Raw genomic sequence first — 115,343 nt, 5'->3', positions numbered from 1 at the left:
AAGTAATTAAGAAATTTGTTTAAGTTCTGATGAGAGTTTTAAAAACTCTTCTTTATTTTTCATCAATAGCGTGCGGTCGATTTCTTCTTTTAGCTGTGCTTTACGAAATTCTGCAATCGCCTTGTCTAAAATCATCTCAGCGAATAATGCATCAAGCACCTTTCCGTTGGATTTTTGCGGTGAATTAAGTAAATTCTTTTTCATAAGAAATCAACTCCTTGGCTTTTTTATAATATAACACAAATATTCTGACTTTTCAATCATTTAAACCAAGTATTTTACATCTATTTTTTTCCACATAAAAAGGCCGCCCTTTTGTTATAAAGCGCGGCCTTTTATTACGAATCTGCGGCTTTTTCTTTTACTTCCGCATAGTAGTTTTCATATTCAATAAATTCAGGAGCTTGATGAGCTGCCATGATACCGTGGTAGCTGATATCTAAGCCCACTTCTTCTTCTTCTTCCGTAGATCGAAGCGGAACCACCAAGGAAATAACCTTTAACCCTATCCACGTCGTAACAAATCCCCAAGCGCATAGAGCGATTAACCCAAGAAGTTGAACGCCAAGTAACGTCCAGCCTCCTCCTGTAAACACACCGCCGTCTGTAGAAAACAAGCCCACAGCCAACGTGCCCCATATTCCCGAAGCAGCGTGTACAGGAAAAGCTCCTACAGGATCGTCGATTTGACGTGCTTCGAGCCAGTTTGTAGCTGCCATCATTAATAAGCCAGATACAGCTCCAATAAAAATAGCAGATGGTGTGTTAACAAAAGCGCACCCGGCCGTAATGCCAACCAGTCCAGCAAGCGATCCATTTATTACAGAAGGTGCATCTGAGCGGTTGTAGCGAAATAAAGTATAAAATAAAGTAGCTGCTCCGCCTGCTGCTGCTGATAACATTGTGACAATAGCAATGTGACCAATTCTAACGTCAGTGGCACTTAGCGTACTTCCTGCATTAAACCCGAACCATCCAAACCATAATAAAAAAGCACCCACTGATGCAAGCGGCAAATTGCTTGGAAGAGAAACAGAACTAATTCCATTTTTCGTGAACTTCCCTTTTCTCGGACCAATCATTATTGCAGCTGCTAAAGCTGAAAAACCGCCAAGAGCATGGATAACTGCCGAACCGGCAAAATCAAGCATCCCTAACTTACTAATCCATCCGCCTCCCCAAATCCAGTGGCCAGCTATAGGATAAATAAATGTAGTCATCAAAATCGCATATAAAAGATATGCGCGGAAATTAATTCGTTCTGCCACCGCTCCAGAAACGATAGAAATGACCGCAATAACAAACGCACATTGAAACAGCCAAAACGTTTCAAGCCCAATTGGAATGTCAAGGTGCGATAAATTACCTGAGAGCGCAAAACCGCTTTTACCGACAACTCCACCTAAATCATCACCGTACATTAATCCAAAACCAATTAAATAGAAACAAAGCGTTCCTATTGTAATATCAGCGAATACTTTCATAATAATATTCACGCTATTTTTATAGCGGACAAAACCTGCCTCTAGCAAGGCAAAGCCGCCTTCCATTAACAAAATCATCGCCGCTGTTAACACGACCCACGTTGTATTTATCCCTAAACTTAGTTCATTAACACTCATATCCCAACGCCTCCACTGCTTTTTAATCGTTTTATTTCTTGTACAATAGCAGGCGAAAGCGTAATTTCACTTGTTTCTTCATTTTCCGCTTTTATTAATTCAAGAACTTCATGAAGTTCTCGCATTTGTGCTTTAAGGTGATCAATTTTTTTAAAGCGTTCCTTTACGTATACCATATACTCGACCGCTTGATGCTGACTTAAAGGACGCCCGGTAAAAAATTTACGAAACGGTGATAGTGATTGATACCAAGCTTCTTCAGCACGTTTCTTCTCTTCGTATTTACTAATTTTCGTTTTTATATCTTCTATTTCTTGTGCTTTAGCTTCTTTTAACTTCATTATAAATTCAATTAATTTTAATTGAGGCAATGTAATGACCACATTATGATAAAGTTCATCCACTATAACCATGTTATATCTCCTTACATAAGATGTTATATTATGATTATATGTAGAACACTATAGTAAGTCAATGTAATTTTTTGAAAACTCTTTAAATAGTAAATGCGCCCTATCTTTTTAATACTTATAGAATATTAAGTTCCTATGTGTTGAAATATGACGTTATTTGTTTTATCGTAGGAAGAGGAATCATGTTAGTTCCCTATTTTAATTTTATTTACCTAGGCAATTATTCGCTTTATTTTTTATAAACTTTTATTAAACAAAGGGTTACGAGGTTCTTCACTTATTTTTTCAACAAAATGAGTTGATTTTATCTCGTATTAAAATTAAAATAGAATTATGTGCAAGATTTCACAACTTCACAATGTAGTTTGAAAGTCTAGCAGATAACTAGGAACTACATATGCAACAGTATCCAGCAAAGGAGGACTTTTCATGTCTCAATCAACTATTCAAAAATCAGCTGCAGAGGAAAATGCTGCTGTACAAACAGAAGCGGCAGTTAACAAAGGTCAAGCGGATGTGTTAGATCAATTGTTAAAGCCTGAAGTACAAGAAGCTCTTACTGTTCTTGTAGATAATTTACCAAAATTATCTGAAATGGTAACGGTGCTTACAAAAACTTACGACGTTGCGCAATCATTATTAACTGACGACGTATTAAAAGAAGATCTACTTGGTGGAGTAAAAGAATTTATCGAGCCAGTAGAAGGAACAGTAAAAGGTCTTGCAGCTACTGCAATCGAAGCAAACGATCGTGCAGAAGCAAATGCTTCTAATTCAATCGGTTTATTCGGTTTATTACGCATGCTTAAAGATCCACAAGCTCAAAAACTATTCCGCTTTGCACAAGCGTATTTAGACATTACAAACGAAAAACAAAAATAATTTTCATTAAAAAGTGTGGACGGAGGATCGACTATGTCAAAACATATTTTAATTTTAGGCGGCGGTTACGGTGGTTTATTAACTGCAATGACAGCTCGCCAACACCTAAGTGCGGATGAAGCAAAAATTACAGTAGTGAACCGTTTTGCTACTCACCAAATCATTACAGAATTACACCGTCTAGCTGTAGGCGGCGTTTCTGAACAAGCGGTAGCTTTACCACTTGATAAATTACTTAAAAACTACAACGTTGATTTAAAAATTGCAACGGTAAAAGAAATCTCACCAGATCAACGTGAAGTATCTCTTGAAGATGGTACAAAATTAAGCTACGACTACCTTGTTACAGCGTTAGGTAGTGAAACTGCTTACTTCGGTATCCCTGGTTTAGAAGAGCACAGCTTCGTTCTTAAATCAGTAAATGATGCAAACCGTTTACGTGCACACGTAGAAGCTTGTATCGCTGAATACAGCAAAACAAAAAATAAAGCTGACGGTACAATCGTAGTTGGCGGTGGCGGATTAACAGGTATCGAACTTGTTGGTGAATACGCTGACTTAATGCCAAGCCTATGTCTAAAACACGGTGTTGATCCAAAAGAAATTTCTCTATACTGTGTAGAAGCAGCTCCTACAGTTCTTCCAGGCTTCCCTGCTGAATTAGTAGAGCGCGCTCAATCAAGCTTAACAAAACGTGGCGTTACATTTGTTACTGGTACACCTGTAACAAAAATGGATGCTACAACTGTTGAACTTAAAGACGGCAGCAAAATTGAAACAAAAACAATGGTATGGACTGGCGGAGTTCAAGGTAACTCTGTAGTTGCTAACTCAGGTATCGAAGTAAACCGCGGTCGTGCACTTGTAAATGAATTCTTACAATCTACATCTCATAAAGATGTATTCCTTGCTGGTGACTCAGCGGTTGTAATGGGTCCAGAAGGTCGCCCTTACCCACCTACTGCTCAATTAGCTTGGCAAATGGGTGAAGTTGTAGGCGTGAACTTAGCAGTAGCTATTCGCGGCGGAGCAATGGAATCATTCGTTCCTGTCTTCTCTGGTACACTAGGAAGTCTTGGACGCAAAGATGCAATTGGTACAATCGGCGGAAACAAAACGCAATTAAAAGGTTTACCAGCATCACTTATGAAAGAAGCAAGTAACGTTCGTTACTTATCTCATATCAAAGGATTATTTGCATTAGCTTATTAATCCGTCTTAAAACGAAAGAGGAATTCTCCTCTTTCGTTTTTTTATTTACATAAGCCAAGAAATAAGAAGCGGCAGCGTAATCAACGATAAAATAGCACTAATGACAAAAGCAGATGCGGTTTCGTTTTCCAAACTTTCAAACCGCAAAGCAATCATCGCAGCTACAGCAGACCCAGGAAAAGCTACCAGTAAAATAGCTTTTGTCACTTCATCTGAAGACAGCCCTATCCATACTGCAATTCCGAGCATAACGATGGGTTGAACCGCCACTTTTAAGACAGCGATCCCAAGCGCGCCTTTACTGAAGTTAATTTTTCCAATTCCAATCGTTACTCCTACCGCAAACAAAGCCGCTCCCGATGTGATACTTCCGATTTGATCAAGCATATCCTGTAAAAGTTTAGGTGACTGAAAGCCGCAAAGCGTTAAAATCACCCCAATTAACGGTACACATGCCAAAGGCTCAGATAAACCATGCAAAATGGAATGAACCGTTACTTTAAATAAACTTGTTTTCTCTTCCCCTTCTTTTCGCCCCCGTTGTCCAACGGTTCCTAAAATCGTTGCCAGCGGATCTAAAATCGCATTCACCACGATTCCTGTTATGGCAATTGGAATCGCTACTGCGCCTGCACCGAACAATCCTCCGAGTACTGGGATGCCCATAAAAGCAAACGTTGGCTGAGCTGAGTTTAGGGCAAACATAGAAGAGGCAGTTAACGTATGCTTCCCTGCATACTTCACGACGAGCAATATAATGAGATAAAACCCGACGATTCCTAAAATCAGCGCTACTAAAAACGGCCATTCGTCTATGAGTGTTTTTCTTGGCGTTGTCGTTACACCTACAAATAGGTGTGCAGGAAGCGCAAACTTCGTTACTAATGTGTTGAGCCCCTTAGACGTTTGCTTATCAAATTTTTTAAAGTGCCCTGCTAAATAACCAAGCAAAATGACAAAAAAGATAGGCGCGAGAATGAGAAAAATTTGACCTATGCTCATTTATCATTCACCTCATTCATTTTTTGCCTTAACCGGTTTATAAACAGGCTGCCATACCGCTGCTTCTACAAGTTCATTTACATTTTGCTCGGCAACAGTTGCTACGTTATCTTTTACAGCAGCATCGGCAACTGCTACAGCAACCGCCTTTGATACTTTTTGAAGATCTTTAATGTTGGGAAGAAGCGTATCTCCTTTTGTGTCTGTTTCTGCTATACGCGCTACTGCATTGGCTGCTTCTGCAAACATAGATTCAGTAAACTTTTGAGCGCGAACCACAATTGCACCTAAACCAAGACCCGGAAACACAAATGCATTATTAGCCTGTCCGATTTCATAAGTGTGCCCGTTATATTCAACGGGTTCAAATGGACTTCCCGTTGCAATAAGGGCTTTTCCTTCCGTCCATTTTATAATATTTTCCGGAACAGCTTCAGCAAGTTTAGTTGGGTTTGAAAGCGGCATAATCACCGGGCGCTCTACATGCTTTGCCATTTCTTTAATAACTTCTTCGGTAAAAGCATCCGTGACGCCTGACGTTCCAATTAAAATCGTTGGCTTCACTTGCTTGACAAGCTCCAACAGTGAAATTTTATTTTCATCGTCTTTTTCCCATTCTTTAATCTCTTCATTTTGGCGAACATACGGCTGTTGAAAAGGAGCTAAATCTTCCATATCTTCGGTTAACAGACCTCTATAATCATATGCCCAAAAACGATCATATGCTTCTTCTTCAGACAGCCCTTCAAGCATCATCGCACTATGAATACGATCAGCATTCCCAATCCCAGCAGATCCCGGTCCAAATACAACAACCCTCTGATCTTTTAAAGGCGTTCCTGTAATACGCACCGCTGTTAAAACGGCTGCAAGAGTAATTACTCCCGTTCCTTGAATATCATCATTAAATGTTAAAATTTTATCGCCGTATTCTTTCATAATGTGACGCGCGTTAATATTCCCAAGATCCTCCCAATGAAGAAGCGCTTTAGGAAACTTGGTCGTTATTTCTTTTACAAATTGAGCAATAAAACGATTATAGTCTTCTCCTTTTACTCGTTCATGACGATTTCCTAAATACAAAGGATCTTCAAGAAGCTTTTTGTTATTGGTCCCCATGTCGAGAACAACAGGCAGTACGCGGCTTGGGTCAATTCCTGCTGCAGCTGTGTAGACTGCTAACTTTCCAACTGCAATATTTATCCCTCCTACACCCCAATCCCCGATGCCGAGAATACTTTCTGAATCCGTTACAACAAGCAAATCAATATCTTCGCTGTCGAGTCCTAAGTTTTCAATCGCATCACTTAATCGATCCGCTTCATTTACAGATAAATATAGTCCGTCAGGACGGTGGTATTCATGGCTGTATTCTTGAATGGATTGACCTACAGTAGGCGTGTAAATAATAGGAAGCATTTCACTTAAATGATCGGTTAATAAACGATAAAATAAGACGACGTTTCGGTTATGTAGATCATTCAACGAATTATTTTTTTGAAGATCATTCGGTGCTTTCTTGAACTGCTCATATGCTCTCTTCACCTGTTCTTCTAACGTTAAAACCGTTGGAGGAAGAAGTCCCTGCAGATGAAGGTTTTCTCTTTCTTCTTCAGTAAAAGCAGAACCTTTATTTAAATAAGAAGTGGATAAAACTGATTTTCCTTTTAGTGAAGTTGAAATTGACCCATCTTTTTCTACTTTATATGCTCTCATGTTTTTTTACCTCTTTTCCTAAACAATTAGATAGGGTTAGGTTCAGCAAAGAGATATATTTTTAACCATTTATTTTTAATGAAAACAAAAAAAGAGATTGAGCCATAACTACATCGATCCAATCTAAAGACGAACAAACGGGATAAATGAAACCTGCGTTCAACCTAACAATAAAAAAATCCGAACGATTCATCGTTCGGATCTTCCTTACACGAAAATACGTTTTTCCCCGCCTCGTTTTTTATACCACGCTGTAGTCTTCCTCCTCACTTTCTGAGTAATTAGGTGGCTGTATATGCGAAGGCACAAGACATTCATAGCTTTCCCCTTCTAGCCTATCCTCCAGCTCTTGTTTCGCTTGACTAATCAGCTCTTGATTTTCTATCATTTCAATTGCCGTAGCCGCGATGGCTTTTCCAGCCAATAACATTGCATCATGGGCATACTCCGTTTTCCCTTGAGCAACAGCTTGCCATGTATGAAACGGGGTAGCATAAGCCCACGTTGCGGTCACGCACTGTGCAGTTGGAACATTCCAGCTAACGTCTGCGACATCAGTTGATCCTGTCATGAAGGAAACATTTTTAGACATAGGAGCAATTTGGTTAAAGACTGGATGATCCGCTAAAGCTCTGTCTAGCAGTGAACCCACTTGTTTTTTTGCTGCTTCTTTATCTTCAGCGGATGTAGACTCGTAAATAGCTTTGGCAAAAGCTATTTCTTCTTGTTTCACTTCAGCCAAATTTATCTGCATCATTTGCTTATGCATCAGCTGCTCCATTGTTTGATTTGGAATTAGGTTAGCGCAGGCTCCTTGAATTTGCTGTTCCATTTGTGTTTCAGTCATTAAAGCCGCTCCCTTTGCAATTTTCACAACCCGTTCATAAAGTTCTTTTACTTGAGATGGCTTCGGAGCACGAATTAAGTACATCACTTCCGCTTCTGCTTGAACAACATTAGGAGAGATGCCTCCGCTATTTGTAATGGCATAGTGTACGCGCGCTTCATCTATCATATGTTCACGCATATAATTTACACCAATATTCATCAACTCTACAGCGTCTAAAGCGCTTCTGCCAAGATGAGGACTAGCAGCTGCATGACTGCTTCTTCCTTTAAATTTAAAAGTTGCTTGCATAACCGCATTCGATGACGTGTGCATAACACCATTAACGGTAGCCGGATGCCATGAAAACGCGACGTCTACATCTTGAAAAAATCCTTCTCGTACCATATACGTCTTTCCGTAACCACTTTCTTCGGCTGGACATCCATAGTATCGAACGGTCCCCGGAACATTTTTTTCTTTTAAATATTCTTTGACAGCAAGTGCAGCTGCTAGTGAGCCTACACCAAGTAGGTTATGTCCACACCCATGGCCATTTCCGTTTTTTTTGAGTGGATCTGCTACTGCGCACTTATCTTTTTGACTCAGCCCGGTAAGCGCATCGTACTCACCGAGAATAGCGATGATCGGATAACCGTGCCCATAGCTTCCAATAAAACCTGTTTCAAGGTTAGCGATATGTGTACGAAGCGTAAACTCTTCTTTTTCTAACATGTCGCAAATCAGCTGTGCCGACTTATACTCTTCAAACCTCGTTTCTGCATATTCCCATATTTGATCACTGATTTGAGTTAGCTCGTTTCGCTTTTTTTCAATAAGTTGTTCGACTTCTTTAATAATATCCATGAGACACTCTCCTTTTTCTTCATTATTTAACAGCATTTTGTGCGTCCACTACCACTTTTGCAGGTCGAATCGAAAATAACGAAATAGCACAGACAAGAGCGCAGATAATTAATAAAGCAAACGCTGCATTATACGACCCGCCAAACGACTGTACCAAAAAACCAATAAGCATCGGTGTTAATACGCCGGCTGCTTGAGCCCCTGTATTAATAAAACCATTTGCTGAACCGACCACTGATTCAGGCAACATTTTTAAAGGAGCTGAAGCGATTAAAATCACATTAAACGAAAACAGCAAGGTGACTGCGCTTTGAAAAACGATAAACATGCCTACGCTAGGTGAAATGGCCATGAAGCAAAGAAAAATACCCATCAGTAAACCAAACACCGCCGCTATCGTCTTGTCTTTTCCATCTGGAAGCTTGTCTAAAACAAAGCCGCTAACAAACATTCCTATAATGCCTACAAATGCAGGGATAGCGGAAAGAAAACCGATGTCCGTTAAATTCAGATGTCTTACTTCAGCTAGATATGTAGGCATCCACGACATGAGTCCCCAGTTAATGGCGTAGATACTGAAGTATGCAATAAATAAATTCCAAATCATCGGAGTTTTGATAATTTCTTTTAATGTCATCTGCTTAGCAGGAATAGCAGAAGTCTCTGTTTTTTCTCCCTGTTGCTTTTCTTTTAATAAAAATACAAACAGAACTGTAATAACGAGTCCGATGGCTCCTATGATATAAAAGATACTTCTCCAGCTTATCGTTTGCATCAGCTGCGTCGCTAGAATTGGTGTAACCACGCCCATAATCGTACCTGACGATAACAAAAAGGACATGGCTCTACTGCGTTCTTGCTGAGGAAACCACCCTGCGATTCCTTTTGATGCAGATGGAAAGTAACTTCCTTCCCCTAAACCAAATAAAAAGCGAATGATAATAATAGAAGCAAAAGACCAGGCCATTCCGGTAAAAACCGTAAACAAAGACCATAAAAGCACGGCAATTGTAATGACTTTTTTAAATCCAAAGCGGTCTGCTAGCCACCCCCCAGGTATTTGCATCAGTGCATAGCCTGCAAAGAAACTGCTTAAAATGATGCCTGTAGAAGAGGCATTAAGATGTAAATCTTTTGAAATATCTAAAATAGCGTAATTAATAATAAAACGATCTAAGTTTCCAAGCGACCAGCCTAAAAATAATAAAAATAAAATGACATATTTCCAGTTTGACCTTGCTAGCATAAATGCGCTCATCCCCTTTTATTCCATTTAATGTAATGTTTTGTAACAAATTAATTCGTTATATAAATATTAAAAAATTCTGACTATTTTTTCAATGTGTATTTCTATATAATAAGAACTATAACTATGTATTTTTTTACATTAAGTAGTCTATAAGGGGTTGTTGACGTGAGTGATTTATTAGCTAATATGAAAGGTTATCTTACATCTATTATTAAAAACAGTTCTTATCAGATTTGGGCAAGTATTGATTCTGCAAATTTCAACGTGATTTTTTCCAGTTCTTCATGCTCATCCCTGACTTACACTACTCCCACTAGCCTACATAACGGCAGTGATTCCTTTCAAAAGCATACGGCATATGAAGAGTTCGAGGAAATTTACTTATCCTTTCCAAACCGCTATGCGTTTGTTGTTCGCATATTTGCTAAGCATGACTGGACACCCCCACAAATAAAACAGCTATCAGCTACCTTTTCTCCTTATATGCTGCAAAAAAAGCTAGAGCGGCATGAGCACATTTTAAACGTGCTTATGAAAAGCATTAAGGAAATCTCACTTTTACAAGACTCAGATTATCTATTAACAAGAATTCTTGAAAATGCTCTTTCAGTTATTTCTGTTGCGGATATGGGCGTGCTGTGGATGTTTGATTCTTCCACGCAATTTCTTTTGCCTCGCGCCTGGTCCGGGGGGCCAAACAATGAAATTCAAAACATGAAAATGAAAGTTGGCGAAGGAATTATCGGAAAGACATTTCAGCATAATAAAAGCTATATGTATACGAACTTAAAAGATATATTACGCGATTCTTCTACTATGACTGACGATAATATTCATTATCTTAATCAGTCCTATACGTTTACAAACATTCAATCTATTATTTCTGTCCCCATTTGTATGGAAGAACAGACCGTATGCGTACTCATTATTTATCAAAATGGTACAACCCCTCTTTTAACTGAAGAGGATAAAGAATTGTTAGAAAGCTTTTCCGATCAAGTATCGATTGCTCTCTTAAACTCAGCGCTTTTTGAAGATGTAAAAAAACAAAATGAACTTTTAATACGTCGCGATCAAATTCATCGCACCTTCATGAATGTTTCACTTCAAAGTAAAGGAATTGAACCAATACTTACCGAATTGCGCCGAATGATTACATCTCCTGTCACCATTGTAGATTTTGTTGATAATAAGACCTATGGCTTCTTGAAATTCTTTGATATAGACACAAAAACAGCTGAATTTCACACGCATTTTCTTTCACATACAAAGCCTTGTTTTTATACTATTGAGGCAAACAATGAGGCACACAGTGTGTATATTCACCCCATACACGGCATTGACACGCTCTTAGGGTTACTTATTATGCAGGCAAATCAAGGAGATCTTTCCTCTCTAGATCAAGTGGCACTCGAACAAAGCAGCTCTGTTATTGCATTAGAAATGCTGAAAAAACAAACGTTAGTTGATTTATTTTACAAGCGAACACATGAATTATTTAGTGAATACTTATCGTGTTATGACACCACTTTGCTGTATCAAAAAGCTGCTGAGCTAAACATTGATACAAAAAAGCATATTCTAGTCGCTCTCATTACCATTCGTTCACAAGCGGACCTGCAGCTCTTAAACTTACACCTTCATCGCCTTGTATCTGACATCAAATCGGTTTTCAGCTCAAAAGCACCGGTCGTATACGGATTCGACACCAAAGTAACCATTGTATTTACGCTTGATCCTCATGAAGAACACCGTGCTATTATCAAACAATTAGAAGATTTACTCTCAAAATGGCGTTACTACAATGAATGTCATATAAAAATAGGTATTGGAAGTCGGTATTCTCATTTTACTCAAATAGGAAAAAGTTATAGTGAAGCTGAAAAAGCTATCTCTTACCTTCTGTCTCAGCAGCAAGATGGATGCATATTGTATGAGGAAATAGGAATTAACCGGCTATTTATTAATCAATCAAAAGAAGAAGTAAAAACCTTTATTGATGAAGTATTTCTCCCTCTTAAGAACAATCATTTAAACGACGAACCTTTAGAGCAAACGCTAGAAGCGTATTTCGATAATAACCGCTCTGCTTCACTTACAGCTAAGCAGCTTCATATTCATGTTAATACACTCTATCAGCGGTTGAAAAAAATTGAAGAAAAAATGAACATATCATTTACAAACAGTGAACACCTATTAAAAGTTCAGTTAGCATGCTATTTGAAAAAATTTCACTACAGCTAAAAAACCGATTCTTATTTTTAAGAATCGGTTTTTTCAGTAGAAAGAACAGCCTCAATTGATTGCTTCCAGCGGCTCAGTACCTCTTTGGAATCATGAAGCTGAAATTGAATTCCTGATGTTAAAACTGCATATTTTGCGTAATCTTCTTTAACAGCGGCTACTTCTCCCGTAAATAACTCATAGCCTGATAACACAGGAGCTTCTTTTTTTAGCAAAAATTTAATGTAATAAGCTTTTCCTTCAACAACTAATGTAACGGTTGCCTTATGATTCTGTATCATGTTTTTTGAAGATGTTGTATTTTTCCATACTAACAGCTTGACGCGTGAAGAGCTAATAGCTATCAGCTCTCCTGCGCTAATCATTGCTACATGAGGAAAACCCTCGGATGTCACTGTAGATAGCAACATCGCATCACGCTGTTTTCTTTCTAAGTCTTTTCCATTTAAAAATACGCGCACGGCTTTTGGCAGCTCTGCTTTATTCATTTTACTTACCGCCTTTGCTTATTAAGATCGGGGTGGCACAGGAGGCACGTGCGTTGCCAGCGGTACGTCTTTTGGATTGACTTTAAATGGTCCAGGGTATTTTTCAGGATTGGTGATGGTCTCAGGTTCAGAAGAACGCCAGGTAAACAAACACACGTCGCATAAATAAATTTCCCAGGCTCCTTCAACTGGTGATTTAGATACTACGTTTGCTTGTTTGGTTTCACATCTTGGACAAGTATGCATGTCGATTCCTCCTTGTTTATTTTTGCATCATATTCGTTAAGATTTTTTCCCATTTTTCAGTTTCAAGTGGTGTATCTAAAGGCTGAGAATAGTGGCCTCTTGTTTCCGGTGCAACTGGTGTTGTAGCATCCAAAATCATTTTATCTGTAATACCAGCCGGCTCAGATCCTGGATCAAGTGGCAGAACTGAAAGATTAGGCACTGTTATAACATCATGTTTTGGGTGCATTTTTGTTGATAGCGCCCACATGACTTGCGGTAAATTAAACGGATCCACGTCTTCATCTACTAAAATAACTAGCTTGCAATATCCTAATCCATGGGGCGTAGTCAATGCCCTCATACCAACAGCCTTAGCAAATCCTCCGTATCGGCTTTTTGTTGAAACGATAGCAACGAGACCATGAGTATACATCGCGTTCACAGCTTCAATCTCTTCAGGATATGCTTCTTTTAGCTGCTGATATAAAGGAACGCTTGTATTGATTCCAATTAAATAATCTGTTTCTGTCCAAGGCATACCGATATATAAACTTTCAAAAATAGGATCTTTACGATGGTATACGCGATTGATTTTGATAACAGGCATGCTTCTGCCACCGGAGTAATGACCTGTAAATTCACCAAAAGGACCTTCATACTCGCGTTCACCAGCTAAGATCTCTCCCTCTAAAATCACTTCTGCTCCCCACGGTACATCTAAATCAGAAAGCTGAGACTTCACAATTCTGTAAGGCTCACCTTGAATAGCTCCTGCCATTTCATATTCTGATTGATCGTAATGAAGCGGCGTAGCGGCTGCTGTGACAATCGCAGGTTCACATCCTAAAGCAATTGATACAGGGAGGTTTTCACCTTTTTCTTCGGCTTGTTTCAAGTGAATGGCAATATCATGCTGTGGCACGGGCTGAATGCCTAGACGGTCTTTCCCTTTGACCTGCATACGATATATGCCCACGTTTTGTTTGCCGAAATTCTCCTTATCATGCTGATCACGAGAAATGACGCACGCTTTATCTAGATAATAGCCGCCGTCTCCTTGATTTAAGCGAAACAATGGCAAAAGGTCGAATAAGTTGATATCATCTTTAATTTCACACTCATGAAATGGCGCTGTTTCTTCCCTTTTCACTTTGACAGGAAATTTTTCATATCTCCGAGCAAACTCAAAGAACTGTTCTTTTACAGGAGTTGATTTAGGCAGTCCCATCATTAACGCGTGATTTGACCAGGAACCCATTACGTTTAGAGCTACCTTTGCATTGTTGTACCCATAAATATTGGTAAATAATAATCCCGGCGTTTGGTCTCCTAAATTACTGATGGCTTGACCTGCTGAACCTAAATCTGGATCAGGCTGCACTTCATCTGTAACCGTCAGTAGCTGCCCTTCTTTATGTAGCGTATTAAGGAAATCTCTAAAGTCTTTATAAGCCATGTTTATTTTCCTCCTTGTGATAAATGTTTAATTCCATTCCATCTTTTTGCCTCAGGAAGCTCAATTCCTAATTGATCTAAAGTTCGAACAGCAATATGGGTGACAATATCCTCAATCGTCTCAGGCTTGTTATAAAATGCCGGCATAGGAGGCACGAGGATAGCTCCCATTTTTGAAAGATCCAGCATGTTTTCTAAATGAATCGTATTCAAAGGCGTTTCTCGAGGAAGTAGCACCAGTGGCTTTCTTTCTTTTAGCATCACATCTGCTGTTCTCGCTATTAAGTTATCTGCTAGTCCCATTCGAATAGATGCTAATGTTTTCATGCTGCAAGGACTAACAATCATTCCATCTATGCGAAAAGAACCGCTCGAAATTTTTGCTGCTTGGTCTTGATATGAATAACAATAATCTGCTAGCGCTTCTACTTGCTGAACGCTATAGGGTGTTTCCAGCTTAATTGTGGCATGAGCCCAAGGTGACATGACTAAATGCGTTTCAACAGAAGCCTTCTTCAAAAGCTCTAAAATTCGAATACCTAAAATAGCTCCCGTAGCTCCTGTGATTCCTACAGCTATTTTCATTTCTCTTCCTCCTCTCTGCTTTGGTTACACATTTAACTTTACACTCATTTTCCATACAATTAAAATATTGATAAAATATATAATAATACCTTTAAAGTATGGAGTTGAATACAGTGGAATTAAGACAGCTGCATTATTTTATTGTCATAGCTGAAGAATTAAATGTGACCAAAGCAGCAAAGCGCCTGCATATGGCTCAGCCTCCTTTAAGCAGGCAGCTAAAACAGCTCGAAAATGAGCTGGGCCTTTTGCTTTTTGAACGAAATAATAACAAGCGCTTATTGTTAACGGTAGAAGGAGCGCTTTTTTTAAAACGAGCGAAAGAAATTGTGCAAAGGGTCGAAAAATCAGTATTGGAAGTACAGGAATGCAAAAACGTAACAAATGAAAAACTTGAAATCGGATGTACAATCTATTGTGCATCAACGGTTCTCGATAAGCTAACTCTTATTCAAAAACAGTATCCAAACAGCACATTTAATATCTATGAAAACGAGCCAGCTCACTTAAACGAATTATTAACGGAAGGAAAAATTGATGTAGCAGTCACTACTACTGACTTACCTTATAAACATGTCAAAACAAAAACACTTGCACCAGATGTTTTTGTTGTAGCCGTTCCCAAAGAAAGTGGTTATGCAAAAGAAAAGATTTCAGTCGCTGAAATTGCTTCTCTCCCTCTTATTCTTCTTCGCTCAAACCGGGAAATAAGCATATATAATCGCATTGTGAAGGAATTTGAAAAGATGGGTATAACACCTAACATTTTATGCGAATGCCATGATTCAGCGATGCTTCTTAATTTAGTATGTCGTGGCCTTGGTGCTGCCATTGTTCCTTATTCGATGCTATCTTCTTTTTCACTAGAACATATTAAAATTTTAAACATAGAAGATAATCCATTTGTAATTGAGCCTTTAGTTACGTGGCGTACCGACAGTTATCTTCCCAAAATCGCCCAAGAATTTTTAAAGCTTTTTTAAATATAAATGCACAAAAAAAGACTTTGCTAAAATAGCAAAGCCTTTTTTTATTTTATATTGATATATGTGACTACATTAACCAAGAAATTAACAGCGGTAATGTAACAAGTGACATAATGGCACTAAGTACGAATGCTGAAGCTGTTTCACCAGCTAGGCTGTCAAAGCGAACTGAAATCATCGCTGCTACAGCTGAACCTGGGAACGCTACTAATAATACTAATTTTACGATGTCAGCTGATGATAGACCCATTGCTGTTGCAATTCCTAACATTACAAGCGGCTGAATAGCCACTTTTAAAATCGCAATACCAAATGCCGCTGGGCTAAATTGAATTTTACGGATACCAATTGTTACCCCAACTGCGAATAGAGCCGCACCAGATGTAATTGAACCGATTTGATCTAAGCTGCTTGATAGTAAATCTGGAGCTTGGAAGCCGCATAATACTAATATTACTGCGATTAACGGAACACAGGCTAACGGCTCAGAGAGACCGTGTAAGATTGATTTAATCGTTACTTTAAATAAGCTTTCTTCTGAATCGCCTTCACTTCTTTCACGCTGTCCAACCGTACCAATAATAGTTGCTAAAGGATCAAGCATCGCATTTACTACGATACCAGTAATTGCGATTGGAATTGCTACTACATCCGCGCCAAACAAGCTACCTAATACTGGAATACCCATAAACGCAAACGTTGGCTGCGTAGAGTTTAAAGAAAACATAGACGCGCCTGTTAAAGAGTATTTAAATACATATTTTGCAACAAGTAAGAAAAGAACATAAAATCCAATAATACCAAGAACTAATGCTAGTAAAAACGGCCATTTTTCAATAAGCGTTTGTTTTGATGTTGTAGTAATACCAACGAATAGATGTGCAGGTAACGCAAATTTTGTTACAAGCGTATTTAACCCTTTAGATGTTGTTGCATCAAACTTTTTAAAATACCCTGCTAAATAACCTAGCAAAATAACAAAAAAGATTGGGGTTAAAATAATAAAGATTTGACTAATTTCCATTTTTGAACACTCCATTGTTTAGATTAGAATCAATCATATAAATTTGCTTTCTTAGAAAGATAATTATCTTCTAAGGCTTGTCTATGGATATTGTTTACGTCAGGCCATTCATCTCCCCTTTTGCTAAACATCTCTACAAATATGAAGTAACGTATAATGGTTCATGAAAACGCATGGACTTTGTTTTTCTGCAATCATTTATTTACTTCGAAGCTGTTCATTTATTTAACATCAAATCACACAAAACTTGTCATACAATACAGTAACTATACAACCTTAGTAAAAACTTGTCATACAATCATGTTGTTAGCTTACTTAGGCTGAAAAAAAACACCTTCAAATGAAAGATGCTTAATCTTGTGACGAAAGAAAGCTACTTCTGATTGATGAGGAAGAATCTCTAAGAGTTTGAAACTCTCAGTTAAAAAGTTCCATAATTTCACAAAGTTTTTACAAACCATCTTACTTATTTGTATATTGCTTTCTGTGACGAATTTATGAACATGTTTTAACTTAACATTTGTAGGGCAATTATTCAATTACATTGATTAAAATTTTAATGAAAAAAATATTTTAATCCTGTTTTTTTACATAAAACGGATTAAAATAGTCACAAAGACCTATATATTAACGGTTAAAAAGAAGATGATTCATCTATCACCTTCTTTTGCTCACTTTATTTAATAATTACATTTCGATCATAACGTTACTTTATTTTAGCATCAATAATGGAAAAGTTGTGGTCTTCTGAAAACCACGTTTTAATTTTTTCTTTTGCTTTCAGTTTAACACCTTCATCAATGTACATGGCAACTTGAATCAATGCAAGCCCTAGAGCTCCTAAATCATCTGTAAATCCAACTCCTGCTGCGAAGTCTGGAATTAAATCTAGAGGAAGAATAAAGTAACCTAATGCTCCTATAATAACTGCTTTTGCTTTTGGCGGAATATCAGGCTTTTGCAGCGTGTAGTATAAAAGCAATACGGCATAAACAACGTTTGCTCCCGCTTTTTTACCAAACTTTTTAAGCTTGTCCCAAAATTTTTCTTCCGAGTAATATTTGGCTGTTTCCTCTGTACGAACGGGTACAATTTCTTGTTTCTCTTCCATATCGATCACCCTTTCATCACCATATGTACTTATTATAAACGATTATCTCTACCGAATTCCATTGAGAGCTTAAACTCCATAAACCTGCACAAAGCAGGCTTATGAACTTTTTAATGAGTACTGCTTCATAACGATGGTAACTAAGTCATTCAGCGCTGTTTCACTTTTAGAATGATTTTCAAACTGCTGAATGAGATCCATATGTTCAAGCAGCACTTCGTAATTACCCGTCATCTTTCTCAGAACTTCATATGCGGAACTATTCAAATCCACTTGTATTTTCAAATCCTCCAGCTGTACTAGATACTCATTCCAGCGCTGGTCTTGTTCTAGCAGCAGCCATACAATTTCTTTTATCGCCTTCCGTACATTGGACTCCATCTTTTCATCTCCTTTGATACACAGATATAACAAAGTCTATGAAAAAAACGAGCTTTTTCATTCCCGTATTAAACAAAAAGAGTTCCTTTTATTTTATAACAAGCCCGCTTAAGAGCTCTTCCCATACTTTATCATCGCGCAGCACATCCATTGAAAAAATAGGTGCATGTAAGACACATGTATAAGGCAAGTCCCAGTTAGCTGCGGATAAAAGTTCTTTTTCACTGTTTGTCAGCAGCAGTATATAGAAATCGTTCTTGACCATTCCCTTTAAAATATGCTCTAATTCTTTCGCTTCTTCATACGTTCCACCCATACGAATAAACAATATACAAGAACTGGTCTCCATCGACGTTAAAAATCGCTCCGTTCTCCGTTCATATTTTTCTTTGACTTCATTATATGAAAGCCAGTTATTCTCTGTATTAATAGACGACGGAAAATCATGAGCAGAATCAATTTGATACACCTTATCACGCAGTCTAAGCGTGGAACCATCTCCGAAAGAACTAATATAGGTTAAGTGTTCATATACAAATAAGTCTTTACAACGATTTTTCAACAGCTGATTGACATGAGAAAGAGAAATGCTAATACACCAATCAATCACGCCCGCTTGTTTTCGCAAAAAATATTTTTTCATGTATATCCCTGGAAAACAGTTATAGCCTAAACTGTATATCATATCGTACTGCTTGCTTTTTAGTTCATTTAAAGTAACCATGTTCATCCTCCCTTCTACTATAAAATATGACAGCTTTTTATAGAAAGAGGCGGCTTCTGCCTTATGCCGTACAGGCTTTTTGCTTCTTAAAAACTTGTGTAAATAAAGAACAATAACTTAAAGAAAAATAACCGAAGCAAAATATTTTGGAACTCGAAAGATTATTGTTAAAATACTTGTATTCCATTGAAATAACAAGGCCTATGAAGTCTTTAAAGAAAGAAGATGAAATTGATGAGTAAAGCATTAAAAGATATTCCGATTTCCGTATTAGATCTTTCTCCTGTAGTTGAAGGAGGAACTGTATCTGACTCACTTAGAAATACATTAGATTTAGCTCAGCACGCTGAAAAATGGGGGTATAACCGCTATTGGCTAGCTGAGCATCATAATATGACAGGTATCGCAAGTTCCGCTACATCTGTTGTGATTGGTCATGTAGCTGCAGGCACGTCACATATTCGCGTAGGCTCTGGAGGTATTATGCTTCCTAACCATTCTCCGCTTGTTATTGCTGAGCATTTTGGCACGCTTGAATCACTATTTCCAGGACGTATTGATTTAGGCTTAGGAAGAGCGCCAGGGACAGATCAGCTGACAGCACAAGCACTTCGACGCGACCGCAGAAGCGACGGCAGTGACTTCCCAGAACAGCTAGCTGAACTGCAAGAGTACTTTAAACCTGCTTCAGAAAGTCAGATGCGCGTCAAAGCTGTTCCGGGTCAAGGTTTAAATATTCCGATTTGGCTGCTTGGCTCAAGCGGTTTTAGCGCACAGCTTTCTGCACAGCTAGGCTTGCCATTTTCATTTGCAAGTCACTTCTCACCTAATAATACAATGACAGCTCTTAACATGTATCGCCGTTATTTTAAGCCGTCCGACGTTTTAGAGAAACCATATGCAATGTTAGGTGTAAACGTAATCGCTGCTGATACAGATAGAGAAGCTGAACGTTTGGCTACTTCTATGCAGCAGCAGTTTCTAAGTTTAATTCGAAACACACCGGGTAAACTAAAAGCTCCTGTGGATAATATGGATGAACTATGGACTGACTTTGAAAAAGCTTCTCTTCAACAGCAGCTGGGCTCTTCTATTGTCGGAAGCCCTGAGACGATTAAAGTCAAGCTTGAACAGTTTATTGAAGAAACAGAAGCAGATGAACTGATGATTAACGCTCAAATTTACGATCACAAAGCTCGCCTTCGTTCGTACGAAATTGTTTCTCAGCTGTTCAAATAATAAAAAGGCCGGACGTGTCCGGCCTTTTTATTTGCTTTCTACTGCTTCAAGAAGTAAATCTGCAAGATGAACGGCCCTTACACTTTCTTCTACTCCTTCTCTGACTACCCCTAGCTTCATTTGAATGAGACAGCCCGGGTTCGCTGTTACAATCGTATGTGCATGCGTTTCTTTCACTTTTTCCATTTTGTAATCTAAAATTTGCATAGACATCTCTTGTTCCGTTAAGTTATAAATACCGGCTGAGCCGCAGCAATGATCCGCATTTTCCATTTCATTAAACACCGTTCCGTTAATCGCTTGGATCAGTTTTCTCGGTGCACTGGACGTTTTCATCACGTTTCTTAAATGACACGAGTCTTGATACGTAATAATTTGACTTGGCAGCGATAACTTTTGTTTTTCCACAAACTGCTGCTGCAATAAAATCTCTGAAAAATCTTTAACTTTGGCAGAAAAAGCCGCTGCTCTTTCTTTCCATTCCGGTTCCTCTTTTAATAAATGATCGTATTCTACCAACAGCGCACCGCAGCCTCCTGCATTAAGAACAATATCATCCGCTTGAATGGATTCAAACGCCATAATATTTTGCTTCGCTAACTTCTTTGCCTGATCTTTTTCTCCTCCGTGCGCATGCAGCGCGCCGCAGCATGTCTGCACCTCTGGTATGACGACCTTACACCCCGCTTTTTGTAAAAGTACAATCGTGGCGTTGTTTGTTTCCATAAACATCGTATCCATTAAACACCCTGTAAAAAAAGCAACCGTACGCTCTCTTGTTCCTTCTGCTTCAAATAAAAAAGGCCGTTTCTTCATTTCTTTTTTTGTTGGCACAGGCGGAAGCGTTTTTTCCATTTGCGCTAGATTACCAGGAAGGGCGTTTAGTATGTTTGTTTTTTGAACAGCTTTTTGCAAGCCGCTTCTTTGATAGAAAGCAAGCAGAGAATGTACATTTTTTAATCGTTCTTTATGCGGAAAAAGCTGTTCAAACACCATATGCCTGAGCGCTTTTACCGGCCATTTATGTCGTTTCTTCTGCTGAATAATATCACGCGCTTCTTCTAGTAAATGCCCGTACTTTACACCCGAAGGACAAACAGGCTCACACGCTCGGCAGCCAAGGCAAAGGTTCAATTGCTTTTCAACGGATTCATCAGGTTCAATGAGCCCATCTACCACTCCTTTCATCAAAGCAATTCTCCCGCGCGGTGACGCTGCTTCATATTGATTCGTTTGGCCATACGTCGGACAGCTTGGCAAACAAAAACCGCATCTCATACAATTCATTAACTCGTCATAATCTAACCGTTCTTTGAATGCTTGCTGAATGTCTTTTGTTGCCGTCATGAACGAACCACCACTCTTTTTCTCGTGTCTTTAGCAAAAATTTTCCCTGGATTCATAATTCCTTGCGGGTCCAAAGCATACTTAATTGCTTTCATCGCAGCTACTCCTTCTCCGCCCATCTTCAATGCCAAATACGGTGCTTTCATTTCTCCCACTCCGTGTTCACCTGTAATCGTTCCTCCAAGCTCAATGGCTTTATGAAAAATTGCTTCAAAAGCTTGTTCGACGCGGTGAAGCTCTTCTTTGTCACGCGCATCTGTTAAACAAGTCGGATGCAGATTTCCGTCTCCCGCATGACCAAACGTACAGATCTTAACGTTATATGTTACAGCAATTTCATTAATCGCTTTGACCATTTCACTAATTTTAGACCGTGGGACGGTTGCGTCTTCTAAAATCGTCGTTGGCTTCATCCGTGCTAAAGCAGAAAGGGCTGATCTTCTTGCTGTACTTAACGCTTCTGCTTCTGCTTGCGAAGCGGCTACTTTTACCGATACAGCGTTTCCTTCGGTGCAGATGCGTGAAATCATTTCAATATCGCGCTTCACTACTTCTGGCGGACCATCTTGTTCAATCAACAAGACAGCGTTTACATCTGTTGGAAGGCCAACTTGTGCAAAATCTTCTACTACTTCACACGTCGGCTGATCTAAAAATTCAAGCGTAGCTGGAATAATTTTATGTGCAATAATAGCTGAAACGGTCTTAGCAGCTGCATCCATGTCTTCAAACAGTGCGAGCAAGGTTTGTTTTGTTTCTGGTATTGGAATGAGCTTTAAAATCGCTTCTGTCACGACGCCAAGCGTTCCTTCAGAACCGACAAACAAGTTCGTTAAATCGTATCCAGCTACATCTTTAGCTAACTTGCCTCCCGTCTTAATGCAGTCGCCGTTTGCAAGAACTACTTCAAGACCAAGAACGTAATCTTTTGTCACGCCATATTTTAAGCCTCGTAATCCTCCTGAGCATTCATTGATGTTTCCTCCGATGGTTGATATTTTCATAGAGCTTGGATCAGGAGGATAAAATAAACCTTTTGCCTCTACAGCGTTAATTAAATCTAACGTAATAACACCCGGCTGAACGGTAACCGTTAAATTTTCTTCATCAACTTCTAAAATTTTATTCATTCGGTTAAAGGTAAGAACAATTCCGCCTTGCGTGGGACACGTTCCTGCGCTTAAATTTGTACCTGAACCTCTTGGAACAATGGGCACGTGATCTTCGTTGCATATCGTTAAAATTCTTTTCACTTGATCTTTGTTTTCAGGCATAATAACCGCATCAGGAAGCGACTGAAAGTTAGGTGTTGCGTCATAGGAATACACGAGTCTTGCTTCACTGCTATCTTGAAAATTGGCTGATCCTACAACTTCAATGAGCTTTGCTTTTGTTCGTTCATTAAGCATAACGTTCCTCCTTATATGTATCTCTTACTCTTATTATAGTTACAGAAGCAACGAGGGACTATAGATAAAGAACTAAAAAAAAGCGCTTTAAAAACTCTTTTTTTGTATGTTTATCTAACGAAGGACGCACTTCACTCTAGTAAAGATAGCGCAAGGTAAAAAAGCGTGATGCCTTTTACGCTTTTAGGATCAATATCTGTGAGCTCTTTTATTTGCTTCAAGCGGTAATGAAGCGTATTAATATGAATATGTAAATCAAACGCCGTTTTTTTTAACGATTGATCGTTGGCTAAATAGCATTTCAGCGTTTCGAGAAGCTCTTTTTCTTTTTGAATGGACGAAAGCACTCGATTCAAGAATTCCTTTTTTACAGGTTCAGAAACGTCTTCTAAAATCATGTCCATCAGCAGCTCCTCATAAAAAACAACGGTTTGACGTTTTGAAGCCACTTTAAGCGCTTTTTTCGCTTCTTCATATGAAGCATGCAAATCAAATTGCTCCGCTGGCTTTCCTACGCCAATAGTGATCATAACTTGGTTGTTTGCTTGAATGTACTGCTGACATTTTTTTAATTCTTCTTTAAATCCTTGCCTTGCCTTTTCACCTACCGCTTCTTTCAGTAAAAGCAAACGATCATATCCCCAGTTTGCGATATAATCCCCGTCAGCTTTATGACTTTCAAACCAGTAGCGAATTGTTTCTTGTACCTGCTGCTGCTTCTTTTTCGAAAGAGATGAGTCAATTTGAAACAGCGTGCAGCAATAAGAACTGTCTACTTGCACTCCTAAAATATGGCCTCGTTCAATAAATTCTGCATCTACCTGCTGGCTATAAATCCATTCACGAAAAAAAGCTTCCACTCCTTTATTTTCCCATTCCTTTGTTTCTATGTAGTATGCCTCGCGAATAATTAACTCTGTTAATCTTCGAATAATGTCTGCAAAAGGCTCAACGGCTTCTGGAGTACCTGTAATGCCAATAACCCCAATAATCTCTCCTTGATAACTGATAGGCAAGTTAATGCCAGGCTTAACTCCTTTTAAATCCGCTGCTTCTTTTTTGGATATATATAGTTTTTGCTTTCTTTGCATCACGTTCCACGCGCCTTCGTGAAAAAAACCAACCCGTTTTTCTTCTGTTGACGCAATAATAATTCCGCGTGGATCTGTTACAATTACATGTTCTTTCATCACAAGCTGCACTTCTTTTATAATTTTCTTTGAAAGTTCAGACACAAGCTGCACGTTGTTTACACCTCACCTATCATCATTTAAAAGAGCTGAAAGAATTCTTTTCTCTCAGCCCGCTTTTTTATTATACGTTCACTTTTTCAGCTTTTTTTAGCACGTTAAAAAATTCTTTCATAAATTTAGGTAAATCTGGCCAAGCTTGTCCGGTTACTAAGTTTCTGTCTACGTGAAGCTTCTGTTCAACAAATACTGCACCCGCCGCTTCTACTTCCGGACGGCAAGCAGGATACGCTGTCACTTCTCTGTCTTGCAGATACTCTCTAACCGTCGTTAACACGAGCTGACCATGACAAATAACGCCTAAAGGTTTGTTTTCTTTTAAAAAATGAGCAGCAATTTCCTGAACTTTTGTGTTCATTCGAATATATTCAGGCGCTCGTCCTCCAGGAATAATAAGTCCGGCAAAATCAGCGGGATCCACTTCATCTACAGAAGCGTGAGAATCAATTTTATATCCCGTTTTTTCTGTGAATGTTTCCATTTCTGGAAGAAAATCATGAACAACCGTTTGGAGCTTCTTTTTCACGGGAGAAGCAATGGTACACTGAATATCTTCTTCTAAACAGCGATAATACGGATAAAAAACTTCTAAAGCCTCCACGGCATCTCCTGTTAAAATCAAGACACGTTTACTCATCTTTTATCACCTTTTCTTTTAATGTCGTCATTTACTTCTTCTCGCAAGCTGCTTTCCATTCCTGCTTTTCCCCCTAGGAATAATAAAAAAAGCAGGGCCTTCATTCCTTATTAGGAATGTCAGCCTTGCTTTTTATCTTGTAATCTTTTTAATTCAGCTGTTAATTCAATAAACCAAGCTTCGTCTTTCGTTAGCAGCGCGAGATCAATTAATGAAAGAATTTGCTCTTCGTGCGCCGTTTTTTGAAGGGGCAGCTTTTCTATTTTTTCATCCATCATGCCAATGGTTGTGCCGACCATTTTTTCATCATCACTTTTCACAACGTTGATTAGTGCTGCTTTTTTAGATGGATTAATCGTTTTAATATATCCGTATATAAGTTCACCGTCGCGAGACTTTCCTTTGACCCAGTCGCCTACTTTTAAATTTCCTTCAAATAGCTTCACAGTCATTCTCCTTTCTTCATAAACATGCTAAGAATTAATGTAACGGCATATAGTACTGCAGAAAGTAGTGTAATCATAATACTTACAGTTTAGAAAGTCAAAGAATCTGTTTTATAGCCAAAAGCTTGATATACAACTAAATCACTGCAACAATAAAAAAATCCGAACAATTCATCGTTCGGATCTTTCTTCAACGAAACTACTTTTTTCTCAACCTCTTTACTGGTTATACGAGTCCAGTTAAGCTGTAGATTCCAATGATTAAGAAACATGCAAGCGTTTTTATAACAGTGATGGCAAAAATATCTCGGTAAGACTGCTTGTGGGTTAACCCGGTAATAGCGAGCAGGGTAATAACGGCTCCGTTATGAGGAAGCGTATCCATACCGCCTGATGCCATCGCTACAACTCTGTGCATAACTTCAGGAGGAATGTTGTATTGATTAATAGCTTCTACATACTTATCTCCCATCGCACTAAGCGCAATTCCCATACCTCCAGAAGCAGAGCCCGTAATACCGGCTAAAATGTTTGTCGTAACGGCTCCATTGACAAGCGGATTTGTAAAGGTATGTGAAATACCATCACGAACGGTTGCAAACCCAGGAAGAGATGAAATAACGCCTCCAAAGCCATACTCAGCTCCCGTGTTCATCGCAGCGAGAAGCGCTCCGCCAATACTTGCGTTAAGACCCGCTTGGAAACCGGTGGTCACTCTCTTCCAGTCATACGCAATCGTTGTGATAATTCCAATAACAAGTGCCAATTCCACTGACCAAATACCAACAACTGCGGTTAAATCTACTTTTCCGAACGCTTCAAGGCCAATTTTGGCAAAATCAAAACCATCTGGATACCACTTTGGAATAGAAACAGTAAAAAATTTGTTTGCAACCCCTACAAGCACAAGAGGAACAAATGCTAAAATCTGTCTTGCTACGCTAGGTTCATATTTAGGTTCTGTAGAAGGTACAGACTCTTTTTCTAGCTCTGCAGCAGCCGCTAGTTCATTATTAAATCCGTAGTAGCCTTCTCCAGCTTTTCTTGCTTTTTTGCTTCGGCTTTCTAAATACCAAAGACCTAAGCTAAAGACAATAACCGATCCGATAATCCCCAGTGTCGGAGCAGCATAGATGTCTGTTTTAAAAAAAGTCGTTGGAATAACGTTTTGAATCTGCGGTGTACCTGGAAGTGCATCCATGGTAAACGAAATAGCTCCTAATGCAATCGTTCCCGGTACTAATCGTTTTGGAATATTCGCTTCGCGGAATAAGTTAGCCGCAAACGGATAAACTGCAAACGCAACAACGAATAAACTTACGCCGCTGTAGGTTAAGATTGCTCCCATTAAAACAATCGCCAAGATCGCACGTTTAGCCCCTACGACTTTAACAATTGTTTTCGCAATCGACTCAGCGACTCCAGACATTTCAACCATCTTCCCGAAAACCGCTCCTAATAGAAAGACAGGGAAGTAGTTTTTAATAAACCCAACCATTTTCTCCATAAAAACGTTTGAGAAAAACGGGAGTGCATAGCTTGGTTCCGTTAAAATAACGGCTAGCAGCGCACAAAGTGGAGCAAACAAAATAACTGAAAATCCGCGGTAAGCAACCAGCATCAAAAGCCCCAGAGACAGCAAAATAATCAGCAAATCCATAACGTTTCCCCTTTCATCCCTTATTCAATTTGTCTTAAATTTATCTTATTTTTTATAAAGTGCAGACTCAAACTCATATTCATAGCACGTGTAATAAAGCTGAATAATTTCTTCTGCCGTCGGTACGATCGGATGATTAGCAGGACTTCCGCTTTGAATCGCATCCGCTGCCATTTTCTCAACCGCCGCGTAAAATAGCTGACGATCAATGCCCCACGATTGAAGATTAGGAATCTCTAAGTCGATACAAAGCTGCTTGATGGCTTCAATTAACACATCTGCTCCTTCTTTTTTTGTATATGATACGTTCGGAAAAAGAGCTTGTCCTATTTCACCTAAACGATCAATTGAAGCCTCTTTTGTATAGTCTAAAACCGCAGGCAGGAGCATCGCATTAGAAATACCGTGGGGCACATGGAATAGCGCGCCAATAGGTCTTGACATACCGTGCACTAGAGCAACAGATGAATTTGAAAACGCCATTCCTGCCAGCATAGAAGCATAGGCCATTTCGTTTCTTGCTTGAACATTTTCTCCATTTCTGTACACAAGACGAATATTTTTCATGATTAACTCAATTGCTTGAAGCGCAAGTGAATCTGTAAAAGGATGTGCTTTTTTAGACAAATACGCTTCTATTGCATGACTGAGTGCATCAATTCCTGTAGCTGCCGTTACGTGTTTCGGACATGATAGAGTTAATAACGGATCAACAATGGCTGTATCAGGCAATAATTGAGGCCTTGCGAGCATCATTTTTACATCGTACGCCGTGTCTGTAATAACCGTCGCTTTAGTCACTTCTGAGCCTGTTCCAGCAGTCGTAGGCACGGCAACCAAAGGAAGAGGACTATCTTGAAAATCTTGTTGATTTTGAAAATACGTTCGTAGATGCCCTTCATTTGTCATCATAATGGCAACCGCTTTTCCAGTATCGATACAGCTGCCTCCCCCTAAGGCAATAACCACATCGCACTGCTCCGTTTTACATATGGCAAGCGCCTCATCTAGATGAATATCTGTCGGCTCTGAATTTACGCCTGTATACACGGCACAGTCCATGCCAGCCTCGGCTAAGTAACGACGGCAAGTTTCTACATTGCCTGCTTTCACCATAACGTCATCACTTATAAGCAATGCTTTTGTGCCAAGCAGTTCAGCCTGCTCCCCAATTTTAGAAAATGATCCTTCTCCATATAAAACCGTCCGTGGTACAAGTAATTCATAAATTGCCACTGTTTTTCCCCCTTTGTTATCTCGCTGACAATCTCTCCTTCCGTATTTTCATGCTGACTTATGTAAGCGATTTCATTTATTTGTGCAAAAAACCAACATGAACTTCGTTTTTCTCCCCTATTTATTCTCTTTTTGTATACCCCTTTCCTCTTTCATTCTAAAATTTCATCTTATATTTTTCAATCTTTTTTTGTAACTTTTTAAAAATTACAAAAAAAGCCAGAGGTATTCTCTGACTTTACCATTTAAATAAACTTTTGAACAGTATTATTTCGATTTAATTTATAAATAGACAGCAGGAAAAAAACGAGTGCAAAAGCTAGTAAAATGCTGATATTTAACCATAGGCTGCTTAAATCAGCTCCTTGTTGAACACTTTTTAACATACTTAATACCCACGTTTGAGGAAGAAAGTCGGCTATTTTCTGCATCACATCCGGCATAAATTCAGGCGGAAAAAAGCAGCCGGACAGTAAACAAGTTGGCGTGATGATAAGCGTCTGAAGACCATTCGCTGCTTTTGAACTTTCTGTAAAAGCGATAATTACAAGAGACAAGCCGATGGCTACTAGACCAAACAAAACTAAAATGAAAAACAGCTGCCATACGGGAATGTTCATATCTACGTGAACAAGAGTCGTAATACAAACAAGTGTAATCATTACTTGCAGAGTTAATAAAATCATATTTGTAATAACATTGGATATCACGTATTGCCTTGCACTAACTGGCGAAGCTAACAGTCTAAAATACGTTCGCTGCTCTTTTTCTTTTGTGATAAGAGCTGATAAATTCACCGCAGAAAAAAGCATAAACATAATTAAATACCCAATTGTCTGCTTGACAATGTTTTGATCGGTTCCTTTGTCTTCAAGGGCATGCGTTGAGACGTGGAATGGCGCTTTTTGATAATTCTCATACATTTGTTTAAACGCAGCATCGTCGCCTTCAGCAGCTTGATTCAGCGCAGAAACATTATCAATATATTGATATAAATAAGACTTAATAAAGCTCGTTACTTCTGCTCCTTTTATTGAAGTGATTGTAATATGATCTGGTTTGTTCGCTTTGACGCTGTCAGAAAACCCTTTTTCAAAGGTAATAACCGCATCAACTTTCTTTGACGTAATCTCATGATCCACTTCTTTGTCCGTGAGCATTTTAACATTTGTTTTGTGCAGCCCTTTTAAAAACTGAACGGTATCTTTTGTAATATCCGTTGAGTCGTGATTGACAACTCCGATATTCACCGAAGTCCCTCCTGCATTTCCATAAATAAGAACGGACATTAAAACCCCTGCAATAGGCAAACCAATAACAAGCACAAGCGTCCTTTTGTTTCTAAGCAGCATATTTCTTAGCATATTTGTTACAAGCCACATGATATTTTTCATGTTATAACCCCTCTCTTTTTCTCAAAAGCACAATTGCTATGCCCAAGAATAAAATAGAGAAGCCTACATTCAACCCAATAACTGAAAGAGAAGCGCCGATATCATTTGTATAAATCAATTTAATAAGTCCATTATTCATCCAGGTTAAAGGTGATACATTGACGAAGCCCTCTCCAGATCCATTTTGAAAATAGGTTCCTCCCACAATACACGACACTTGAATAACAACCATAATAATTGCTCTTGACGCCGCTTCTGTCTTCGTAAGGTAGCTAACTCCTAATCCAAAGCTAATGGCAAAAAGAATCTGAGATACTAACATCAGCAGTACTAGAAGTAAATGATCTCCCCAGTTGGCATCAAAAAAATATTTAGTCGACATAATGACGACTAACACACAAATGGCGTGAACCAAAACAGTACCTAAAATTTTCCCGACAAAAATTTCAGCGGTTTTAATCGGCGCGGCTACTAATCGATTGGCCGTATTTCGCATACGCTCTCCTCTAATTAAATAACTCGCTGAGATAGATCCGTACAAAACAATCATAGTTGTCATTGAAATGGCGTAGTAGTCTATTGAATTTGGCTGTTTTTGAGAATGAAGAGATGTTTCTTGAATATAGTCATGCTTAGACGCACGGAGCAGATTATCCACTTGCTGAGGGTTTACTTTGGCCACTTCCATAGCCACATTGTACTTATCAACAAAGGTGCTTAACATACCTTGGACCATGTTGAATTCAATGCTGTTTTCTTCATTTCCGTAGAGATGAATGCCTTGGTCTTTCACTTCTACATAAGCTGTATAGAGCTGCTCTTTTACTTCTTTTTTTCCATCTTGATCTTTTTTCAACGCTTTAAAGTGAATGCCAGATTTTTCTGCGTTTGCAGCAAACTGCTTAAAGGCAGCAGATGTTTCCTTACTTGTGTCCATTTTGTAGAGAACGTAACTGTCATCTATCGTCATGTCATTATTAAAGGCTTGAGACAAAGCTGTTCCTAAAATAAGGACAAGAGCTAGCGGAAAGAGAATCATAAAGATAAATGCACGCTTATCTCGCAGATCACTTTTCATTTCTTTCAAAGCAATTGCAATAATATTCATTCCTCATTCCTCCTTCCTTTTATAAATCTCTCAGACTGCGCCCTGTCAACGTGAGGAAGACCGTCTCTAAATTTGGGGCTTGTTCCTTAACTGCTTTAATTTCGATATGATGCGTCATTAAATAATGAATGACTTTGTTCAAGTTATTCACTTCGGCGCTTGAATTAATTTTAATGATTCCATCTTCATACGTAACGGCTGTTACTCCCGGAATTTCTTTTAGACCGCTGCAATCTATATCATCCGCTGCTTTTACTTCAATCCAAATATCTTTTGTATCGGTGATAATCGCTTTTAGCTGCTCTTTTGTTCCTTCCGCAATGATTTTGCCGTGATCAATAATGGCAATCTTTGTACATACCTCTTCTACTTCTTCCATATAGTGACTTGTATAAATGATTGTGCTTCCCATTTCATTTAGCTTTTTTACAGATGTTAAAATATAGTTTCGCGACTGAGGATCAATACCAACCGTCGGTTCATCCATTATAATAAGCTTTGGGCGATGAGCAATTGCGCATGCGATATTTAACCTTCTTTTCATACCTCCTGAAAAGCTTTTCGGATAAGCCTTTTGTTTATCTAAAAGCCCTACAAACGCTAAAGCTTCTTCCACTCGTTCGTTAAGAAGTGATCCTCTTAATCCGTAAAGTCCGGCAAAAAACTTCACATTTTCATATGCTGTCAAATCTTCATAAATCGCTAAGTCTTGCGGAACGATCCCGATGTTCATCTTTGCGAAATTTCGATGTTTCTTTATATTTTTCCCTAGCACTTCAATATCACCGCTGTTGCTTTGAAGCAGACTAGCAACCATATGAATCGTTGTGCTTTTTCCTGCTCCGTTTGTTCCTAAAAACCCAAATATATCTCCTTCTTCTACTTGTAAAGACAAATTATCTACTGCAATAAAATCTCCAAATTTCTTTGTTAGTTTTTGAATTGATAATACGTTCATCATTTCACCTCTAGTGTGTTGGTATATCCTTATTTTATGAAAAAAAGGCAAACTTACGTCAGTGCATAAGTTCACCTTTTTCCCATGAGAAATCTCATTATTTATGTATGAAGTTTCTCACCTATCGGCAGCAGCGTTGTAACAGAAAACCCGTTTGCCCCATCAACGATCACCGTTCCGTTAATGGAAGCGGCTCGCTCTTCCATCCCTGCTATGCCAAGTCCTTTTTGAAACAAGTGAGCCCCTTTTCCATTGTCTTTGACTTCTACTTTAACCATTTTATTTAGTACATGCAGCTCAATGGCAATCATCGTTGCTTCTGCATATTTTAAGGCATTTGTAATAGCTTCCGTTATATTTTCATGGATAATTTTCCACTGAAGAGGCGTGATAAGATCTAAATTACCTTTGTATACAAGAGGCATTGCGATACTATGCTTAGCCTCAAACTCACCAATAAATAATTTAAGCCGGCTGATTCCTATTTGCTCAGCGGGAGGCTTTATACTTTTTAACGTTAACCTAATTTCTTCAATACCTTCTTTGGAAATCGTAATCGCATTTTGAAGAAGAGACAGCGCTTTTTCCTCATCTTGCTTCATCACATGCTTTGCTGCCTCCATTTGAATAAGCGCTCCTGTCATTGAATGACCAATCTTATCATGAATTTCCTGCGATAATCGATTTCGCTCTTCTAACTTTGAAGCATATTGAGACTGCCTCACATACTCTTTATTTTCATTCACGTGTTTTTGCAGCTTTTGCATACTTACTCTCATTTCATCAATTTTTTGCTCATAATTAATCGTTCGTTTTTGATAGAGAGCTGCTGCTGTATAAATAAAGAAAGTAAACGCAGCGACTAACACATACAGCGCGCTAATGTCAGAGGGAAGAAGCAGCATTGGAAGCAAAACAAGCAGCAGCACCATCCATTTTTTTACGACTGATTCTCCAACAAGCTCACAAAGGTTTAGCGGCAAAAGAAGAAAAAACAAAGGATGAAGTTTATACGCACAATATAGAATAAGGACAATTGAAATAACAATAAACATGCGCTTGAAGACGCTCTTTTTCACAATGGACGCTGCAATATTAACACAGCTGTAAAGAAGCAGTGCTAACACAATAGCTGAAATCGAGTGTACATAATTAAACTGAATGTACGTAATAGCCAAAAACAGTATAAGGATGAGCTTAGTCATCATTAATCCGACTTCCATAGCCCTACTTCCCTTTACCGGTTAAATAATAAATAGCAATTTGAGTGCGATGCTCAAGTCCCGTTTTACTTAAAATCGAACTAATATAGTTTGCTACAGTACCTTCTGAAATAAAAAGCGTTTTAGAAATTTCTTTATTCGAAAGCCCCTTGGCAATAAGCGTCATAATGCTCGTTTCACGCTCTGTAAACTGTGTCATATCCGCTTTTGACTCACGCTCAGTTGCAGCGTTTAAACTTGATTTAATCTTATCAAGCACAACATCTTGAAGAACCGTATGTCCGTTGAATACACTTTTGATTGCGTCTCGAATGCGCTCCGGTTCTGTATTTTTTAACAAGTAGCCTTTAGCTCCGTTTTTTACGGCATCAATAATATATTCATCATCATCAAACGTAGTTAAAATAAGCGGCTTTGCTTTCGTTAACTCTGAAATAAGCTTTGTAGCCTCTACACCGTCCATAACGGGCATTCTTACATCTAACAATGCAATATCGACGGAATGGTTTTTGCAATATTGAACGGCTTCCTGACCATCTTTTAAAGTGGCGACAACGTCGAACTCCTCGTATGTATTTAATATAATTTTCATTCCTTCTCGAATAAACGAATTATCATCTGCAATAATAATAGTAATTTTCATTTCTTTAAGTGAGAACATCTCACTTTTTTTCACATCCTTCTTTCACATCCATCCGCATGCTTCTCATTTATTGTAGCCATAATAAACCAAAAGTTCAATGCGATAGTTCGCAGTCTTTCTAAGCACTAAAAAAGAGCAAACCTCCGCAGGTTTACTCTTTTGCTCCGTTACTTCTGAGCTAACTTAATCACCGTCTCTAAAAGTACATTTACACCTTTTTCGCATTCTTCCCAAGGAGTAAATTCTTCTTCACAATGACTTTTTCCGTTTACACTCGGAATAAAAATCATAGCCGTCGGAATATAGGTAGCTAAAAACTGTGCGTCATGTCCAGCTCCGCTTACCATTCGCTTGTAGGAATACCCAAGCGAACGAACGGATTCTTCCACTTCATCGCAAACGGTTTTATCAAACCATACGGTATCGCGTCCCCAAAGCTTGGTCACCCGCACTTCGCAGCCTTCTAACAGCTCCGCTTGATCAGGCAGTGATTGAATAATTTTTTCCACAGATGCAATGACATCTTCATCCGTATGTCTCGCTTCAAGCGAAAAAATAACTTTATTTGGAATAACGGTATGAATATTAGGCAGTACATTCATACGACCCATTGTATAGACTAAATTTGAATCTAATCTGCCGAGCTCATGACGAGCTTCAGCAATTAAATTATTGGTTGCAAAAAGCGCATCTTTCCGCATATCCATCGGCGTCGTCCCGGCGTGGTCTGACTCCCCGGTAACTTCAATTTCATAACATACCATGCCGAGCACGCACTCCACTACACCGATTGATTTGGCTTCTCGTTCTAAAATAGGCCCTTGCTCAATATGTAATTCTACAAATGCCGATGCTTCAGTAAGGCGGTTACTCGTATCGCCTTCATATCCGCATGATTGAAGAGCTTGCTCAAACGTCACGCCGTCAACATCCGTCTTCTTCATCATAACGTCTTTTTGAAATTTGCCCGATAAAATACCTGAAGCCATCATAGAAGGCTCAAAACGCGCTCCTTCTTCATTCGTAAAGTTAACAATGGTAATCGGCACCTTCGGCTTAATATTATGTTCAACGAGCGTTCTTACTAACTCTAATCCTGCAACTACACCGAGGATTCCGTCAAACCTTCCGCCTTTTTTTACGCTGTCCATGTGTGAGCCAATCACAACAGGCGGCTTATCTTCTAGTCCTTCAAGCGTGGCGTAAATACATCCAAGATCGTCAATTTTAATATCCATTCCAAGGTCACGGCAGCATGAACAAAAATAGTCTCGTGCTAAGCGGTCTTCTTCTGACAGCGCTAAGCGGGTTACACCGTTATTAGGTGTTCGTCCATAATCGGCAAATCGTTCAAGCGTATTTTTTAACCTTTCTCCATTCACTGCTACTTTTTGTCGTTGCAACTCAACCACTCTCCTCATTATTTGGTTATAAAGTGCGTCTAAGGTGCGGGGTTAATGAATATCATTCATTATGACATAAAATAGGCGATATCACTTGAAGTCTGTTAGAACCCCTTCCATTGTTTTTATAATGAAAGTACGCAGCTTGCCTTATGTATCTATTAGCTCCAAAACGTAAATTTCCTGCTTTTTTCTATGAATAATGCACGCGTTATTTATGCATTTTTATTATAAAAATAGCGATAGGTTTTTTTCAAAAAAAAGAGAATTAGTTACTATACTAACTCTCCTCTACATACTTACTTTTTATTTGCTTTCTTCGCAATCGCAATCATTGTAGCCAAAACACCGACTGTAATAATCACAATAGCAATTACAGCAGTGGTAATAATAATTCCTGATGTTACTTCTGAAACACCCATTAGTCTACGTTCTCCTTTTGTGCCTGACCTATTTATCTACATCAGCATAGTGGTCGGTTTATTCCTATTATATACGAACTTGTAAAGCGACGAAATATGTGACACATAATTGACATACTGTTTATATGTTTTCTTTTAATTCTACGTTTTATTTAAGAAAATACGGGAATAATTCAAACATATATAAGAAATACTCTTTATTTCTTTAAAGAAGTATTGTAATATAAATGTAACAATTGTAATATTAACAGCATGAATGTTACATATATTTCAATGAATGAGTAGGAGGGAAATGGAAATGAAAAAAATTGGAATAATCTTAGCATCACTTGCTCTTTTCTTTTCACTAAGCACAGGAGTTACAGCTCAAGCAGCATCACAAAATCTATCAACGACTAATGCGGTAAAAATTGCAGCAAACGCAAGCAACCATTTCTGGAATGCACTTCATGGATCTAAAGGTAATTTATGTACTCAAAAAACATTTAATTATAAAGGCACTCAGTACTCATATCTTTGTCAAGATTTTAATACCAAAAGCAAACTAGTAAGCTACTTATCTGAAACTTTTACAAACAGTGCTATTCAAAAAGGATTAACAAATTATCGCTACATCACATATAACGGAAAGCTTGCTCGTCCTGTCGGTGACGGATTCAGCATGCTAGAGTGGAACAAAGCAAAAGTAAAACTAACTTATCAGCGTGCCGATGTTCGCTCTTATCAATTTACGGTGCCAACGGTTGACGGAGGAAGTGTAAAACGCACCGTTACATTTTATAAATCTGGTTCACAGTGGAAAGTGAATAAGTTTGATGCTGTACTATAAGCAATATAAAAAACAAGGTCTTCTAAGGCCTTGTTTTTTTATGCTCTCGCTTCCGCTCTTTATTAAAGAAGTTTCACTTTATTTTCACCAACTCCCCTTATAGTATGGAGACACACTACTACTTATTCGATACATTGTCATCGGAGGATTTTATATGAACATACTACAAAAAAGAACGGCTTTTATCGTAACGGCAGCTTTTCTTTTAGCATTTGTTTTCAGTATCGTTTCACTATCACACTACAAAGGAGAAGAACATTTATTTTCGATTCAAGAAAGTTATCAGTTAAAAAAGATTACTAATGGTATATCTGCTCCTGATAATAATTCGAGGGATCATCGTCTCCCTTCAGGAAACGGTCCCGCTTCGTCTAGCAATTCCGGAGAACACGTAACGCCTTTTCATAATCTATCTATGGATAACGGTGCCGGAAGTCAAGGAGCTAATAAGGACTATGAAACACCGCTAGCTCTTTATACGGTGGGCTTTTTTATAGCAGCAGCTTTCATTTACGGATTATTAAAGAAAAAGAAATGGCATCATTCGATAGGGCATTCTCGCGTTATTTTATGGTCATTACTTGGCACTGGACTATTTATCCGGATTGCGCTGATTCCGTGGGTAGGCTCTCATATGGATGCGTCGCTTTTCAAAAACTGGGCATCGGTTGCGGCCAATCATTTTTCCAATTTCTACGCTAAAAGCGGGAGCGATTATCCGCCGTTTTATATTTATATCTTGTTTATCGTTGGGAAAGTTGGCAGTTTACCGGATTTTCAGCAGTATTTTTCGCTGTTGATTAAAATCCCGCCTATTTTAGCAGATGTCATCACATCTTATTTACTCTATCGTTTAGCTCGTAAATACTTAGCACCTTCTTTTGCATATCTGTTAGCAATTGGGTATTTATTTAATCCGGCCATTTTAGTTAATTCAACGTTTTGGGGACAAGTCGATTCATTTTTCACTTTGCTTATTGTCCTAGCGATTGTGATGATTACGGAAAAAAGAATTTACGCGTCAGCCGTTATTTTTACAGCAGCGGTCTTAATGAAGCCGCAGGCGATTATTATCCTGCCCATTTTGTTTTTTGAACTCATTCGCCTAAAGCAAGTAAAACATTTCTTCGGCATTGCTTTAACGGCGGCTTTCACTGCTGCAGCGATTTTATTGCCTTTTTCAATTGGAAAAAGTCCAACGTGGATTATTGATTTATTTTCATCAACCATTGGAGAATACCCGTATGCCTCTGTTAACGCCTATAACTTCTTTAGTTTAATAGGCGCAAACTATAAAGACAGCTCTGCAACGCTGCTGTTTTTCAGCTATCATACGTGGGGACTTATTTTTATCGTCGCGACAACTGTTTTTTCATGGCTTATTTATATAAAAGGGCGCAGCTTTAAATACGCCGCTCTTGCAGCGCTTATTCAAATTTCAGGGGTATTTACGTTTGCTTCAAGCATGCATGAACGCTACTTATTTCCAGCAGCAGCGCTTGCTTTGCTCGCTTATATTTATTTAAAAGACAAAAACTTGCTTTACTTATCCCTTGGATTTAGCATCAGTATTTTCATGAACACTTTTTTTGTTTTATACGGTGACAGCAATATGCAAAACAGCACGTCCTATCCATTTTCTATGTTTGCTACGTCTATGCTGAACGTTTTGCTTGTTGTTTATTTAGTAAAAGTTGCTTGGAATTTAGTCCAAAAAAGTACGGTTTTAAAAACGGCATAATACAAAAAGCTCAGTGAGTATGATTGATCACTGAGCTTTTTTACATAACAAGCGACATACCTGGCGCGTCTTCTTCTCTTTCTTGAAACCCTAATTTTTTATAAAAATGATGCTTTCCTTTTGCTGCAAACAGCTGAATCGATTCAATTCCGCTTTCTTGGCACTTCGTCAACAGCTCTTGAATAATTTGCTTTCCAAGTCCTTTGTTCTGGTATGAGGGATCTACCATCACGTCGCAAATAAGCGCTTGATAAATTCCGTCTGAAATCATACGTCCGAATGCAATTAATTGTTCATTGTCATAAATACCGACTCTAAACCAGCTGTTGGCTGCGGCTTCAAACAGCTGTTCTTTTGTATAATTGCCTTTTTTACTTTTATGTAATCCGCTCGCTTCATGCAAAGCAGCAAACTGCTCAAATGACGGAACCTCTTTTTTTATTACGTAAGACACGTTCATTCTCCTCTCAATACCGTTGTTTTCTATATTATATTTATACATCAAACGGAATAATAATTCAACATTTTTATCTAGTTATCTTGTTACCCTTTCTTCAAATAAAAAAACTGCCGTTTGGCAGTTTTTTAGGCTTGTACTGATTTTTTTCGTTTTTTAAGATCAATTCCTGCAATGATAAGCAAAATGACTCCAAGAGCAATCATGATTTTACTCACTGTCTCTAACCACTCCGGTGCACCTCCAGCAAGTAAAAGTGAAAATCCAATGATATAAATCGGAAACCCCGCGAGAGCCCAAGGAGATTTCACCTTCTTTTTATTCATGTGTACGATCTCCTCTTTCTTTACAGATTCTATGTAGGCTGTATATGATGAGTTTATCAGAAAAAATTGGAAACGACAAAGGAGATAAACGCATGTATACGCTGCCTCAAACATTTTGTGACACCATTACTCACCTTCACTCTCATAAAGGTCAAAAGTGGTTAGCTGACTTTCCTCAGCTTATTCGCTACTGTGAAGAGCGCTGGCATATCAATATTCACATTCACTTCCCTCTTTCTTACCACTTTGTTGCTCCTGCGCGTAAAGCTGATGGAAGCGAACTAGTTGTCAAATTTTTTGTAGAGCCTTCAGAGTTGCTTTATGAGCAAGAAGCACTGACAGCACTAGCTGGTGAGAACACGGTAAAAATAGTGGACAGCGATGCTGAAAAAGGCATTTTACTGCTCGAAAAGCTGTCTCCCGGATGCCCGCTTTCCTCTTTCTCAACTAAAGACGAAGCTGCGTTAATCGCTGCTCGGCTCATGAAATCTCTATGGCGCATGCCGCACTCAGACTCCACTATCGAAACAAGCCATTAAAAGAGAGAAACAGCTTCGAGAGTGTACACAAATGTATCCAAACGGTATTGATTTCCTTTCTTCTGAAACGCTTCAGAATGCACTAGCCGTTTTCTCTGAATTAAACCGCACTTCTCAGCAGCTTTTTCTGCTTCACGGCGACTTGCATCATGATAACATCTTACAGTCTGGTGAAGCGTGGAAAATAATTGACCCAAAAGGGTTAATTGGAGAAAAAGAGTACGAAATCGTCCCTTTTCTTTTAAATCATCTGCCTAAGACAAACGGGGCAGAGACAATTGACCATCGAATCGATATATTTGTCAAAGAACTGAACGTAAGTAAAAAACGAATCTTACTGTGGGGATACGCTCATTCTGTACTAGCCACGTGCTGGTTAATAGAAGACCGCCAAGACGCCGCTTCTTTTTTACATGCCATAGAAGCATTTCAACACTTATACGAACGCTTTTACGGGCATAAAAAATAAGAGCCGACATTCGGCTCTTATTTTTTGCATTTCTCTGCTATAAGCTCATATGATTTTAATCGGTCAGCCGGATCGTGCGTAATGGTCACAAGCATGAGTTCATCCGCTCCGTAGCGTGCTTGAACTTCTTGAAGACGCTCATGTACTTCTTCTGGATTTCCGATAATCATGGCTTCTTTCATTTTCTTGATTTTTTTCTCTTCTTCTTCTGTAAGCGGATAGCTGGCCGCTTCTTCAATAGAAGGCACGCCTTTTGCTTCCATTTTATCCTGCTGAATTTTCCATACGAGTGAGCTCGTTGCGATGAGATGCGCTTGCTCGGTTGTTTCAGCGCAAATGACCGATACAGTGACAATCGCATAGGGCTGATCTCCGCCCTGTCTTGGCTGAAATGCCTGTTTGTACTGATCAATAATAGCTGAACCGTCTTGTTCACTCATAAACTGTCCAAACGTATAGGCCATTCCGTTTCTAGCGGCGAGCTCAGCACTTTTTTTACTTGTGCCAAGAAGCCAAGGTTCGGGAGAGACCGGCGGCAGCGGCGAAGCTGAAAGCTTTGCGTATTCATGTTCAGCCGGAAATTTATCGTCTAAAAACTGAAGAAGCTCTTCAACAAGTTCAGGCATTTTAAATACTTGCTGCAAGAAATTATCCGACAGCGCATTTGTTGCTTCAGCCGATCCACCCGGCGCGCGCCCAATTCCTAAATCAATGCGCCCTGGAAACAGCGTTGCCAGCATGTTATACGTTTCCGCTACTTTATACGGCTTGTAGTGAGGCAGCAGCACCGCTCCCGATCCAATTCGAATCGTATTAGTCTGTGCCCCGATATAGCCAAGCATCACTTCAGGAGCCGAACAGGCAAGTCCAGACAAATCATGATGCTCTGCAATCCAGTAGCGTTCATAGCCAAGCTTGTCACCAGCCTTGGCCAGCTGCATTGATGCTTTTAACGCTTCAGCTGGGGTCTGATGGGATGAAACGGGCGATTGGTCGAGTATACTTACTTTCATCACGCATCTGCTCCTTATTCGTTCACTTCAATTAAACTTAATGAAAAATCCCCTACCTGTCCTTTTTCATATAAATTTGTAAAAGATGTGGAGTACTGATGAATCGTTCCTTGAAAATCCAGATCTTCTTCCGGGACATTTACATGAAAGGTGCCTTTATATAACAGTGTAGTAATATCATGATATTCCTCACTTGTTACTTTAAAATCAACTGAAATTTTCGTTTTGCCTTTTACAATCTCTTGTTCATAGCTGTAAACTTGAATAGGCGTATCATTTAATATAATTTCTTGTACCACGTTAAATCGTCTCCTTTTTTAGTGCGTATGAAAAATAATAGCACTTGAAGAAGTCATGAGCAAATAAAAGAGCTTCTGGTTGCGCATGCAAAAAAAGCATGGCTTTTTGCCATGCTTTCAGTCAAAAAACGATCTTATACGCGCTTTGTACGCGCGCGTTTGAATACGAAATAAAGAACAATAATAACAAATGCCGCAACTACAAACGGAAGCGTATATTTGCTTGCTACGTCTTCAATGTTCGCCCAGTTCTCGCCTAGCTTTCCCCCTAAGTAAATAAATAAAATCGACCAAGGAATCATCGCTAACACGGTTAAAGACGTAAATTTCCAAAACGGCATTTTAGCAATACCTGCAGGAATCGAAATTGCATGTCGAACAACCGGGACAAAACGAGCAGAGAAAACAACGCCCGCGCCGTATTTATTAAACCAGTTTTCCGCAAGATCAATATGCTTATCATGAATAAATAAGTACTTGCCGTATTTTTGAAGAAACGGACGTCCTCCGTAGGCTCCAATCCAATATAAAAACCACTGTGCAATCGTTCCGCCAATAATTCCGGCAATGACTGCTCCAGGAAAACTAATCATACCTTGAGAAATCATATACCCTCCGTAAGCTAGTACAATTTCACTTGGAATGATTTCAATCATTAAACCGAGCGCAATACCTAGATAGCCAAGGCTCGTTAGAAAATCTAAAATACTCGCAACAAATGAACTCACCTTTAATCACCTTACTCATTCTTTAATAATTTTACACTACTACTATATTCCAACCATCAGTATAAAAGGAAACTATGAACTCATTATGAACAGCTTACTTCCCCGTTGACTGCCGGTACCTTTTCCGCAGCTCATGCGTATGCAGATCTGCTAGGCACACCGGAATCGGAAGCTTACTTTCTTTGGAAATAAAATGCATCATGAGCTGATATGACATGTCCAAATCAATATAGTTTCCGCACGACAGAAAAATAGGCTTTACTCCTTTTGCTGTCCTTACTACTCTACCATAAACTTCGCCATCAATCACAATATCTTCATAAGCGCCTGCTGCATCTTCAGGCATAACGTAGTCATATCCCTTGATCTTTAAATAGCTTTTCCCAATTCCAACGGTGGGTTTATTGAGAAAAAACGAAGCATGTGTGGCTACTCCCATATGCTCATAGTGCAAATATCCGTTGCCATCAAATAAAAACACATCAGGCTCTACTTGAAGTTTTTTAGCCGCTTCAAGTATTAAAGGAAGCTCTCGAAAAGCTAGAAACCCAGGAAGATAAGGAACCGTTACTTCTCCTACACTGTGCACTTTTTCCACAACGTTTTTCGTCTGATAATCAACCACTACAATGCTGCACGCTCCGTAGGATACGCCGTTTTCTTCCCAATACGCAACATCAACACCAGCACAGTTATGTATATGCGCCATTTTGACGCGTGATGTTAAATCAATTTGTGCTTTTAGCTTTTGCTGAAGCGTCCGGCACTCCTCTTTTGTTTGCATCGTAAACGTATGTATGTACTGAATATCCATGTTCCATTCCTTTCATTGACTGACTCACCTATTATACAACTATTTTCTAAGAAATTCCTATTCTTTTTTACACCTTTTATTATAGCGCTGTTTCCTTAATATTTAATTAAAATCACTATTCTTTTACGCATTTTTTGTAAACATCACCAGGAAAAAGTCCCTATTTTTCTTTACGAAATGTCAACGCTTTCTACATACTTTCTCTATATCAGCATCATATTTTTTCGTTACGCTATTTCTATACCAACGCATAGGAGAGAAACGTGATGAAAAAATATTTAGCTGGTCTAAGCGCCGTCGCCTTGTTATGCTGTTCAATCGCCTCTTCTGCTTTTGCACGCACGGAAGAAAAACTTACGAACATTGCGCACCGAGGAGCTTCTGCTTACGCACCTGAAAATACAATGGCTGCTTTTCACCAAGCGCTAGAAATGAATGCGGATTACATTGAACTTGACGTGCAGCAAAGCAAAGACGGTGTACTCGTTATTATGCATGACCGTACCGTAGACCGAACGACAAACGGAAGCGGGCACGTTCGAGAATTAACGTACGCTGAGCTTCAGCGCTTGGATGCAGGAAGCTGGAAAGACAATTCTTTTATGAATGAAAAAATTCCAACTCTTTCACAAGTATTAGATGAATTTCAAGGAAAAATCGGTATATTGATAGAGTTAAAAGCTCCGGAACTTTATCCTGGAATTGAAAGAAAAGTAGCTTTTGAAATCAACAAGCGACAGCTCGATCACATTATCATTCAGTCTTTTAACGTTTCATCCATGAAAAAAATGCATGAGCTTCTCCCAAATGTTCCTATAGGCATACTAACTTCTTCAGAACGAGATGCAAACCCAAACTCAATTCAGCAATTAGCCGCTTTTGCCACTTACTTTAACCCGTCCTATGACATCCTAACGCCTACTCTCATCCACCAAGTCCATTCTGCCGGAATGAAAATATCACCGTGGTCTGGAAGCAAGCGGCTTCCCGCTTCATTTTTGTGGAAAACAAAAAGTGACGGAGTGATTACGAATTATCCCGATGAAGTAAATTGGGCGCAAACATCAACAAAAATAGGGAAAACCATTCACGCAAGCTCCGCGAGTCACACTGCTCGCTTAGTTGGTGTAAAAAAGTAATAGCAGCTTTCTTTAATAAAGAGCTCTTATAGTCCTTCTCTTCTGTATAAATCTGACTTTCGATTGTCTAAATAGTTCAAAATTTCCTTTGAACTTGCCGAAGACGATAGGTCTATGTCAACAATCGCAAGATCCTCATTATTAAGAGATTTAAACAGACAGTGCCCATTAGGATTAATAACTTCACTTTCACCAAAATAGACATAGTCATCTTCTAATCCAACTTTATTAGCAGCTGCAATAAAAATATGATTTTCTAAAGCTCTTGACCTCAAATAAACGTGCTGATGATGCTCGTAAGGAATCATGTTCGCACAAAGAACAAAGACGACTTCGGCTCCTTTTAATGCTAGAATTCGCGCCACTTCAGGAAATTCCATATCATATGTAATCATTACTCCAAACTTTCCTTGAGGTGTATCAAAGACTGGTATACTATCTCCAGAAGTAAAATATGAATTTTCATGATCAAAAAGGTGAATTTTACGATAAGTTCCTACTATCTCACCTTTCTTATTAATAAATACAGCGGAATTATATATTTTAAAGTGGTGTCTTTCTGGAAAACCAAGAATAACTCCTATTTGTAATTCTTTAGCACATTTTTTAACTTTCGTGATTAATTCTCCTTCTACTGATTCAGCTAATTCCTCCACCTGTTCATTTAACAAAAAACCAGTCAAAAATAATTCAGGAAATAACACAAAATCCGCACCTTGATCTTTAGCCGCTTCCATCGTTCCAAAAACTCTCTTTAAATTTTTATTTTTATCATGCAAATTGCTTCTAAGCTGGGCTAATGCAATTTTTAATTGACGCATCCCTTCACCTCTTTAAAAACCTTCTTTTTTGTATACTTTTAACTTTTTTGAAATAGTAGACTGATCAACCTGCAATACTTCTGCTACTTTGTAAGTACTTTTGTATTCACCGTAAGCTTTTAAAATTAATTCTTTTTCTACTTGTCTTTTAGCTTCTTTCAAAGATATTGGTGCTTTAGGAGAAAATGACCAACCGTTTTCACGTATATTTTTTTCTTCTAGCACTTCTTTTTCAGTCATATTTGTTACGACAATTCTTTCTATCGTGTTTTCCAATTCCCTTATGTTTCCTGGCCATTTATATTGGATAAGCTCTTTTTTTACTTCATCATTAATCTCTTTTTGAAGATGATATTTTGTATTATATTTAAACAGAAAATGATCAATTAAGATATGTATGTCCTTTTCTCGCTCTCTAAGAGGTGGAATAGTGAGCGGTACGACATTAAGCCTATAGAACAAATCTTCACGAAATAATTTTTTCTCAACAAGTTCCTGTAGATTTTTATTTGTTGCAGCAATTACTCGCACATCTACTTTCTTTTCCTCTGTACTTCCTACTTTTCGCACCGCGTTTTCTTGCAAAACACCTAGCAGTTTTGCTTGTAGGTTTAAAGGAAATTCCGCAATTTCATCTAGAAAAATTGTTCCTTTATGAGCAGCCTCAAATAAGCCGACCTTTCCTCCTTTTTTTCCGCCTGTAAAAGTTCCTTCTTCATACCCAAATAGCTCTGATTCGATTAAACTCTCTGGAATAGCACCACAATTAACAGAAATAAAAGGCTGCGTTGAACGTGTACTAGTACTATGAATAAATTTAGCAATTTGACTTTTGCCTACTCCCGATTCACCTAGTAGAAGAACAGTGGAGCCTACATGAGCAATTGTTTCAATAATTTTACTAATTCGTTTCATAGCAGATGATTCCATAATCAACTCATCGGTTTTATGCTGACCTTCATTTGAATAAGGGGTAAACATGCTTTGAGATATATTCGCTAATGTCACGATTTGATTTATGTAAGAGTTCGCTTGGACAAGGTGGAGGGTAAACAGATAGGTTCTTCCCTCATAGGTGCTTAATAACTGAGTAGAGCCACTTGGAGCAGCAGTAAAGACCTTTTTCCACTGAACTTCTTCAAGTAACATATTTTCTTGAAACAGCGATAAGTGACTGGTTTGTTTATTATTGATAGATACGGTATCTATACGTCCTTCATGATCTATGATGACTACTATTGATTCGCAGGTACCTATTGAAGAATTCCTCATTATCCATTTCCTCCTTTCGATTGTTTCTAATGAAAAATCGCATCATTGATGATAAAAATCATCATCTTAGCTTTCCAAATAACTGTATAAGCAGAATATGACTTATTTTCTTTTTCTCCCTATTAGTATAATGAAAAAATTCATCTTTTTAAAGATTAAAAATCAGAATTGACTGAAAAAATGAGTTGGCACACTTCTTGCTTGTATTTATAGTGAAAACTATTATGAGGAGGTATTTTACAGTGAATATTACAATTGCTCAGTTTTGTCCTGTACTAGGCAATAAAAAAGAAAACATTCGAAAAATCAATGACTGTATCAAGCAAGCTGCAAGCGAACAGGCTGACCTTGTTGTCTTTCCGGAACTTTGTTTAACAGGTTATTTTATTTGGGATGATATTAAGGAGCTAGCTGAATCCGTTAGTGGTGAAAGCTTACAGCTTTTACAACAAAGCTGCAGGGATCACAGCATCCACGCCGTTATATCTTTTCCTGAAGTAACAGCTAACGGGCATTATCATATTACATCAGCTCTTATAGATGATACCGGAGCTGTAATTGGTACGTATCAAAAAACACATCTTTTTGACAGGGAAGCTGAAATCTTCCGCCCAGGCAACACTTTACCTGTTTTCAAAACCAAATTCGGAACCATTGGATTAATGATCTGCTATGACCTTGAATTCCCTGAAGTGGCCCGAACTTTAAAAATAAAAGGAGCGGATTTACTCATCATCCCGCTTGCTAACATGAGCCCTTACGAAGATTATCAAATAACTTATTTAAAAAGCCGTGCTATGGAAAATGAGCTGCCGATTGCTCTATGCAACCGAATCGGCAATGAAGAAGATACATTCTTTTTTGGACACAGCGCAGTCGTCAACAATAAAGGAGAAATTCTTTTAAAAATGGGTAGCAAGGAACAGATATCAACAGTAGCTATTTCTTTAGAGGAATCAAAAGATCAGAAGCTTAATTACCTTATGCACAGAAGAGCGGGTTTGTACAAATAGATATAGGAAGATTAAAAACAATTTTTAAGGGAGGCGCAAAGATGGAAACAAAAAGAAACCAAGCAGTTCCAACTTTGAAGTTGTCACATATTGTTTTGTTTGGACTTGCTTATATGACACCAATGATTGTATTTGGTATTTATGGCTTGTTGGCTGAAACCACCCATGGACTAGTTTCCACTGCCTATATAGTGGCTTTAGCTGCTATGCTATTTACAGCTTATAGCTACGGTAAAATGACTAAAGCTTTTCCTATTGCAGGGTCTGCTTATACGTATACAAGAAAATCCATAAATCCATATGTCGGATTTATGATTGGATGGGCTGTTTTACTAGACTACCTGTTTCTTCCTATGGTTATTTGGCTTATCGGAGCCGTTTATTTACATACAGCTTTTCCCAGCATTCCTCTTTGGACATTTGTACTAGCCTTTATTTTTATTACAACTGTCATCAACATGATTGGCTTAAAAGCGGCGGCGAACGTCAATGCATTAATGATGGTTTTTCAATTGCTCGTAGTCGGTATTTTTATTTCACTAAGCATTATATACCTTATAAAAGGCTCATCACCTTTTGCACTCTTTAGCTTTAACCCATTCTTGAACGAGCATCTTACATTTTCGTTTGTAGCCGCTGGCGCTTCCATTGCTTGTTATTCTTTTTTAGGATTTGATGCTGTTACAACTCTATCTGAAGAAACCATTAATCCTGAAAAAACAATGCCAAAAGCTATCTTTCTTATTACACTAATTGGAGGCATCATTTTTATTGGAGCTTCTTATTTTCTACAGCTTGTTCATCCTGATTATACATCTTTTCAAAATATTGATTCAGCAGCATTTGAAATTGCCGTACAAATCGGCGGCAATTTATTTAGCTCTATTTTTCTAGCTGGACTAATTATTGCTCAATTCGCATCTGGTTTATCTGCTCAAACAAGCGGAGCCCGTTTATTATTTGCAATGGGAAGAGACGGCGTACTTCCCGCTAAGATATTTGGTTATCTTCACCGAAAGTCAAAAACACCCCTAATGAATATTTTATTCATAGGAGGCATTTCATTACTGGCTGTTAAGCTTGATGTAAGTACATCTACTTCATTTATTAACTTTGGAGCATTTTTAACGTTTATTTTTGTAAATCTATCGGTCATTTTTCACTATTACTTCACGTTAAAAAATGAAAGAAAGAATCGTTTTCTTCTGTACTTTCTTATACCAGCTATTGGAGCAGCCCTTGATTTCTATCTCTTTATTAATCTGGATAAACACGCCTTAGTGCTAGGAAGCATCTGGACTGCCATAGGACTTGTGTACTTAACTTTTCTTACAAAAGGATTTAAGCTTTCTCCTCCAGAAATGGATTTCGATGAAGAGGAAATAACGAAATCTTCCTCTTTTGCACATCAAAAAGCTGCTGAAAAGACATTATAACTTTTTAAAAAAAGGGATGCTATTTACAGCATCTCTTTCTCATGTCGGTCTTGAATACTCGAACTGAACTATCCAACGCTTCTTTCCTTCCTCACAGCTCAAATAAACTTTCTCCGTCCTTATTTATCCAATACTTTTCTGTTTCTGGAATCAAAGCTGTAAAGTCTTCATACGTTCCTTTCCAATCACTTGGAACATATTCTTCAAATGAAGCCGGCTCAGGAAACAGTGAATAGAACACCTTTTGATCAAAGTCCACCAAAAACGAAGGGATAAAGTCTAATACGTCTTCTTCCTCTCCGCTTTCTATTTTATCTTCAAATAGCTTTAAAAGAGTAGCTGCATCTGCTTTATATGACTGTATACGCTTTAAAAAAAGCTCAGCATTTTCACTGCTAAGAATCTCAATTCCTTTTCGTTCAGGTTCAATGTATTCGTCAACCGCTAGATGACTTTCAAAAGCTTGCGCAAACTTTACATAATCTAAATACCATAGCTCTCGATCGGTTACATACCATTGAAACTGCTTTTTATGTATAACTCCGGCAATTACGTTTTCAGCATATATAGGTTCTAGCATGAGGTGGACCTCCTTGCTTTTATTAGCTTTGTAACCTGTTGTATACAATTTAATTAGTCTTCAAGCACTCTCTTTTGTACTTTTTCATTCAGCTTTTGCTTTAAATAATCAGCAATTTCTGTTTGTCCAAATTCCTTAGCATATCGGTACGCATCCATATCCTCGATATTCTCTCCGGTATATTGAACGGAAATATCTATACCTTGATTAACTAGATATTCAACTATTTCTTTGTGGCCACCATAAATCGCTGCAAATAAAGGATTTCTTTTTGCCAAGCTTACATCTAGTTCTGCTCCAGATTGGATTAAGTACTGTACTATTTCTACATGCCCCTCACCCGCTGCCACTCGTAAGGGAGAAGCATCAAATATATCACCTTTTATATTTACATCGATTCCTTTATGCACTAGATACTCTACTATTTCCATCTGTCCTTTTTTTGCTGCTATGTGCAACCAGCTACCAAATGGAGTCATGGTATGTAGAATTTCTTTATCCTTACCTATTAGCTCTTTAACTGAGTTAATGTTACCACGTTTAATTGCATTCCTTATTGCTTTATTAACGCTGTTTTTCTCCAAATCATATCTCCCTTCATTTAGTTGCCCATTATTGTCGTTTTTTAATATAGACATCTTCCTCAATAATTTAGCTGTTTCTACCGTTTTTACTTTTAAATAGTTGTGGTCAATGAAAATCACTGTCGTATTTGTAGTTCGCTTATATCATTTCCTTTAAATTATCGGTCACCTCTTGATAAATATCATTAAGCTTTAATTCCATTTACTGTCCACTTCTGCCTTAAATATTCAGCAATTTCTATTTGTCCTCGTTCAATCGCAAATGCATAAGCATCCATCTCTTTCATATTTTCACCAGAGTATGTAATCGATATATTAATATGATTCTCAACTAACAGTTTAACCATCTCAAAATGACCGTTATATATAGCAGCAAACAGCGGATTTTTATCTGGTTCACTGATATCAATTTTAATATTATGGTTAATAAGATACTTAGCAATATCTATATGTCCTTTTGCAGCCGCTCTTTCTAAGGCATTGGCAGAAAAAGTTCCTCCTTGTGCATTAACATCTATTCCAGCACGAATAAGGTACTGGACGATTTCCAAATGACCATGAGCTGTCGCTACATGTAGCCATGTGCCAAAAGGTGTGATCCATGTTAACATTTCTGGATTTTTCTCAAATAAGTCTCTTACCTTATTTAAGTGACCACCTTTTATAGCATCTCTAATAGCTTTTGTCATTTGAGTTGTTTCCATTTTTCGTTTTCCCTCTACTTTCTACCTTGTAGAATCCTCTCCAATATACTTCAGCACTTTCATTATATCGTCTCTCTGCTTGGTGTAATGCGCTGTAGTGTGGAGAGCTTGTTCTCTATAGCAAGACTCGATTCGTTGCTTCTTTATATACTCCTACTAGTCTTCATTACTATGATTTTGTTTAATTTTATGTAAAAGAGCCATCACTTTTTCTTTATCATGGGCATGATCTTCCATATATACGTGGCAAATTTTGTGCAAGTAAGTTAAAAACGTTTCATAATCGACAATAACACTTTTGTCAGTGTCACCCGTACCGTGTAGAAATTCAATGCCGTTTTCCACATAGCCTTCTTCCCACGGCTCTAAGTCTCCTGAAAATGTACAAGTGTAGTACTCATTTCCATAACCAGTTCCCTCTGAAAAATAGTGCAAGACTTTTAAAAACTTTTCATCTGATAAAGCGCTATAAAAACTTATTAATGATATTGTGGTTATTTGCTTAACAAAATAAAGAATAAATAGGGCATACGTTTAAAAGGTGTTGTACGTCCTATATAATTCGTAAAAACATAATATGGGAATTTAAGGAGTTACTTATATTCTCTGAATAAAAAATGAACTATGAGTCACTAGGTGGCCCTACCACAAAAAAGAAACCTTGAAAGGCACTTTGCCATCAAGGTTTGAAATTCATTTAATTTAAGGCACATACACAATAATTTCACCAATAGGGTATGTCCCCTTCCACCCACAAGGCCAACCTCCTTGCTTATAAACTTCAAAGATTTTTTCATAAAAATTATCTGTTTTCCCATTAACTAATCGATTTAATGCACACATCGTGAGGTCTCCCTCAACTTCCTCATTAATATCAATATAATCAAAAGGAAGAAAGTCATTCGAGTAATTGTCATGGTCACTAAAAAAATCATATAAATCATCTTGCTGAGTTACTAAATCCAAATCATATACCTTTCCAACAATACTTTCTGCTTCCTGTGATTTAACATATTCCCATACAGTATCAACTTCACTTGAGTCCTGAGACCAGGCAAGGTTTTGGGCTTCATTGAAATCATTTATTACCTCTAAGTTATTTACATGAAAGTTATTCTTATTAAACATCTTATCATTACGAATAAAATCCATTACTTCTTCTACTAATTGAGTGTTTTCACCAAATTTCATTTAGATAACCACCTTTCCCATAACTCTTCGGTTGCTCCACCGCCTCTGTTCCAAACAGGCAGTTTTTTATTTTTACCACTTTTGTAAAATTCCTCGATATTATTTATTTTAGTCTTATATAACGGTAATCCATTTTCCACTCCCTTTTTTAGCTTTTGTTGTAGTTCATATACTTGTTTTTCTAACACTGCTATATCTTGATTAACATCCATTTTATCAAGCTGTTTTCTTACAACATTGTTATAAACGCTATGAAAGCCTCTATGTCTAGATAGACTACTAACATCGTCAGAAGGTATAGGTAAAAATATACCTTTTGTAGAGTCATTCATTTCCATTCCAATTTTTTTGATAACTGGATGTTTATTTAATTGAGAAGGAATTATATGTTGTGCTTGATAACCTTTCCAACTTTTAGAGCGAGGTAACCCCATTGACTCTAGTAAGTTTTTACCTAATTTAGTTGGGTCTCCTGAGGTAGGGTTTCCAGGAGTACCTGGAATAAGTCTATTAGCATTATCTATACCCTTAGTACCCGTTTGAATTTGACGTTCACTCACACGCTCTGCTTTTACAGGCTTTTCAATCATCTGCATCGTCTGCTGCTTCACATTCTGCAAGGTCTCCCTCACCGTCTGCTGGGCAAGTGCTGGACCAGCCGGCACAAGTTCTGGCCCCAGTCTTGGCATACTGCTGTCTAGGATGTTGTTATACGTTTTATGTAGCGACTGAGTCCAAGAGGCCGGTGCGTTTTTGACGCTTTGGTAGGCTTGTTTTGTGACGTTGGCAACGGTGCTTGTGCGAAGCGTGTTGCGCATGTTGTTGAGCTTTTCGGTTCCTTTGGTCGCAAGGCTTTGTCCCATTTTCCCCGCTACCTTCGTAGAAAGCGCCCCAGCTCCAGCAATTCCTAATGCTTGCAGAAGACTTGCTTTACGCTGTTCTTCACTGATTTTATTCCCGAATATGTCGCGTCCGGTCATGTATTCTCCTAAGCCATTTGAGACAACAAAACCATAGAGGACTTTTTTGGTTTCAATAGATTGAGTTAATTTGTTTCACAATTTCACACTCATAAAAAACGCAAGCACCATCCGTATCTTTTCACACAGATACTTGAACTTTTATCATCCATAATTTTCAACAAAGCAAAAGATCTTGAAAGGAATATTACCCATCAAGATCTTTTATCATTTCATTTTTCGCATTAATACTTATAACTGTAAAGCTAATTTCAAGTTTATTCTTTTTCATTCATCTTTTGCTTTAAATATTCAGCAATCTCGGTCTGTCCAAACTCCCTAGCATATTCATAGGCATTCATATTTTTGATATTTTCTCCCGTGTATTTAATTGAAATATCTATTCCTTTTTCAACTAAATATTTAACTACTTCTTTATGTCCTCCATAAATTGCTCCAAAAAGTGGATTTCTCTTCGCTAGACTCACATCTAATTCTGCTCCAGATTCTATTAAATATCTTACTATAGCTAAATTACCAGATCCAGCTGCTAAATTTAACGCAGAAGCATCAAATGTTCCACCTTTAGCATTAACGTCAATTCCTTTTTCAACTAAATACTCTACTATTTGAAAGTGCCCTTTTTTAGCAGCTACATGTAACCAAGTACCAAATGCAGTCATAGTGTTTAAAGTCTCTATATCATCACCTATTAGTTTTTTCACTAAATTTATATCGCCAGCTTTAATGGCATTTCTTATCGATTTATTAATATTTTTTTGATCCAAAATACATCCTCCTTCACTATCTTCTACTCGCTAAGTTACCTAACTCTTCAAGAGCATCAACAATATCATCTAAGTCTCCACCTTCTGATTCAACAGCTTTTAATCTATGAACAACAATTTCTAAGGCGTCAATACTATGTTGTCCTACCACAGCATTCGGTGCCCAGACGAGATTTTCTTGCCCAATTATTGGATCAATTCCATATTTTCTTAATATTTCTTGTCCTTCTTGTACAAGCTCTTTCTGCTTTTGACCAAGACCTTTCTTGAATAAAATATGATGAGCATGTGGATTTATCATAGCCTCAGGTGGGCCACCTATTAATCCCGTGAGATATTTTCCAAAATCAATTTTTAAGAGTACTTCATTATATTCTTTTGTAATGCCTAGTTCAGACATTTTTCCACTAATTTCTGAAAGTTCCTCTACACTAAACCTATTATTTTGAATAGCATTTTTAAGCTGATTCATTTTGTCCTTATTGACCCTACCTGATGTAGTTATATCATTAAGATATTCGCTCACTGGCTTATCTTTAACAGAAACCTTACCAATCATCTGCATCGTCTGCTGCTTCACATTCTGCAAGGTCTCCCTCACCGTCTGCTGGGCAAGTGCTGGACCAGCCGGCACAAGTTCTGGCACGAGTCGCGGCATACTGCTGTCTAGGATGTTGTTATACGTTTTATGTAGCGACTGTGTCCCAGGAGGCCGGTGCGTTTTGGACGCTTTGGTAGGCTTGCTTTGTGACGTTGACAACGGCGCTTGTGCGAAGCGTGTTGCGCATGTTGTTGAGCTTTTCGGTTCCTTTGGTCGCAAGGCTTTGTCCCATTTTCCCCGCTACCTTCGTAGAAAGCGCCCCAGCTCCAGCAATTCCTAATGCTTGCAGAAGACTTGCTTTACGCTGCTCTTCACTGATTTTATTCCCGAACATGTCGCGTCCGGTCATGTATTCTCCTAGTCCGTTTGCAACTCTTCCTTATTTCTTATCAAGGCGGTTGCTATAGTTAGTTGAGATTTAAAGAGTTTTACATCAGTGAGAAAGGCTTAAATTAAAAGTCTTAGTTGTTCTATAATATAAAAACACACTGATTTTCATAAAATACAGTGTGTTTACTTATAACTTTAATAATTATTTAAATGGGATTACTGGGATACTCTTTTAAATATTGATCTATTAAATTCTTAGTTTTTTCATCTGTTGGTACTTCATCTAAATATTTGTACTTCCAAATCTTTTTCTGTGCTACAAATCCGTAATCTGTATTCAACCAATCTGTATAATCAGTCGTTATATACAAAAAAACTTCAAAAGAATATCAAATATGATGATCTATTGATTCAAACCAAAATGAATTCTACTAAACTCACACATCCATACGAAATTAAAGCTTATTATTTTTCACTTCTTCATACCATTCATTAGCAATATAATTAGATGTTTTACTATCATCATTTGTGTAAACCAACTCGTAATTATATTCAGCTTTAAAATGACCACTCTTCACATCATAAATTAATTTCATCTCTGTCGGCACGTCTCGCTTATATTCTTCACACAACGCTTCGATTTTTTCAATGTCTTCATTTAAAATATCTAATACCATAAATCCTCTTTGCGGGGATGCATCATACCTTTCCTCTCCATCCTCCAATGCATCGTTCACTTGATGAGATTTTACGTACTGATTGTTGATGAGATAAAAGAACTTACTTGAAATAATATTTCCTTCACACGAAGCATACACATAAACTTTGTCTGCTCTGTCCTCAACATATTCCATACAGATGGAAATCATATCTGCCTGCAATTCACTAAATAAATCTTCAAATTCTTTCATCGCATTTTTTACTCCTTAGGTTCATTTTTAATCGTTTTAGAAACGAGGTCACCATCAATAGTATACCTCACTACAAATTTATCTGGGCGCATATCGTTTTCCGCATAAATAACTTCAACATCAACTGTTACTTTTTGGGGAGGGTTTTTCTTCAAAACTGTGGCCCATTCCTCTTCAATTTTCTTATATTCAATTAAATTTACATCAGACAACTGCGAAACCAAATTATCGATTTTAGGTGAACCACCAAACCTATCTGCTGCCAAATGTCCTGCGTGGTCTTGGCCTTTTATTTTACCTGGTGTGTTTTTACTATGTGATAACCTCTCGGTTCTTGTTGTTAACTGTAAATTTTCTGTTTCGAATTTTACAATTCTACCCATGCTATCTGTTTCGTAAAAGTAGTCATGCTCCCCCGTTTTATACCTAACGTCGGGCTTTAACCTATTTCTTCTCCCATTTGTAAAATGTTCTCCTGATGCAATTAACCTTTTAGATCCACTAGACCTAGGAATACGTTGGCTTGTAGCCTTTGAGATTTGAGGCTCACTCACACGCTCTACTTTTACAGGCTTTTCAATCATCTGCATCGTCTGCTGCTTCACATTCTGCAAGGTCTCCCTCACCGTCTGCTGGGCAAGTGCTGGACCAGCCGGCACAAGTTCTGGCCCCAGTCTTGGCATACTGCTGTCTAGGATGTTGTTATACGTTTTATGTAGCGACTGTGTCCAAGAGGCCGGTGCGTTTTTGACGCTTTGGTAGGCTTGCTTTGTGACGTTGGCAACGGCGCTTGTGCGAAGCGTGTTGCGCATGTTGTTGAGCTTTTCGGTTCCTTTGGTCGCAAGGCTTTGTCCCATTTTCCCCGCTACCTTCGTAGAAAGCGCCCCAGCTCCAGCAATTCCTAATGCTTGCAGAAGACTAGCTTTACGCTGCTCTTCACTGATTTTATTCCCGAACATGTCGCGTCCGGTCATGTATTCTCCTAGGCCGTTTGCAGCCACAAGACCGTAGAGGCCTTTTTCGGTTTGCTCCAGGACTTTGAAGGATTTGGCGGATTTGTAGGCGTCTAAGGCGTGATCCGCTGCGCTTAGGCCTTTAGCCGTTTTATAGATTGCTTTTCCACCTTTTGCGGCTCTTCCTACCCAGCCGACGACCGGAATGAAGCCGGCTGCTGCCATGGCTCCCGCTGCGACGCGCTGTGAGGTAGAAAGTTTTTCACCCGTAACAGGGTCCACGCCTTCTGCTGCTCGTTTATAATCATAATATCCGCTGACCTCTCCTGTAAAGGTAGAAACCGCATCCCACGTTTTTTCATACCACGGCTTGTTTGCTTCTTCTTCTTGCTTTTTTTCCAGCTCGTATACTTCTTCTTGCTGCTTGTTGTAGTCAACATATGAAGTTGCATAGTCGTTTAGCTTTGTTTGAACTTTATACAGCTCGCTGTCGTGATAGGCTTTTTCGTTAAAGGCAAGCTGATAGGCGCTTCCTCCTTGACTCGTAGCAAGCTCTAAGCCGCTCACTAGCGTATTCACTACCGTATAAAAATCGTCCATTTCGCTGTATTCTTTTGACCATTCAGCATCAAGCTGGTTCACCGCTTCAATTGTATCGGTGCGTTTTTTCTCTGCTTCTTCTATTTTATGGTTAAACTCACTCGTTGAAAACGCTGAAATAGAGACGATATCGTCAATACCGTTTAAAATACTCTGCAAATCTTCGTGCTGCTGAGCAACTATTTCTTTAGCATTGCTGTTGGCGTTTTTTAGCTCTGTTTCTAAAAATGATTCATTTACAATCGTGCTTCCTGTCAGCTTTGCTTTTTCAGCTTTAACGTGAAGCGTTGAAAAATAGCTTTGCTGCATTTTAATTAAGTTTTCCCACTGTCCGGCCGTATCGGCGTGCTGCTTGTAAAAAGATTTTATATTGTCAGCGCCTTTTCCTTCTAAGCTGCCGTCTAAATCCGCTACGCCCTGCAGCGCTTTTTTCAGTTCGCCCAGCTGGCTTAGTAACTCATCGTAGGCTTTTTCCCTGTCTTTTGCTACATCAAACAGCGCTTTTGCATCGTATACCTTTCCCACAGTCATCCCCCTTTGCTGCTACGAATGGATAATAGATTCGTCTTGTTCTTTTAGTAAGTCTACATTAGATTTTGTATCTTTTACGTTTTTGTTTAGTGCTTTTATATAAGTAGAAATAAGCGTTTGAATTTCTTCTTCGCGCGCTTCCCATTTCTTTGTAGTATCAAGGCTATTTTTTCCAAGGTCAGGCATTTTGCTAATGGATAAATTTCCAATCGCTGTGCTGACTGCTTCAAGCTTTTTGATAACGTCAGCGTGATCAAGCTTAATTGTCATGAAAACAGCCCCCTTCTAATTTCACTAATCTTGTTTTCTACTGCGTCGTAGGCTTCTTCACCTTTAGCTAATAAAGAATCCGCTTCTCCAATAGCGGCGTTCAAGCCACTCAAAGCTCCTTTTTCAGCTTCTAGCATCCATATCTTTGTTTCAATTTCACGAATGTATCCATCGTAATCACCGTCTAAAATGCCTTTTATGTTGTCGTAGGCTGCCGTACGTTTTTCGTCAAAATCATCCGATAACGTACCCGTCCATTTGTCTCCCAGCTCAGGCTTTTTGATGTGTTCAATTTCTTTTAATGAAACAGCTTGTTCATGCTCAATTTTACTTTTAGCCGTTCTTAGCTTAGAAATTTTCCCTTCTACATCTGAGACTCTTCCAGATACTTCTCCCAGCAGTCCGTCTAATACGCTTCCTAACCCCATATCGTTCCTCCTGTTCCGCACATTTCGAGTTTAATCCAATAATTATAAGTATAAAATTTGTCTCATTATAGCTAAATAGGAAAAAACTCTCTTTTTTATGCTTCTAGTTTCATGAATTGAGATAAAAATGAAAAATAAGAGAAAAAAGGCTCATGTCTAAATACGTTATCCAACCATATATCGTTATCTAAAACAAAGAATAAGTAGAATAAAACCATTCCTTTGTACCCATACCCGTTTTCTCCCATAAATTAAAGCTTTTTGCGTAAAAAGACTAATCTACGTTTCACTTTTTTACACAGCAAAAAACCTCTGCACATTCTGCAGAGGTTTTGTTTTATACTTGAACCGGCGTTGGTTCTTCAGCTGTTTGTTCGTGCTGCACAAGTCCGTAGTTTTCCCACGCCCGGCTTTTCCAGCGAAAAAACATAATAACTGCGCGCGTCCATTCATCGGCTGCAATGGCAAGCCAAATGCCAGCGAGCCCCATGTCTAAATGAAAAACGAAGAAATAACCAAGCGGCAAGCTCATCATGACCATCGACATCGCACCAATCAACACCGGATATTTGGCATCTCCCGCTGCCCGCAGCGAGTTAATCAGCACAATGTTCATCGTTCTTCCCGTTTCAAGCACAATGCTCAGAAGCAGCACCGTCGCCCCAAGCTCAATGATATGCGGATTGTCTGTAAACACGCTGATCAGCTGTGTTCTGAATGTCATCACAAGAACAACCATCATCATCGTTACGGCACTGGCCCATTTGACGCTTTTCCATACGCGGTGGTACGCCTCATCTTTTTCGTTTCCGCCTACTAAACGGCCGACAATAATCGCTGTACCCATTCCAATCGCAATGGCAAATAAGTAAATGAACATCGAAATATTCATCGCGTACTGTCTCGCAGCGAGTGATTCTGCTCCTAGGTAGGTTGCATAGTATAAAAAGACAATTTGACAGCCTTGATACATAACCTGTTCAAAAGCCGACGGAATACCGATTTTTAAAATTTTACCGATATATTCTTTTGAAAGCGTAATGTAGTATTGAAATTTTACTCTATATTCCATCACTTGATACAGCAGCCAAAAGAATACAATCAGCGCACCGAATCGGCTGAACGCAGATGAAATGGCAGCTCCTTGCACGCCCATTTCGGGAAAGCCGAACTTCCCGAAGATTAAAGCATAGTTTCCTGCAATATGAAAAATGTTCATTCCAAGTGAAACAAACATCGCCTGCTTTGTAAAGCCGTGTACGCGAATAATCGCTGCAAGAGAATTAATAATCGCTTGAAGAAAAATAGCTCCTCCGACGATGGATAAATAGCTTTGTGCATACATCAGCACGTCACCTTGTAAGTTCATCGCTTCCATCATATGTCTTGAAAACAAAAGAAAACCCGCGCTAATAACTAGCCCGACTCCTAAATTTAACGTAACGGCCAAAGCAGAAATCTTTGACGCTTCCATATACCGTTTTGATCCTAAATACTGAGAGACAACAATTGCCGCCCCGTTGCCAATGACCTCTAACACCAAAATCGCAATGTGAAGGTATTGATTGGCTGCTCCGACTCCTGATACGGCATCATCCGACAGCGCACTTAGCATAAAGGTATCAGCAATCCCCATTAACATAAAAAGAAACACTTCTAAAAAGATCGGCCACGTTAAGAAAAATAAATTCAGCTTTTCTTTTGGCCCTTTTTTTGTTTCGACCGCGGTCATCCCATCACCTTCTTTACCGATATCCAATTTCAAACAAGAAGTATCTTACCACACATTTCCTTTGTATACATCCCCTTTTTAGCACATTTTTTATTTTATTTGTTTAGGCATAAAAAAAGCCGCTTCCTTGAAGGAAGCAGCTTTTTTTCACTGTTAAATTGAAATTTTCACTTCTGCGTTCATACCTGGAAGAACTTTATCTGATGCATCATCAATTGAAATTTTCACCGGTACTTTTTGCGTTACTTTTGTGTAGTTTCCTGTGTTTTGAGCCGGAAGCATAGAAGACACTGAATTTGTTGCGCGGCCGATTGCTTCAACATGGCCTTTAAAGACTTTACCTGAGTCTCCGTCCACTGTAATATCAACGCTGTCTCCTTCTTCGATATCACCTAGGTCTGTTTCTTTAATGTTTGCATTGATATAGATTTTAGATAAATCAGCTGTTTGTGCTAATACATCGCCAGCTTTTACTAATTGATTTTGAGAAGCGTTGTTTTTAATGATTGTTCCGTCAATCATAGACGTTACGTCTGTTGATTTGTCGCCTTCTTTTAAGCTTCCAACAGAGTCACCTTGAGAAACGCTATCTCCTTCTTTTACGTTCCATTCGCTTAACTGACCGTTAGCTGAAGCAATAACTTGTGAAAGCGGTGCTTCTACCTGCGCTTCATCGGTTTTAACGTAATTTGCTTTTTCGTAGAAATAATATCCACCAAAACCTACTAGTAATAAAATCACAATGATTCCAACAATGTTAGTAACCAATAAACGACTTTTACTCATCGGAATTCCTTCTTTCTATAGTTAGTATATTATACAGATGTTTCTTCTGTTTAAGGTGCGGGCAGCATTTTTCTTTCTTCTTGCGGCTCAGCTTTTTCTTGCACCTCTTCTTTTTGAACAAGAATTCTATTTTGACCGCTCCACGCTTTACTTAGTGAAGCAATGAGCATGATTACGCCTAAAATACCAAGCATGAAAAATAAGTTGTGATACGCATGTAAAATCGACGCTTTTTTAGCGCTTGCTACAACAGCTGTCACAGCCGATGTTTTTGCGTCCGCTTGACTCATTCCCATACCCATATAACGTTTAATCATTTCAGACAGCTGCAGCTTCACCTGAGGATCTACTGAGCTAATTTGTCCTCGGAAATCTTCATAATAAATCGCGTTTTGTCGAACAACAAACCATCCTATTACAGGTGCTATAATGGCTCCTAGTAAATTTCGAATGGAGTGCAGTGAAATCGAACGCATCGAAGCTTGATGTAAATCTCCGGCTAATGCCGCTCCTAGCGCACCAGATACCAGTGCCATACTAACACCCATACCAAAGAGCATAATGTGAACATATAAACTTACTAGTGATGTATCGGCTGATACGTTCACCCAGCTAAATCCTACAATGACAATGAGAAGTGATCCAATCGCTCCAAGGTAACCTGGACCAAACTTGTCATACAAGAATGTCGTGGCAAATGCTGAAATCAGTACCCCAATAAAGAAGTACAAATAAAAATAAGAAAGCGTGGTGTACGATGCATTTTGCACATTTTGCATGACGCCATTAATACCTGCGATTGCTAAGATGTATGCCATATGACCGCCAATTGCCATAATTGTACCCGCAACTGGTTTTACGGCTAGCAGCGATTTTAATGGTACTAATGGATTTTCAGCCGCTAAATCAACTAAAACAAAAATGATAACTAACCCTGCTGCAGCCAATAAGAACGGCCACACTTGAATAGAAGCAAATCCTTCATATCTTAGTTCATACAGTGGATATACTAGTAAAATCATAATAAGACTAAGAATAAAGATACTTTTCTTATCTACTGGACGCTCTTCTTGCTGAGTTGGATCATGAGCAGGTAATACCTTATATCCAATAAACAGACAGACAAGAGAAGCTATTATTCCTAAAACAAAAACCCAGCGCCAATTATCCATGCTAAGAGATACAGCACCTAAAAAGGCTCCAATCGCCGTTGAACCGAACAGTCCGCCGATCGCTAACACTAAAAAGAAGTTTCGGATTTTATTCGGAAACGAGATCAGCGCAGCTGGAATAATGGTTAAAAACAGCATTCCTGAACTTAAGCCTTGAATCAGACGACCAAGGGATAAAAACGCAACGTTTTCGGAAAAAACGTTGATAATCGAACCTGCTAAAAAGACTAAAACGAACGTTAAGTATGCTTTACGCACGCCATATTTTTTCGTGAGCATCGGACCAATAGGTACCCCAAGTCCAAATGCTAAATTAGAAATAATAGATGGCAATAGTAAGCTTTGTGTACTCGCATCAAATCGATTTTGAATCAATACTTGATTGACCGTGTAAGATAAATTCAAAAAATACTGAGGGCCAATTGAAAATAGCGTTAAAATCGCCATAATCAAGTATTTAGGTACGCTTAAACCTTGTTTGTCGGAGGCTACTGCTGGATTATTCTGACTCATATTTATTCCTCCTTTTATTAAATTCTTTTCATATGACTAACAATTCCTTACATATTTTATTGTACAAGTTGTATCATGCAAGTTATAGCAGCACTACATATTATACATCTTTTAAAGAAGAAATCAACTTCTTTGTTTCAACTTAAAAAGACTATTTTTCAATAGCCTTTTTGTTCATCTATATGTATTCGCTTTAACATCCATTGCTGCGCCATTTTTTAAAATTATGATTCAAGCGGGATAAGCTTTTTTCCAGTACTAAAATCTCTTCTTCCGACCAATCTTCTAACACTTCAGCATAGGCCTGTTTACGCTTGCTTTGTACATGCTGCAAAATATCTCTTCCTGAATCCGTCATTTCAATTAAACTAATCCGCCCATTTTCTGGACTTGGAAAGCGGCGAACAAACTGTTTAGTCTCAAGCGCAGATACTTGCCGGCTAGCTGTAGATAAGCTCAGTTTTAAATTTTCAGCTAATGCATTAATCCCGAGCGGACTGCGCTGATCTAGCTCGCTTAACAGTAAATATTCAGAACGGTCCAAGCTTCCAAGCTTGGGGCTGTGCGTCGTTGTTAGACGAACAAGCAGCGCAATTTCGTGCTCAATGGTTTGCAGCGAGTCTCGCTTCACCTCTGTCTCCCCCTTTATCTCATAGAACATTCTGTACTTTTTAATATGTTTACTATACCGCAACCGTTCGCGTGAACCAACCTTTTTTCCGTTTTTCTTCTATTATATAGAAAGATATCATAGATGGGGTACATTTAAGTCTAGCATCACAGGACAGTGGTCGCTTCCCATTACATGCGGATGAATAGCAGCTTCTTGAATAACGTCTTTGATTCTCTCCGATACGATAAAATAATCAATGCGCCATCCGATATTTCGTTCTCGCACTTTGTTCATATACGACCACCAGGTATAGGATCCTTCTTGATTCGGGTACAAATAACGAAATGTATCAAGAAATCCGCTAGCAAGAAGCGTCGTCATCTTTCCTCGCTCTTCTATGGTAAAACCAGAATTTCCTCGGTTTGGCTTTGGATTGCGCAAGTCAATTTCTGCTTGGGCTACATTTAAGTCTCCGCACAAAATCACCGCTTTACGGCTATTTAATTTTTTTAAGTACACGAGCAGATCATCTTCCCATTGAAGCCTTTCTTCAAGCCTTGCTAAATCTCTTTTAGAATTTGGCGTATACACATTTACTACATAGCATTGTTCAAACTCGAGCGTAATAATACGTCCTTCGTCTTCTGATTCTTTATCCACACCGTATGAAACGGATAAAGGCTTTTGCTTTGTAAAAACAGCCGTTCCGGAATACCCTTTTTTCACGGCATAATTCCAGTACTGATAATATCCTTCTAGCTGCAAATCAATTTGGCCTTCCTGCAGCTTCGTCTCTTGAATACAAAATACATCCGCATTCACTTCTTGAAAATAATCTAAAAATCCTTTTCGCACACACGCGCGAATGCCATTTACGTTCCACGAAATCAACTTCATAAACTCTTCACGTTCTCCTCACTCGATTTATGTATCAGTGTTTAGTGTAGACAATTTCTTGCATGAGTTCAAATAATTTAAAGGGTACCCTTCTTTTTAAGGTATTCCTGATATTTCTTCTTATTTTATTTTCTGTACCTCAAACAATAGATACAAGAGGTGAAACATAATGTCAACAAACTACACGTATGAAAATAACGAAGAAGTTTCTACTGTTTCTAAAAAAGAAGAGCACCCTACTAAAGAATGCGAAACACAGAATCAAACGGCGCTTACTAAAGAAGATTTTTCTTTAAATGATTCTGCCATTAAGCACTTCAGCAGGTAATCCATAAAAATAAGAACCCGTTAACTGGTAGCAAGACTTGCTGTCTCAAGCTCTTGCTATTCATTTCTTAAAAATAAGGTGATCATATGCTAAAAACCAATCAAATGATAGAAGCTATCAAAGAATATTCCATCCCTTTTGCTAATATTGATGACTTACTGCCGCTTATTAACACAGCAAGCCGCGCTCGATACGTACTTCTCGGCGAAGCATCTCACGGCACATCTGAATTTTACGAAATTCGAGCAGCTATTACGAAAGAATTAATTCAGCATCATGATTTTTCTTTTATAGCAGTGGAAGGAGACTGGCCATCGTGTTTTGAACTTAATCGCTATATTAAAGGATATACAACTCAGTACGCCGATGCCGAAGATGTCTTAAAATCTTTTAGCCGCTGGCCTTCATGGATGTGGGCCAATCAAGAAATAAAAGAATTGATTGAATGGCTTCGTGATTATAACAACAACTTGCCAGCACATCAGCCAAAAGTAGGTTTTTACGGTTTAGATGTATACAGCCTGTGGGAATCGATGGAAGCTATTATTGAGTACTTAGAAAACAACCACGCTTCTGATGCAAAGAAAGCGAAAAAAGCCTTTGAATGCTTTGAACCTTTTCATCGCGAAGCACAGATGTATGGAATTTCTTCTGCCTTTTACGGAAAAAACTGCATGGTAGAAATCTTAGAGCTTTTACAAACCATTCAGCAAAAGAAAGATACCTATACTCATGAGCCTGAAGCTGCGCTTAGTATGCAGGTAAATGCGCTGGTAGCAAGCAATGCTGAAGCTTATTATCATACGATGATTACCAATGACAATGAATCGTGGAATATTCGCGATCGTCATATGGTAGAAGCTTTAAAATATATTCAATCTTACTACAAAGATAGCGCGAAAGGAATTGTATGGGAGCATAACACTCACATCGGAGATGCAAGAGCAACGGACATGAAAAGCAGCGGCATGGTGAATGTAGGTCAGCTTACCCGTGAAGAATACGGACCGAAGCATGTTTACGCCGTCGGATTCGGAACTCATCACGGCACGGTCATTGCTTCTGATAGCTGGGGTAATCCTCAGCAGGAGTTAACCGTTCCTCCAGCTATGGAAGGAAGCTGGGAAGATACCATTCACCGAGCAGGTGCTTTTGATCAATATCTCATGTTCACAGAGGAAAACCGAAAATTTTTTCATTCAACGATAGGCCACCGCGCCATTGGTGTTGTATATGACCCAGAGGTTGAACAATACGGAAATTATGTTCCTTCTCGCTTGTCAAAACGATATGATGCTTTTATTTATGTAGAAAAAACACACGCCTTATCGCCACTCATCTTTTAATTAAATAAGCGGACTTCCAACGAAGTCCGCTTATTTTTATTGCAAAAAGCTAAGAATCGTATCTGCCACAAGTGCATGATCTTCTTCTTGCGACATACCTGATACGGTAATGGTTCCAATTACGCCGACGTTTTTAACCGAAATCGGAAATGACCCTCCTACTGCTTCGAATTCCTGAGGGTTCGCTGCGTAAAACTGCGCGTAAGAACGATCTTTTAACTCGCAGTACAGCTTCATATAATACGAGCTGTGATGGTGACGAAGAACGGTGTTTGATTTTCGTTTAATCCATTCTTCATGATCGGGAATAGCCCCTTCCATCGCATGTTGAAAGAGAGTTTGACCATTTCGTTTAATACTTACGGTTACTGCCTTACCCTTGCTTTTTGCTTCATTAATAATGGCCATTCCGAGCTGTAGAGCCTGGTCATTTGTAAATTGATGAAAGATCAGTTCTTTTTCCTGTTGAACTACTTTTTCAAGCAGCGTCTCTGCCGAATGATTACTCACTGTTTCTCGCTCCTTAGTTAAAATAAACCGCTCGTTTTTCTTTGCTGCTTTCAAATACCGCTTCAATAACTTTAACCACGTCACGAGCTTCTTCTGCTGAAACCGGAAGTTCTTCTCCTCGAAGCAGGCTGTCGGCAATTTTTTGATAATACGTCACATAAGAACCGTGCAGCGTTTCAATTTCTGTTGTTTCTCCTTCGCCCGTTGTCAGCTTACCGTAGTGTTCAGGATGATCTGCTCCCCACGTATCATTCACAGGCTTCTTGCCGGCTCTTAGCATATCTTCCTGGCCGTCAATCCCGTATTTGATATAGCTTGCTTCTGTTCCGTGAACTTGAAAGCGCGGCCCGTTGCTTGGCACAATAGCGCTTGAATGCAAAATAACGCGAAGAGAACCGTATCCAAGCACTACGTGGAAGTAATCATCCGTACGTGCATGATCTCGCTGACCAAACACATCAGCTTGAACAAATTCAGGCATTCCAAAAAGATGTAAGGCTTGGTCAATTAAATGAGAGCCTAAATCGTAAAGCGCTCCTGACCCAGGTCCTTCATTTTCTCTCCAGCGGTCTCGAACAGCCGGACGATAGCGGTCAAAATGAGCTTCATACATTTTAACGTCGCCTAATTTTCCTTCTTCAATCAGCTGTTTCACCGTCAAATAATCATTATCCCATCTGCGGTTATGATAGACGCTTAGTTGAACATCTTGTTCTTTTGCTAATTGAATTAATTCATTTGCTTCTTTTTCCGATACGACCATCGGCTTTTCAACAATTACATGCTTGCCTGCGCGAAGTGCGTCTTTCACCATTTCATAGTGCATGCCGCTAGGCGTTGTAATAATAACTAAATCAATGCTGTCATCTTCTAGAAGTTCAGACAGATTGCTTACTACTTCAACACCCTCTAGGTCACTCTTCACCTTTTCAGGATTTGAACTCATGACTTTTGAAATATGAAATTCGTCTAACACGCTTAAAAGAGGCGTGTGAAAGACCGTTGCTGAAAATCCGTATCCTACTAATCCTACTTTTATTTTTTTCATCGTTTTTCCTCTCCTTTATCAAAATCTGTGACGATAAGCCGCACTTGATTTTGTTCTATTTTTTCTTTTACATCCGCTTCTGGCTCTTTATTTGTAATCAAGATATCAATGTCGCTCATATCACATACTCGGTGTAAAAATTCACGTTCAAACTTCGTATGATCCGCAAGCATAATCACTTGTCTTGCACATTGAATCATCTGTCTTTTTAAAAACGCTTCTTCTTCACTTGGAGATGTAATACTCTCTGCCCCAACGCCGCATGTCCCTAAAAACAGCTGATCTACTTTGTATTCCTGCAACGTAGAAATCGTTCTTGGCCCGGTGACGTTACGGTTTTTCCCGTTAAACTTGCCCGGCAGCAAAAACGTATCACACGTCGTATATTGATCGAGCAAATCCACATTATCAATGGAATTCGTAATAACAGTTGCATGCTTTACATCCATATACTTCGCCATCAGTGCGATGGTAGAAGACGTATCTAAAAGTACATCATAGCCCGCCGAAATTAACGAAGCTGCTTCTTTAGCGATTTGTTCTTTCGCTTTGGTAGGCGTTCGTTCACTATAATCAACGATGTGACTTGACGATAGCGTCGCCCCGCCTTTGACTCTCATAACCTCACCGTGTTCTTCAAGCTTGACTAAATCACGCCTCGCCGTATCTTTTGAAACGGTAAACATATCGCAAATTTCGTCTAACGTAATCGTACGGTGTGTATGAAGGTATTCAACAATCGCACTCATGCGCTGCTCTTGATACATCCGAATACCCTCCTTTTTTACTTTGATATGAGCTAATTGTAGCGCAAACAAAAGCTAAAAGCCAGAAAAAACTTAAAAATATTAAGTTTTTTACGTTTTTAACTTAAATTATAAAAGTACACAAACGCCTTCTGGAAATAACTATCTTATTTTGGATAATACTTCTTTTATATCTGATACCCTTTCATGCTTTTGACTAATCTCTTCTAAACAATTCAGACTTCTAGCAAATGTATATGAAAAAAAAAGCGAGAATCGTAAAGATTCCCGCTTTGTCGTTACATCTTATGCTCAAGCGCCTTGAAGTTTTCTTGAAATTGCTCCAAGCGAACAAGTCCTTCTTCACGCAGACGTTTGTTTTCTTCTTCGATTGCTTTTGTTTCCTGCATTCCTTTCATAATAATATTCCACGTTTGCTCCATCGTTTCTACTTTTACGCTAGGAGCACCGGACATTTTGGCAATTTTAACGCTTTGCTGTGAAATGTTTTCTGCATTTCGAATGAGCAGTTCATTTGTGCGTTTGTCTAATTCGTTCATTGACTCGGCTACTAAATTTTGGCGTTTTGCTGCAATTGCGTTAATAAGTCCATTTTTAAAAATAGGAATCGTTGTAATAAACGCAGAATTGATTTTTCCGATCAGCTTTGTATTTCCTCGCTGCAGCATACGGATTTGAGGAGTAGATTGATAAGATACTTGTTTTGCCATCTCTAAGTCATATAATCGCTGCTTCATCAGCTCAACTGCGTTTTTTAAGGTTTGAAGCTCCATTGCCGCCAGCTGGTTTCCACTCGACGCTCGTTCTTCAAGCACCTTTAACTCTTGTTTTAATTCTTCTACTTTTACTTCGCCCGCTACAATATATTTTTCAAGCTCCATATAGTACTGATAGTTTTGCTCGTAAAGCTGTTCAAGCGTTGTGGTCGAATGCTTCATTTCCGTTTCATATTTTGTAATCTCTACATATACTTTATCAATTTCAGAGCCCATCGTTTCATATTTTTGAAACAGCTTATCCACTATTTTTTGACCGCGTTTAAAAAGCTTAGAGAAAAACCCTTTATCTTCAACAAAATCCTTTGCGTCAAATTTATCCATAATCTTTCCAAGCTGCTTTAATAATTGGCTTGACTCTTCCATGCTGGACGATTTAATTGTACTAAGCACCTTTCCAGAAAACGAGGAAATTTCATTGGCCGTTTCTTTCCCATATTCAAGCAGAGCCAGCTGATTTTTATAATCAATTTGTTCTGCTAAGCGACGTACTTCTGGTTCTTCTCGCAGTTTTGCTTTTACTTCATTAGGCTTTGTTTCTAAAGCTTCTTCCGCTTCGTTTAGATCTAAAGGCTGTAATTCATTTGTTGCCAATTAAAAACCCTTCTTTCTTTAAAAGATTCGTTTTAACCATTTTTGAATGAGCGACGGCTCTTTGAATTCTTCATTAAAGCTAATATCTTCTAGCCAGTGCATATCGAAATATTTTTCTTCGACGAACGCTTCTACATCCAGTTGACCCGTCGGATTAAAAAGAACAATATCAACGCCGAATTCATTTAATAGAAGCAGTAAAGCTGCATCTTCACGCGTAAACGTTTCATGTTCATTTCCGTGATAAATAATGAGCCGGGGGACGTGCTGCGTATAATCAAATTTTTGAAGCATGCGAAGCACGTTGTTTGGAAGCTTCAAAGACTGATTAAACAAGTACATTTGATGCTCATACGCATCTTCATGATCTAACCGAAGGAGCTTTGAATGTATACAATACCTGGAAATAGCTGCAGCGAGCCCTTTCTGAAGCCCGATAGGCAGCTCTTTATAGCGCCACCAGTTGCTTTCAATCATTTTATCTGGGCTGAGCGTACCATCACTTCCGAGAGCTCCTTGATAGTGAAAGTGATTATTCCCCTCTATCTTTTTGGCAAAAGGAACAGAATCAATCGTCAGAGCTAACTCATTTTCCGTTTGCATGAGCTCATGCACTTTACTCCAGTACTCTTTTCGATTTCTAGAAATGCCAAGTACTTTTGAGAACAAGACCGGCACGTGTACATATGGCTTTGACACTCCAAAATTAGGACGAATAAACGCCCGTTCTCTCATTAATAAAAAAACCTCATCATACGTCGTTTTAAGAGTAACTGAAGTTGGAAAATACGAACGAAATTGCCACGGTTTATACAGCATGGACTCCTCTGAATGAAGCACTTGCTCAATTTCTTGAGACGCTCTAAATGCTACCGTACCTTTTCGAACCGGTTTATCCGTTGGAAAAGGAAAAAGCGAGCTAGTAGAAGGAAACGTATAAACCGTTGTTAAATGTTGATTCTTATCTACTTCTTTTAAATTATCCTTTCCCTCTGGATGAAAGGTGAGGACGTCAAAACCTAGTAAAATCAAATAATGAAGAAAATACTGCTCGCTTTTATTCGCATCTCCGTACCACATGATGCGAGGCGTGTGCTCGGGAAAGGCTTTATCCAGCATCCAAGATTTCACATGATTCCACTGCCACTTTATTAAATCGATTAATACGCGTTGAAACTGTGCATCCATAAAGCCCTCTGCGTGCTGTTCTTTAAAACACGTTAACGTTTCAATAAATTTTTCACGTACTCTTCTATGTATAGCGGGATTTTCTGACTTCACGATCAGCTTTTTTCCTTCTAAAAAAGCAAACAGCCGATTGACAGAAAGACCGCGTTCTTCTTGATTAATTTTAAGAATCGTTTGGACTTCTTTTAATCTATCATTTGAAATGGACTTATCAAGCTTATCGTGCAGGACAAGGATCGATGATGATGAATGCGCAAGTTCATAAAGAAAAGCTGCGTACTCGTCCGCATCAAGATGAGTGCCTAAATATCTGCCTGCCACTTGCTTATAGGAAGTTTGCTGCTCATTTTGTACAAAGTCACCTCGCAAAGAAACATCTTGAGAAAAAAGAGAAGTTCCATCCTGCTCGTTAAGATTAATTATATGAGGATCAATTAGTTTATTCACGCCTTACAGCTCCTTTCTTTTCAGACATATACATGCTAAAAAGAAAGGGTACTCGTTAAAGCACCCTTTCTTTTTCATTTATCCCGCGTCTTTTTTATACGGATAATCCGTAGTTGCGGCAAAGGTCGGCCAAGCCACCGGAAAACCCGCTGCCAATAGCATTAAACTTCCAATCGTTTCCGTGCTTGTATAGCTCGCATACAACGACAGCTGTTTCAATCGAAAAATCTTCGCCTAAGTCATATCGAAGCACTTCTTCATTTGTTTCAGCGTCAATCAAACGAACAAACGCGTTGGATACTTGTCCAAAGTTTTGTCCTCGAGCATCCGCGTCGTGAATCGTGACGCTAATTCCGATTTTTTCAACATGGTCAGGAAGAAGAGAAAAATCAACGGCGATTTGCTCATCGTCTCCATCTCCTGCACCTGTACGATTGTCGCCGGTATGCTCCACAGCTCCATTTGGACTTTTTAAATTGTTGTAAAAAACAAACTCCTCGTCATTTACAACTTGGCTTGATTTATTGGCTAAAAATGCACATGCATCTAAATCGAAATCTTGAGATCCAGCATATTTATTTGTATCCCACCCAAGACCTACTATTACTTTTGTTAATCCTGGGTTCGTTTTGGTTAGGTCAATGCGCTGACCTTTTGATAAAGAAATTGACATAAAAACATCCTCCGTACATTTTCTTACTTTAATGATTAGGCATTTAAACCGAAGTCGTTTACAAGTGCCGCTAAGCCGCCTTGATAGCCGCTGCCAATAGCATTAAACTTCCATTCTCCACCGTGTCGGTACAGCTCGCCTACCACGACTGCTGTTTCAATAGAGAAGTCTTCACCTAAATCATAACGAATTAACTCTTCGTCATTTGTTGCATTTAAAATACGAACATAGGCGTTGCTTACTTGACCGAAGTTTTGACCGCGTGCTTCCGCTTCATGAATCGTAATGGTAAACGCGATACGTTCAATAGATTGAGGCACATTTTTCAAATCTACTTGAACCTGCTCATCGTCTCCTTCCCCTACGCCTGTACGGTTATCTCCGGTATGCTCAACCGCTCCGTTTGCACCCGTCGTATTATTGTAAAAAATAAAATCAGATTCTGAAGCACATTTTCCTGCGCCGTTTAATAAAAAAACAGATGAATCTAGATCAAAATCGTTTCCACCGTCATACTTATTTACGTCCCATCCAAGACCTACCACGACGTTTGTTAATCCTGGATTCGTTTTTGTTAAATCTACTTTTTGTCCTTTTGAAAGATTAATAGCCATTTCGTTTCCCTCTTTTCAAGTTGTTTATTTTGTATATTTATTTGCAATTTCACCTAATCCAGTATCTCTCGTTGCATCTCCAGTTGCGGAAAACTTCCATTCTTTCCCGTCTCGGTAAATTTCACCTGCAAACAAAGCGGTTGCTCCTGAATGGTCTTCAGATAGATTAAAGTAGACAAGCTCTTCGTTTTTAGCGCTGTCTACAACACGAATAAACGCATTTTTAATCATACCGAAATCTTGGTTTCGCTCAACACACTGATAGATGTTGACCACAAACACAAGTTTATGTACGTTTCCAGGAACCTTTTTTAAATCAACAAAAATTTGTTCATCGTCTCCTTCACCTGCTCCGGTAAGGTTATCGCCTGAATGCTTAACGCTCCCGCAGTTACTGTGACGATTTCCAAAATACACAACGGCTGAGTTACTTACAAGCTTATCGTTTGAATTTAGCATAAGAACAGATGCATCACAGTCGATACTTGGTCCGTTTCCTCCGAAACCAAAAAAGCTGCGTTTTTTTACAGGATCCCATCCTAATCCAACTGTAATAGAAGATAGGCCTTCTCTTCCTTTTGTTAAATCAATTTTTTGACCTTTTTGTAGATTAATAGCCACTTTTATTTACTCCTTTACTGTAACGAACATATTCTATTTCAGGTTCTATATAGCTCTATATCATAGCGCAAATAAATGAAAAAATAGTGAAATCTTTTATACCACTTTTAACGTTTACGTAAATCTTCTTTCCATGGAAAGAATACCACAATCTGGTGATTGTTTCAAAAATTAAGCTGTCTGTTATGTCGTAAATTAATTGATTTAAAGTTTGAAAGTGAAGATAATCTACTAAAAAAAGACTGTCTCTAAACCGGAAATCCGAGTTATGAGACAGTCTTTTTTGGCTTATTGAGCTATTTTTAAAGTAGGTTCTTGCTGTTCAGCTGTTTTAGCAGCTGCTACGTTTTGAATGCGTCCTTCAGCTGTGTATTCAAACGGGCTGTTAAGGGTTTTAATATAGTTTACCGTTGCTTGTAAATCTTCTGGTCCCACTTCCATACCTGACGAAAGTGCACCAATACCGTATTTTTCGTTTCCGTACATATAGTTATTGACTACTACTGTATATTCTTTTTCTTTGTCAATTTTACTTCCATCTGGAAGCGTGATATCGACTACTTTATTAGTACTACTGTCCCACTTATAGTTAAAGCCTGCAACATGGAAATCTAGTCCGGATGATGTAATTTGATTGTTTAACACCGTTTCTAAATCTGCTCCGCTTAGCTTTACTTTATTTAAGACGTTGCCAAACGGCTGAATCGCAAATAAATCACCGTATGTGACGTCACCAGAATCAAGCTGTGAACGAACGCCTCCGCCATTCATTAAAGCAAAGTCAGCGTTCATTTCTGCTTTCATGCCGTCAGCAATTAAGTTTCCAAGCGCGATATCGCCTGTTGGTCCGCTAGAAGGATAGCCTTTTGCCAAATCTGTAGATGACTTCCCAACCACTTCTGCTTTAATAGGCGCTGCTAAGTCTTCGTACTTTTTCATAATGCTTGAAACTTCAGGATCTGGCGTGTAGTCTTTTTGATATACGGTCACAATTTTTGCATCTTTTTTCACGATGTCACCCGTATTATCGATTTCAACGTCTACGTCAGAAAACGCTGAGCCGTATGAATAAGCTTGAACAATTAGTTTGTTATCTACTACTTTGTTGTTGTATACGTGATTGTGAGCTGAAAAGATAACGTCAACTTCATCATCAATTTTTTTAGCGATATCGGCTGCATCAAATTCGGTAGACGTTCCATTTTGATTAGATGGATTATGTGCAAGTACTACAATTGCTTTAATACCCTTCTTTTTCAACTCTTCCGTATATTTATCAATTGCTTCTGCTTCGTCCGTAATTTTTAAGTTTTCATTTCCTTTACGAACAATCATGCTTGGCGTTTCTTGTGTTACAACGCCGATGAATCCAATTTTCTTGCCGCCTACTTCTTTTATCGCGTAAGGTTCTGTAATTAATTTATTCGTTGAAGTATCATAAGCATTTGCCGCTATAACCGGGAAATTCATGCCGTCGTATCCTTTTGTTCCTTTTGGATGGTCTCCCCCTTCAATCATACGGTGAAGCTCAGCAATGCCTTCATCGAACTCATGATTTCCAAGCGTGCCTACATCAAATCCAAGTGATTCCATCACTTCAACCGTTGGCTCGTCTTGAAACAGCGCTGAAACTAACGGGCTTCCGCCAATCATATCTCCAGCATGAACTAAAAGCGTATTCGGATTTTCAGCTTCTTGTTTACGAATAGCTGCTGCTGTATACTTCATATTTCCAGCTAACAGCGATTGGCCATTTGACGTAATTTTTGTATCTGTATCGAGCTGACCGTGCAGGTCGTTCATGCCCAACAGCTGTACCTTTGTATTATCTTTGGATTCACCGTTTAGGTTGATTTTGTAAATGCCAAATCCTTTGTCATCCGTTTTATTTGTATACGTAATGTTGCTTCCTTCAGTTAAATAGCTTTCTCCGCGCGGTGAGCTTGTGAACGTCACGTTAGCCGTTCCGTTAATTGGTGCAATAGACCAGTTATCGTCAGCTGTAGGCGTAATTTCTTTTTGCTCGGTGATGTAGTCCATTAGAATTTGACGGTTTTCATCCGCTGAATCCACCACAAGCTCGCTTCCTTTTAGACCAGGGAAGTTTCCGCCTCCGCCAGCTCGGTAGTTATTTGTCACAACGATAAACTCTTGATTCGGGTCAACCGACTTGCCGTTATACGTTAAGTTAACAACTCGGCTTGAATCCGCATGAATCACGTTTCCATTCACATCGTATTTTGCTGGTTTAGTGACGTCAATTTGATATTGAACGCCGTCAATGACGTCGAAGTTATAAACAGGGAAACTTGGATTTAATAATTCCTGCTCTTCTGTTTTATTCGGTGTAATTTGATTAAACTTACCGGCAGACATATCAATCCAGTCTTTTACAACGGAACCTTTTACTTTGACCGCTTTTAACGTGTTGTCATATAGATACAGGTCACCTGCGCTTCGAATCGTTAAGTCACCTTTTTTAATTTCCGTATATTCATCTACGCCGTTTCTTCCTGCTTTAAAAGGTGCTCCGACTGATAAAATCGGAAGGTCTTTATATTCCGGCTTGTTTTGAGAAACGTATTTTTCCACGTAGTCTTTTTGTGCATTTGTTACAACTTGAATAGACGGGTCATCTTTCACAAGAGAAAAATAGCTGTGAATATCATCCGTCGTTTTACCGATTGGTGTGTTCACGTATTTAACCGTTGCATCGTGATCTTTTTGAACCGCTTTAACAACACCTTTATCCGGTTCTACCGTACTTTGCGTAACCGTTTTCCCTGACGCGTCTTTTATGTCTTTATACGTTTCACGCGTGGACGATTGAGAGTTTACTACTTTCCATTTTCCTTTTTCTTCTTTTAACGTTAAGTCAATTAAGCCAAGTGATCCTCCGCCGTAACCTGCTTGGACAGCCGGAACGCCGTTGATTGTTCCTTTTGCATTATCGACGCCAGGAAGAGGCTTTTTATCTGCTCCGAGGAACAAACCGTCTAGCGCAGCTTCCGTTTTAGCAGGGAAGACTTTATGCGTGTGTGAAAACGTAATAGCATCAATGCCTTTTACTTCACTTAATGAGTAAATCACATCTTCCGTGTTTTGCTTATTGCTGCTAAACCCAGAGTGAGCCATCGCGACAACTACGTCCGCACCTTTTTTCTTCATTTCTGGAATGTACTTGTTGGCTGTTTCTACAATACCTTTTGTAATGACTTTTCCATCAAGGTTTGCTTTATCCCAATCGTTAATTTGAGGCGGCACAAAACCAATGAAACCAACTTTAATCGTTCGTTTCTTTCCATTTTCATCAACGACTTTTTTATTCATAATTTTATAAGGCGTAAATTTATTTTTATCGTTTTTCGGGTTGTTGTCATGATCATCAACGTAGACATTAGCATTTATGTAAGGAAAGTTCGCGTCGTTATACGCTTCTGTTAAGAAGTCTAATCCATAGTTGAACTCATGATTTCCAAGTGTTGCAATATCATAATCCAGCTGATTCATTGCTTTAAATACAGGATGAACTTCGCCTTTTTTCAGCGGGTCAATCTTAGCTTTATACGTGCCTAGGGGCGTTCCTTGAATGAGGTCTCCGTTATCTACTAATAAGCTGTTTTTTACTTCTTTTCGAGCATTTTTAATTAAGGTAGCGGTTTTAACTAAACCCACTTTCTCGTAAGAGGCATCTTTGAAATAGTCATAGTTTAATAGATTCGTATGAACATCGGTTGTTTCCATCAGGCGTATGTTCACAAGCGCATCTTTTTTATTATGGCCTTGATGCTTGCTTTGCTGTGAGCTTTGTCCAGGATGACGTTCTTCCGCTCCTGCCTGTGTAGTTAAAAGAGGCATAGATAATAGAGAAAGTGCCAGTGATGTGGATAGGATTTTTTTCGTTTTACTACTTTTGTTCTTTTTCATCTACCATTCACCTTTCAAGTAAGTTATCATCGCTATAAATCTAGCAACTGTTCAAAAATAGTATAGCAGAAAAGATTTATAAAGGATGTAAATTTTTTGATTTTTTAGTAAACCATTTGTATGCGTTTTATTAACTTTTTGTAAACCGAAAAAATTTTTTTTAGTTTCTCTCTTTAAAACCAAAGACTATAGTTTTTATTAATTGGATGAACCCTCCTTTTTAAATGAGTCTTATTACCTAATACATCAACGTTCCCACGCCCTCTTTTAATTTTAAAAAAAATTTATTTCAAGCGGTGTGTATATATGTACTATACATAGGATATGAAAAGCAGACATTAAGTTTGTCACAGCTTCTAACAAAATTTCGTAGATGTAAAAAAGAAAGAGAAGGTTTTTGCCTTCTAATAAATAGATATATTTATATAATTTTACATTTATAACAAGAAAACGATGTTGAGTCATAAGACATAACTACATCAATCGAATCTAAAGGCGAACAAAGAGGATCAATGAGCTAGTATGAATCGCTTGTGACACCGCTGTGGATTTCCGTGCAAGACTTCGCTTTCCGCGGGCGGCCGATGAGCCTCCTCGTCGCTTGCGCTCCTGCGGGGTCTCATCTGTTCCGCTTTTCCCGCAGGAGTCTTCGTCTTGCCCTCCAATCCACAGCTAGAAGCACCTATACACGTGAAGCCTACGTTCACCTTACAAATGAAAAAATCCGAACGAAGTTGATTCTCCATCAAGAACCTTGATTCATCGTTCGGATTTTCTTTAGTTAACATACTTTTTTCTCAGTTGCGTTTTCTTACTGACCTAATTCTTTAATTTGTTTCATAATACTTGATACATCTTGAATTGATTGAAACAATTCACTGTTTTTTAGCGCTTCTGGATTGAAGCTGCCATCCTTTATATTGGCTTCATACGCTTCAATTCCACTAATGATTTTTTCGTTTTGTTGAACAAGCTGATCGTGCACATCAGAAGCGATGTCAGGAGCTTTTGTTTTATTAAATTCTTCAGCTTTCCCTTTCATTTGCTGCAGCTTTTGCTCTAGCTTCTTTATTGCCTCGTCGTCATTAACAGCTTTTTCCGCTAGAGGCGGTATTTCTTCAGCAAACTTTTGTGCTTCACTCACGTAATCTTTCGCATCGTTTGCGTAGTTCAACGTACTGCTTGTATCTTCAAGAAAAGAACAGCCGCCGACCATAAAAAGAACAGCAGTTGATATGACTAGCATCCACTTTTTCACTTAGCACTCAACCTTTCTTATTTTCTTTTCTGCTATCTTCTTTTCGATTTTCGTTTCTTTAACTCTTTCATAATAATGGGTACAGCTTTTTTTATTCCTTTTTTTACAGCGGGGCTTTTTAACAGTCTCGATAGTTTTGACATTTTTAAGCTCCTCTCTCATTTTGAAATAACAAAAAACACCTTTACCACATGTGGTAAAGGTGTTTGTATCCAGACCTTTACCAATGGCAACATTGGCAAAGGTCTCGCTAACAATTTGCATTGTCAATAAAGCCGGAGATAATAATCTCGAAATGACGACTTTACTGCAAGAGCTACTCCCCTTTGAGCAAAACAGCATTTTTTGTTAATACAATCATAACGTACGTTCCTGATTATCGTCAACTTATATGGAATTAGTACACGTCTTTTTTGGTAAATACCAGAAACGACACGAGCAGCCCGGCAAGTCCCCAAATGGTTAAAACACCCAAGGAAAACCCTAAGGTCATTCCTTCAGTCGGAGGAGCTGTGCCTTGCAGATAAGAAGTTAAATTTAAATTGACCATAAACAAGTACTTAGCTGAATTCCACGAAGAAACCATACTGCTTAAAATCGTACCTGCAATCAAACAAGCAAGCATCACACCCATACCAGCAGCCGTACTTTTAATTAAAACGGACAGCATAAAAGCAAGCGTTCCAACAACAAGTGATACAAACCAAGCAAGGCCAAATTCCATTAAAATATATCTCCACTGCGAAATTAAATGAACGTCCGCTGTATTCAAATCATTGCCCTGCACGCTAAATCCCGTAAGAATAGGCGCTGTCCAGCCTTTAAATCCAAATACAACACCAGAAATGAGATACGACAAAACGCCAAACATTAAAATTAAAAACGAGACGGACATGACGAGCGTGATGTATTTACTAAGCAGGATTTTCCACCGTTTCACAGGCCTCGTCAACAATACCTTGATGGATCCCAAGCTGTACTCTGAAGACACTAAATCCGCTGCAATAATCATAATCATCAGCGGCAGCAAAAGCTGAATGGCGTTTTCAATGAACCCTCGCACAAACGTTGGGGCTCCTGGTTCTGAAGGATTGATATCGTTATCTAAGTAATACTGTTGCTGCGCCACGCGAATTTCAAGCTGCTTGCGCCAATCATCTGAAATTTGGCTTCCGCTCAGCCGGTTTTGCGTATCGATAATTTCTTGCTGCAGCGTACTGCGCCAATCGGTCGTTCCTAGCTTTTCTTGAAGGCGCTGTGTTTCGCGAAGCTGAGCATATGTGAACATGGAAATCAAAACGCCCATAATAAGGGTAACGATTAACAGGCGCTTTTTTCGAACGAGCTTGATCATTTCATTTTGAACCAAACTAATCAATCGATTCGCCTCCTGTCATTTCGATAAATAAATCTTCAAGAGTTGGAAGCTTTCGATTCATTTCTTTTACCGTTACTCCTGCTTGAATGAGCTGTTTGTTCCACTCTCCCACTTCAGATTCTTCATAAAACGTCGTGACATATTCTCCCTGCACTTGCACAAAGTCCGTCACTTGTTTTAAGACGTCTATTCCCACAGGCTGCGGATCTAGCTTCCACAGTAAGCGCTCTTGCTGAGTTAACAGGGTCTTCACCGATTCTGTGTGAATAACTTCTCCTTTTGCAATAATCGCTACTCGGTCACACATTAGCTGAATCTCACTCAGCAAATGACTCGATACTAAGACGCTTAGACCTTCACTTTCAGCTAAAAAGCGAATGAATTTACGCATGTCCCGAATCCCAGATGGGTCGAGTCCGTTCGTTGGCTCATCTAAAATGAGCACTTTCGGTTTTCCAAGAAGCGCTTGCGCAATTCCTAAACGCTGCCTCATACCTAATGAATACGTGCGAACTAAGTCGTGGATACGCTCTTGTAAGCCAACTAATTCCACCACTTCATGAATGCGTTCTTCCGTCATAGAAGGAATCATGCGTGAAAAGTGCTGCAGATTTTCCCAGCCGCTTAAGTATGGATACAGCTCAGGATTTTCAACAATACAGCCGATATGCTCCATCGCTTTTGTAAACTGCTTCGATACGCTGTACCCACAGATAGAAATCGAACCAGCCGTCGGGCGAATCAAGCCGACAAGCATTCGGATCGTTGTTGTTTTACCAGCTCCATTTGGCCCTAAAAAACCAAATACTTCGCCTCTTTTTAGTTCAAAATCAATATTTTTGATGATTTCACGTTTTCCTATTACTTTTCTCAGTCCTTTTACTGAAAGCGTTACTTCACTCATATCATTCCCTCCCTTACCATGTAATAAGTGATGCTACACGTTCTGCGATCAGCTTGTAGCCTTTTGCATTCGGATGAAACTTATCAGTATATAAGTAATCATCTACCTTTAGCTGAAACAAATCAAAGGTCGGTACAAAAACAGTTTGCTTATAATTAGCACTTAATTCACTGCTTCTGTAATTCCATTCTCGTACAATAGCCGTTGTCGTTTTTGCATCTTGCAGGTTACTAAACGGATTGTATAAACCAATTAAAAAAATTGTTGCGTATTTATTTGCCGACCGGATGCTTTTTAAGATGCTGTCTACGTTTTTTAAATAGTCATTTTCTAGCTTTTGAATATTGTTTTTATTTAAGTTCTGCAGCGTTTGTCCGCCTTGAAATAAGTCATTTCCTCCAATGGTGATCAGCACGGTATCTGCCGACTTAATCTGCCGCTGAATTTGCTGCTGCTTTACTTGACCTGCCAGCTGCGAAGACGTTTGACCTTTTATTCCAAAGTTACTTAAAAGAATTTTCTTCTTCGTTTTTTCTTCAAGATTCTCTTTTAAATACCCAACGTATCCTTTTCCCGCTGCATCTCCTGTTCCTCTTGTCAGTGAATCTCCTAAAGCGACAATCGTATAATTCTTTGTACTTTTGTTACTGCTGCTTGTTTCCTGCTTTGGCTTTGGCATTTCTTTTACAGTAGCTTTTGAGGCGCTAACATAATCATAAATAGACATTCCAAGCCCTGCTGCAAACAGCAGACACGAAATAATCGAAATAAAGGATACAATCCATACCCACTTTCCTTTCGCTTTCACTGGCTGCACTCCTTTTCGTCTTTTTAGTTATCTTTTTTTAGAGCTTCAACTGTTTTTAGTAAAGCGGACCAGTCTAAATGACCCCAGCCATTTTCGATTCCTTGTTCATAATGACCTTTCACAAGCTCTCCTAACGGAAGCGGAGCGGACACTTTTTTGGCTGCATCAATAGCCAAGTTTACATCTTTTAGTCCAAGCTCCAGCTTGAACCCGGCTGGTTCAAAGTCTCTTTTAGCAATTAAATTGCCGTAATTTTTATACACAGGAGATGCAAATAAGCTATTAACCACTTCAAGAAACTCCTCCGCTTGCATGCCATACTGTTCTACCATGACTACTGCTTCAGAAACAGCTTCTAACATCGAAACTAATAAAAAATTATTGCCAAGCTTAGCTACATTTGATAAGTAAGGCTCGTCTCCTACAGTGAAAATAGTTTGACCAATCGCTTCAAACAGCGGCCAAACGTGCTCTCTTGCTTCTTTATTACCTGCAACTATTACTTTGAGAGCCGCAGCTGCTGCTGCGTCGGGGCGACCTAAAACAGTCGCTGCAACAAAATGCTGTCCTGATGCAGCATGTGCACTTGTTAATTTTTCCGACAAATCTACGCTAATAGTACTCACTGAGACGTGAATACCACCTTCTTGAAGACCTGCAAGTACACCGGCTTCTGAAAGCGTTACTTCTTCTAAAGCCTTGTCATTGGAAAGAATCGTAAAGACAAGATTCGCTTCTTGTGCTGCTTGAGCAGGTGTCTCCACAACCTTTGCTCCTTTTTTCACAAGACTTTCCGCCTTCGAAGCAGTGCGGTTATAAATAACAAGTTCATGACCCGCCTTTATCATATTTTCCGCCATCGGTAATCCCATATTTCCTAAACCAATTAAACCCACCTTCATCTTTACCACTCCATTTCAGCACTCAGTATGTACGTTTCTTATACTTTTCGTCTATCTTTAGAAAAAGCACATTTTCATTATTATATAACTACAGTAAAAGCGAATACAAAGAATAGCCTTTCTATAATGTTCAAAATGTGACATTTTTTAGACATGATTTATGAAAAACTTGTCAAAAAAATACGAATGGTTTTTAAATAAAGCGCTTGCAAACATAGGAAATTTCTGCTAAGATGTAAGAGAATTATTTTTGTTCGGTGGGGATGTATGAGTATTGTCACTTTTCGTCTTTAGATTTGAGCAAGAATAGTACCACAATGTGCGAGTCCGCACGAGGAGGCAACAATTATGGAACAAGGTAAAGTAAAATGGTTTAACGCAGAAAAAGGTTTTGGATTCATCGAGCGCGAAGGTGGAGACGATGTATTCGTACACTTCTCAGCAATCCAAAGCGAAGGCTTCAAATCTTTAGACGAAGGTCAAGCTGTAACATTTGACGTAGAACAAGGTCAACGCGGACCTCAAGCTGCTAACGTTCAAAAAGCATAAGAAACACAACATATCAGAAACAGATCCTTTAAAGGATCTGTTTTTTTGTGTACAAACATAAAAAAAAGCCCTGTTTTTCAACAGGGCCAGTCGGTACAAATACAGAAGTAAAGTTAATGGTACTCTTAGTATAGCACAAGATCATAACAATCTATACGAAATAATAAAATAAAACTTTCATCCGGCACGTTTACCTATGTTTATAGCTATTCCAGACTCTCTAGGGCGCTCGCAAATCGTTTAATTCCCTCTCGAATCACCTCTTCTTCTCCTCTGCCAAACGTAAAGCGAATAGCTCCGCTTTGAGAACTCAGCACGCTTCCTGGGACAAAAGCCACTCCTCTTTTAAGCGATTCTTCCAATAGACGATAGTCATCGACCGGCTGATTCACTTTGCACCATAAGTGAATCCCGCCTTGAGGCGAATCGAAAGATACTTTTGATCCGAGCAACTCGTTCAGACTCGACGACAGGGCATACTCTTGCTTTTTGAGCTCTTGTCTAAGCTTTTCAATATGCGAAGAAAACGTAGGAGAATCTAAGAATTGATAAGCAATCCACTGCGGAAAGATGCTGTGACCAAAGTCAATTTGCTGCTTAGCATCTGCCAGGCGCTGAATCACTTGCTCTGGCCCCACTATCCAGCCAATTCGAAGGCCCGATGCCACGATTTTAGAAAGCGAGCTGATATAGAGGACATTTCCGTTCTCGTCCATCGATTTCAGCGTTTGATGTACATTTCCGTCAAATGCCGTGAGTGAATAAGGATCATCTTCAATAAGCGGAATGCCGTATTCTGAAGAAAGCTCTAAAAACCGCTTTCGACGCGCTTCTGATAACACAATACCGGTCGGGTTTTGATAATACGGATTTAAAAAAACCATACGAATGCGATGCTTTTTATGTAATTCTACTAAGTCGTCCGGGTTGGCTCCATTTTTATCTACAGGCAGCAAAAACGTTCGTAAACCTGCTGATTGAAAAAGCGGCAGTGAATAGCTATAAGACGGATCTTCAATCGCTACTGCGTCTCCTGGTTTTAACAAACACTGCACAATCAAATGAAGTGCTTGCTGTGCACCTGATGTGATTAAAATGGAATTAGCATCGGTGGAGATTTTCCGGTACTCATGAACATGAGCAGCAATAGCGTCACGCAGACGTTCATTGCCGTGCGGATGATCATAGCCTAAATGCTCATTAAACGGCATGCCCGCTAATATTCGCTGAAAATCTTCACTTGGAAACAAGCTAGGAGCTAATTCTCCGCTGGCTAAGTTTACAAAATCTGTTCGCAAAGCTTCGCTTCTTATTCGCTGTACGAGCGGTAAATTAGGCAAAAATGAACCGTCTTCTACATATCTCCCCCAGTTTGGAATACGTTTACGGGAAATTCCCCAGATGCTCGAACTAACTCGCGTGCCGCTTCCTTTTTTACGTTCTACGATTCCAAGTGCCTGCAGCTCTTCATAAGCAGCTACTACCGTGCTTCTGTTCACGTTTAGCTCAGCAGCAAGCGTTCGTTCTGATGGCAGCATAGAATCCGGCGGAAACGCTCCCGATGAAATACAGCTTTCAATATATTCTGCAATTTGTTTATAAATCGCTTTTTTGCTAGCGCGATCTGGTCTCCAGTTCATGCGGCGTCAGTCCTTACATTTAAACTTTCTTATTAGTAGTTTATCCTTTATCTCTCTTATCTTAAAGCAGTTTTATAAAAAAAGATCATCCAATTCGGTGTTTTTTTGCTCATCCACTTTATCAAAAATTATAATAGTAGCTATTTTTCATTTTTAGGTATTTTAGTTTACATAATAATTTTATAGTTAATCATATTGAATAAATTTCACCATAAAAAAGAGATTGAGACATAACCACACCAGTCCAATCTGAAGACGAAAAAATGGGATACATGAGCTCATATGGGTTGCTTGGTACACCGCAGTTGATTTCCGTGCAAGACTTCGCTTTCCGCGGGCGGCCGATGAGCCTCCTCGTCGCATACGCTCCTGCGGGGTCTCACCTATTCCGCTTTTCCCGCAGGAGTCTTCGCCTTGCTCTCCAATCAACTGCTAGAAGCAACGAAATACATGAAAACTACATTCACCATGCCAATAAAAAAAACCCAAACGAAGTTGATTCTCCATCAAGAATCTCGATTCATCGTTCGGATCTTTCTTCAACTAAACTACTTTCGTCACGGCCTCTTTTTTATAGAGGAGGTAAATCTAGCTTGCCTTCTTGAAACAATTCTTTCACCATATGCTTGGCATAACCCGTTGCTTGCCCTAGCGTAATCTTAGCTGGCATAGGGGCTTCGTTTGCATCAACGATTACATCGATAATACACGGCTTGTTTTGTCTAACAGCACTTTCAAAAGCTGGCAGCAGCTCTTCTTCTTTTTCTACTCGGTAGCCAACACCTCCGCAAATATCTGCATACCTGGCAAAGTTCGGATTTGTTAAGTCTGTGCCGAATTCAGCATTTCCCATTACTTCTTGTTCAAATTTAATCATACCGATTTTATGGTTATTAAATAGCACCACAACTAGCGGAAGATTGTATTTAACAGCTGTAATAAAATCTGCCATGGTCATCGCAAAGCCGCCGTCTCCACAGACCGCAAACACCTGCTTATCCGGATAAGCAATTTTTCCAGCAAGTGCGCCCGGCAGCCCGCATCCGAGAGTCGCTAGCCAGCTTGAAATCACAAACTGCTGATTTGTCATACGAAAATGACGCGCCATCCATACTGTGACGTTTCCTACATCTACGGACAAGACCGCGTTATCAGCCGCTACGTGCTGAAGCGCTCGAATTACTCGCTGAGGCTTGATAGGTAGACTTTCTTTTGCCTCTTGGGTATCAAGCTGACTCCACCACTTTTTCATACGTTCTTGACTTTGCTCTAAAAACTGGCGATGCTCTGAGCGGCCAACGTTTTCTAAGAACCACTGAATTGTTGTTTTTGCTTCTCCGGCAAGCCCTGCATCTACAGGATATCTTTTGCCAATTTGTGCAGGATCAATATCAATATGAATCGTTTTCGCATGGTCTGGCAAAAAGCCTGTAAACGGATAGGACGTTCCAATCATGATGAGCGTATCCGCTTCTTGCATCGCTTCATACGCTGGCTTTGTCCCGATTAATCCAAGTCCTCCAAGACAATACGGATGTTCATCCGGTATTGCGCCTTTTCCAGGAAGCGTAAGAACAATAGGTGCTGCGATTTTCTCTGCAAACGCAAGCAGTTCTTCTCTCATTTCATGTGTGCCTCGACCGGCTAAAATAACCGGACTTTCTGCTTTACCAATCAAATCTTTTGCCTTTTCAAGGTCTTCTCTGTGAGGAAAGACGTCTTGTTTAACGATTATGCTTGATGTTTCTCGTGCTTCTGATCCGATTTCAAAACGAGGGATATCATCGGGAATGGTTAACACAGCCACACCTTTTTTAGCATAAGCTGTTCGAATCGCTTGATTGACAACAGTGGGAAGCTGTTCAGCGGACATGATTCGCTGGTTATATACAGCCACGTCATCGAACATTCGCTCTAAATTAATTTCTTGAAACGCATCGCTTCCGATAAGATCAGACTCCACTTGCCCCGTAAGTGCTAAAACGGGAGCTTTGTCTAACTTTGCATCATACAAACCATTCAGTAAATGAATCGCTCCCGGTCCGGCAATAGCCGTGCATACACCGATTTTACCCGTTAGCTTTGCATATGCAGCCGCTGCGAGAGCTCCCGCTTCTTCATGCCTCACTTGAATAAATTTAATTTTGTCCTGGGCTTTGCGAAGCGGTTCAATAATTGAATTAATGGAGTCTCCTGGCATGCCGTAAATATGGTCAACGCCCCATTCAATTAACAGTTCAATCAGTTTTTCCCCTGCTTTTTGTTTAAACATATGACTGACCCCTTTCTTCTTATATATAGAGATAGTGTGACCTGATACGCTCTTTCTTACTTATTTTCACTCGTATAATTTTCGTTTTCTTTCATTAAATGAATGACCGTTTTCGTTAAATTTTCTTCATTCCTTGCAATTATCATTAACTTTTGCTATTCTATAAGAAGAATTATTTTTGTTCGGCAACAATCGATAGGTGAATACTTTCGTCTTAAAGATTTTGATCATGAGCAAGGATAGTAATACAATGTGTGCATAGCACACGAGGAGGCAACATTCATGGAAAAAGGTACAGTAAAATGGTTTAACGCAGAAAAAGGTTTCGGATTTATCGAGCGCGAAAACGGCGACGATGTATTCGTACATTTTTCAGCAATCCAAAGCGAAGGATTCAAATCTTTAGACGAAGGTCAAGCTGTAACATTCGACGTTGAAGAAGGTCAACGCGGACCTCAAGCTGCTAACGTTCAAAAAGCATAAGTAGAAAAAGACTCTGAAATCAGAGTCTTTTTTTTATGTAGAACCATGCATAAAACCTTTTTAACGTGTAGTTTGTACACGTTATTATAAATAATAAACTAAAAAAGTCTCTTCATTCCGAAGAGACCTTTTGTGGAAGAAATAGTTGAAGAAATAAAGTGTGGATGTTGCGTCGTCATCATTTTTTAATAATTAGCACCAGCCGCCGCCGAAGCAAGAAGCGCCGATGATGATTAATAAGATGAAAAGTACAATGATTAAAGCGAAACCGCCGCCGCAGCCACCGCCGCCATAACCACAACCGTATCCGTAACCTCCGTAGTATCCCATGTGTTTCACCTCCATTTGCTATACTTTAAGATATGTGGATTTAGTTAAATTGCTCCTAATAATTCCATAGAACTTTTGAAAATGTTTGTCATACACTAAAAATACTGCGTTTTTCAAACATGCCCCACAAAGAGATAAAACATTTGATTTTGTGGGCATTTACTCCTCTTTTCTTTATCTTTTAAAAATGTAATCGCTCCCTTTTTCATGAATGTACACCGTGCTGAATACGTTTAGTTATGTACACTCAAACGGGAGGGATTTAATATGTTAACACTCGAAATTTCAAAGCAAATCGTTAAAAACGTCTACCCTATTGTCTTATCGAATCGCAGTAAAATCTTTCAAGAGGAAGTGAGCGTCGCCGCGTTGCAAGACTACTTTGGTCTTGATCATGCCTTTAGCGTGTATGCAGCTGCCACCATTATTTATCAGCTAGAAGCCGACGGGTATGTATCCAAACCTCTGAAGCGCAATGAATACAAGCGAATTTTGCTCAAATAAAAACAAGCATCCTCGCAAGGATGCTTGTCTTATTTATAGCTATACCTGTCGAATAACTGCTCGACTCTTTTGTGGTAATCGGCAAGGTAGTCAGAAAGCTCAGTTTCACTCAATTTATTTGCCTGTTCCTCAAATAGTGACAGCAGCGAAATTTTAATCATTGCCATTTCCGTTTCCGAGCGATTTTCATTTCGCAAATCTTTTTTTAAATTCCACAGGCTTTGCTCCATTTCATGCTTTAATTGTTCTAGTGAGTGTGTTTCTTCAGATCCGGCACGAATGTCTTTTTTAAATCCACTCATCTTATCACTCCTCGCATTTGCACCTGCTAGATAGTATCTAATGTATACTATACCATAAATAACTATACGAGGCTTAAGCATGCCTTTTAAGCAATTGGTCACAAAATAAAAAACATCTCTTTGGATGTCTTTACGTTACCTTTTATCTTACTTCGTCTTCTTCACCTTTTACATATTTAAAAAATGAATCAATCATTTCGTTTAAAAAATCATTGCGATCTTCAAAATTCATAATTTCTAAAAATTCCACAATATCCTTATCTAAGCTAATAGAAGCGGGAACATAAGCAGCCGCTTCCCTTCTTTGCGGGAATGGAATCACATTATTTTTCTTCTTCATAAAACACCGTCCTTTTTCTGTGCTTTACTAGTGTAAGCTTTCAAGGAACGATTTGCAAGTCCCTCTGATGTAAAATTTTATATAAACCTTCTTCTGAAAAGACAGGGTATATCTTTAGCTGCTCAAGTAGGATCATTTGACATTAGCTTTTCCATGTTCTGACGTCATATTAATAATTCGCCGCTGTTTTCTCTTTTCCTTTTGGCACCTTTCAGCAAATTTAAACACAAATATTTTAAAAGAGGTTTTTATTTCCTTCGTATAGGCTAAAGAAAGGAAACAACATTTTTATATGGAGGGGTTACAAATGATTGCATTAACTGGGAAAGTTGCGCTTGTGACGGGAGCGGCGTCTGGAATTGGACGTGCTTCAGCCATTACATTAGCTGAACAAGGAGCGCGCGTTGCTCTTTTAGATTTAGAGGAAGAAAAATTACAAGAAGTAAAAGAGACCATCATGTCGAGCGGCGGAGAGTGTATAGCCATTAAAACAGACGTATCTGACTCTGAAAGTATAAAAGAGAGTATCGAAACGATCAGCAGCTTATGGAGTCAATTACATATTGTTTCTATTAACGCAGGCATCAACGGTACGTTCTCTTCTATTGAAGAACTATCACCAGAAGATTGGACAAAAACAATTGATACAAATTTAACAAGTACTTTTTTAACCGTAAAGCATTCTATTCCTTATTTGAAAGCTCAGGGAGGAAGCATTATTATTACTAGCTCGATTAACGGCAACCGTACATTTTCAAATATCGGCATGAGCGCATACAGTTCCTCAAAGGCTGGCCAAATGGCTTTCGGCAAAATGGCAGCTCTTGAACTTTCTACATACGGAATACGGGTAAACGTCATTTGTCCAGGAGCAGTTGATACAAATATTGAAAGCAATACATTCCGTCAAGAAGACAAATTAAAAGAAGTCGCGATTCCAATTGAATATCCAAATGGCAATCAGCCGCTTGCTAAACGCTCGGCTAAGCCCGAAGAAGTAGCAGATTTAATCTTCTTTTTAGCTTCTGACGCGTCCAAACATATTACCGGAAGTGAAATGTTTATTGATGGCGGAGAATCACTGCTGTAACGTACAAGCCCCTGCATCAACGTCAGGGGCTTATTTTTTTACTTTTATGAAAAACGTTTACTCCACCCGAAGCGGATATAATGCTGCCTGTAATCATATCTGAGTTTTCATCACAAAGAAACTCAATAATACGCGCAATGTCTTCTCCTGTCCCTGATCGACCGACAGGCGTTTCCTTGTCTTCTAGTAATCTTGCTGTTATGATATCATTTTCTTTCATGTCTCCCACAATATCTCCGGGACAGACCATATTGGCCGTAATCCCGTATTCGGCTACTTCTAGAGCAAGCGATTTGGTCAGAGAAGCTAGCCCTGACTTAGCGGCACTAAAAGCCGCACGGTACATCCATTCAGGGGTATGCTCTACATCTTGAAAACCGTATGTAATAACCCTTCCAAACTGCTGTTTTTTCATAACTGGAACAACAGCTTTTACAAAATGAAAAACGGAGCTTAAATTCCCTTCCAGCATTTCATACCATTCACTGTCTGTGTACTCTATTAATTTTTTTCTTTCAAATACATACGACCTGCATTATTAATTAAAACATCAATACGTCCAAATTGCTCCATAGCCTGCGCAACGACATGTTCAATATCTGCTTTATTCGTTATATCTCCTTCTACAAACTGTACGTTGTCTTTATATTGATGCCATTCTTCTTGCAGTTCTCGCACTTTATTTTTATCACTTCGAAAATGGACGGTAACGGAATACTGCTTTTTTAAAAACTGTTCTGTTACCTTCTTGCCAATACCTTTATGACCCGCTGTAATCAATGCATGTTTCATCTACCTTCACCTCTTTCACTCTACTTATCTACTATATATATTAGACAGTTCCTTAGTTTCTCCTTTACTAACAGAAAAAAGCCCTTGACTAAAGGGCTTTTCTTTTACGGTCTTAACAAAATTTTCCCTGTACTTTTCCGGCTTTCAAGCAGCTCATGTGCTTTTGCTCCGTCTTTTAAATCAAACACCACGGGATCGGTTAGCACAAGCTGACCTTTACTGATCCACTCAAACAGCTGCTGTGAACGTACTTTACGTTCTTCATATGACACAAGCACGTTCCACAAGTCTCCGCCTGTAAGCGTTTTAGAGGTATCCATCAGCATACGCGGGTCGACCGGGGCCGGATCGCCTCCTGCCATTCCGTAAAATACCACGGTCCCGCCTGTTTTTACGGCTTCAAAGCTTTTTTCTAGCGTAACTCCTACAGATTCGTAGGCAACATCTGCGCCTCGCTTCGTTACATCTTTCACTTGTTCCACCCAGTTATCTTCGTATAAAAAGACATAGTCAGCGCCTGCTTGAGCCGCTGCTTTTGCTTTTTCAGAAGATGACGTTAAGCCAATGACTTGTCCGCCTAATAGCTTGACAATTTGAACTAAAAGCTGACCTACGCCTCCAGCAGCTGCGTGAACAAGCACATAATCGCCAGGCTGAATGCCGTAGCTGTCTTGTGTTAAATAGTGCGCCGTTAACCCTTGTAAAAGCACAGAAGCAGCTGCATCAAACGAAATATCATCGGGTACCGCAATGATTTTATCCTGTGGCACGGCAACAAGCTCTGCATTTGCAAAAGGGACGTCAGCAAAAGCAATACGATCTCCTACGTTAACGTGACTTACTTCTGCTCCTACTTCTTCTACCACACCTGCTCCTTCATATCCTAAAATATACGGAGGTGTACCCGTTAAGTGGTAGTTCCCTTTTCTTCGGTACACATCAGCAAAATTAAGTCCAATTGCTTTTGTTCTTACTAGTACGTCTGTTGGACCAATAGAGGGGTTCGGTATATCTTGATAGTGAAGAACGTCAGGTCCTCCAAACCTTTCAAATACTAATGCTTTCATATATAAGTTACCTCGTTTTCTTTATGTATTCCCTTTCATCGTAATTCAAAGAGATAACAAACACAAGTTTCTGACTCAGCAGAAACACGCTTTATCTCGTCATGAGACAAAGCGTTCTTTTACTTTGTTTGCTCTACAATTTTTCGCATCGTTCCATTTTTTTGATAAGACGTATGAAAAGAAAAGGCTTTTTCAAGAACGTGCGGTGTTTGTCCGCCTCGTGTGAGCGCTTCTTCGTAATACGTCATAAGCTGGTCGCGGTACATTGGATGGGCACAATTTTCAATGATGCGTTTTGCTCGTTCTCTCGGAGCGAGTCCGCGCAGGTCTGCGTATCCTTGCTCTGTTACAATTACATCCACATCGTGTTCAGTATGATCAACGTGCGAAACAAATGGCACTATACTTGAAATATCGCCGTTTTTAGCAATTGATTTTGTTACAAAAATACCAAGGCGCGCATTTCGGGCAAAATCCCCTGAACCTCCGATTCCGTTCATCATTTTTGTTCCCATCACATGCGTTGAATTAACGTTTCCGTAAATGTCTAGTTCTAGCGCAGTATTAATTGAAATCAGTCCTAAGCGACGAATGATTTCGGGATGGTTTGAAATTTCCTGCGGACGAAGAATCAGTTTATCTCGATAGGCTTCAAAATTAGAGAAAACTTGTTTCATTTTATCCGCTGAAAGCGTAATTGAGCAGCAGGAAGCAAACGTAACTTTTCCTGCGTCAAATAAATCAAACACGGCGTCCTGCAATACTTCTGAATACACCTCTAAATCATGAAACTCTGAATCTAACAAACCGTGGAAAACGGCATTTGCCACAGATCCAATTCCAGATTGTAAAGGAGCAAGCGATTCAGTTAATCGCCCTTCTTTAATTTCTTCACGTAAAAATGAAATCAAATTTTGAGCCATCACAACCGTTTCTTCGTCAGGTGCTACAATCGTAGACGGTGAATCTAGCTGATTTGTAAATACAATACCCTTTACTTTATCTAAATCAATTGGTATGCCTAACGAACCAATCCGGTCATCAGATTTTTTCAAAGGAATTGCATCTCGCTGTCCTTGAACGCCTGGGTCATACAGGTCGTGAATGCCTTCTAACAGCTCTGGCTGCGCTGTGTTAATTTCAATAATAATAGATTTTGCATGCTCGGCAAATACCATCGAATTGCCAATTGACGTTGTTGGAATCATCATTCCGTCATCCGTGATAGAAACCGCTTCCAAAATAGCGAAATCTATTGAATCTAACACGCCTGAACGCACCCATTCAGAAGTATGCGATAAATGTTGGTCAATAAACTGAAATTCACCTTCATTAATTTTTTTACGCATCGTCGGGTCCGCTTGAAACGGAAGGCGTTTGTTTAACATGCCTTTTTCTGCAAATAGCTTATCCACATCTGACCCAAGTGAAGCACCGGTATACACGCTTACTTTTATCGGTTCTGTTTCCGCTCGTTTCGCTAGTGCAAACGGTACAGCTTTGACATCCCCCGCGCGTGTAAAACCGCTTAGACCAAGAGTCATTCCATCTTGAATCCAAGACGCTGCTTCTTCAGCAGAGACAACGCGATTCTTTAGTGCTTCATGCTTAATTCGACTGCAAACGTTTTCCATTCTGTTCACTCCTTATTTTTGCTCTTTTTTACCATTTTACTGTAAAAAGAGCGTTCACAAGAGTTTTTGGAATGAAATGGACAAAAATAGCGATAAAACAGCATATTTGATGATAATTAAGCAAAATGACGGTTAAAACCCAAGCAGCTTTCGAAAATAGCTGGCGTACGACTGACTGACCGGAATTTTTTCTCCATTGCTCATCACTAATAAAAAAGTTGAATGTGTATCAGGATAAATTTCTAGAATTTGCGTCACATTGACGATAAAGGAACGATGACAGCGCACAAACTCTTCTTTTGGAAGCACATAATCAAATTCATTTAACGTGTATTTATGCGTACCCGTATACTTCTGTGCGTACACATATGTTTTTCGGTCACGCGCTTCCACGTAGATAATTTTTGAGAAAGGAACCGGTATCCATCCCTCGTTCACCTTTAACGTCACAACTGACTTTCCGCTCGTTAACGCAGGAAAAATCGCCGTCACGCATCCTTGAACTTCTCCTTCATCTAAAAAAGGCACGGCCATGCCGTAGTAAGGCGTGCCAAACACGTCTCGGTGAATAAATTCCGATACTTTTTGCTTTCGTTCTAATGCTTTATATGTAATCGTTCCTTTTTTGATTTGATCTCCAGGGCTAATTTTTAAATTAATTCGTTTGCTTGCCCGGTAATACACGTACGTTTCTAAATCTGAAACAGCAATCGACGCTTCATCAGAGAACAATTCGCTGATAACGTCTAATAATGCTGAAGCTTTAAATGGTTTCATCTTTTCACCTTCTTTTGTCTAGTCAAACACGCTGCTTCTTTATTGTAGCGCAAAAGCAAAAGCGAGTGGGAAAGAAGCATGGAATTTATCTTTTCAACTGCATAAAATTTCTATTTTTTCACAACATAAAACAATGAAATGAAGGAAGGGTGAAATGTATGGGCTATGCTGAATCGACGTTTCGAATCGCCTGTTCATTTTTTGTGCTGCTTCTTTTAACGCGGCTCATGGGAAAAACAGAAATCAGCCAGTTAAATGTATTTACATTTATTACGGCAATTACGATTGGTAATATCGCTTCTTCCCTCTCCACTGATGAGCGAGTAGAGATTGATAAAGGGGTTTATTCACTGCTAGGTTGGACATTTTTAACGATCGCTATGGGCTATATTGGAATGAAATCGAAAAAAGCACGGCATCTTATTACCGGCGAACCCAAAATTGTGATTAAGCAAGGAAAAGTGATGGAAAAGGCATTAAAACAAGTACGGCTAGATATTGAATCTCTTTTAGGCATGCTGAGGCAGCAAAACGTATTTTCCATAAAAGATGTAGAATACGCCATATTAGAAATCAACGGAAACCTTTCCGTTATGCAAAAACAAGATAAAAAGCCGAACTCGTGGTCAAAAACGCTTTTATTTCCCACTTCAATAGGCGTTATTTACGACGGAAAAGCGAATGAAGATGCGTTGAAGGACCTGCATTTAGATAACAATTGGCTTCATAAGCAGATTGAAAAAGCTGGAGTCAAATCAATTGATGAAGTGTTTTATGCTGAAGTTCAGTCAGACGGATCCCTTTATATTGACTATAAAAAAGACAAGTTTAACTCATAAAAAAATCCGTACCAAAAGGCACGGATTTTTTTATTAGCTTGCTTTTTTCACACGATTTGTAATGGTATCTTCTTTTGGTGATGTTTTGCGAATAAAGAAGGCTAAAACAAACGCGATCACACTTAAAATCGTTGCGATCATAAACGCATCGTTAATGCCCATTGCCGTACCTTGATTCACGGCTTCAGTCATACTGCCTTTATCTGTCGGCAAAATTTGCTGATTCATCACGATGTTTTTCACGTGTTTTTCACCTTGATTCATCATAATGGAGACAAAGAACGCCATTCCTACAGCTCCAGCAACCATTCGAAGCGTATTAACCATCGCTGTGCCGTATTTATTTAAGCTAAGCGCAAGTTCATTTAACCCTGCTGTAAAGATTGGCATCATGAGCAGCGACATACCAAACATACGAACAGTATAAACAATCATTACATACATAAATGTTGTTGTCGTTTCAAGTTTTGTTAATTCATATGTTGTCACAACAGTAATCGCTAAACCAATAACAGCAAGCCATCTTGCGCCGAACTTATCAAACAGCCGTCCTGTAATCGGAGACATAATCCCCATTACAATTCCCCCTGGCAGTAACAGCAAGCCTGAAAGAAACGGTGAAAAACCGCGTACGTTTTGCATATAGATCGGCATTAAAATCATACCTGAAAACATTGCCATTGTCACAATCACGTTAATGATTGTTGTTAAAGTGAACATACGGTAACGGAAAATACGGAATTCAAGAAGCGGCTGATCGATTTTCAACTGACGGAAAATAAAGAACAGAATTGAAATACCGCCTACAATGAACATGGCTAGTACTTCAGTGCTGGTCCAGCCCTTTGTACCGCCCGTAGCGAACGCATACAGCAAGCCGCCAAATCCAATTGTTGATAAAATAACGCCAAGCACGTCTAGCTTAGGTCGGCTTGTTTCTGTCACGTTTTTCACTAAAATAATCGCCGCAATTACGTTAATAAGTGCAATTGGAAACATCATAAAGAATAAAACGCGCCATGAGTAGTGCTCAACTATTAAACCAGAAAGCGTCGGACCTACTGCTGGTGCGAAGTTCATCGCTACACCAAAAATCCCCATCGCAAAACCGCGTCGGTCAGGCGGGAATAACGTAAAGATAACGTTGGTAATTAACGGAAATAAAATCCCTGCTCCTGCTGCTTGCACGACGCGTCCCACTAAAATAACGGAAAATGTCGGTGCAATACCGCAAAGCAGTGTTCCTACTGTAAACAGACCCATTGCTGTAATATACAGCTGCCTTGTAGTAAATCGATTCATTAAAAATGCTGTAATTGGAATAACAATTCCGTTTACTAACATAAAGATGGTTGTTAACCAGTTGCCCGTAGCCGCCGTTACATGGAAATGATCCATCATTTGCGGAAGCGCAATGTTAATCAGCGTTTGATTTAAAAAAGCGACGAGCGCTCCCATTATCATTACGCCAAAAATAGACCGAGTTCGGGCTTGATCGGACTGTTGTGTTTGTGTATTCATTTTAACAAGACCTTTCCCTTTAAAATTATCTGTATGTAAATCTTCAGATGACGAACAGGTTAAGAATATATTTTATGTGTTCATTCTATTAATTTATGTCACGAATATTTAATGAACTTAATTATATACCGGATAAATATATCTGTTTCCGAAATATTTGTCAACAAATATGATCATTTTCGTAAAACTTTTCCATCAGTATATATAAAGTAGCATGCCCTTTAATGAAGAAAAAAATGAGAGCCCTTCAACGAAGGCTCTCATTTCCTTAAGAAATACTTATTTTAAGATTTGAACTTTTACTGTTTTTCTTCCCCATTTTAACGCTTCTTTTTGAGAAGGAAGAAGAACGTCAATTTTATTTCCTTTAATCGCACCGCCCGTATCAGCTGCGATTGCCGTGCCGTAACCTTCTACGTATACTTTTGAACCAAGTTTAATCACTTTTGGATCGACAGAAATCACTTTTTGATTTGGATTCTTTTTCAAGTCAATTCCAATCGCTGTTTTTCCGCTGCAGCCTTTGCAGTTCGCTGTGTACGCTGTTGCTGTTACTTTAAATTCTTTCACAACGTTTGAAGACTTCGCAGGCGCTGCTTTAGCAGGCGTGCTTGATTTTGCTTGAGATACTTTTAATACTTGTTTTGGATGAATGCTGTCTGACTTTAAGTTATTCCACTGTTTCAGCTGACTAACCGATACTTTATATGTCTTTGCAATTTTGTATAGCGAATCTCCGCTTTTTACTGTATATGTATTTGTTGCAGCTGATGCACCACTTGCCACTCCGAACAGTGACATTAGAACTAAACTGAACGTAATCATTGTCTTTTTCATGTGATTGATTTCCCCTTTATCTACCAATACATAAAAAATAACACATGAATATTACAGTTATATTTCAGTAACATGTCAATAGTTTGATAGTTTAGTTACATTAAAATAAATATTCTTCCTTTTAAACTAGTAAAATAATCACATTCACACTTTAAAAACATACGTATTTAGGCATATAACGGGGGTTTTACACACATTTATACGTAATTGTTTCATTTGTAACATTCAACTGGTTCTAGAGACTTATGCTTTATTTTAAATTAATTATTTAGAACATAGTTTATTTAAAAATAAAAAAATGAAATAAAGGATCTAATATAAATCACTTTTTACACCGCTGCTGATTTCCGTGCAAGACTTCGCTTTCCGCGGGCGGGCGATGAGCCTCCTCGTCGCTTACGCTCCTGCGGGGTCTCATCTGTTCCGTTATTCCCGCAGGAATCTTCGTCTTGCCCTCCAATCAACAGCTAGAAGCCACTACATACATGATTGTCATAACAATGAAAAAATCCGAACAAGTTTGATTCTCAATCAAGAATCAAACTCGTTCGGATTTTACTTCAATTAAAATACTGTGGTCCCAGCTTCTTTTATCTTTAAATTATAATGGTTACACTAATTTTCAATATGGCTGCCACTGAAGCATTTTAGCTGCCTCAAACCTTTTTTCTACATTCGGCCAGTAAATTATTTTCCACCAGTTGTCAACGTACGGATCACGTTCATTTTTGTACTGCAAATAATAAGCGTGTTCCCATACGTCTAATACAAGCAGCGGAATGGTGTCCCACTGCGTAAGCAGCTGATGACGCTCCGCTTGCAGAACTTCGAGCTTGCGCGAACGCGGGGACCATACTAAAATTGCCCACCCCACACCTTCTACTTTTTTAGCAGCTTGAGAAAAGTGCATCATAAATTTCTCATAGCTGCCAAAGTCTTTTTGAAGCTGCTGCAACAGCTGTCGTCTCGGTCTTCCTCCTCCTTCTGGACTCATAATTTCCCAAAAGATTGTATGCAGATAATGACCAGATCCATGAAAAGCAGCTTCCCGTTCCCAGTGTTTTATGAGGTCAAAATTATTTGTGTTACGGGCTTGCTGCAGCATGAGCTCTGCTTTATTTAATCCATCGACATAGCTTTGGTGATGCTTGCTGTGATGAAGACGCATAATTTCCCGGTTAATATACGGCTCAAGAGCTGAATAGCTATAGCCAAGCGGCGGCAGCTCGTGTCGTCCCGGCGCTATAGATTCCCGCTCCCTGCCGTCATCTCCAAGTCGCTCTTTTAAAACTTTATCAATATGCCGCACCGCATTGTTGATTTCTTCTAACGTATATTCGTTAACATCTTCTTCACTTAAATATTCAAGAACGTCTTCTTGCGTGCGCGTGATATATGACGTTATATCTACTTCTGTAATGGCTTCTTCAAATACAGGGTCACACACTTGTTCAAGCCAGGTCTGAACTTCCATCAAGTATCTTTTTCTCTCATCTTGATCGGCCATACTTCCCCTCCTTACACCTCATCTTCACTATCATATTCAAAAGAAAAAGCAACATAACTGCCTACTTGTATCTATTGAGTTAGAAAATTCGACATAAAAAAGGCAAAGGTTCCTTTACACTTGAACTCTTGCCTTTTTTCTTATATATTCTTTGCCATATTCACATAATCAATCGTTTCTTGCTTACTAACAGCCGCGTGCTTCAGCTTTGGATTGTAATAGAGCTCCACTTTTACATTATTTATTTCACAGTCGTCAGGCATATCCTGCATATCCGTTAAAAACGGCAGCAAGTGATTGTTCATATCATACTCGAACGCTCCGTTTTGCAAGTAATACACCTTTGGCACATAGTTAATATGGCGGAAAAACTTCACTACGTTGATTCGCTCACCGTATGAGACTATCACTTCCTCTTCAGTCAGGTCGGGATAAGATAAATTAAACACTTGTCGAACCGGCGTTTTCAGCCACTTTGTCAAGCACGTCTGCGGATTATTTACAAGCGCTTTTGCTCCTTTTACGTACCCCGCTAAAAACATTGACATAAATCCTCCGCCCGAAGAGCCGTAAAACAATACGTTAGACGAATTCATCTGCACTTTTTTCATGAATTTTTCAATTAAAACCGCAATGTCTTTTAAATAAAAACGGTCGCTTGTCCCTTGTCCCCACGCAAGCGACACTTTTCCTAAATAAAGCGTGGGGTCGTTGTAATAAATAATCGAATCTTCAAATTCATTCATCCACGAATGCCGCTGAAAATATGGAGGTCCTGCCGGCATTTCCTGACTTGCTCCTCCGCCTGAACCAAACACAAGCAAATGCGAAGACTCTTTTTTTAATCTGACTAAAAACTCAAACAGCACTCCGTTCCAATCGATCGCCACTAAAACAGGCTTATCAAATGGCAGCTGAAGTTCATCTATCTTATCATACGTACTATTTATTTTTTCATATTGATCAAGCAACAGCTCTGCAACTCACTTTCCTTAAAATGATACGTCATATGTGTCTGACATTGATCATGGTTCTGTGAAAAAAGAACCTGTCACAGTATATGAAAACCAACGGGCAAATGATTGTACACTTCCTCCAAAAGAGGCGGTTACCTACATCTTCCTGGGCTTTTGTCACGAAATAAAACTCTCTACATACGATACAGCATCATAAAAATTTAAAAATAGGAGCTGAAGAGCCTTGTCAACGTCCTATATGGATTATAACAATCCAAATGTACAGTACTTTTCTGATGTGAATAAAAACAGACTTAACACGAGAAACGATCAAAATTACATTAACCGATTAGGCCGGGATGTGCTGAATACACTAGGAAATGTGTCGTTACTTGATATTTACTTAAGCAAAAGACGCGTAGTCGAACCGCACTATCACCAAAATGCTGCTGAGCTTGTCTACTGTATTTCAGGTTCAGCTGTCGTTTCATTAATCAACCCGTTTAACAATGAAGTGACAAATATTCCAATTGCCCCGGGGCAAGTAGCCAATATCCCTCAAGGCTGGTGGCACTGGGAAATTGCGTCTGAAGACAATACGCATTTACTTGCTATTTTTGACGCTCCGTATCCGGAATACATTTTTGGATCGGATATTTTAAATAAGACGCCTATTGAAGTACTTGCTCATACGTACTGCTTAGATCCGGAGCAGCTAAAGAAAACGCTGGCTCCGTTAAAGAATCAAACTATCGTGATTGGACCAACGGACGAATGCGTAGAAAAAGGGCCTTACAAACAGAAAAAACAAGCAGGCTCCGCTAGCCACGAGACGCCTCCTTATAAGTATCCTCCGCCTCAGAATCCTTATTACTCCCCTCAAAACCCCTATCACTATCGATATTGGTAAAGACAAGAAAACCCCGCTGCCAATGCAACGGGGTTTCTTAACGAATACATAACATTATTGTTCTTCTATATACGTGCTATGAAAGGCTGCTTCAATATATGCAACTTGGAAATGATAATGTCCAATTAAATATTTCACAATGTCCACCTGATCGATTTTGCCGGGCTTATCGACCATCGCTTCTTTTACCATTTCTTCGAATGTACCTTGATCAAACTGTTCTTCATGGACAACAATTGTCTCAGAGTACATTTCGTCTTGTCCTTCTGAAATGCGATAGTAATACAATTTTTTCACCTCGATTTGTCTTAAGTGTATGTATACCCTTAACTAATCATTTTAAAACATTTTTTCAGCGTTCTTTTTCCGCTGTACGATAGGCTGCGGCTTTTGCTTTCACAAGCAGCCTTGTAACCCAGTACGCCACTAGCGTTATTCCTATATCAATAAGGAAAATATAAAACAAACTCATTCCTTTTCTTGAATCAATAAATTTAAAATGATGTTCAAGAGGCGCCAGTCCAAACGAAAAAACAGCGCTCAAAAGAATTGTATACAGATAAAAATTCTTTTGATGATTTGTACAATATTGATAAAGCAGCAGAAATCCTACCGGCAAAATAGAAGCCGTAATATTTGTTGCGTTCGGAAGCAGAGGCGTTAAGAAAAATGTATGCGTCAAATAACCGCTTCGTCCAAGTGCAATATCAATATATGCCCAAAGGATATGCACTGTGTAACCGAAGAAAAACACCTCAAAAATCCGCATCCGGTCTACGGTAAAATACAACAACACAAGAGGAAGAACGAGCGAAGCAAGCACCACCCAAAACTGCCAGTTTCCAAAATCTGAATACTGATGCCAATACGACGATAATAACTCCTGCAGCTTATCGCTTTGTTCATATATGTTTCCCCAGTATCGTTCATAACTCACTGAAGTAACCTCCTATATAGAGTCTCTGCTTATGTATGTACGAATAAGCTCCATTTTATACAGAGAAACACAGGAAGCGGCCATTTATTGCTTGCCATCACCTAAATACGTCACCGGGAGTTCATGCTCAATGACTTTACTTGCTTTTCGATTAACAGCATACGCTTTTGCTGTTGGTCTTGAGCTAACTGATGCGGATAGCTTCTCATCTTTAAAATGCAGCGCGACTCCATCATCTACAGCATAGCCTTCTTTCATTTCCCCGCTTGCAATTAATTCATGATACGAAGGTCTTCGATTGCTTTCTCCGTCATAGTGAGGACAGTTGCTTCCCGTTAAAAACCCTAAACAGTCGATTTTAGACAGTTTGTTGTTCATTGAATCGGTGACGCCTTCTTCAAACCAGCAAATTGAACCTGCGCTTATTCCTGCCAAAATAATTCCTTTTTTATAAGCTGCTTTTAAAATCGTATCCAGTCCCCATTCTTTCCATAAAAGAAGCATATTCCTTGTATTACCGCCGCCTATATACAAAATATCTTGCTGCAGTACATATGCTTTTAAATCTATAAAGTTTTGAGAAAACAGCGATAAATGAGACGGTGTGCATATTAACTTCTCAAACGCTTCATAAAACCTTTCTACATAATTATCCGCATCTCCGCTTGCTGTAGCGATAAAGCAGATCTTTGGTACGTTCGTATGAGCTTGTGAAAGTATGTATTGATCCAGCAGCAAATTATCCGGCTCCATTGAAAAGCCTCCGCCTCCCATGGCTATAATTTGTCTCATTTCCATCCTTCCTTTCAAAAAGGTCATAGATAAAAGGTAAATTCATACTATTTCTCATCGATGACTTTCCGTATAATGGAAGAGTGACAAAAAGGTGGTGCAAAGCTTTTGAAAATAGTACGAACACTTATACTAATACTAGGCATTTTTATTATATTGTTTTGTATCTTTGGCTATATCGATTATAACGGTCAAAAAATGGATTTAGGAGCCAAACAAGAAAAAGACATCCCATCTTTCATTAACACTGACGGGGGAACTATTACGCTATCTGCTGTCAGTAAAAAATACGATAAAACGCAGTTTGGCTTTTTTGTTATTCAAAACAATTCGACGCATACCTTAACAATTCCTTACGAAAATACGGCGGATCACTTAAAAGACGGCAAGTGGTACAAAGTTGTGCTAAACGGATTAGAGTTTCCTGATAAAACCGTCACGCTGAAGCCAGGGAAATCATTCAAACAAGATATCGCAACTCCTAATTACAAGGTAGGAAAATACCGTTTTGTGCAGCACTTTAAAGATGAAAATGGAAAAGAGTATGTATTAGCAGCTCCTTTTGAAATTGCCTGGCCGAGTCTTAAAAATGTTCTCGGGCAGTTTGATTAAAGGTAAAAAAGCACTTACCCATTATGAGGTAAGTGCTTTTTATCAGTTCTGATTTAAAACGCGAAGTGTAACTTGCTTTGTTCCGACTTTTACCGTCTCTCCGTTTTTGATAGTTTCTTTCACACTGAGACTGTGCAGCAAAAGATTTTCTTGAAGCAGCGTTTCAAACTTCGCCACGGCTTCCTTCACTTCTTCGTCTCCACTAAGCTCCAAATCAATACGTAAATTCACGGGTAAGTCCAGCTTTTTACGATAATCTTGAACCGCTCGAATTACTTCGCGAGCGACCCCTTCCTGCACAAGTTCTTCGGTTAACGCCGTATCCAACACGGCCGTATACATGCCGTTCGATGCAACCGCAAAACCTTCTTTCGGAACTTTTTCAACGAGTACGTCAGCCGTTTCAAGCGTTAAGCTTTCTCCTGAACCAAGCGTAACACTTAGCTTGCCTTGTTCAACAAACTCTTTTCCTTGACCTTCTGAAAGGTTCTTTAATGCTTGATTGACCTCATTTACTCGTTTTCCAAACTTCGGTCCAGCCTGTTTAAAATCAAGTTTTAACACGTACGAAACAAGTTTGTCGTCGTCTTGCTCCACATTAAAGCTCTTCACATTAAGCTCATCTTTGATGACATCATGGTATGCTTCCCACTCTACATCTTCTTCTGTTACCACAAGCGAAAGACTTTGCAGAGGCTGCTTTACTTTTAACGAATGCGTATTTCGGATGCTTCGGCCTAGTTCAACTACTTGCAGTACCGCTGCCATTTCTTTTTCCAGCTTTTCATTCACTTTGGTTTGATCATACACAGGATAGTCTGCCAAATGAACGCTTTTTCCTGTCAGATTTTCATGAATATCATCCGCAACAAACGGCGTAAACGGCGCTAACAGCTGACTAAGCGTGACTAACACTTCATGAAGCGTATCGTAAGCCCCTGCTTTTTCTCCCTCCATCCCTTCTGACCAAAAACGATCGCGGGAACGTCGTACATACCAGTTGCTTAGCTCTTCAATAAATGCCGTGATTTCACGAGCGGCGCTTGTAAACCCGTAATCTTCAAGATGTACTGTTGCTCGCTTAACCGTGCTGTGCAAACGTGAAAGAATCCACTCATCCAATTTTGTTTTTTTCAATTCATACGTTTGCTCGGGATTATAGCCGTCAAGCTTAGCGTACAGCACGTAAAAGCCGTACACGTTCACGAGTGTATCGATGATTTTTGACTTCGCTTCTTGCACAACGCGCTCTGAAAATTTCTTCGGATTCCAAGGCGCACTGTCTGCTAAAAGCGCCCATCTAAGCGCATCGGCACCAAAGGTATGAATAAGATCCACAGGGTCCAGCGCATTTCCTTTACTTTTAGACATCTTTTGACCGTTTTCATCTAACACATGCCCAAGAGACAAAACGCGCTTATAAGGTGCCTTTCCTGTAAACAGCGTTGAAACTGCCATCAAGCTGTAAAACCAGCCCCGCGTTTGATCAATTCCTTCTGCGATGACGTCTGCTGGAAACTGCTTTTGAAACAGCTCGCTGTTTTCAAACGGATAGTGATACTGCGCAAACGGCATCGAGCCGCTGTCAAACCAAACGTCAATTACTTCCGGCGTTCGCTTCATTTCTCCGCTGCAGACCGGACACGTTAACTGTACGTCATCTACATAAGGCTTATGCAATTCAATGCTGTCATCCACGGAATGAGACGCATGTTTTTGAAGCTCTTTGATGCTTTTTGGCGCTACTTGATGCTGGCATTCCCCGCATTCCCATACGTTCAGCGGTGTTCCCCAGTAGCGTTTTCTGCTGATGTTCCAGTCCACTATATTTTCTAAAAAGTTGCCAAAGCGGCCGTGTTTGATATGATCCGGGTACCACGTCACGCTTTCATTGTTTTTCAAAAACTGTTCCTTTAACGCCGTCGTTTGGATAAACCAGCTTTCATTTGCGTAATAAAGAAGCGGCGAGTCGCATCTCCAGCAAAACGGATAGCTGTGCTCATGCTTTTCTTTATGATACAGCACGTCTTGATTCGCTAAATAACGCACGATATCAACGTCGCAGTCCTTCACAAAACGTCCTTCAAACGGCGGCAATTCAGCCGTGTACTGTCCTTTTTCATCCACCACGTTCACAAACGAAAAGCCGTTTTCTTTTACCACTCTGTAATCATCTTCACCGTATGCAGGTGCTAAATGAACAACGCCTGTTCCGCTTTGGTCGGTTACGTAATCAGCCGTCACCACTTCATGCCCTTTTTCCACTTTCACAAAATTAAACGGCGGCTCATACGACATCCCTTTTAACTCATTTCCTTTATGTTGAGATAAAACCGTATACTCTCCTTTTAACACTTTGTCTGCGAGCGCTTCTGCCACTATATACACGCTGTCGCCTTGCTCAGCGCGAACGTAGTTCATCTCTTCATGCACCGCAAGCGCCACATTTGACGGCAGCGTCCAAGGCGTTGTTGTCCAGCCTAGAAAATACTCATTATCGCGGTTTTTCACTTTAAATTTCACCGTTACCGTTAAATCTTTTACATCTTTATACCCTTGCGCTACTTCATGCGAACTCAGCGACGTTTGACAGCTCGGGCAGTAAGGTGATACGCGGTGGCCTTTATAAAGAAGTCCTTTATCATGAATCGTGCCAAGCACGTTCCATACACTTTCAATGTATGAATTCTCCAAGGTGATGTAAGGGTCTTCCATATCAACCCAATAGCCAAGCTGCTCCGTGAACGTGCGCCACTGCTTTTCATACACAAACACACTTTCCTTACACTTGTTGATAAAAGCTTCTACGCCGTATTTTTCAATGTCATGCTTCCCTGATATTCCGAGCTGCTTTTCTACACCGAGCTCCACCGGCAGTCCGTGCGTATCCCAGCCTGCTTTTCGAATCACTTGATGCCCTGTCATCGTCTTATAACGAGCCACCACGTCTTTAATCGTCCGGCCTAGCGCGTGCCCAACGTGAGGCAAACCGTTTGCTGTAGGAGGCCCTTCATAAAATACAAACGAAGGATGCCCTTCTCGATTTTGAACCGACTGCTGAAACACATTTCCTTTTTGCCACTGCTGCTGGATACGCTGTTCGCGCTCTTGCGAAGACTCCCTTACATTCACTTCTTTCATGTGATACCACTCCTTTTAAAGTTAAAAGCACACAAAGAAGCCCGTCCCTATGACTAGGGACGGGTTTTAAACCGCGGTACCACCCTGGCTTCTATTGATCCGTTCATCAATAGCACTCAGCAACGTACAATCATACGCGTTCTTTTTAACGGTAGACTACCGTTCAAACTTACTTATCGTTCAGTTTGACTTCTCAGAGAGGATATTCCCCTGCGGCTTGAACACCGGCTTTCAGCTATCACCGGCTCTCTGTGGAACAAACTTGCAGCGTACTGATTCTCTTCAACGAATTTGTGTGCTTTTATTAGTAGCTATTGTATGCGGTTTGGAAGGGAATGTCAATGTTTTGAAATACTTATTGAGATCAAAAGGTTTAGATCTAGGTTATTTTGTTTCTGCACTTAACATTTGATCGATTTTATTACGCGCTGTTATCCCGTTCTTATCTTTCCATTCAGAAGTTCCACTTCTTCTTCGCTGTGTAATAAATATGGCTGCGGCTGAGACGGTACAGAAAACCTGGTCTTGTACAAGTACATATTACACATCTTTGCTTTCTAATACACTACTCCCATAAACATCGCGACGTTTACAAAATAAATTATAAGACACCTTTTATAACTAAGGAAAAGCTAATATAAAAAGTAAAAATTTTTACCTATGAATTATTTTTCTTCTCTTTCCAGCGCAAAAGAATATCCTCATCTGTTTTTTGTCTTGAAGGATCCTCAGAAAAACAAAAACTTATTGTAGTATCATCCTTTAGTTTCTCAAATAATTCTGGTCTGAATATTGCTGCTTTTTGATTATTCTCAGGACTCCTTTGTCCTGATGTACCATCTTTTTTGGTTCCATTTCTTTTTACACCAATACAATAAATGCCCTTAGAAGAATCCGTGTCCGTTTTATTCAAGTACTCTGTTATAGAACTCTTTAAATCTATCTCTTTATCAACTATTAATTGGTTTGGAATAAAAGTGGAGAACTGCTGTGTAAATTGTTGAATAACATCTCCCAAGTTTTCTTTATATTCAATCCCAAAAAAATTTCTAAATGATTTCATATCAGAGATATGTATCTTATACAAATCTGCATAGGTACAAAAATTTTCGTTCCTCCCCCTCTTTTTAATAAACTCAAGCTTTACAATTGCATACTTACTGTCTTTCTTTTCGCGTTCTGAATAAACTTTCACTAGAACAATATATTCTTGCTTTTTGTACTGAAATAGAAAAACGTCTACAGCCCAATTTCGTTTTTTTAATTCATCTCTTATAATTTTCAAATTTTCTAAAGGTGCCTTTTGTTTATTCAAAATATTCCTCCTATCCCTTTTCTTAATCTCCGAAAAATATTTTTTATAATTATAAAAAATATTTTTACAGAGTATATCAAAAAAATGGAATTTTATGAAGTCTAAACTTATTTTAAGATAAGTAAAAAGTTAAGACAAAACTAAAAGACATAAGCCTCTCCTAATTACTAAACTCGCATCCTATAAGCTTCCTGAAGAACTGATAAAAGAGATTACTCATACCTCTCCAACACATCAAATAAACATATACAGAATAATACCTCTCATGAGATTCGAAAGGAGAAATCACCTTTGACAAAATATCGGATTATGACCTTTGATGGAGGCGGTACTTTAGGTGCTTTAAGTTTACAGCTTTTGAATAGGTTGGCTTATCAAAATCCCAAGTTAATTAGTGAAACCAATGTTTTTTCAGGAAATTCCATTGGTTCATTCACTGCTCTTGCACTAGCAAGCGGAAGATCGCCAGAAGAGACGTTTGATTTTTTTAAAGATCAAATCTTACCGGCATTCAGCGTTTCCCGACCAGGCGGACCTGTTTTTAATCAACAATTACCCTATTCTGGTTTTATTAAAGCCATACGAACGTTTTTCCCCCGGGACCTTCGCCTTGGAGACTTAAAGAAACGAATTGTTGTGCCTGCCTTTCACTTGTTTGCACCGGAACTGAGTCGTTGGAATCCTGTGTTATTTAACAACTTTACAGGTTCCCCTTATCTTAATGAAAAAGCGAGTGACGTAATACTTAGGAGCAGCGCTGCTCCCGCAACGCAAAGAGCTTATCAAAACTACGTAGATGGTTATACAGTAGCAACTAATACCAGTACAGCTAGTATCGCGTTTGCAGTGGGAAAAGCAAAGCAGCCGTTGGATCAAATTGCCGTATTATCCATCGGAACAGGTGAGCAGCCAACTCAATTAAGAAGAGATACCAAGGGATGGGGAATGGTTAGTGCCGATAACATACGTCCTGAAGATATGGAGGACCTTCCCCCAAGTTGGGGAGTACTTTTAGACCGTTCTCCTAATGAACCGTTGCTGCCGTTTCTTCAGATTATCTCTGGTGGATCAAGCTACTATGAATCAATGGTTAGCTCTGAGCTTCTTGGGGATCAGTTTTTTCGGTTGAATCCGCGGATTCCTAATTTCTCTAAAACAGATCCTTCAGTGGTGCCCGCTCTTGTTTCAATTGCTAATAAAACGAATTTACGGCCTGCGTTTCATTTCATTGAAAAAAACTGGCATTGTTAATATTTTTCAAGGAGAGTATTAAAACATGGAATTTGTCGTCTTATGAACACAAATTCCTCTTTCAGATAACTCCTTACCCCCTTATACTCCAGGTCGTTTATTGTAATTCGTGAGTATCCGTTTGGCACCGCTTTTTCGTAACACCGCTCTTCCTCCGTTTATATGTTCTTTACTGTATTTTAAATGACACCAATATATGTAAATTATTTCCTGTATATAAACATACCAAACTATCATTTACAAAAATCAGTTTATATCACTTGCTTGATACCGGGCAGGACCTCTAAACACTTCTCTAACATGCCACCCAAGAAAATCTTCACTCGGCTGATACGCAGGATGAATAGGCTCTCTAAGATTTTGTCCGTGAAACTTCATAAGCCACTCTTCAAATCCATTTGTGCCGTGCGCTTGAGTCGCTACTAACAGCTCATTATGATCTGAAAAAGTAAAAACTCCCCGATCAAATAATTTGTGATGCATCGAACATAACGCGATGCCGTTACTTTCAATATCTGGTCCCCCCGCTTGATGCCACTTAATATGAGCAGCCTCTACACCAACTAAATTATGTCCAAGACGAACGTTAAAACCACAAACAGCACAGCTATATCCGTAAGCTTGAAGAATTTTCTCTCGAAACTTTGGATCTCTCTTTCTCTTTAACTGTGTTTCAAAATCCAAACCTACGGCTCTTAATATATCTTCATGGATCGTATCCGGAAAATGTTCATTTAATAAAAATTGCGCTGCATCTTGAAGCAGCGTAGGATCATTTGCAAAAAGGTTATAAACATCCGATTTAAAACCGCCTACTATATTTGTACTCAGCAAATATTTATCCGTAAAGCTACGCTTATCAACATCTTCACTTAGCTCCCATATTCCATCTCCTGTCAAACGAACAAAAGGATGCTCCGGATGATAGGAACTCCGAGAAGGTCCAAACTCCATAAGCAGCTCTTTTAAAGGAATTTTCACCTCGCTATACGGCAGGTGCATTTGCTGCTTTGCTTGCATCTGACCTAAAGCATACAGTATTAGTAATGGTTTGTGCGGAGCTCTTTGATCTCTTTTTTTCCAGATGTTTAAGTTCTTTATTTTTTGAAGTACTTCTTCTCTGTTCATGTTTATTTTTAGCTCCTAACTCTATCATTTGAATGAAACAAGTCCATTCGACACTACTTTTTATAACACGTTAAATAATGCTATATTGCTAACTTCAATATAATATATAAATTGAATATATTAAACTTTTTAGAAGACCAGATGCGGTTTCCTCATGAAAATTTGAAATACATCTAACCTGCACTCTCTACTTAGTTTTATTTGTAGTAAACTCGACAAAGTAAAAACTTAGAGTTCTTTTTTACCTACTAACCTTTCAATCAACGGTAAAAAAGACTCACAATTGTGAGCCTTTTCCGTTAAACACTTAGCTATTTATACAAAATAGATTTTCATTAATCGATTAACCAGTACCTCATGACGCTTCTCACACTCTGAAAGAGTCCATTCTGATATAGGTTTTAACTCTTTAGTTAGTTCAAAGTCGGTGATACCATTTGAAAAATATTTATCCAACTTAAATTGAAAATCTTTGTTGTTCGCCGATGAATTTTTCTTCCTACTCAATAAAACTAAGTTACCTAATTTATGAGTCCAAATTTTTCGATCTTCTTGAGCGAAAGCTCCTTCCCAAGCGCTTTCTTTCGGAGGATTCTGAGGCAAGATGTGTTCAACGCTGATTACTCCGCTATAAGCCTTTTTAATTGTAGCATTTTCACTTAAGTTCATATCTAAGCGTAGCAATAAATATTTAGCAAATTTTTTCCGATAAAAATCTTGTACATTAATATTATATGTAAAATCAGAAAGACTGTTTTCTGTGTTAAAAATATCAGATGTTATAACTTCTTCTACTGATAAAGCCGTATCAATTGATTGAATCATCTTAACTGTTTCCGTAACACGTGCAGTAGGTGATAACCCTTTAACCCAGCTAGTCACAAATTTCTTTTCTAGCAATTGTAGAAATGGATATACTTGCTCATTATCATTAAATTTTTGAACAAAATGAATGAATACAGGAATCCAATCAGATCCAGGAATGAAGTCTCGCATTAACGTTAGCAAACCATAATACTTTGCTTTTAGATCTGTATCTCTACTAGCCAGCTCTGCATTTAATACTTTTTCACGATAAATCTCAGCAAATTCTTTTACATATTCAATAAAATTCTTTCCTTTAAAATCAGAATTCTGTTTGAATACTTTTTCATTATACTCTTCTTGAATCGTTTTCTTAGCTTTTTCTTTTACGTAAATTAGTCGAATAAAACCAAGAAGTTTCTCCAATTCTTCACGACCTAGTTCTTCCTCCATTGTTTCCCAAACATTTTGGTAGTAATGGCGCTCTGTATCATTTACCGCCTCCAAGTTCATGCTTTTCAATAAATCGGCATTACTTAACGGCATACCCCGATCATTTAATACAGAAAACAAGCGAAAAGCAGATGTAAACGTACCAGTTTTCACATAGACAAACATACAATTATTTAAAACAAAAACAACCATTTTGTTTAATAACTCTTCATCTACTAAACCTGTAGCTGCATCTCTAAATTTATCTTTGAACCGCTCAATAGCCTTACTCATTCTTTCTTGTGACTCTGTGACAAATGAGGATTCGGGCTGTGACGTGCCGCCTTCTTCTAAAATATGTTTTTTGAAATACGCAAAATCTCGATCTCTTACTTTTAAACGAAAGGTTTCAGGTTTATCTTCAAAAATATCAGCTTCTTGATAAATTTTTGATTGAAGTGTAGTTTTAGCTTTTGGAGATGCAATCAAATCTCGCATTACAGCTAATAAAATTGTTAAGGTTGTTAGGCGCTGCTGTCCATCTACAACATCATAAAGACCACTTTCATCGCTTTTTTGAGAGATTACTTGTAAAATTACACTCCCTAGAAAGTAACTATTTTCTCCGTCTTCCATCGCTTCTCGAATATCATCAAACAGCTGATCAAGCTGGTCTTTTTCCCATGAATATTGACGTTGATACCCTGGAATTTGAAAAGCAAACTTGGAACCAAATAAATCCTTAAATAAAATTTCTTTTGCTTCAATTTTTGTGTCAATTACTGTTGTCATGTTATCCTCCAAAATATTAATTATATAGCATGTCAATATACCTGAAATTATTATAATATAAATAACTTGAACATGAGGGAATATTGACCACAGGTACTAGCTTATAATACCTTAGACTTCTAAATCTTTATCTCTTTCTTCATCTATTAGTTCAATACTTTCCCATTTACCTGCACGTTCAAGTTCACTTTTTAAAATATCAAATAATGTACGGTGATATCGTACACTATCAGGGTTATCACTTACACTTGTCAACCTAGCATTGGTAGAACCAACTCTCATAGTAATTTGACCTACTTTATTTTTAAAAATACGTAGTGGTACTTCAATGGTTTTAGTCGTTTTGCCTTCTTGCATTTAAATTCATCCCTTCTGTTATTACTTTTGTAAAATTACTGGAATGTTTGCGTTCATATATTTTATATTCAATTATCCTTTTGTATGATTTTAGTTATAATAATTTAGTTGAAATTAGTTCGTTTTCCCATACAGAATACACGTATACCGAACTTTTTAGCTGCTTTAAATCCTCAAAATGCTTTTTTGATAAGTTAATATTTTCTTTATCGATTACAATAATAAACCGGACGTTCCCTTGCTCGTCTTCACTCATGAAGTCCACTAATCCCAAAGCTGGATACAACGCAACGAGTTTTCGCTTATGCTCATTTTCATAAGATTGAATCTTATCTTTATAATCTGTTGGGAAAACACGATAACTTTTAATTGCATCAGATATAACTTTGATCTGAACGATTTGGACGGGTGGAACAATATTAATGTTACGTTCTCTTTCTACTTCTTGTAATCGCACTCTTCTTTTATCTTCAATATCAATTAATTGTGCTTTCGATTGATTGATTAATGCTATATTTTTATTTTGATCATTTTCCATACGGTACTTATTTAACTTCTCCGTTGTTTGTTGATATTGGCTATCAAAGGCTCTTCGTAAAAACTGTAGTTTTTTGTTTAGTTGTGCTTCGTTTGAAAGAAGAAATTTTTCACGTTCTTTCATGATCTTTGTCATCGCTTCCATAAACATTTTGTTAGCTTCTACTTTTTCTTTTTTTATAGGCTTATTAATAAATGTATGGGTGAATAACCAGTAAGGGTCTATTTCAACTATTTCACCCGAAGATCGCTTAGCTAAATAAATGATATCCTGGTATAATTCTCTTCCTGTACCATCTGTTAATTTAATTTCATATCCTTCTATTTCCAACTCTTCATTGATAGGAAAGTTAAGTTCAAGTAATGGTAACGCAATTTCTTCTATTCGACTTTTTTGGAACTGTAGAGCTAATAAAAATAATGGATGATCATTTAACATTAATGACACATGATTGTCCACCAATTGATCATTATGTGAAAAACGATATGAATTTTCCTTTCCATTAAGGTAAATGTGGTGCTCTCTTGCAAAATCACGTACTGACTTTGGAAGTCTATCGATTCGAAATACTTGATCACCTTGAGATGAATTCACTTTAACTCGGTTTGCATTTAGGATTTCAACTGTAAATTCACTGTAAGCTCGTGCAGGTATTCGTTGAATTAAAAGATCATATTGCTCTTTTTTCATACTAGGTATATCAATACTATCGGCGGCAAGTGATTCTTCTTGTGCAATACGAAGCAATTCTTCATATTCTTCGGAGAGCGTGCTTTCTAATTCTTGTTTCATATCCTCAATACGTTCTCGATTTAAAATAGCCTTCTGCATTAAAGTAGGAAGATCTGCTAATTTTTCTTCAATTCGATCTCCTATAAAATCATAAACAAGATCATGGCCTAAATCTTTTCGCATTTGTTCCATTTTTTGTAGTAATGTACTTAACACATCGCCTTCTCGCGTATTGCTCGCTACTAAGTTAAAAACAAACACTTCATTTTTTTGCCCTATTCGATGAACACGTCCCATCCGTTGCTCTAATTTGTTAGGATTCCAAGGAATGTCATAATTAATCATTTGATTACAAAACTGCAAGTTAATTGATTCCCCCCCAGCATCTGTAGCTAGCATGATGGATACATCTTCCTTAAACATCTCAACTTGCCTTCTTCTTTCATCCATAGAGTACTTACCAACAATCTTTGCAATACGTAAACCATGTTCGCTCAGCTTTTGTTCCAGATAATAAAGAGTATCAGTCGATTCAGTGAAAATTAAAATCTTTTCTCCATTTTTCAACAAGCCCCCTTTACCAAATAAAGTGTTCTCTAATTCCACGTATTTACGTTCAACATAATGGTGACGAATATAACTTGCATGCGCGATTAAAGACTCCAGCTCTTGAATTTCTACTATTAATTCTTCTAGGTCAACTGTATCAACTACTCTTTCACTTTCTGTTTCAATAAGCTCTTGTTCTTCCAAAGTTGCTTCATCATAATCTTCCCATATGCTTGGTTGAGCCGCAGTCTCTAGATGAGTTACATCTTCTAATAACAATGTTAACCTTTCTTTTCTTCTATTTAACGAAGAGTAAATGGCCTCAATAGATGAACTCAAACGTCTCTGTAACAACATCATCGCAAATGCAGTACTGTTATTTCCTCTATTCATTGCACGATTAAAATGATCTTTCACATACTGTGTTACATCTTCATATAACTCCAATTCTTTTTTTGATAAATGATATTTTATCGTACTAGTCGTTCGTTTTGGAAACAAAGGTGACCCATCAAACTGCTTCAAATTTTCTTTTAAGCGGCGAATGATAAATGGATTTGCTTTGTCTTTTAATGTTTCATTTATACTAATAGATGAAAATATATCTCTATCAACTAATTTCATAAGATGACGAAAATTCTCCATATCACCTTTATGTGGAGTAGCAGTTAATAATAAACAGTGCTTACTATTTCGTAAAATAGATTCTCCCAATTGATAGATTTTTGTACGCTTTGTTTTTTTGTTTTTGCCACCTGTTGTATAAGCGGCCATTTTATGAGCTTCATCAACAATTACTAAATCAAAATCAGCTTCAATAACTAGACTTTTAATATCATCACGAGCAGCCCAATAAATAGATGACAAAATAAAATCACGTTCAAGAAACGGATTTTTAGTACTGTCTTCTTTTAATGTTGAACGTGTAATAATCGTAAATGACTCACCAAACTTTTCAAATAGTTCCTGCTGCCACTGTTTCAATACAAGGGGTGGGACAAGTATTAAAACACGATCAGCACTGCGACGTGCTTTTAATTCTCGAATTAACATCCCTGCCATTATAGTTTTACCTGCACCAGGATCGTCCGCGAGCAAAAATCGGACTTGAGGCATTTGAAGCATCCTTCCATACACTGCTTCGATTTGGTGTGGCAAAGGGATTACATTTTTATTTCCTAATGCTCGTGTCTTGGAAAATTTTTGATCAATTAAAAATTCTTTATATAATAAATAATGCTGGACATCTTGTTGAGTTAGCTTATACTGGTCATTTGATCTGTTTAAAATCTTTAATTTCTCTACCTGGTCTTCTAACATCATTACTTGATAATAATGATTTGTATCTTTACCGTAAGCTTCCACCCGATAAAAAGTATCTTGTATGTGTTCATATTTCTTTATTTCTACAATTTCCGGCCATAATGGACCTTCTACAATATCTCCTACTTGTAACATGAAGATCCCCCTATTTTCATAAATTACATCATTACATTATACCAAAAAAAGCCTTTCTGTCATACTTATTCCAGAAAGGCTTCGCTTTAAACACTATATAGTTTTAATTCAAATTCTTCTTCACTATATAACTCCGTCGTTCGTCCAGAGGCGTCTTCTAAAAGCAATAAACATATATCTCCTGTTTTATACCGATCTTCTAGCAAGTGAAATACTGCTTCTGTTTGACGAGTAGAAACATCCCCCGTTGCATCGAATGTAATGGTTAATTCATTAGAAATACGTTCACCGTTTCGATAAAATGCAGCTCGTAATGTGCGCTCACGTAATTCATTGGATACCTTCTCTTCTTGGAAAAACGGGACAATAAATTGGTAACTTGTAATCACCTTTTGAATTGATGATACACGTACATTCACACGAGCTTGTTCAGATTTACGAGCTTTTCCTTTTACTTGGCGATATTCTATAACTGGAACAATACTTTCTTGTGGCATCGCTCCTCCGTGAACAAAACGCTGTCCTCCTCGTCTCGTAAAACGATTTAATCCTTTTGCAATAACAGCTTCCACACCTGTTAATCCTAAATAATCAAGAGACACTTTCACAGATCCTTGCGGTACATTTAGTCCAGTGC

116 protein-coding genes, 2 pseudogenes and 1 other annotated feature (1 of these 119 cut by a window edge) are annotated in these 115,343 nt (G+C 38.8%); of the genes and pseudogenes, 22 read left to right on the top strand and 96 right to left on the bottom strand.

Annotation, left to right across the window (positions count from 1 at the left end):
* Positions 1 to 6 precede the first annotated feature (6 nt).
* From LAV82_RS16830 to LAV82_RS16820, 3 genes are all read right to left on the bottom strand, one after another.
* Entirely contained in the window at positions 7 to 204 is a 198-nt protein-coding gene (locus LAV82_RS16830) for an IDEAL domain-containing protein (protein WP_013057324.1), read from the bottom strand.
* Positions 205 to 338: 134 nt separating this feature from the next.
* The gene (locus LAV82_RS16825; RefSeq protein WP_025751686.1) at positions 339 to 1,622 is read right to left on the bottom strand and encodes an ammonium transporter; all 1,284 of its coding nucleotides are present in this window, start codon (positions 1,620 to 1,622) and stop codon (positions 339 to 341) included.
* Positions 1,619 to 2,035 (bottom strand): hypothetical protein, encoded by a 417-nt coding sequence (locus LAV82_RS16820; protein WP_013057326.1) that lies wholly within the window; start codon positions 2,033 to 2,035, stop codon positions 1,619 to 1,621. Before LAV82_RS16820 ends, LAV82_RS16825 begins: the two co-directional genes overlap by 4 nt.
* Positions 2,036 to 2,464: 429 nt before the next feature.
* Between LAV82_RS16820 and LAV82_RS16815 the strand changes: the two genes are divergently transcribed.
* Positions 2,465 to 2,917: a DUF1641 domain-containing protein gene (locus LAV82_RS16815; RefSeq protein WP_013057327.1), complete on the top strand. Its 453-nt coding sequence runs from the start codon at positions 2,465 to 2,467 to the stop codon at positions 2,915 to 2,917.
* A gap of 33 nt (positions 2,918 to 2,950) precedes the next feature.
* Positions 2,951 to 4,129, top strand: coding sequence for an NAD(P)/FAD-dependent oxidoreductase (locus LAV82_RS16810; protein WP_013057328.1), 1,179 nt, complete (start codon positions 2,951 to 2,953; stop codon positions 4,127 to 4,129).
* 45 nt (positions 4,130 to 4,174) lie between these two features.
* On the opposite strand, the gene LAV82_RS16805 is transcribed toward LAV82_RS16810, so the two are convergent.
* From LAV82_RS16805 to LAV82_RS16790, 4 genes are all read right to left on the bottom strand, one after another.
* On the bottom strand, positions 4,175 to 5,131 hold the full coding sequence (locus LAV82_RS16805; RefSeq protein ID WP_013057329.1) for an AEC family transporter: 957 nt from the start codon (positions 5,129 to 5,131) through the stop codon (positions 4,175 to 4,177).
* A gap of 12 nt (positions 5,132 to 5,143) precedes the next feature.
* Positions 5,144 to 6,847 (bottom strand): NAD-dependent malic enzyme, encoded by a 1,704-nt coding sequence (locus tag LAV82_RS16800; RefSeq protein WP_097812512.1) that lies wholly within the window; start codon positions 6,845 to 6,847, stop codon positions 5,144 to 5,146.
* Between the two features lie 241 nt (positions 6,848 to 7,088).
* Entirely contained in the window at positions 7,089 to 8,540 is a 1,452-nt protein-coding gene (locus LAV82_RS16795; RefSeq protein WP_211079497.1) for a M20 family metallopeptidase, read from the bottom strand.
* Between the two features lie 22 nt (positions 8,541 to 8,562).
* Positions 8,563 to 9,786: an MFS transporter gene (locus LAV82_RS16790; RefSeq protein ID WP_264388080.1), complete on the bottom strand. Its 1,224-nt coding sequence runs from the start codon at positions 9,784 to 9,786 to the stop codon at positions 8,563 to 8,565.
* 168 nt (positions 9,787 to 9,954) lie between these two features.
* On the opposite strand from LAV82_RS16790, the gene LAV82_RS16785 reads away from it, so the two are divergent.
* Positions 9,955 to 12,033: a helix-turn-helix domain-containing protein gene (locus LAV82_RS16785; RefSeq protein WP_499716519.1), complete on the top strand. Its 2,079-nt coding sequence runs from the start codon at positions 9,955 to 9,957 to the stop codon at positions 12,031 to 12,033.
* 17 nt (positions 12,034 to 12,050) lie between these two features.
* Here LAV82_RS16785 and LAV82_RS16780 read toward each other — a convergent pair whose 3' ends face one another.
* The 4 genes from LAV82_RS16780 to LAV82_RS16765 are packed head-to-tail and all read right to left on the bottom strand — an operon-like array spanning position 12,051 to position 14,789.
* On the bottom strand, positions 12,051 to 12,521 hold the full coding sequence (locus LAV82_RS16780) for a pyridoxamine 5'-phosphate oxidase family protein (RefSeq protein ID WP_013057334.1): 471 nt from the start codon (positions 12,519 to 12,521) through the stop codon (positions 12,051 to 12,053).
* 21 nt (positions 12,522 to 12,542) lie between these two features.
* Positions 12,543 to 12,767 (bottom strand): non-oxidative hydroxyarylic acid decarboxylases subunit D, encoded by a 225-nt coding sequence (locus LAV82_RS16775; RefSeq protein WP_029322150.1) that lies wholly within the window; start codon positions 12,765 to 12,767, stop codon positions 12,543 to 12,545.
* 16 nt (positions 12,768 to 12,783) lie between these two features.
* A complete protein-coding gene (locus LAV82_RS16770; RefSeq protein ID WP_013057336.1) occupies positions 12,784 to 14,205 on the bottom strand; it encodes a non-oxidative hydroxyarylic acid decarboxylases subunit C in 1,422 nt (473 codons plus the stop codon).
* A gap of 2 nt (positions 14,206 to 14,207) precedes the next feature.
* Positions 14,208 to 14,789: a non-oxidative hydroxyarylic acid decarboxylases subunit B gene (locus tag LAV82_RS16765; RefSeq protein ID WP_013057337.1), complete on the bottom strand. Its 582-nt coding sequence runs from the start codon at positions 14,787 to 14,789 to the stop codon at positions 14,208 to 14,210.
* A gap of 113 nt (positions 14,790 to 14,902) precedes the next feature.
* Between LAV82_RS16765 and LAV82_RS16760 the strand changes: the two genes are divergently transcribed.
* On the top strand, positions 14,903 to 15,772 hold the full coding sequence (locus LAV82_RS16760; RefSeq protein ID WP_013057338.1) for a LysR family transcriptional regulator: 870 nt from the start codon (positions 14,903 to 14,905) through the stop codon (positions 15,770 to 15,772).
* 70 nt (positions 15,773 to 15,842) lie between these two features.
* Here LAV82_RS16760 and LAV82_RS16755 read toward each other — a convergent pair whose 3' ends face one another.
* The 4 genes from LAV82_RS16755 to LAV82_RS16740 all read right to left on the bottom strand — a co-directional run bounded on the left by LAV82_RS16755 (position 15,843) and on the right by LAV82_RS16740 (position 19,015).
* Positions 15,843 to 16,799 (bottom strand): AEC family transporter, encoded by a 957-nt coding sequence (locus tag LAV82_RS16755; RefSeq protein ID WP_029322155.1) that lies wholly within the window; start codon positions 16,797 to 16,799, stop codon positions 15,843 to 15,845.
* Between the two features lie 706 nt (positions 16,800 to 17,505).
* Positions 17,506 to 17,910: a YkvA family protein gene (locus LAV82_RS16750; protein ID WP_057236131.1), complete on the bottom strand. Its 405-nt coding sequence runs from the start codon at positions 17,908 to 17,910 to the stop codon at positions 17,506 to 17,508.
* A gap of 99 nt (positions 17,911 to 18,009) precedes the next feature.
* A complete protein-coding gene (locus LAV82_RS16745; protein ID WP_211079117.1) occupies positions 18,010 to 18,291 on the bottom strand; it encodes a hypothetical protein in 282 nt (93 codons plus the stop codon).
* A gap of 88 nt (positions 18,292 to 18,379) precedes the next feature.
* Entirely contained in the window at positions 18,380 to 19,015 is a 636-nt protein-coding gene (locus LAV82_RS16740; RefSeq protein ID WP_013057342.1) for a DUF1796 family putative cysteine peptidase, read from the bottom strand.
* A gap of 234 nt (positions 19,016 to 19,249) precedes the next feature.
* Here LAV82_RS16740 and LAV82_RS16735 point away from each other — a divergent pair, with 234 nt between their 5' ends.
* Positions 19,250 to 20,254 (top strand): LLM class flavin-dependent oxidoreductase, encoded by a 1,005-nt coding sequence (locus LAV82_RS16735; protein ID WP_499716518.1) that lies wholly within the window; start codon positions 19,250 to 19,252, stop codon positions 20,252 to 20,254.
* A 27-nt stretch (positions 20,255 to 20,281) separates the two neighbouring features.
* On the opposite strand, the gene LAV82_RS16730 is transcribed toward LAV82_RS16735, so the two are convergent.
* From LAV82_RS16730 to LAV82_RS16665, 14 genes are all read right to left on the bottom strand, one after another.
* Complete coding sequence (locus tag LAV82_RS16730; RefSeq protein WP_029322164.1) at positions 20,282 to 21,601, bottom strand: (Fe-S)-binding protein; 1,320 nt, start codon at positions 21,599 to 21,601, stop codon at positions 20,282 to 20,284.
* The gene (glcD, locus tag LAV82_RS16725) at positions 21,598 to 23,010 is read right to left on the bottom strand and encodes a glycolate oxidase subunit GlcD (RefSeq protein ID WP_029322166.1); all 1,413 of its coding nucleotides are present in this window, start codon (positions 23,008 to 23,010) and stop codon (positions 21,598 to 21,600) included. The genes LAV82_RS16730 and glcD overlap by 4 nt, the downstream gene beginning before the upstream one ends.
* A gap of 131 nt (positions 23,011 to 23,141) precedes the next feature.
* The gene (locus tag LAV82_RS16720; protein WP_499716517.1) at positions 23,142 to 24,254 is read right to left on the bottom strand and encodes a CdaR family transcriptional regulator; all 1,113 of its coding nucleotides are present in this window, start codon (positions 24,252 to 24,254) and stop codon (positions 23,142 to 23,144) included.
* 70 nt (positions 24,255 to 24,324) lie between these two features.
* Entirely contained in the window at positions 24,325 to 24,897 is a 573-nt protein-coding gene (locus tag LAV82_RS16715; RefSeq protein ID WP_499716516.1) for a DJ-1/PfpI family protein, read from the bottom strand.
* A 119-nt stretch (positions 24,898 to 25,016) separates the two neighbouring features.
* On the bottom strand, positions 25,017 to 25,349 hold the full coding sequence (locus tag LAV82_RS16710) for an IDEAL domain-containing protein (protein ID WP_155660365.1): 333 nt from the start codon (positions 25,347 to 25,349) through the stop codon (positions 25,017 to 25,019).
* A gap of 220 nt (positions 25,350 to 25,569) precedes the next feature.
* On the bottom strand, positions 25,570 to 27,003 hold the full coding sequence (locus LAV82_RS16705; protein ID WP_013083445.1) for a GntP family permease: 1,434 nt from the start codon (positions 27,001 to 27,003) through the stop codon (positions 25,570 to 25,572).
* Positions 27,004 to 27,048: 45 nt separating this feature from the next.
* Positions 27,049 to 28,239: an iron-containing alcohol dehydrogenase gene (locus tag LAV82_RS16700; protein WP_211079112.1), complete on the bottom strand. Its 1,191-nt coding sequence runs from the start codon at positions 28,237 to 28,239 to the stop codon at positions 27,049 to 27,051.
* 245 nt (positions 28,240 to 28,484) lie between these two features.
* The gene (locus LAV82_RS16695) at positions 28,485 to 29,633 is read right to left on the bottom strand and encodes an ABC transporter permease (protein WP_499716515.1); all 1,149 of its coding nucleotides are present in this window, start codon (positions 29,631 to 29,633) and stop codon (positions 28,485 to 28,487) included.
* Between the two features lies 1 nt (position 29,634).
* Positions 29,635 to 30,741, bottom strand: a complete 1,107-nt coding sequence (locus LAV82_RS16690; RefSeq protein WP_280167287.1) for an ABC transporter permease — start codon at positions 30,739 to 30,741, stop codon at positions 29,635 to 29,637.
* A 19-nt stretch (positions 30,742 to 30,760) separates the two neighbouring features.
* The gene (locus LAV82_RS16685) at positions 30,761 to 31,699 is read right to left on the bottom strand and encodes an ABC transporter ATP-binding protein (protein ID WP_029322178.1); all 939 of its coding nucleotides are present in this window, start codon (positions 31,697 to 31,699) and stop codon (positions 30,761 to 30,763) included.
* A gap of 101 nt (positions 31,700 to 31,800) precedes the next feature.
* Positions 31,801 to 32,922 (bottom strand): sensor histidine kinase, encoded by a 1,122-nt coding sequence (locus LAV82_RS16680; RefSeq protein WP_013057354.1) that lies wholly within the window; start codon positions 32,920 to 32,922, stop codon positions 31,801 to 31,803.
* 4 nt (positions 32,923 to 32,926) lie between these two features.
* Positions 32,927 to 33,565 (bottom strand): response regulator, encoded by a 639-nt coding sequence (locus LAV82_RS16675; protein WP_013057355.1) that lies wholly within the window; start codon positions 33,563 to 33,565, stop codon positions 32,927 to 32,929.
* Positions 33,566 to 33,732: 167 nt separating this feature from the next.
* The gene (locus LAV82_RS16670) at positions 33,733 to 34,968 is read right to left on the bottom strand and encodes a Zn-dependent hydrolase (RefSeq protein ID WP_013057356.1); all 1,236 of its coding nucleotides are present in this window, start codon (positions 34,966 to 34,968) and stop codon (positions 33,733 to 33,735) included.
* Positions 34,969 to 35,267: 299 nt separating this feature from the next.
* Positions 35,268 to 35,390, bottom strand: a complete 123-nt coding sequence (locus LAV82_RS16665) for a hypothetical protein (RefSeq protein WP_013057357.1) — start codon at positions 35,388 to 35,390, stop codon at positions 35,268 to 35,270.
* A gap of 292 nt (positions 35,391 to 35,682) precedes the next feature.
* On the opposite strand from LAV82_RS16665, the gene LAV82_RS16660 reads away from it, so the two are divergent.
* Both LAV82_RS16660 and LAV82_RS16655 read left to right on the top strand, forming a co-directional pair.
* Positions 35,683 to 36,219, top strand: a complete 537-nt coding sequence (locus LAV82_RS16660; RefSeq protein WP_013057358.1) for a DL-endopeptidase inhibitor IseA — start codon at positions 35,683 to 35,685, stop codon at positions 36,217 to 36,219.
* Positions 36,220 to 36,373: 154 nt separating this feature from the next.
* Positions 36,374 to 37,960, top strand: coding sequence for an MptA/MptB family glycosyltransferase (locus LAV82_RS16655; RefSeq protein ID WP_499716514.1), 1,587 nt, complete (start codon positions 36,374 to 36,376; stop codon positions 37,958 to 37,960).
* Between the two features lie 40 nt (positions 37,961 to 38,000).
* Here LAV82_RS16655 and LAV82_RS16650 read toward each other — a convergent pair whose 3' ends face one another.
* Together LAV82_RS16650 and LAV82_RS16645 are read right to left on the bottom strand one after the other, a co-directional pair.
* Positions 38,001 to 38,420 (bottom strand): GNAT family N-acetyltransferase, encoded by a 420-nt coding sequence (locus LAV82_RS16650; protein ID WP_155660366.1) that lies wholly within the window; start codon positions 38,418 to 38,420, stop codon positions 38,001 to 38,003.
* A 125-nt stretch (positions 38,421 to 38,545) separates the two neighbouring features.
* Positions 38,546 to 38,743: a hypothetical protein gene (locus LAV82_RS16645; RefSeq protein ID WP_499716513.1), complete on the bottom strand. Its 198-nt coding sequence runs from the start codon at positions 38,741 to 38,743 to the stop codon at positions 38,546 to 38,548.
* Between the two features lie 47 nt (positions 38,744 to 38,790).
* Between LAV82_RS16645 and LAV82_RS16640 the strand changes: the two genes are divergently transcribed.
* Complete coding sequence (locus tag LAV82_RS16640; protein ID WP_499716512.1) at positions 38,791 to 39,282, top strand: aminoglycoside phosphotransferase family protein; 492 nt, start codon at positions 38,791 to 38,793, stop codon at positions 39,280 to 39,282.
* A gap of 31 nt (positions 39,283 to 39,313) precedes the next feature.
* Complete coding sequence (locus LAV82_RS16635) at positions 39,314 to 39,751, top strand: aminoglycoside phosphotransferase family protein (RefSeq protein ID WP_499716511.1); 438 nt, start codon at positions 39,314 to 39,316, stop codon at positions 39,749 to 39,751.
* A 17-nt stretch (positions 39,752 to 39,768) separates the two neighbouring features.
* Here the strand turns inward: LAV82_RS16635 and LAV82_RS16630 are convergent, their stop codons facing one another.
* From LAV82_RS16630 to LAV82_RS16615, 4 genes are all read right to left on the bottom strand, one after another.
* Positions 39,769 to 40,764 (bottom strand): LLM class flavin-dependent oxidoreductase, encoded by a 996-nt coding sequence (locus tag LAV82_RS16630; RefSeq protein ID WP_055992823.1) that lies wholly within the window; start codon positions 40,762 to 40,764, stop codon positions 39,769 to 39,771.
* 14 nt (positions 40,765 to 40,778) lie between these two features.
* The gene (locus LAV82_RS16625; protein WP_499716510.1) at positions 40,779 to 41,063 is read right to left on the bottom strand and encodes a DUF3219 family protein; all 285 of its coding nucleotides are present in this window, start codon (positions 41,061 to 41,063) and stop codon (positions 40,779 to 40,781) included.
* Between the two features lie 134 nt (positions 41,064 to 41,197).
* Positions 41,198 to 41,791, bottom strand: coding sequence for an undecaprenyl phosphate transporter UptA (gene uptA, locus LAV82_RS16620; protein WP_499716509.1), 594 nt, complete (start codon positions 41,789 to 41,791; stop codon positions 41,198 to 41,200).
* A 94-nt stretch (positions 41,792 to 41,885) separates the two neighbouring features.
* Positions 41,886 to 42,605, bottom strand: coding sequence for an endonuclease V (locus LAV82_RS16615; protein WP_499716508.1), 720 nt, complete (start codon positions 42,603 to 42,605; stop codon positions 41,886 to 41,888).
* Positions 42,606 to 42,871: 266 nt separating this feature from the next.
* Here LAV82_RS16615 and LAV82_RS16610 point away from each other — a divergent pair, with 266 nt between their 5' ends.
* Positions 42,872 to 43,744 carry a glycerophosphodiester phosphodiesterase gene (locus tag LAV82_RS16610; RefSeq protein ID WP_499716507.1) on the top strand — a complete coding sequence of 291 codons (873 nt, stop codon included), beginning with the start codon at positions 42,872 to 42,874 and terminating at the stop codon, positions 43,742 to 43,744.
* A 26-nt stretch (positions 43,745 to 43,770) separates the two neighbouring features.
* Here LAV82_RS16610 and LAV82_RS16605 read toward each other — a convergent pair whose 3' ends face one another.
* Together LAV82_RS16605 and LAV82_RS16600 are read right to left on the bottom strand one after the other, a co-directional pair.
* On the bottom strand, positions 43,771 to 44,565 hold the full coding sequence (locus LAV82_RS16605; protein WP_014459788.1) for a carbon-nitrogen hydrolase family protein: 795 nt from the start codon (positions 44,563 to 44,565) through the stop codon (positions 43,771 to 43,773).
* A gap of 12 nt (positions 44,566 to 44,577) precedes the next feature.
* Entirely contained in the window at positions 44,578 to 45,837 is a 1,260-nt protein-coding gene (locus LAV82_RS16600) for a sigma-54 interaction domain-containing protein (protein WP_499716506.1), read from the bottom strand.
* Positions 45,838 to 46,079: 242 nt separating this feature from the next.
* Here LAV82_RS16600 and LAV82_RS16595 point away from each other — a divergent pair, with 242 nt between their 5' ends.
* Positions 46,080 to 46,850 (top strand): carbon-nitrogen hydrolase family protein, encoded by a 771-nt coding sequence (locus tag LAV82_RS16595; protein WP_499716505.1) that lies wholly within the window; start codon positions 46,080 to 46,082, stop codon positions 46,848 to 46,850.
* A 41-nt stretch (positions 46,851 to 46,891) separates the two neighbouring features.
* Positions 46,892 to 48,286 carry an APC family permease gene (locus LAV82_RS16590; protein WP_499716504.1) on the top strand — a complete coding sequence of 465 codons (1,395 nt, stop codon included), beginning with the start codon at positions 46,892 to 46,894 and terminating at the stop codon, positions 48,284 to 48,286.
* Positions 48,287 to 48,377: 91 nt separating this feature from the next.
* On the opposite strand, the gene LAV82_RS16585 is transcribed toward LAV82_RS16590, so the two are convergent.
* The 19 genes from LAV82_RS16585 to LAV82_RS16495 all read right to left on the bottom strand — a co-directional run bounded on the left by LAV82_RS16585 (position 48,378) and on the right by LAV82_RS16495 (position 63,429).
* Positions 48,378 to 48,866: a hypothetical protein gene (locus LAV82_RS16585; protein WP_499716503.1), complete on the bottom strand. Its 489-nt coding sequence runs from the start codon at positions 48,864 to 48,866 to the stop codon at positions 48,378 to 48,380.
* A gap of 53 nt (positions 48,867 to 48,919) precedes the next feature.
* Positions 48,920 to 49,450 (bottom strand): ankyrin repeat domain-containing protein, encoded by a 531-nt coding sequence (locus LAV82_RS16580; RefSeq protein WP_328245013.1) that lies wholly within the window; start codon positions 49,448 to 49,450, stop codon positions 48,920 to 48,922.
* A gap of 185 nt (positions 49,451 to 49,635) precedes the next feature.
* Complete coding sequence (locus LAV82_RS16575) at positions 49,636 to 50,154, bottom strand: ankyrin repeat domain-containing protein (protein ID WP_499716502.1); 519 nt, start codon at positions 50,152 to 50,154, stop codon at positions 49,636 to 49,638.
* Positions 50,155 to 50,310: 156 nt separating this feature from the next.
* Complete coding sequence (cdiI, locus tag LAV82_RS16570) at positions 50,311 to 50,634, bottom strand: ribonuclease toxin immunity protein CdiI (RefSeq protein WP_499716540.1); 324 nt, start codon at positions 50,632 to 50,634, stop codon at positions 50,311 to 50,313.
* A 222-nt stretch (positions 50,635 to 50,856) separates the two neighbouring features.
* Entirely contained in the window at positions 50,857 to 51,345 is a 489-nt protein-coding gene (locus LAV82_RS16565; RefSeq protein ID WP_499716501.1) for a cytoplasmic protein, read from the bottom strand.
* Positions 51,342 to 52,325 carry an AHH domain-containing protein gene (locus LAV82_RS16560; RefSeq protein WP_499716500.1) on the bottom strand — a complete coding sequence of 328 codons (984 nt, stop codon included), beginning with the start codon at positions 52,323 to 52,325 and terminating at the stop codon, positions 51,342 to 51,344. The genes LAV82_RS16565 and LAV82_RS16560 overlap by 4 nt, the downstream gene beginning before the upstream one ends.
* 257 nt (positions 52,326 to 52,582) lie before the next feature.
* Positions 52,583 to 53,092: an ankyrin repeat domain-containing protein gene (locus LAV82_RS16555; protein ID WP_057236034.1), complete on the bottom strand. Its 510-nt coding sequence runs from the start codon at positions 53,090 to 53,092 to the stop codon at positions 52,583 to 52,585.
* Positions 53,093 to 53,108: 16 nt separating this feature from the next.
* On the bottom strand, positions 53,109 to 53,672 hold the full coding sequence (locus tag LAV82_RS16550; protein ID WP_499716499.1) for a hypothetical protein: 564 nt from the start codon (positions 53,670 to 53,672) through the stop codon (positions 53,109 to 53,111).
* Between the two features lie 106 nt (positions 53,673 to 53,778).
* Positions 53,779 to 54,042, bottom strand: coding sequence for a hypothetical protein (locus LAV82_RS16545; RefSeq protein ID WP_499716498.1), 264 nt, complete (start codon positions 54,040 to 54,042; stop codon positions 53,779 to 53,781).
* Positions 54,043 to 54,229: 187 nt separating this feature from the next.
* Positions 54,230 to 54,394 (bottom strand): immunity protein YezG family protein, encoded by a 165-nt coding sequence (locus tag LAV82_RS16540; protein WP_080518339.1) that lies wholly within the window; start codon positions 54,392 to 54,394, stop codon positions 54,230 to 54,232.
* An 84-nt stretch (positions 54,395 to 54,478) separates the two neighbouring features.
* The gene (locus LAV82_RS16535; protein WP_013057379.1) at positions 54,479 to 54,934 is read right to left on the bottom strand and encodes an immunity protein YezG family protein; all 456 of its coding nucleotides are present in this window, start codon (positions 54,932 to 54,934) and stop codon (positions 54,479 to 54,481) included.
* Positions 54,935 to 54,942: 8 nt separating this feature from the next.
* On the bottom strand, positions 54,943 to 57,012 hold the full coding sequence (locus LAV82_RS16530) for a T7SS effector LXG polymorphic toxin (RefSeq protein ID WP_499716497.1): 2,070 nt from the start codon (positions 57,010 to 57,012) through the stop codon (positions 54,943 to 54,945).
* An 18-nt stretch (positions 57,013 to 57,030) separates the two neighbouring features.
* Positions 57,031 to 57,288, bottom strand: a complete 258-nt coding sequence (locus LAV82_RS16525) for a YwqI/YxiC family protein (RefSeq protein WP_057236031.1) — start codon at positions 57,286 to 57,288, stop codon at positions 57,031 to 57,033.
* Positions 57,285 to 57,716, bottom strand: a complete 432-nt coding sequence (locus LAV82_RS16520) for a YwqH-like family protein (protein ID WP_057236029.1) — start codon at positions 57,714 to 57,716, stop codon at positions 57,285 to 57,287. Before LAV82_RS16520 ends, LAV82_RS16525 begins: the two co-directional genes overlap by 4 nt.
* A gap of 337 nt (positions 57,717 to 58,053) precedes the next feature.
* The gene (locus LAV82_RS16515) at positions 58,054 to 59,448 is read right to left on the bottom strand and encodes an MATE family efflux transporter (protein ID WP_499716496.1); all 1,395 of its coding nucleotides are present in this window, start codon (positions 59,446 to 59,448) and stop codon (positions 58,054 to 58,056) included.
* A gap of 153 nt (positions 59,449 to 59,601) precedes the next feature.
* A complete protein-coding gene (locus tag LAV82_RS16510) occupies positions 59,602 to 60,234 on the bottom strand; it encodes an HlyD family secretion protein (protein WP_057236023.1) in 633 nt (210 codons plus the stop codon).
* Between the two features lie 50 nt (positions 60,235 to 60,284).
* Positions 60,285 to 61,919, bottom strand: a complete 1,635-nt coding sequence (locus tag LAV82_RS16505; RefSeq protein ID WP_211079103.1) for an MFS transporter — start codon at positions 61,917 to 61,919, stop codon at positions 60,285 to 60,287.
* Positions 61,920 to 62,112: 193 nt separating this feature from the next.
* Entirely contained in the window at positions 62,113 to 62,550 is a 438-nt protein-coding gene (locus LAV82_RS16500) for a MarR family winged helix-turn-helix transcriptional regulator (protein ID WP_013083479.1), read from the bottom strand.
* A gap of 117 nt (positions 62,551 to 62,667) precedes the next feature.
* A complete protein-coding gene (locus LAV82_RS16495; RefSeq protein ID WP_499716495.1) occupies positions 62,668 to 63,429 on the bottom strand; it encodes an exodeoxyribonuclease III in 762 nt (253 codons plus the stop codon).
* A gap of 169 nt (positions 63,430 to 63,598) precedes the next feature.
* Here LAV82_RS16495 and LAV82_RS16490 point away from each other — a divergent pair, with 169 nt between their 5' ends.
* The gene (locus LAV82_RS16490) at positions 63,599 to 63,757 is read left to right on the top strand and encodes a hypothetical protein (RefSeq protein ID WP_014459762.1); all 159 of its coding nucleotides are present in this window, start codon (positions 63,599 to 63,601) and stop codon (positions 63,755 to 63,757) included.
* Positions 63,758 to 63,843: 86 nt separating this feature from the next.
* Positions 63,844 to 65,103, top strand: coding sequence for an erythromycin esterase family protein (locus LAV82_RS16485; protein ID WP_499716494.1), 1,260 nt, complete (start codon positions 63,844 to 63,846; stop codon positions 65,101 to 65,103).
* Positions 65,104 to 65,139: 36 nt separating this feature from the next.
* Here LAV82_RS16485 and LAV82_RS16480 read toward each other — a convergent pair whose 3' ends face one another.
* The 14 genes from LAV82_RS16480 to LAV82_RS16415 all read right to left on the bottom strand — a co-directional run bounded on the left by LAV82_RS16480 (position 65,140) and on the right by LAV82_RS16415 (position 81,518).
* Positions 65,140 to 65,613 (bottom strand): heme-degrading domain-containing protein, encoded by a 474-nt coding sequence (locus LAV82_RS16480; protein ID WP_499716493.1) that lies wholly within the window; start codon positions 65,611 to 65,613, stop codon positions 65,140 to 65,142.
* Positions 65,614 to 65,626: 13 nt separating this feature from the next.
* Positions 65,627 to 66,661 (bottom strand): oxidoreductase, encoded by a 1,035-nt coding sequence (locus LAV82_RS16475; protein ID WP_053487347.1) that lies wholly within the window; start codon positions 66,659 to 66,661, stop codon positions 65,627 to 65,629.
* The gene (locus LAV82_RS16470; protein ID WP_029322226.1) at positions 66,658 to 67,428 is read right to left on the bottom strand and encodes a DeoR/GlpR family DNA-binding transcription regulator; all 771 of its coding nucleotides are present in this window, start codon (positions 67,426 to 67,428) and stop codon (positions 66,658 to 66,660) included. The genes LAV82_RS16475 and LAV82_RS16470 overlap by 4 nt, the downstream gene beginning before the upstream one ends.
* A 278-nt stretch (positions 67,429 to 67,706) precedes the next feature.
* Positions 67,707 to 68,798 (bottom strand): toxic anion resistance protein, encoded by a 1,092-nt coding sequence (locus tag LAV82_RS16465; protein ID WP_499716492.1) that lies wholly within the window; start codon positions 68,796 to 68,798, stop codon positions 67,707 to 67,709.
* Positions 68,799 to 68,816: 18 nt separating this feature from the next.
* The gene (locus LAV82_RS16460; RefSeq protein WP_499716491.1) at positions 68,817 to 70,433 is read right to left on the bottom strand and encodes a YceG family protein; all 1,617 of its coding nucleotides are present in this window, start codon (positions 70,431 to 70,433) and stop codon (positions 68,817 to 68,819) included.
* 94 nt (positions 70,434 to 70,527) lie between these two features.
* Positions 70,528 to 71,106, bottom strand: a complete 579-nt coding sequence (locus LAV82_RS16455; protein ID WP_013057395.1) for a TerD family protein — start codon at positions 71,104 to 71,106, stop codon at positions 70,528 to 70,530.
* Between the two features lie 35 nt (positions 71,107 to 71,141).
* Positions 71,142 to 71,720: a TerD family protein gene (locus tag LAV82_RS16450; RefSeq protein WP_013057396.1), complete on the bottom strand. Its 579-nt coding sequence runs from the start codon at positions 71,718 to 71,720 to the stop codon at positions 71,142 to 71,144.
* A gap of 24 nt (positions 71,721 to 71,744) precedes the next feature.
* Positions 71,745 to 72,341: a TerD family protein gene (locus LAV82_RS16445; protein ID WP_013057397.1), complete on the bottom strand. Its 597-nt coding sequence runs from the start codon at positions 72,339 to 72,341 to the stop codon at positions 71,745 to 71,747.
* 288 nt (positions 72,342 to 72,629) lie between these two features.
* Positions 72,630 to 76,268: a multifunctional 2',3'-cyclic-nucleotide 2'-phosphodiesterase/3'-nucleotidase/5'-nucleotidase gene (locus LAV82_RS16440; protein ID WP_499716490.1), complete on the bottom strand. Its 3,639-nt coding sequence runs from the start codon at positions 76,266 to 76,268 to the stop codon at positions 72,630 to 72,632.
* Between the two features lie 811 nt (positions 76,269 to 77,079).
* Entirely contained in the window at positions 77,080 to 77,526 is a 447-nt protein-coding gene (locus LAV82_RS16435; RefSeq protein ID WP_013057399.1) for a DUF6376 family protein, read from the bottom strand.
* A 397-nt stretch (positions 77,527 to 77,923) separates the two neighbouring features.
* Positions 77,924 to 78,904 (bottom strand): ABC transporter permease, encoded by a 981-nt coding sequence (locus tag LAV82_RS16430; RefSeq protein ID WP_014459751.1) that lies wholly within the window; start codon positions 78,902 to 78,904, stop codon positions 77,924 to 77,926.
* Positions 78,897 to 79,808, bottom strand: a complete 912-nt coding sequence (locus LAV82_RS16425) for an ABC transporter ATP-binding protein (protein WP_499716489.1) — start codon at positions 79,806 to 79,808, stop codon at positions 78,897 to 78,899. Before LAV82_RS16425 ends, LAV82_RS16430 begins: the two co-directional genes overlap by 8 nt.
* Positions 79,809 to 79,821: 13 nt before the next feature.
* Positions 79,822 to 80,616 (bottom strand): GDSL-type esterase/lipase family protein, encoded by a 795-nt coding sequence (locus tag LAV82_RS16420; protein WP_499716488.1) that lies wholly within the window; start codon positions 80,614 to 80,616, stop codon positions 79,822 to 79,824.
* A gap of 23 nt (positions 80,617 to 80,639) precedes the next feature.
* Positions 80,640 to 81,518 carry an NAD(P)-dependent oxidoreductase gene (locus tag LAV82_RS16415; RefSeq protein ID WP_029322244.1) on the bottom strand — a complete coding sequence of 293 codons (879 nt, stop codon included), beginning with the start codon at positions 81,516 to 81,518 and terminating at the stop codon, positions 80,640 to 80,642.
* 348 nt (positions 81,519 to 81,866) lie between these two features.
* Between LAV82_RS16415 and LAV82_RS16410 the strand changes: the two genes are divergently transcribed.
* Complete coding sequence (locus LAV82_RS16410; RefSeq protein ID WP_013057405.1) at positions 81,867 to 82,067, top strand: cold-shock protein; 201 nt, start codon at positions 81,867 to 81,869, stop codon at positions 82,065 to 82,067.
* Positions 82,068 to 82,273: 206 nt separating this feature from the next.
* Here the strand turns inward: LAV82_RS16410 and pdxR are convergent, their stop codons facing one another.
* The 3 genes from pdxR to LAV82_RS16395 form a co-directional block, all read right to left on the bottom strand.
* Entirely contained in the window at positions 82,274 to 83,707 is a 1,434-nt protein-coding gene (gene pdxR, locus LAV82_RS16405) for a MocR-like pyridoxine biosynthesis transcription factor PdxR (protein WP_013057406.1), read from the bottom strand.
* Between the two features lie 186 nt (positions 83,708 to 83,893).
* Positions 83,894 to 84,136, bottom strand: a complete 243-nt coding sequence (locus LAV82_RS16400) for a hypothetical protein (RefSeq protein ID WP_499716487.1) — start codon at positions 84,134 to 84,136, stop codon at positions 83,894 to 83,896.
* A gap of 142 nt (positions 84,137 to 84,278) precedes the next feature.
* Complete coding sequence (locus LAV82_RS16395) at positions 84,279 to 85,979, bottom strand: pyruvate oxidase (protein WP_057273333.1); 1,701 nt, start codon at positions 85,977 to 85,979, stop codon at positions 84,279 to 84,281.
* A gap of 282 nt (positions 85,980 to 86,261) precedes the next feature.
* On the opposite strand from LAV82_RS16395, the gene LAV82_RS16390 reads away from it, so the two are divergent.
* Positions 86,262 to 86,462 (top strand): cold-shock protein, encoded by a 201-nt coding sequence (locus tag LAV82_RS16390; protein ID WP_013057408.1) that lies wholly within the window; start codon positions 86,262 to 86,264, stop codon positions 86,460 to 86,462.
* 192 nt (positions 86,463 to 86,654) lie between these two features.
* Here the strand turns inward: LAV82_RS16390 and yjcZ are convergent, their stop codons facing one another.
* The gene (yjcZ, locus tag LAV82_RS16385) at positions 86,655 to 86,792 is read right to left on the bottom strand and encodes a sporulation protein YjcZ (protein ID WP_013057409.1); all 138 of its coding nucleotides are present in this window, start codon (positions 86,790 to 86,792) and stop codon (positions 86,655 to 86,657) included.
* 267 nt (positions 86,793 to 87,059) lie between these two features.
* Here yjcZ and LAV82_RS16380 point away from each other — a divergent pair, with 267 nt between their 5' ends.
* Positions 87,060 to 87,296: a hypothetical protein gene (locus LAV82_RS16380; protein WP_013057410.1), complete on the top strand. Its 237-nt coding sequence runs from the start codon at positions 87,060 to 87,062 to the stop codon at positions 87,294 to 87,296.
* Positions 87,297 to 87,325: 29 nt separating this feature from the next.
* On the opposite strand, the gene LAV82_RS16375 is transcribed toward LAV82_RS16380, so the two are convergent.
* The gene (locus LAV82_RS16375) at positions 87,326 to 87,598 is read right to left on the bottom strand and encodes a hypothetical protein (protein ID WP_211079089.1); all 273 of its coding nucleotides are present in this window, start codon (positions 87,596 to 87,598) and stop codon (positions 87,326 to 87,328) included.
* Positions 87,599 to 87,740: 142 nt separating this feature from the next.
* Positions 87,741 to 87,938 carry a hypothetical protein gene (locus LAV82_RS16370; protein ID WP_013057412.1) on the bottom strand — a complete coding sequence of 66 codons (198 nt, stop codon included), beginning with the start codon at positions 87,936 to 87,938 and terminating at the stop codon, positions 87,741 to 87,743.
* 307 nt (positions 87,939 to 88,245) lie between these two features.
* On the opposite strand from LAV82_RS16370, the gene LAV82_RS16365 reads away from it, so the two are divergent.
* The gene (locus LAV82_RS16365; RefSeq protein WP_013057413.1) at positions 88,246 to 89,028 is read left to right on the top strand and encodes an SDR family oxidoreductase; all 783 of its coding nucleotides are present in this window, start codon (positions 88,246 to 88,248) and stop codon (positions 89,026 to 89,028) included.
* A 22-nt stretch (positions 89,029 to 89,050) separates the two neighbouring features.
* Here the strand turns inward: LAV82_RS16365 and LAV82_RS16360 are convergent.
* From LAV82_RS16360 to LAV82_RS16345, 4 genes and pseudogenes are all read right to left on the bottom strand, one after another.
* A pseudogene (locus LAV82_RS16360) lies at positions 89,051 to 89,820 on the bottom strand (SDR family oxidoreductase).
* A 104-nt stretch (positions 89,821 to 89,924) separates the two neighbouring features.
* A complete protein-coding gene (locus tag LAV82_RS16355) occupies positions 89,925 to 90,887 on the bottom strand; it encodes a quinone oxidoreductase family protein (protein ID WP_098238827.1) in 963 nt (320 codons plus the stop codon).
* Positions 90,888 to 91,006: 119 nt separating this feature from the next.
* The gene (gene scpC / locus LAV82_RS16350) at positions 91,007 to 92,521 is read right to left on the bottom strand and encodes a succinyl-CoA:acetate CoA-transferase ScpC (RefSeq protein WP_029322253.1); all 1,515 of its coding nucleotides are present in this window, start codon (positions 92,519 to 92,521) and stop codon (positions 91,007 to 91,009) included.
* A gap of 132 nt (positions 92,522 to 92,653) precedes the next feature.
* Positions 92,654 to 93,298, bottom strand: a complete 645-nt coding sequence (locus tag LAV82_RS16345) for a LytTR family DNA-binding domain-containing protein (RefSeq protein WP_029322256.1) — start codon at positions 93,296 to 93,298, stop codon at positions 92,654 to 92,656.
* Between the two features lie 158 nt (positions 93,299 to 93,456).
* Between LAV82_RS16345 and LAV82_RS16340 the strand changes: the two genes are divergently transcribed.
* Positions 93,457 to 94,137 (top strand): YetF domain-containing protein, encoded by a 681-nt coding sequence (locus tag LAV82_RS16340; protein WP_013057418.1) that lies wholly within the window; start codon positions 93,457 to 93,459, stop codon positions 94,135 to 94,137.
* Positions 94,138 to 94,170: 33 nt separating this feature from the next.
* Here LAV82_RS16340 and LAV82_RS16335 read toward each other — a convergent pair whose 3' ends face one another.
* The 5 genes from LAV82_RS16335 to LAV82_RS16315 all read right to left on the bottom strand — a co-directional run bounded on the left by LAV82_RS16335 (position 94,171) and on the right by LAV82_RS16315 (position 98,973).
* Entirely contained in the window at positions 94,171 to 95,658 is a 1,488-nt protein-coding gene (locus tag LAV82_RS16335) for a DHA2 family efflux MFS transporter permease subunit (protein ID WP_041816573.1), read from the bottom strand.
* A 279-nt stretch (positions 95,659 to 95,937) separates the two neighbouring features.
* Entirely contained in the window at positions 95,938 to 96,495 is a 558-nt protein-coding gene (locus tag LAV82_RS16330) for a 3D domain-containing protein (RefSeq protein WP_013057420.1), read from the bottom strand.
* Between the two features lie 329 nt (positions 96,496 to 96,824).
* Entirely contained in the window at positions 96,825 to 96,959 is a 135-nt protein-coding gene (locus tag LAV82_RS16325) for a hypothetical protein (protein ID WP_258198241.1), read from the bottom strand.
* A gap of 158 nt (positions 96,960 to 97,117) precedes the next feature.
* Positions 97,118 to 98,002 carry a superoxide dismutase gene (locus LAV82_RS16320; RefSeq protein ID WP_029322263.1) on the bottom strand — a complete coding sequence of 295 codons (885 nt, stop codon included), beginning with the start codon at positions 98,000 to 98,002 and terminating at the stop codon, positions 97,118 to 97,120.
* 140 nt (positions 98,003 to 98,142) lie between these two features.
* Positions 98,143 to 98,973, bottom strand: coding sequence for a glycosyl transferase family 2 (locus LAV82_RS16315; protein ID WP_098534467.1), 831 nt, complete (start codon positions 98,971 to 98,973; stop codon positions 98,143 to 98,145).
* A gap of 229 nt (positions 98,974 to 99,202) precedes the next feature.
* Here LAV82_RS16315 and LAV82_RS16310 point away from each other — a divergent pair, with 229 nt between their 5' ends.
* Entirely contained in the window at positions 99,203 to 99,868 is a 666-nt protein-coding gene (locus LAV82_RS16310; RefSeq protein WP_097823181.1) for a cupin domain-containing protein, read from the top strand.
* Between the two features lie 54 nt (positions 99,869 to 99,922).
* Here LAV82_RS16310 and LAV82_RS16305 read toward each other — a convergent pair whose 3' ends face one another.
* The 3 genes from LAV82_RS16305 to LAV82_RS16295 form a co-directional block, all read right to left on the bottom strand.
* Entirely contained in the window at positions 99,923 to 100,165 is a 243-nt protein-coding gene (locus tag LAV82_RS16305; protein WP_223268895.1) for a hypothetical protein, read from the bottom strand.
* A gap of 55 nt (positions 100,166 to 100,220) precedes the next feature.
* On the bottom strand, positions 100,221 to 100,805 hold the full coding sequence (locus tag LAV82_RS16300; protein WP_211079086.1) for a hypothetical protein: 585 nt from the start codon (positions 100,803 to 100,805) through the stop codon (positions 100,221 to 100,223).
* A gap of 84 nt (positions 100,806 to 100,889) precedes the next feature.
* The gene (locus tag LAV82_RS16295) at positions 100,890 to 101,597 is read right to left on the bottom strand and encodes a Type 1 glutamine amidotransferase-like domain-containing protein (protein WP_098196597.1); all 708 of its coding nucleotides are present in this window, start codon (positions 101,595 to 101,597) and stop codon (positions 100,890 to 100,892) included.
* Between the two features lie 108 nt (positions 101,598 to 101,705).
* On the opposite strand from LAV82_RS16295, the gene LAV82_RS16290 reads away from it, so the two are divergent.
* Positions 101,706 to 102,209 carry an immunoglobulin-like domain-containing protein gene (locus tag LAV82_RS16290; RefSeq protein WP_211079084.1) on the top strand — a complete coding sequence of 168 codons (504 nt, stop codon included), beginning with the start codon at positions 101,706 to 101,708 and terminating at the stop codon, positions 102,207 to 102,209.
* 42 nt (positions 102,210 to 102,251) lie between these two features.
* Here LAV82_RS16290 and ileS read toward each other — a convergent pair whose 3' ends face one another.
* From ileS to LAV82_RS16275, 3 genes and pseudogenes are all read right to left on the bottom strand, one after another.
* On the bottom strand, positions 102,252 to 105,350 hold the full coding sequence (gene ileS / locus LAV82_RS16285) for an isoleucine--tRNA ligase (protein ID WP_499716485.1): 3,099 nt from the start codon (positions 105,348 to 105,350) through the stop codon (positions 102,252 to 102,254).
* Between the two features lie 52 nt (positions 105,351 to 105,402).
* Positions 105,403 to 105,645 (bottom strand) — a binding site (T-box leader).
* An 89-nt stretch (positions 105,646 to 105,734) separates the two neighbouring features.
* Positions 105,735 to 105,878 (bottom strand): annotated as a pseudogene (locus LAV82_RS16280) (DUF4357 domain-containing protein); the annotation flags it as partial.
* 130 nt (positions 105,879 to 106,008) lie between these two features.
* Positions 106,009 to 106,665: a DUF6037 family protein gene (locus tag LAV82_RS16275; RefSeq protein ID WP_340442804.1), complete on the bottom strand. Its 657-nt coding sequence runs from the start codon at positions 106,663 to 106,665 to the stop codon at positions 106,009 to 106,011.
* Positions 106,666 to 106,956: 291 nt separating this feature from the next.
* On the opposite strand from LAV82_RS16275, the gene cotR reads away from it, so the two are divergent.
* A complete protein-coding gene (gene cotR, locus LAV82_RS16270) occupies positions 106,957 to 107,916 on the top strand; it encodes a sporulation hydrolase CotR (RefSeq protein WP_499716484.1) in 960 nt (319 codons plus the stop codon).
* 246 nt (positions 107,917 to 108,162) lie between these two features.
* On the opposite strand, the gene LAV82_RS16265 is transcribed toward cotR, so the two are convergent.
* The 5 genes from LAV82_RS16265 to pglZ all read right to left on the bottom strand — a co-directional run.
* Positions 108,163 to 109,044 (bottom strand): phosphorothioated DNA-binding restriction endonuclease, encoded by an 882-nt coding sequence (locus LAV82_RS16265; protein ID WP_499716483.1) that lies wholly within the window; start codon positions 109,042 to 109,044, stop codon positions 108,163 to 108,165.
* A 315-nt stretch (positions 109,045 to 109,359) separates the two neighbouring features.
* Positions 109,360 to 111,072, bottom strand: a complete 1,713-nt coding sequence (locus LAV82_RS16260; RefSeq protein ID WP_499716482.1) for a DUF262 domain-containing protein — start codon at positions 111,070 to 111,072, stop codon at positions 109,360 to 109,362.
* A gap of 111 nt (positions 111,073 to 111,183) precedes the next feature.
* The gene (locus tag LAV82_RS16255) at positions 111,184 to 111,429 is read right to left on the bottom strand and encodes a hypothetical protein (protein WP_499716481.1); all 246 of its coding nucleotides are present in this window, start codon (positions 111,427 to 111,429) and stop codon (positions 111,184 to 111,186) included.
* Between the two features lie 94 nt (positions 111,430 to 111,523).
* Positions 111,524 to 114,706, bottom strand: a complete 3,183-nt coding sequence (locus tag LAV82_RS16250) for a DEAD/DEAH box helicase (protein ID WP_499716480.1) — start codon at positions 114,704 to 114,706, stop codon at positions 111,524 to 111,526.
* Positions 114,707 to 114,792: 86 nt separating this feature from the next.
* On the bottom strand, positions 114,793 to 115,343 hold the 3' end of the coding sequence (pglZ, locus tag LAV82_RS16245; protein ID WP_499716479.1) for a BREX-1 system phosphatase PglZ type A. Its footprint extends 1,999 nt past the window's final position; 551 of the gene's 2,550 nt are visible here — the last part of the coding sequence; the start codon falls outside the window, past its right edge; it ends in the stop codon at positions 114,793 to 114,795.

The organism is Bacillus sp. ILBB4, from assembly GCF_035064545.1.
Taxonomy (GTDB): Bacteria; Bacillota; Bacilli; order Bacillales; family Bacillaceae_H; genus Priestia.
The sequence above is the reverse complement of the archived record's forward strand: the minus strand, read 5'-3'. Positions and strand labels throughout refer to the sequence as shown.

What these genes read in the sequence shown, in the direction of transcription:
- LAV82_RS16830 (WP_013057324.1), bottom strand. Translation starts at nt 204, where the DNA reads ATGAAAAAGAATTTACTTAATTCACCGCAAAAATCCAACGGAAAGGTG.
- LAV82_RS16825 (WP_025751686.1), bottom strand. Translation starts at nt 1,622, where the DNA reads ATGAGTGTTAATGAACTAAGTTTAGGGATAAATACAACGTGGGTCGTG.
- LAV82_RS16820 (WP_013057326.1), bottom strand. Translation starts at nt 2,035, where the DNA reads ATGGTTATAGTGGATGAACTTTATCATAATGTGGTCATTACATTGCCT.
- LAV82_RS16815 (WP_013057327.1), top strand. Translation starts at nt 2,465, where the DNA reads ATGTCTCAATCAACTATTCAAAAATCAGCTGCAGAGGAAAATGCTGCT.
- LAV82_RS16810 (WP_013057328.1), top strand. Translation starts at nt 2,951, where the DNA reads ATGTCAAAACATATTTTAATTTTAGGCGGCGGTTACGGTGGTTTATTA.
- LAV82_RS16805 (WP_013057329.1), bottom strand. Translation starts at nt 5,131, where the DNA reads ATGAGCATAGGTCAAATTTTTCTCATTCTCGCGCCTATCTTTTTTGTC.
- LAV82_RS16800 (WP_097812512.1), bottom strand. Translation starts at nt 6,847, where the DNA reads ATGAGAGCATATAAAGTAGAAAAAGATGGGTCAATTTCAACTTCACTA.
- LAV82_RS16795 (WP_211079497.1), bottom strand. Translation starts at nt 8,540, where the DNA reads ATGGATATTATTAAAGAAGTCGAACAACTTATTGAAAAAAAGCGAAAC.
- LAV82_RS16790 (WP_264388080.1), bottom strand. Translation starts at nt 9,786, where the DNA reads ATGCTAGCAAGGTCAAACTGGAAATATGTCATTTTATTTTTATTATTT.
- LAV82_RS16780 (WP_013057334.1), bottom strand. Translation starts at nt 12,521, where the DNA reads ATGAATAAAGCAGAGCTGCCAAAAGCCGTGCGCGTATTTTTAAATGGA.
- LAV82_RS16775 (WP_029322150.1), bottom strand. Translation starts at nt 12,767, where the DNA reads ATGCATACTTGTCCAAGATGTGAAACCAAACAAGCAAACGTAGTATCT.
- LAV82_RS16770 (WP_013057336.1), bottom strand. Translation starts at nt 14,205, where the DNA reads ATGGCTTATAAAGACTTTAGAGATTTCCTTAATACGCTACATAAAGAA.
- LAV82_RS16765 (WP_013057337.1), bottom strand. Translation starts at nt 14,789, where the DNA reads ATGAAAATAGCTGTAGGAATCACAGGAGCTACGGGAGCTATTTTAGGT.
- LAV82_RS16755 (WP_029322155.1), bottom strand. Translation starts at nt 16,799, where the DNA reads ATGGAAATTAGTCAAATCTTTATTATTTTAACCCCAATCTTTTTTGTT.
- LAV82_RS16750 (WP_057236131.1), bottom strand. Translation starts at nt 17,910, where the DNA reads ATGGAAGAGAAACAAGAAATTGTACCCGTTCGTACAGAGGAAACAGCC.
- LAV82_RS16745 (WP_211079117.1), bottom strand. Translation starts at nt 18,291, where the DNA reads ATGGAGTCCAATGTACGGAAGGCGATAAAAGAAATTGTATGGCTGCTG.
- LAV82_RS16740 (WP_013057342.1), bottom strand. Translation starts at nt 19,015, where the DNA reads ATGGTTACTTTAAATGAACTAAAAAGCAAGCAGTACGATATGATATAC.
- LAV82_RS16735 (WP_499716518.1), top strand. Translation starts at nt 19,250, where the DNA reads ATGAGTAAAGCATTAAAAGATATTCCGATTTCCGTATTAGATCTTTCT.
- LAV82_RS16730 (WP_029322164.1), bottom strand. Translation starts at nt 21,601, where the DNA reads ATGACGGCAACAAAAGACATTCAGCAAGCATTCAAAGAACGGTTAGAT.
- glcD (WP_029322166.1), bottom strand. Translation starts at nt 23,010, where the DNA reads ATGCTTAATGAACGAACAAAAGCAAAGCTCATTGAAGTTGTAGGATCA.
- LAV82_RS16715 (WP_499716516.1), bottom strand. Translation starts at nt 24,897, where the DNA reads ATGAGTAAACGTGTCTTGATTTTAACAGGAGATGCCGTGGAGGCTTTA.
- LAV82_RS16710 (WP_155660365.1), bottom strand. Translation starts at nt 25,349, where the DNA reads ATGACTGTGAAGCTATTTGAAGGAAATTTAAAAGTAGGCGACTGGGTC.
- LAV82_RS16705 (WP_013083445.1), bottom strand. Translation starts at nt 27,003, where the DNA reads ATGGATTTGCTGATTATTTTGCTGTCTCTGGGGCTTTTGATGCTGGTT.
- LAV82_RS16695 (WP_499716515.1), bottom strand. Translation starts at nt 29,633, where the DNA reads ATGAAAAATATCATGTGGCTTGTAACAAATATGCTAAGAAATATGCTG.
- LAV82_RS16690 (WP_280167287.1), bottom strand. Translation starts at nt 30,741, where the DNA reads ATGAATATTATTGCAATTGCTTTGAAAGAAATGAAAAGTGATCTGCGA.
- LAV82_RS16685 (WP_029322178.1), bottom strand. Translation starts at nt 31,699, where the DNA reads ATGAACGTATTATCAATTCAAAAACTAACAAAGAAATTTGGAGATTTT.
- LAV82_RS16680 (WP_013057354.1), bottom strand. Translation starts at nt 32,922, where the DNA reads ATGGAAGTCGGATTAATGATGACTAAGCTCATCCTTATACTGTTTTTG.
- LAV82_RS16675 (WP_013057355.1), bottom strand. Translation starts at nt 33,565, where the DNA reads ATGAAAATTACTATTATTATTGCAGATGATAATTCGTTTATTCGAGAA.
- LAV82_RS16665 (WP_013057357.1), bottom strand. Translation starts at nt 35,390, where the DNA reads ATGGGTGTTTCAGAAGTAACATCAGGAATTATTATTACCACTGCTGTA.
- LAV82_RS16660 (WP_013057358.1), top strand. Translation starts at nt 35,683, where the DNA reads ATGGAAATGAAAAAAATTGGAATAATCTTAGCATCACTTGCTCTTTTC.
- LAV82_RS16655 (WP_499716514.1), top strand. Translation starts at nt 36,374, where the DNA reads ATGAACATACTACAAAAAAGAACGGCTTTTATCGTAACGGCAGCTTTT.
- LAV82_RS16650 (WP_155660366.1), bottom strand. Translation starts at nt 38,420, where the DNA reads ATGAACGTGTCTTACGTAATAAAAAAAGAGGTTCCGTCATTTGAGCAG.
- LAV82_RS16645 (WP_499716513.1), bottom strand. Translation starts at nt 38,743, where the DNA reads ATGAATAAAAAGAAGGTGAAATCTCCTTGGGCTCTCGCGGGGTTTCCG.
- LAV82_RS16640 (WP_499716512.1), top strand. Translation starts at nt 38,791, where the DNA reads ATGAGTTTATCAGAAAAAATTGGAAACGACAAAGGAGATAAACGCATG.
- LAV82_RS16635 (WP_499716511.1), top strand. Translation starts at nt 39,314, where the DNA reads ATGTATCCAAACGGTATTGATTTCCTTTCTTCTGAAACGCTTCAGAAT.
- LAV82_RS16630 (WP_055992823.1), bottom strand. Translation starts at nt 40,764, where the DNA reads ATGAAAGTAAGTATACTCGACCAATCGCCCGTTTCATCCCATCAGACC.
- LAV82_RS16615 (WP_499716508.1), bottom strand. Translation starts at nt 42,605, where the DNA reads ATGGATATTCAGTACATACATACGTTTACGATGCAAACAAAAGAGGAG.
- LAV82_RS16610 (WP_499716507.1), top strand. Translation starts at nt 42,872, where the DNA reads ATGAAAAAATATTTAGCTGGTCTAAGCGCCGTCGCCTTGTTATGCTGT.
- LAV82_RS16605 (WP_014459788.1), bottom strand. Translation starts at nt 44,565, where the DNA reads ATGCGTCAATTAAAAATTGCATTAGCCCAGCTTAGAAGCAATTTGCAT.
- LAV82_RS16600 (WP_499716506.1), bottom strand. Translation starts at nt 45,837, where the DNA reads ATGAGGAATTCTTCAATAGGTACCTGCGAATCAATAGTAGTCATCATA.
- LAV82_RS16590 (WP_499716504.1), top strand. Translation starts at nt 46,892, where the DNA reads ATGGAAACAAAAAGAAACCAAGCAGTTCCAACTTTGAAGTTGTCACAT.
- LAV82_RS16585 (WP_499716503.1), bottom strand. Translation starts at nt 48,866, where the DNA reads ATGCTAGAACCTATATATGCTGAAAACGTAATTGCCGGAGTTATACAT.
- LAV82_RS16575 (WP_499716502.1), bottom strand. Translation starts at nt 50,154, where the DNA reads ATGGAAACAACTCAAATGACAAAAGCTATTAGAGATGCTATAAAAGGT.
- LAV82_RS16565 (WP_499716501.1), bottom strand. Translation starts at nt 51,345, where the DNA reads ATGAAATTTGGTGAAAACACTCAATTAGTAGAAGAAGTAATGGATTTT.
- LAV82_RS16560 (WP_499716500.1), bottom strand. Translation starts at nt 52,325, where the DNA reads ATGACCGGACGCGACATATTCGGGAATAAAATCAGTGAAGAACAGCGT.
- LAV82_RS16545 (WP_499716498.1), bottom strand. Translation starts at nt 54,042, where the DNA reads ATGACCGGACGCGACATGTTCGGGAATAAAATCAGTGAAGAGCAGCGT.
- LAV82_RS16535 (WP_013057379.1), bottom strand. Translation starts at nt 54,934, where the DNA reads ATGAAAGAATTTGAAGATTTATTTAGTGAATTGCAGGCAGATATGATT.
- LAV82_RS16525 (WP_057236031.1), bottom strand. Translation starts at nt 57,288, where the DNA reads ATGACAATTAAGCTTGATCACGCTGACGTTATCAAAAAGCTTGAAGCA.
- LAV82_RS16520 (WP_057236029.1), bottom strand. Translation starts at nt 57,716, where the DNA reads ATGGGGTTAGGAAGCGTATTAGACGGACTGCTGGGAGAAGTATCTGGA.
- LAV82_RS16515 (WP_499716496.1), bottom strand. Translation starts at nt 59,448, where the DNA reads ATGACCGCGGTCGAAACAAAAAAAGGGCCAAAAGAAAAGCTGAATTTA.
- LAV82_RS16510 (WP_057236023.1), bottom strand. Translation starts at nt 60,234, where the DNA reads ATGAGTAAAAGTCGTTTATTGGTTACTAACATTGTTGGAATCATTGTG.
- LAV82_RS16505 (WP_211079103.1), bottom strand. Translation starts at nt 61,919, where the DNA reads ATGAGTCAGAATAATCCAGCAGTAGCCTCCGACAAACAAGGTTTAAGC.
- LAV82_RS16495 (WP_499716495.1), bottom strand. Translation starts at nt 63,429, where the DNA reads ATGAAGTTGATTTCGTGGAACGTAAATGGCATTCGCGCGTGTGTGCGA.
- LAV82_RS16490 (WP_014459762.1), top strand. Translation starts at nt 63,599, where the DNA reads ATGTCAACAAACTACACGTATGAAAATAACGAAGAAGTTTCTACTGTT.
- LAV82_RS16485 (WP_499716494.1), top strand. Translation starts at nt 63,844, where the DNA reads ATGCTAAAAACCAATCAAATGATAGAAGCTATCAAAGAATATTCCATC.
- LAV82_RS16475 (WP_053487347.1), bottom strand. Translation starts at nt 66,661, where the DNA reads ATGAAAAAAATAAAAGTAGGATTAGTAGGATACGGATTTTCAGCAACG.
- LAV82_RS16470 (WP_029322226.1), bottom strand. Translation starts at nt 67,428, where the DNA reads ATGTATCAAGAGCAGCGCATGAGTGCGATTGTTGAATACCTTCATACA.
- LAV82_RS16455 (WP_013057395.1), bottom strand. Translation starts at nt 71,106, where the DNA reads ATGTCAATTTCTTTATCAAAAGGTCAGCGCATTGACCTAACCAAAACG.
- LAV82_RS16450 (WP_013057396.1), bottom strand. Translation starts at nt 71,720, where the DNA reads ATGGCTATTAATCTTTCAAAAGGACAAAAAGTAGATTTAACAAAAACG.
- LAV82_RS16440 (WP_499716490.1), bottom strand. Translation starts at nt 76,268, where the DNA reads ATGAAAAAGAACAAAAGTAGTAAAACGAAAAAAATCCTATCCACATCA.
- LAV82_RS16425 (WP_499716489.1), bottom strand. Translation starts at nt 79,808, where the DNA reads ATGAGTGAAGTAACGCTTTCAGTAAAAGGACTGAGAAAAGTAATAGGA.
- LAV82_RS16415 (WP_029322244.1), bottom strand. Translation starts at nt 81,518, where the DNA reads ATGAAGGTGGGTTTAATTGGTTTAGGAAATATGGGATTACCGATGGCG.
- LAV82_RS16410 (WP_013057405.1), top strand. Translation starts at nt 81,867, where the DNA reads ATGGAACAAGGTAAAGTAAAATGGTTTAACGCAGAAAAAGGTTTTGGA.
- pdxR (WP_013057406.1), bottom strand. Translation starts at nt 83,707, where the DNA reads ATGAACTGGAGACCAGATCGCGCTAGCAAAAAAGCGATTTATAAACAA.
- LAV82_RS16395 (WP_057273333.1), bottom strand. Translation starts at nt 85,979, where the DNA reads ATGTTTAAACAAAAAGCAGGGGAAAAACTGATTGAACTGTTAATTGAA.
- LAV82_RS16390 (WP_013057408.1), top strand. Translation starts at nt 86,262, where the DNA reads ATGGAAAAAGGTACAGTAAAATGGTTTAACGCAGAAAAAGGTTTCGGA.
- yjcZ (WP_013057409.1), bottom strand. Translation starts at nt 86,792, where the DNA reads ATGGGATACTACGGAGGTTACGGATACGGTTGTGGTTATGGCGGCGGT.
- LAV82_RS16380 (WP_013057410.1), top strand. Translation starts at nt 87,060, where the DNA reads ATGTTAACACTCGAAATTTCAAAGCAAATCGTTAAAAACGTCTACCCT.
- LAV82_RS16375 (WP_211079089.1), bottom strand. Translation starts at nt 87,598, where the DNA reads ATGAGTGGATTTAAAAAAGACATTCGTGCCGGATCTGAAGAAACACAC.
- LAV82_RS16370 (WP_013057412.1), bottom strand. Translation starts at nt 87,938, where the DNA reads ATGAAGAAGAAAAATAATGTGATTCCATTCCCGCAAAGAAGGGAAGCG.
- LAV82_RS16365 (WP_013057413.1), top strand. Translation starts at nt 88,246, where the DNA reads ATGATTGCATTAACTGGGAAAGTTGCGCTTGTGACGGGAGCGGCGTCT.
- LAV82_RS16355 (WP_098238827.1), bottom strand. Translation starts at nt 90,887, where the DNA reads ATGAAAGCATTAGTATTTGAAAGGTTTGGAGGACCTGACGTTCTTCAC.
- scpC (WP_029322253.1), bottom strand. Translation starts at nt 92,521, where the DNA reads ATGGAAAACGTTTGCAGTCGAATTAAGCATGAAGCACTAAAGAATCGC.
- LAV82_RS16345 (WP_029322256.1), bottom strand. Translation starts at nt 93,298, where the DNA reads ATGAAACCATTTAAAGCTTCAGCATTATTAGACGTTATCAGCGAATTG.
- LAV82_RS16340 (WP_013057418.1), top strand. Translation starts at nt 93,457, where the DNA reads ATGGGCTATGCTGAATCGACGTTTCGAATCGCCTGTTCATTTTTTGTG.
- LAV82_RS16335 (WP_041816573.1), bottom strand. Translation starts at nt 95,658, where the DNA reads ATGAATACACAAACACAACAGTCCGATCAAGCCCGAACTCGGTCTATT.
- LAV82_RS16330 (WP_013057420.1), bottom strand. Translation starts at nt 96,495, where the DNA reads ATGAAAAAGACAATGATTACGTTCAGTTTAGTTCTAATGTCACTGTTC.
- LAV82_RS16320 (WP_029322263.1), bottom strand. Translation starts at nt 98,002, where the DNA reads ATGGCCGATCAAGATGAGAGAAAAAGATACTTGATGGAAGTTCAGACC.
- LAV82_RS16295 (WP_098196597.1), bottom strand. Translation starts at nt 101,597, where the DNA reads ATGAGACAAATTATAGCCATGGGAGGCGGAGGCTTTTCAATGGAGCCG.
- ileS (WP_499716485.1), bottom strand. Translation starts at nt 105,350, where the DNA reads ATGAAAGAAGTGAATGTAAGGGAGTCTTCGCAAGAGCGCGAACAGCGT.
- LAV82_RS16265 (WP_499716483.1), bottom strand. Translation starts at nt 109,044, where the DNA reads ATGAACAGAGAAGAAGTACTTCAAAAAATAAAGAACTTAAACATCTGG.
- LAV82_RS16260 (WP_499716482.1), bottom strand. Translation starts at nt 111,072, where the DNA reads ATGACAACAGTAATTGACACAAAAATTGAAGCAAAAGAAATTTTATTT.
- LAV82_RS16255 (WP_499716481.1), bottom strand. Translation starts at nt 111,429, where the DNA reads ATGCAAGAAGGCAAAACGACTAAAACCATTGAAGTACCACTACGTATT.
- LAV82_RS16250 (WP_499716480.1), bottom strand. Translation starts at nt 114,706, where the DNA reads ATGTTACAAGTAGGAGATATTGTAGAAGGTCCATTATGGCCGGAAATT.